The organism is Lactococcus sp., from assembly GCF_036648155.1.
Classification (GTDB): Bacteria; Bacillota; Bacilli; order Lactobacillales; family Streptococcaceae; genus Lactococcus; species Lactococcus cremoris.
The window spans coordinates 1-115343 of sequence record NZ_JAVXIY010000008.1; the positions used below are offsets into that span (position 1 = coordinate 1).

The window sequence follows — 115343 nt, forward strand, 5'->3', positions numbered from 1 at the left end:
GTTTTCAATGGTCTAGCTTGTCGCGCTTCGACGCTCGTCTCTCGCGACAACTATTATATTCTATCAAACCTATCTCTCCCTGTCAAGAATTAACTGTCACTTTTTAAATCTTTTTTTATTATTGTCTCTTAAACCCTGATATTATGCACTTCTTTGCTTATTGTTTTTTTCTATTTTATCCTTCTTTTATTTCGGTTATTAAAAAACATCTGATAATTTTATGTAAAATATCTTATTTGAAACTTTTAAAATGGCAAAAAAATAAAGTAGTGCCATGCACTACTTTATTTTTATTAAATATAAAAATTATTTTACTTTAGCTGTTGTTGCAATAACTTCTACTGCTTTTTTCATAGCAATGTCGTGTTTAAGCATGTCAACTGGAAGAAGTTTTTCAACTTGTTCAACCGGCATGTTATATTGACCAGCAAGATCTTCAATTTCAGCTTTTACTTCTTCATCTGAAGTTGTAAAGCTTTCAGCAGCTGCAATTGCTTCGATTACTAAGTTAGTACGAACGCGTTTGTCAGCATCTGCTTCATATTGTTTGTGAAGATCATCTTCAGAAGTACCTGTAATTTGGAAGTACATTTCTGGAGAAATTCCTTGTTGTTGCATTCCTCCAAGGAATTCATTCATCGCACGATGAACTTCTTCATGAATCATTTCTTCTGGGATTTCTTTAATCTCAGCGTTAGCAACAGCAGCTTCAATTGCGGCAGTTTCTACTGCATCATCGTAAGCTTCTGATTTTGATTCTTCAAGTTCTTTACGGAATTTAGCTTTAAGTTCTTCTAAAGTTTCAACTTCTTCGTCGATGTCTTTTGCAAGTTCATCATCAAGTCCTGGCAATTCTTTTGCTTTTACTTCATTGACAGTTGTTACAAAAAGAGCTTCTTTTCCTGCAAGGTCTTCAGCTTGATAATTTTCTGGGAATGTTACTTTAACTTCGACAGTTTCACCAGCTTTTGTACCAACAAGTTGTTCTTCAAATCCTGGAATGAATTGACCTGAACCAAGTTCAAGACTGTGGTTTGAACCTTTTCCACCTTCAAATTCAACACCGTCAACTGAACCAACAAAGTCAATAACAACTGTGTCGCCATTTTCAGCAGCAGTTTCTTTTACTACAAGTTCTGCCAAGTTGTTTTGAGCGCTTGTTAAACGTGCTTCCACTTCTTCATCAGTAACTTCTTTAGTTGCGTCTACTTCAACTGTAAGGTCTTTGTAGTCACCAAGTGTGATTGTTGGTTTAACAACAACTTCTGCTGTCAATTCCCAATCAGAACCTTTTTCCATTTTTGCTACATCAATTTTTGGTTGAGCAACTGGTTCGATAGCAGCTTCTTTTACTGCAGCATCGTAAGCAGTTGGAAGAACAGCATTCAAGGCTTCTTCAAAAAGAGCTTCTTCACCGTACATTTTATTGAACATTTGACGGCTAATTTTACCTTTACGGAAACCAGGAACGCTAATGTTAGCTTTTACTTTATTAAAGGCTTTGTCAAGCCCAGTTTTAATTGTTTCTTGATCAATTGAAAATGAGAGTGTACCCTTAGTATCACTAGTTTTTTCAAAACTTACAGTCATTTTTTTCTCCTTATTTTGAGCCTAAGCCCAGAAATTCATACCTTTCAAGAATAGCACAAAATACGCTATATTTCAACCATTACTTGCTTTTTCAGCTTATAAAATATAATTTTTTATTTTCATTATTACTATTTTTAAATTAAAGAAGCCCAATTCTTTCAAATTGAGCTTCTTTTTATTTTCCAGGACTTAGCTTAGTCATAACTTCATTCCATAAATCATGATTAAATATATTGGAAGGATTTCCTCCACCTAGAAAGCCATAACCAACCATAAGCCCTAAAACAATGGCAAGGACTAACAAAATGATAACAAAGATGATAATTGATAATCTTAGTCCTAAAAATTTTATGGTCTTCTTGAACATTATTCTTCTCCGTCTTCATCTTTCACTCGGACAATATCAGCACCAAGTGCTTTTAATTTTTCATGGAATTTATAATAACCGCGGTCTAAGTGGCTTAATCTTCTTACAGTTGTTTGACCTTTAGCCACTAATCCTAAAAGAATCAAAGCTGCACTCGCTCTTAAATCTGTTGATTTTACTGCGGCTCCTTGCAAATTTGAATTTCCTTGGATTAAGGCTGTATTTCTAGTAATATCTACTTCCAATCCCATACGACGCATTTCTTCTAAATGTTGGAAACGATTTTCAAATACTGTTTCGACCATTACAGATTCTCCAGCCGCGATCGCTTGAGCGGCAGTCATTTGAGATTGCATATCAGTTGGAAAACCTGGGTGTGGCAATGTTTTAACACTTGTAGCTTTGAGTTTTTCAGGCCCTACGACTCTAAGTCCTGTTTCTTCTTGGGTGAAATTAACGCCCATTTCACTGAGTTTTGATATTAATGGACGATTATGCTCAGCAATTGCATCTTTAATTAGTACATCACCTTGGGTCATTGCTGCTGCAACCATGAAAGTTCCGGCTTCAATTCGATCTTGAACAACAGAGTGTTTTGCACCGTGCATTTTTTCAACACCTCTGATTATGATTGTATCAGTCCCAGCGCCCTTGACATTTGCACCCATTTTGTTCAAAAGATTGGCTAAGTCAACGATTTCTGGTTCGCGGGCCGCATTTTCGAGTGTTGTTACTCCTTCGGCTAAGGTAGCCGCAAGAATTAGATTTTGCGTGGCTCCTACTGAGGGGAAATCAAGATATATGTGAGCTCCTTTTAATTTATCAGCCTTAGCTTCAATGTAACCAGCATTTTGAGTAATTGTTGCTCCCATTTGCTCAAATCCACGCAAATGTAAATCGATTGGACGTGAACCAATTGAACATCCTCCTGGCATAGAAACCCGCGCTTGGCCATTTCTAGCTAAAATTGGTCCCATGACAACAATAGATGCTCGCATTTTGCTGACATACTCATAAGGAGCAGTTATTTTTATTTCAGAATTAGCTTTAGCAATGATTTTCTTTGCTTCCTGGTCAAAACTAATGCTCGTCCCTAGATGATCTACTAAATTATTCATCATAAAAACATCACTTAAAATAGGGACATTAGTTAATACAACTTCGCCTTCACTCGCAAGTAAAGTAGCGGCAAGAAGTGGAAGAACAGCATTTTTTGCTCCTTCAATTTCGACTTCTCCTTGAAGTTTTGTTTGCCCACCTTTTACAATTATTTTATCCATTTATTTAAATTCCTATTTTTCCTCTATTTTTAATTTATATTTTTAAATTATATCATAAAAGAAGATTCTATTTTGCTGAAACATTTCATTTGTTTTAACTTTTAATGTATTTTTGTATTTCTGAAACCAAATATGCTGGAGCTGTAAAAACTTGTTCTCTACAGTTAAACCTTGGTTTTTCCCCTGATGTTGTCAATGTGACAAAACCAATTTTTTCAGCGATAATACTTCCAGCAGCATAGTCCCATGGTTGAAGATTACTAAAATATCCCAGAATTTTACCTTCTAAAAGTTGACCATAACTGATTCCTGCGCTTCCAATAATACGAACCCCTAAAGTTTGATGGCTTAAATCTAATAAGCCGCCACTATTAGTGCGATACATATAACTATTCACCCCGAGCAAACTCTTATCAAGAGACATCTTTTTGCTTTCAAGTTCCTTTTGATTGCAAAATGCTTTATGACTATCACACCAGTATAGTTTATCTTTCATCACATCAAGAATTAAGCCAAATTTTCCAACACCAAATTCATAATAAGCAAGCATAATGGCAAAATTATCTTTTTGGACAATGAAGTTTGTCGTTCCATCAATCGGATCTAGAATCCATAAATGAGGAATTTCTGGATCAAACTTTATTTTTTCATCATCTTCTTCGGCTAAAATCTTATCCTCTGGAAAATGGTGCAAAATATTGCTTACTAATTGTTCTTGAACTTCTTTGTCAAAATTGGTCACTAAATCATCATAACGTGTCTTTTCGGTAATTTCGAGAGGAGAGCTGATATTTTCTTTTAAGAAATTTCCAGCATCTCTTACCCAATCTTTAGCTAATTCAAGCCTTGTCAGCACTGACAAATCGTTTCCCACTAGCTTCTACCTCCTTGAGCGCTCGATAAAGTGAGTAACCACTGCTCTGCTCAAAATCTCTTCCCAATTGTTTTTCCTGCATTTTTGAAGGAACAACTTTTTTGAAAGCAGCGTAAGACTCAAGAAAAAGCTCTTTTTCGACTTTACTTTCATAAAATTTCTCAACTTGATTGAAAAAAGAGAGCACTTCTGTCATTTCAGTAGTACTCCAACTTAAATCAAGAGGGTAATTATAATTTTCTTTCATGATCCTCCTGGCTAGGCCTCGGTCTCTTTTATTTATTTTTTATAAGCACGCAGAAAAATTTACTGACGAAACTGTCATAAAAAGCCTTTCTTCCATCTTCCTGTGGTCGTTTATTCCTTTAATAAATTAGTAAGTTGACTAACTTCGTTAATTTCACAAACTTGGACACTGGTTAATTTTGGCTTATTTGAGTTCTTCATCAGTAAACTTTGCCGACTTTTTAATCTATTGTAGTTAACATTTCTGCGCGACGATATTCTCGTGGTAAAAATGCACGAATCTCATCTTCGTTAAAACCAATCTGAAGGTGTTTTGAATCCGTGATAATTGGGCGTCTTAATAGATTTGGAAATTCAGTCACCAAATCTAACAACTCATTTATGGTTAAATTGTCAACATCCACAGCCAACTTTTGAAAAACTTTTGACCGTGTTGAAATAATGTCTTCTGTTCCATTTTCTGTCTTAGTCAAAATTTGACGCAAATCGTTTGTTGTCATCGGTTGTGTCAAAATATTGTGCTCTACAAAGGGAACTTTGTGGCTTTGCAACCAAGCGCGCGCTTTACGGCAGCTGGTACATGATGGCGATAAATATAAATCAATCACAGTCCTATTTCCCATCCTTTTAAAATTATCAGTAAGTTTATTTTTCTCCCTATTGGGCAAAAACTAATTTACATCTGGTAAGTATTATACCAAAATTAATATAGCAAAAAAAGTAACGTCATGGTTTTTATAAATTATTTTCTTATAAAAATTACAAAATTAGTCATTCATCTCTTCAAAAGTCTCTTGTAAATCTTCAAAATTAAGTAAATAGACTTCGTAATTTGAACTTTGTTTCATTTTTTCGACCATATATTTTAATTTTGTCTCATTTTCTTCATCGTAGAAAACAAATGATCCTTCTGTATTTTCAAGTAAAAATTCATTATACTGACGAAATTGACCCGGATTTTCGTAAGCGTCAAAAGCATATTTAACGAAATCAACTTGTTTGAAGCTTGCTAATTTTATTTGGTTATTCTCATTCCAATTTTGACCATGAGTCTCAAAAGGAAAGATTGTTCCGATTTGAAATTCATAGTCTGTTTGCAGTTCTTTAGCGACTTCTAAGGCCCAATATTCAAATCCCAAATTTCCTGTAAAAATGATCCAGCGCAGTCCTTCTTCTAAGAAATTTATCAATTTTCTTCTGATTGTTTTTTTTATAATTGATACTTTAATGTCTTTTTCATTGAAAATCCCTAGATCAAAACTTGTATAACCCATGATGAGCAGTGAATTCATAAATATTTTCCCCTTGTAAAATTTATGTTATAATAGACATTATATAACTAACTGAGAATTTTATAAAGGTAGAAGACAGAATGGTTAATTATCCTAATGGAAGGTCGCAGTCTTATAGCGCTGTTCCTAAAAAACAAAAAACACTGACAGAGCTGTCAGTAGCTAAAAAGAGTGCTCCAAAATCTAAAAGTCTTGTTGCTTTCGGAAAGCGAGGGATGAATTTTGAAGCAGAAATCAATGCAACAAATGATTACTATCTCTCACGCGGTCTTGCCGTTATTCATAAAAAACCAACACCGATACAGATTGTTAGAGTAGACTATCCCCAACGAAGTCGTGCAAAAATTACAGAAGCTTATTTTAGGCAAGCCTCTACGACTGACTATTCTGGAGTCTATAAAGGTCATTATGTTGATTTTGAAGCAAAAGAAACACACCAAAAAACGGTTTTTCCTTTAAAAAATTTCCATGAACATCAAATTGTTCACATGAGTAATGTTCTCGCTCAGCAAGGAATTGCTTTTGTTTTGTTACACTTTGCGGCGCTAGATGAGACTTATCTTCTTCCGTCTTCCTATTTAATTACATTTTATTACGAAAAAAATGGTTTAAAGTCAATCCCACTCGCTTATATTCGCGAAAATGGCTATAAAATTGAAACAAACCACATTCCTAGGATTCCATATCTAGAAATTGTGAATAAACTTTGTGAGGTACAGTAAAATTTCTACTAAATCTAAGAAAAATAAACAAAATAAGCGAGCAAAACGCGATTCTGCTAAATCAAAATGGTGGACAGCTGTTAAATTATTTTTGATTGTCTTCTTTTCATTAATCATCTTAGGACTGGCCGCCGGTGGTGCTGTTTTTGTTTATTATGCCAAAGATGCACCCACTCTAGACCTAGATAAACTTGAGTCAACCCCCTCTCCAAAAGTATATGATTCAAAGGAACAACTTGTTGCAACTTTAGGGGCCGAGCAAAGAAATTTAGTTAAAACAGATAATATTCCGGTGATGCTGGTTAATGCTGTTACTTCTATTGAAGACCATCGTTTTTTCAATACACGTGGAATTGATCCGATTCGGATTGCCGGTGCCTTTGTCAACAACTTAAAAGGCGGATCTTTAAACGGGGGGTCTACCCTTGATATGCAGTTGATTAAACTTTCATTTTTCTCAACAGATGAATCAGACCAAACTTTGAGCGTCAAAGTTCAAGAAGCTTGGATGGCTCTTAAATTGGACCAAAAATGGACTAAAGAGCAAATTTTTACCGCTTATGTCAACAAGGTAAATATGGCAAATGGCTATTATGGGATGGGAACTGCTGCGCAAGCCTATTACGGAAAAGATTTGACAGAACTTTCAATTGCTCAACTAGCTCTTCTTGCCGGAATGCCTCAAGCTCCTAATACTTATAACCCTTACACTAATGCTACTTCTGCCAAATGGCGCCGTGACATGGTTATCCGTGCAATGCGTCGCTATGATAAAATTACGGCTGAAGAAGAAAAAACGGCGCTAGCTACCCCAATTGATGATGGACTTAAACCTTTGGAACAAAGCGTTACGATTCCTAGTTATGCTGATAACTTCCTCAAACAGGCTATCGCGCAAGCCAAAACTTTAGCTGGTAATGATATTTTGAACGAAGGGGTTAAAATTTATACAACCCTTGATACTACAGCACAACAAAATCTATATAATATTGTTAATACCGGTAATTATATTACCTATCCAGATGATACAATGCAAGTAGCTTCAACAGTCACTGACGTCAAAACAGGCGCTGTAATTGCACAAATTGGGGGACGTAAACAACCAACCGATGTCACTTTCGGATTCAATCAAGCGGTTCAAACAGACCGAGATTGGGGTTCAACGATGAAACCAATTGTTGATTATGGTCCTGCTTTTGAGAATAATGTTTATACTTCAACAAATAATTATGTTTCTGACTCCCCAACCGCTTATCCGGATGGGACACCTTTAAAAAACTGGGATAATAATTATTTTGGTTCAATGACGGTTAAAAGTGCACTGGCACTTTCCAGAAACATTCCGGCCGTTAAAACTTTAATTAATGTTGGTTTAGATAATTCTACTAAATTCGTTGATGGACTTGGAATTAATTTGAACCCAATGCAGTATTCTAATGCTATCTCTAGTTATACCCCAGATAAAAATGGTGGGGCAAGTTCTGAAAAAATGGCTGCGGCTTACGCTGCTTTCTCAAATGGTGGTATTTATACTAAACCTTATTATGTTTCTAAAGTTGTTTTCCCTGACGGGCGAACAGTTGAATACAAACCAGTTCGTTCACGGGCAATGCAAGCTTCAACAGCGTATATTATGACAAATATTCTCCAAAGTGTTTTAACATTACCACTTTCAGAATCTGTTGGCTCATACGCTGCTGTTCCTGGCCTGCCTGCAGCTGGTAAAACAGGGACTTCTAATTATACTGATAGTGAAATGAAACAAATCACTGAAAAATATGGCTCACTCCCTGGAATGGTTTCTCCTGATGAAAACTTCGTTGGTTATACTCCTCAGTATTCAATGGCCGTTTGGACTGGTTATTCAAATCGATTGACTCCAATATATGGTACAAGTACTCAAATTGCCACTAAAGTCTTTTCATCAATGATGACTCAACTCAATCCTGACCCATCTGCTGTTGCGACTTGGACAGCACCTGAGGGCGTCGCCCAACAAGGTTCTGCTCTGGTTAAAACAGATAGTTCTGGTCAAGCCATTACACAATCTTCTGCTAATGGTGGCTAAATGATCATTAAAAAAATTGTTAATAAAATTGCTCAGGAAAATACTTATGTCCTGAGCAATTCTACTTCATACCTTATTATTGACCCAGGAAGTGATTCGTCAGCACTTCTTGAGTATCTAAAACTTACTGACAAAGCGGTCTGTGCAATTTTACTCACTCATGCCCACTTTGATCACATCATGGGATTAAATGATGTGAAAAAATATTTTCCTAACGCTCCAATCTATCTTCATCAATCAGAAAAAGAATGGATGAAAAATCCTGAATTAAATGCCTCGCTATTTTTTCTTGGAAAAGCAGTGACTGGACCAGATGTCGAACAATTTTATAACATCGGACAAAACTATGATTTAGAGGGATTCAGATTCCGAGTGTTAGAAACTCCGGGTCATTCCATTGGCGGAGTAAGTCTTCTCTTTGAAAGCGAAGGCGACTCCTGCCTGTTTAGTGGAGATGCTCTCTTTAAAAATGCGATTGGCCGTTGGGATTTACCAACTGGGAATCAAGCACAACTTTTAGAATCAATTCGTAGTCAGCTTTTTACGCTTGATGAGCATATTCGGGTGCTTCCTGGTCATGGACCAGAGACGACAATTGGTACTGAAAAATATCATAATCCGTTCTTCCAATAAATAAAAAATTACTGACAGAAATCCGTCAGTAATTTTTTATTTAAATTTTAATGGTCTGCCCAGGATGAATCATATCGTTAATTCCAAAACCGTTGAGAGCGGCCAATTGGTCAGCTGTCATTCCGTTGGCAGTAGCAATAGAATAAAGACTATCCCCATTTTGGATGGTGTAATTACCTGAGGTCAATGAAGCACTCGCTGAACCACTTGTGCTAACTTGTAAAACTTGTCCTATTTGGAGCATTGAATTGATATCATAAATTCCGTTGGCTGACATCAAAGCTGAAACTTTCATTCCATATTGTTCAGCAATTGAATAAAGACTATCTCCTGATTTTACCGTATAAGTAGCACCTGACTCACTTGAAGAAGCATTATTTGTAACTGTTGTTGAGCCCGTTGCTCCCGCGACTTGTAAAATTTCTCCGACATGGATATCATTAGCATTTTCCAAACTATTTGCCGACACAAGCGCCTCTACTGTTGTTCCATATTGTGCAGCAATTGCTGACAATGAATCTCCCTCCTGAACTTTGTAGGTTCCAACTGAATTTGTTGAGGTTATTGAACTTGTTGAAACAGCGCCAGCACTTGAAACTTCGCCCCCTTGGTCATAAACACTCAATCCAAGTTCGGCAATCACACTATTTAATTTAGAAGCATAAGTTGGATCAGTCGCATAACGTCCTTCAAGCCAAGCAGTCGCCTCTGAGTAGGAACTTGTATTCTCACGCCAAACTCCTGAATAATATGAGGAACTACGCAACATTTGAGCTTGGGCAACGCAGGCCTCATAGACCGAACTATAAGATTGAAATGGTTCAACAACATTTGTCATTACGCCATTTAAGTATTCTTGCGTTGGCAAATAAACTGGTGTTCCGGAAGTGTATTTCACCCCAAAAATATTATTATAATTACTTGCTAAAGCACTTTGACCGCCACTAGATTCCAAAATTCCTTGTGCAATCATTACTGATGGATAAAGCCCATAATCATTGGCTACTGGTACCGCAGCATTGATGATTTCTTGAACTGTTGCTGCTTGAGCTTTGATTCCACCTAAACTTGCCAAAGCAACAATTGACGCTCCAAGCGCTAATTTATGTTTCTGTTTCATTGAGTCTCCCTATATTTAGATAGTTTTTTGACTGAAATATGCCAATTGTATTTTTATTGTTACTTACTAGTATAAAAATTTTCTGACGATTTGTAAAGTCTTTTCTTTATTATTTTTTAAAAGTTTATTATCATAAATTTTTTTTAGAGCCATGATTATAATATTAGGAGGCAAAATTTTTTATTTGAGTTATAATGAAAATAAAGGAGCCAAAAAAATGACAAAAATCTATGAAAATATTACCGAACTGATTGGACGTACTCCTATCATTAAATTACAGAATGTCCCAGCCGATAGCGCTGATGTTTATGTTAAACTTGAAGCTTTTAACCCTGGCGGTTCCGTCAAGGATCGGATTGCTCTTTCTATGATTCGCGCCGCTGAAGCTGATGGCCGCTTACAGGCTGGCGGAACAATTGTTGAACCCACTTCTGGTAATACTGGAATTGGCTTGGCCTTTGTTGGTTCCGCTCTTGGCTACAAGGTCGTGATTGTCATGCCAGAGTCATTCTCACTTGAACGTCGTAAATTGATTCAAGCTTATGGTGCTCAGTTGGTTTTAACCCCTGCTAGTGGTGGGATGAAAGCTGCAATTGCCAAAGCAAAAGAACTTTCAGAAACAGAAGGCTATTTTCTAGCCATGCAATTTGAAAATCCAGCAAATCCTGAGGTTCATGAAAAAACAACTGGTGCCGAAATTATCGACGCTTTTGGCCCAACTGGACTTGATGCTTTTGTCGCAGGAGCAGGGACTGGAGGAACAATAACAGGAGTTTCTCACGCCTTAAAAAAAGCCAATTCAAATATTAAAACTTATGTTGTAGAAGCTGATGAATCTGCTATTCTCTCGGGCGAACCTGCTGGACCTCATAAAATTCAAGGAATTTCTGCTGGTTTCATTCCTGGAAATCTTGATACCAAATCTTATGATGAGATCATTCGTGTCAAAGGAGAGGATGCTATTTTAACTGCTCGTCATCTCGGGGGTAAAGAAGGATTTTTGGTTGGAATTTCTTCTGGTGCAGCCATTTATGCCGCTCTCGAAGTAGCAAAAAAATTAGGTAAAGGTAAAAAAGTGCTAGCCATTGCTCCTGATAATGGTGAACGTTACTTGTCAACTGCTCTTTACGATTTTGATTCTGAAAAATAAAATAAATAGTTACTGACAGAAACTTAAGAATAACCATCAGCTAAAAATTCTGATTGGTTTCTTCTAAATTTTTCTGTCAGTATTTTTTTCTAAAATCTAAACAAGTTATTTTTATATTTTTATATTTTAGGGTAAAGTTATTTTGGGAGCGCTTCGCTCTTGGAAAATTTTAATAAGGAAAAAACAATTTCATGAATAAATCAAAAATTATTGCTTTCTCTGCAGTTTCTCTTTCTGCTGCTCTATTACTGACAGCCTGTGGAAACTCTAGCAGCAAATCTGAACAGCCGACTCAAAAGGCAAATTACAGCTTTGCAAGCAATATTTTAACCCTTGACACCAGCATGGCAGCTGATGTTAATTCCATTGATGTTCTTCTCAATGTTGATGCCGGACTTGTTCGTTGGAATCCTGATGCGCAAGTTGTCAATGATTTGGCAAAATCAATTGACGTTTCAAAAGATGGTAAAACTTATAATGTAACTTTGCGAGACGGGTTAAAATGGTCAAACGGCGCTAAGTTAACGGCCGCTGATTTTGTTTATGGCTGGCAAAGAACCGTTGACCCCAAAACTGGTTCACAATATGCTTATGCCTTGACACCAGTTGCTAATGCCAGCGAAATAATGGCCGGTAAAAAAACAGTTGATTCTCTTGGAATTAAAGCTGAATCTGATACAAAATTAGTCATCACTTTAGCAACACCTACTCCTTACTTCAATAAATTACTGACACTTCCAGCTTATTATCCCGTCAATGAAGCTTTCGTTAAGAAAATGGGAAATAAATATGGGACAAGTTCAGACACCAGTCTCTATAATGGAGCTTTCAAATTTGTCAAAGGAAAAAACAATTGGACTGGTTCAAATGAAACTTTCTCAATTGTAAAAAATGACCAATTCTATGACGCCAAAAATGTTAAGCTTTCTGGTGCAACTTACCAAATCGTAAATAATCCTAACACTGCTGTTAACCTTTTCAAATCTGGAAAACTTGATGTTGCTAATCTTGCCACTCCTGAATTAGTTTCTGCAAACAAGAAGAATAAAGATTATAAAGCTTTGACTTCACCAAGAATTGATGTTTTAGAATACAATCAATCTGGTAAAGTTCCTGAACTTTCTAATTTAAAAATCCGTCAAGCTCTAAATTTAGCAACAAATCGCAAAAACTTGCTTGAGATTGCTGCGCCAAGCTTTTCAATTACAAATACTGTGACCCCTAAAAAGTTAGACCAAGCACCAAATGGTCAAGATTTCGCGACTTATGCCGCTCAGCCTTATACCTACGATGCCAAAAAAGCTGCCGAACTTTTTAAAGAAGGTCTAAAAGAGTTAGGAAAAACCTCAATTACACTTGAACTTGAAGGCGCTAATGATAATTCATTCGCTAAAGCGGCAGTGGACTATCTCAAAGGAAATCTTGAAAAAGACTTACCAGGTTTGACCATCAACGAAAAGCTAGTCTCATCTGCTCAACGCCAAAAAGATGTCCAAAATAATAATTTCCAAATTTTATTAACCAGCTGGGGGGCAGATTATAATGAACCTTCTGATTTCTTGATGAACTTTGTGTCAGGAAGTTCAATGAATCACGGCTTAGTCGATAATAAAGACTTTGATAAAGCTTATAATGCAGCCACTACAGCTCCAGACGTTCTGTCAGCAGATAAACGATACGCTCATTATAAAGACGCTGAGAGAGCACTTTATGAGTCAGCTAACGTCAACCCACTTGCTACCGAATCTGTGTCTTTATTACTGAATCCAAAACTCAAAGGAATTTCTACTTATAATTCAGCCATGATTTTTGATTTACGTCACGCTGAAATCACTAAATAATAAAAAAATTTACTGACAGATTTTTGTCAGTAAATTTTTTATTCTGTCAGTAACTTTTAAACTTCATGACGAACATGGCCGGGCTCAAATAATTGCCCCCAAGTCATATTTCCTAAGACTTTTTTATTAATGACTTGATTCAATCGACTAATGCTCACGCCATCAGTGCTTGTTGAATCATGCAAAATAAAGCCTCCACCAAGATAAATAGCCGCATGTTGCTCATCCTCACTTGCATCGTCAGCAGTAATTAATAAATCACCACGTGCTTTATCAGACCACTCTTCGGCTGTCCCTGTTTGGGCAAGTAATGAAGTTGAAGCCGCAAATTGATAAACTAAAGACTGACCACCCAAACGAAACATCTGAGCAATGAAACTTGAGCAATCAAATTCATTTTTCGCTACTGATTCATCAGTTCGCCCCCCACCATAAACATAAGGACTCTTTCCAACCAATTTCATTCCTGAAGAAATTGTTTTTTCAATGACCTTATTATTTGTAGTCAATTGACTAGCTACTGCTTCATAAGTTTTGACCACATCATCTTTTCCAGTTTTCTTTGAGAAATAATAATAATATCCATCAATTTTATGTAGTCCATAGACCATTTTACCGTTTACCGGACTGAAATAAACGGTTCCCCCATTCACAGTCTGCAAGCCTGTCTTCATGACACCCGTTGATGAATCAAAATAATAATTATTCCCATTAATTGTTTGAAGACCTGTCAATTTTTTTTGCCCAGCATAAGCATAGGTTTTATTTGATTTATTAACCAATTTAATCGTTGATGCCTGAACATCTTGACTATGATATATTTTATAGCCGACAAGAAAACATAGGAGGACTAGGCAAGTTAAAATAATTAGTTGTCCTTTTTTATCAATATTTTTGGAGCCACTTTTTTTATGATCATTTGTTCTTTTATTCATATCTATTTATAACACGTGAATTTTAATGATAACTTAATAAGAATATTTTAAGATTTAGATAAGAAAAGGTGATTTGAAGTTAATTTCAAATCACCTTTTTTCATTTCTAAAAGAGCCACAAACAATCTAGCTATTTTTCTCACCAAGGTTTAGCCACTTACTTTTTCCAACTCTTGATAAATTTGACGGAAAACAGTCAAAAATTGTTCAACTTCCGCCATATTATTTGTAGAATCCAATGAAATTCTAACTGCGCTTGTTGCCAATTTTGAAGGAACATTCATTGCAACTAAGGTTCCAGCGGCAGCATTTTTCTTTGAAGAACAAGCCGAAGTGGTTGAAATATAGATATCATGCTGTTCAAAAGCATGAACAACAACTTCTCCACGAACCCCTCGAATACCAAAAGTCAAAATATTTGGTGCGAAATCAGTCATTTTACTAAAAACATGAACTTTTTTATGTTTTTCAAGTTCTTCTAAAATCACTTGTTTCATTGCTAACACTTTTTTTCTTTTGAAGTCGTCTTCATCCAGAGCTAATCGAAGCGCCTTAGAAGTCGCAGCAATTCCAGCCAAGTTTTCTGTGGTTGAGCGCCAATTATGCTCTTGACCACCACCATGTAAAAGAGGAGTTAATCTTTTCCCTTTTTTGGCGACCACAATCCCCACTCCTCGAGGACCATGAAATTTATGAGCCGATAAAGTTGCAAAATCAAGTCGGTCCGTCAGCCAAGTTTCTAAAGGGACTTTCCCAATCGCTTGCACCGCGTCCACATGAAAAGAAATGGTTGGCTTATCGGCTAATAGTTCAGAAATCTCCTGAATCGGTTGAATAGCTCCCACTTCATTATTGACTGCCATCACTGATATTAAAATCGTTTCATCTCTAATCAATTTTTCAAGTTCGGAAACAATAACAAAACCATCCGCATCAACAGGCGCATAATCAAGTTCAAATCCTTGAGTCTTGAGCCATTCTGCCGCATTTTTTACTGCAGGATGTTCAACGCTGGAAACAATAATATGATTACCATAAGGTCTTTTTTCAAAAGCCACACCTTTAATAATCCAATTATCGCCCTCTGTACCCCCACTTGTAAAAAATATTTCTTGTGAATCAAGACCGAGTAATTCAGCAATTTGTCGTCTGGAAGCCTCTAGCAAACGTGTGGCCGTCGTTCCCAAGCCATGTAAACTTGAAGGGTTTCCCATAATTTTTGTTGCTACATCTGTATAAGTTCGTAAAACCATTGGATTAACTGCCGTCGTAGCAGAATTATCAAAATATATCATTTTTTATCCTTAATATTTAAAAATCAATCTTATTTTATCACAAAAAATGTCTGAGCGTTGAAAAATAATATAAGGAGTAAATCTCAAGAGCACCTATTGTAAGAAAACTCAGCTCTCTTTATTAAATTTTTTGACAATCTGCCGATTTCTAATCATCGAATAAATATAAACCAAAATAAAAATAAGAAGCCAGGTCACAGTAAAACTCCAAATATGATTATGCCAAGAGTTATCAAACAACCAAGTATTCACTAATAAGTAAATAAAAGCTAAGAAATAACTACATAAGGCTTGGCTGATAAACTCTACTAAAGCGATACTAATAAACTCATCAATCACTTTAGAAATGAAACCTTGAATAAAGCCATAAATAAGAATTAAAGCCATAGACTCAAGCTCAATCTTTCCGCCATATAGTAAGGTGAGAAAAAGTCCACAGACTAAAGCAATAAGGATTCCTTTAAAAGCAGAAATTAAATATTTCATTTTCTAGCTCCCTCTTTTAATTTTTGGTTGATATTTGCCAAATATCTTCGGCTGACAGGCAGTTTATCCTCAGAAATCCAAAGTACCACCCCATACACGAAATCCGTTTCTAAGCGTGTAATTTGCTCAAAATTAACCAAAGTATTTCTTGAAATTTTAATAAAGTCTTTGGCTAATTTTTTTTCATAAAAGTACAAAGGAGACCTTACTCTTATCTTTCCACCTACCGTATAAAATTCGAGATAATTTTTTATTGATTTTATATATAGAATTTCTCTTATTTTAATAATTTCAAAACCTTGATTTGTTGCCAAATAAAGTTTATCCTCTTCGTTTGCAGTCAAATCTTGCAAATGATAGTGCTTGACTACTTGTGAAAATTCCTCTTCTGTTCGTGCAATAATCACAAGTTCTGATTCCTTTATATTAGGATCAATTTGTTTTTTTATTTTCACTTTTTTATTATATAAAGAAATGCTTACTTAAACAATTATTTAACTAAAGCATCTTCTATCATTAGGCCTTTTTCTTATAAACAATGAGACTCAAAAGGCAAAGAACTCCAAAGCTTAGTAAGATGACTGACCAATTTGGAATAACCGTGTAAGTTGAAGTTAAGGTATGATTTAAATCTGAAAGTAACTGAGTCAGAAAAAAATGATCAGCGATTTTTCGGATTCCTCCCGAAAGTTGTGATAATGGAATCATCATTCCCGAAAAGAAGAATGAAAGAAACATAATCGGCATTGCAATCGCACTTGCTGTCGCCGTATTTTTGGCTAATAGTCCAATAATGATAGCTAATAAGCAAAATGGCAGTGAATATAAATAAAGTTTAAGATAAAAAACCAGTAAAATACTCAGCTTAGGAAAATCATAATGATAAGAAAAATGAGCGACTAATAAAATAGCGATTGTTGAACAAAAAATAATGATCATGAAACTGGCGATTTGTGCTGCTATATAAAATATTTTCTTTATGCCTCGCTGAATAAATAATTGATAAATCTTTCCAGATTGATATTCTGCTATTTGAACAGAAAGTGAGGTTAAACTTGCTGACAGAACACTATATAAAAGTATTGAAGCAATATTATTTTCAATATAGTGGGGAACGCTTTTTCCAAAGCTTGAGGAAAAAGCAAACATTAAAAACAAAGGAAAAATAAAGACAAAGAAGATTTGCGAAGGATTTCGATAGCGTAATCGCAATTCAAATGCAAAATATTTTAAAAATTTCATGATAATAATTCCTCCAAATCAATTCGATAGTCTTTTTGATATAAGACAATTTCCTTACTAAATCTAATGAGCGCTTCAGCAGCCAATTTTTTAGGGATTTTATATTGATATTCTTTAATCCTATATTCTTCAAAATCTGAAATATTCATTGAGCACTCTAAATACGAAAAGTCTTCCTGAATCAAATCTGATTTTTTCAAATCCGCAATAATTTGCCCCTCTTTAAGAATAATGAAACGATCACATAATTGTAAAGCTTCCTCCAAATAATGTGTCACTAAAAGTAAAGTGGCTTCCTTCACTTTCAAATTTGATGATAAAAATTTAAAAAGTTCTCCTCTACTTTCACTGTCTAACCCAGTTGTAATTTCATCTAAGAAAAAATATTCTGGACTATTTTGAAGAGCTGAAATCAAAAATAGTTTTTGCTTCTGTCCTCCAGAAAGATTAGAAAATCTTCGATTCAAAAATGATTCCATTCTGAACTCTTTAACTAATCTTCTCCCATAATTCTTAGCATTCTCATCACGCGCAAATAGAGATAAAACTTCATTTCCTAAAGCATCCGGAGGTAGGGTCATATTTTGCATGATATAACCCGTATTATTTGATGTCGGATTCATTGTTCCATAATCAATTTGTCCTGATGAAGCCTCCAGATTACCATTAATGATATTCATCAATGTTGATTTTCCAGCGCCATTATTGCCCAACAAAGCAACTTTTTCTCCTTGATTTAGTTCAAAGCTAATATTTTTTAGCACTTGATTTTTACCATAGGATTTTTCTATATTTTTTATTTTCATACTGCTATTTTAGCTTAATATACTAAAATCACTTCCCAAAACTCTGGGATAAATTGACAATAATTAGGGATAAAATATTTTTTTTATTTAGAAAATAAAAAAGGACAAGAATTTCTCCTCCCTTTTTCATAAAATTCATTTATCTCTCTTTCAAATTTACTGAAAGCCACTTAATGAAACATAAAAAATCATTATTGTAAAACAAAATTTGACTACAATTTTAACAATAAGTTTTTTATCGACTCTTTAAAAATTTATTAAACTTATTCTTTATCATTTTTCGATATTGATTTGGGGAACTTCCATAATGTTTCCGAAATACTTTAATAAAATAAGAGGTATTCATCAGCCCAACGCTTTGAGCAATTTCTGAAATAGAAGCATTACTAGTCAGCAAGTTAGTTTTCGCTTGCTCAAGTCTTATCATCATCAACTGTTGTCGAGGCGTGACGCCTTTTGTTTTTTTGTAAACATGTCGCAGATAAGAAGAGGAGCTATGGAGCCTGTGAGTTAATTCTTCAAGGCTGAACTCTTCCTTGTAGCAATTCTTTAAAATTGAATCAACTTCTTTGACCAACATCTCATTTGGAAGAATTTTATCCATTGGCTGACATCTTTTACAGGGGTGATATCCTTCGCTCTGTGCTAATTTAGGAGAACAAAATAGCTTGACATTTTCTCGTTTTGGTAATCTGGACATACAAGAAGGTTTACAAAAAATCTTTGTTGTCACTACACCATACCATAGTCTATTATCCAGTTTTTTGTCATTATTTTTAATGATTTCCCAAATTTCGTCAGTAATTACCAAATGTGAACTCCTGTTCATTTGATTGAATCAGATTGTTCAAGTGCTAAAAGTGCTTTTTTCTTATCAAGACCTCCAGCATATCCTGTCAAACTTCCATCAGCTCCCACTACTCGATGACAAGGAATAATAATGGAAATTGGATTATGAGCTACTGCTCCTCCAACTGCCTGCGACATATTTCTGGGGTTCTGCTCGTTTTGTTGAAGTTCTTTAGAAATCTGCTTATATGTAATTAAGGTTCCGTATGGAACATCACCTAATATCTTAAGTACTTTTTTTCTAAATTCCGTTACTACAGGATTTAATTTAATCATTTTAGAACTAGGGTTTTCTCCCCTAAAATATTGATTCAACCATTCTGTAGCTTTAATAATTGGTAAATTCTCATCATTTTTAGCCTCACTCAAATCATATCCTAAGCTAAAATATTTTTGCTCCTTAAACCATAAACCCAATAAACAACTTTCATCACCCAGAAGAGTCATTTCACCTAAAGGTGATTGATAATCCGCTTTATACAACATTTCTCTCCTCCTTTTAATTCTTGTTTTTTTATTATTAGTATAACAAAAAAATTGATTATAAAACATCACTATTTGGCTTTTTCATTGATAAAAAGATTTTTTAATAACTTAATGAATTAAACTTTACACAATACTAAACTAAATCATATCTATAATCAGAACACTTTTGTTCCCATTTAACATCGAAAATTTATTATTTTAGATTTTTTAATTAATCAATATTTTTTAATGCCTCAGTCATATCAAGACTCTTTATTCTTCGATTCGTCAGAATAATTGAAGAAAGAGAGGCTAAAATAGTTATCATAACAGCAATTAAGATACTTTGAAATGATATATAAGTATAATAGACAATTTGATCCGAAGTAAATATGGTGACATATTTTGATAAGAATAAATAACCAAACGGTATACCAATCAATACGCCAACAAATGTCGTAATAACTGTTTCTATCATTGTTAAATTCCGAATTTCTTTGATTGTAAGTCCTAAAACATAGAGTGTTGCATAGTCTCTCTTACGCTCAATGAAACCCAAAGATCCCAAATTATAAGAAATAACCAAAGTGAGCACAATTCCAAATCCCAAGATGAGCATAAAGATACTTGTCAGATTTTTCACCATATCAAACCCATTAATTCGTTGAGATTTTAAAGAGATGATTTGAGAAATAAGACTATTTTTATCCCTCATCCAATTGTCTGACATAAGCGCCGTTGGACTAAACAAATAGCCAGCTTCTTGATACGCTTTTTTAGTCATATAAATTCCCTGTAAAGAATTAACTTTTAATATTCCTTTGACAACAAATTTATTAGACGCTGTTGTTAATGCAGGATTTAGTACAATTTCATCATTTCTTTTTATATTTTCTTTATTAGCTAATCCCTCAGTAATATAAACGCCTTTGTCTTTAATAGTATTCCCCGATAAATCTTTAATGTCTAAAAATTTAGTAGATTCGATAATCGTAAAAGGTTCGTTGACTATTTTTCCTTGAAACTTTACCTCCGTGTAAAGATTCGAGATTAGATTTCCCTTCATCTGTTTCTTCAAATCATCAACTTCTTGTAGGTTACTATTAGGCTTTATTTGTAATAAGGTTTTGTATTTAAACTCTCTCCCAAAAGATTGATTAACTTGATGATTCATTGTATCCCATGTTCCTAAACCTATCATAATCAATGCAATCCCACCTGAAACACCAATAATGCTCATAAATGTTCTCACTGGATGTTTTAAACTATCTCTAAATGCCCAGCGATTCCCTATATTTAAGTTTTTGAAACTTAATGGACGTTTTTTCACTTTTGAAATTTCTTTACCGGAAAGAACATCCACTAATGCTTCCCCTCTACCACCATTTGCGGCAAAAAAAGCAGAGATAGTGCTAATAAAGACTGCTATAACAGAAATAAGTACAGCATCCAGTTTATATGAAATTCTCCAATAAGGTAATGTAAACATGGTTTCTTGCGATTTCAAAACGAAATTTGATAAGAAAGGAGAAAAAATCCACGCAAGAATAATAGCACTTATTCCTACAACAAAACCGTAACTTGTATAGTAAAATAAAATACTTCTTTCAGAATAGCCAAGTGCTCTTAATATTGCAATATCTTTTCTTTGAGCAACAATAAGCCGTTGAATAGTAGTATAGACAGCTAAAAATGCTAATAAAGAGAATAAGGCTGAAAATAAAAGAGAGAGATTTTTTATCTGGTTAACACGATTAACAGCAGTTGATATATTAGCATTTGTTGCTTGATTCTGATAAGTAATATATTGAGAACCTAGAATAGTTTTTATTTTCTTCGGAATAGTTGAATTAACTTCTCCTTTAATTCTTAATATTGTAGTCCCTGCCATCATTTGAGTTTGTTGATTGCTGACAATCCCATAACCATAATGCTTGAATTGCGGAGCCATGTAATTACTAGACCCTGTAAAATATATATTTTCTGGAGATATTACGATTCCAACCACTTTCAATTTTATTTGCTGTCCCTTCTCTAAAGAAGTGATGACATCTCCAAGAGAAATATTATTCTCTTTTGCAAAATCTCTGTTTATGTTTATCTCGTTTTCTTGTTTCACCGCCTTACCAGAAAGTAAAGTAGTTTTAGAAATATTGCTATTTGCGGTCTTGGTCATGAGTTCCATATTATAACTCTCATGACTTCCTTTTATTTGAATTGAAGTAGAAATATGTTGTGACGTTTCAACTTTATCTACTCCCTCAATTCTTTCTATTTGAGAAAGTTGCCCCTCTGTAATAAAACTCGCTTGAACCCAGGAGCTTGCTAAATTTTGTTGTTGAGTATATCCCGAAACGCTCTTATTCATTCCTTGCCAAGTTCCTTGTAACCCAACATAAAAAAGAACGCTTAAAAAAATCATTAAAAAGGCAGAAAAGAAACTTACCCAATTTTTGATTATAGTGCGTAAAAGTTTGTTAATAAGAATTTTCATTCCCAATTCACCTCAGATACTTTTTTTGGTTTTTCATTGTTCTTTATACTTGATATTTCACCGTCTTTTAGTTTAATCACTCGGTGACCTAATTCAGCAACCTTATCATTATGTGTAACAATAACGACTGCTGTGTTCTTGTCACTCGTCTCTGTTAGCAATTGAAGTATGGACTGTGAAGTACTACTATCTAATGCTCCTGTTGGTTCATCACATAATAATAGAGTTGGTTTTTTCGCTAAAGCACGGGCAATGGCAACACGTTGCATTTCACCACCAGATAACTGATCTGGAAAGTTTTTTATTCTATGTAGTAAACCAACCTTTTCGAGTAATTTCTCTGCTTGATTTTCATTACTTTCATTAAGCTGTTCAGCAATAGCCACATTTTCAAAAGCAGTTAAATTTGAAATAAGATTATAAAATTGGAATACAAAACCTACAGTATGTCTACGGTAGCTTGGCAGATCTTTTTCTTTCACAAGTGTGTTATTAATAACTAATTCTCCAGAGCTTGGCGTATCAATTCCTCCAAGAATATTTAGTAATGTACTTTTTCCAGAACCACTTGGACCTAAAATAATTGTAATCTCGTTTGGGCTAATATCTAATTCAATATTTTTTAAAGCGTTAATATCAGTCTCCCCATTTTTATAAGTTTTGCTTATATTATTTAATGAAATCATGTTTACTCCTAATACTTTGATAATATTTTTATCTTCTCTGTCAATGTTGTCTCTTTGTATTGTTCAATTATTTGTTTAGATATCGCTTCACGACTTTCTTTAATTATCTTTTCGGCCCTTTCAATTGCTTCTTTTGTAGACATTACCTGCGGAAGTTTGAGTATATCAATGATTTTTGTTAGCCTTTCAATCTGACTCCCACCAACTGTATAGACTGGAATTCCTGAAAAATTTTCAAAACTTTTTTGAATTTCTCTATCCGACAATTTCCTGTATTTCTCAGAAACTGGTCGGTGCCCATCCTTATTCATTTCAAATTCTATTGGTAAATGGATAACTTCCGTGTAGGTTTTTTTCGCATGTTGATTGACTACTTGCCCGTATGCATCTAAATATTTTCGTAAAAATCGTTTAGAATTTATTCCTAGTACCGCTTTTATCATTTGCTGATACTTAGGAGAACCAGGATTTATTCCAACTTTTAAACGAACTGTGCCGTAAATCCACTCATTAAGCACAGAACCATCTGAAATGAAATCACTATTTTGATTGATAAGTTCAGTTTCAGCGTGTATTCTCTCTTCAAAACGTTTCAAACCTAATGCTATAAGTTCAGTCACATTCATTTCTTGAAATTTTCTTCCTGGATATAAATCCGTTAATATTTCACGGGCAGATAGTGCATTTATTAAAGGAATTCCCGTAGCCAACGCTAAGGCAGTTGTCGTTGTTGTTTTTCCTGTCGAATAAGTTCCAGAAATCACTATATGTTTAGCCATCTCAATTTTTCTCCTTTATAATGTGCGCTGTTTTTCCTTTGAAAGTTACTAGATGATTACTATCATATCCAATCATCTGCATTGCATTCCAAGTTTTATCGCCTACTTTTATGATATTTGCTTTTTTAATATTTGTTTCTAAATGTAAAATATCTCCTATTTTCCCTGAAAACTGTGGACTTATTTCTGCATATAATGAACGCACCCAAAAATTTTCTGAATCTTCCCTTAAAATGCAATCATGATGATAAGCAATTGACTCCGCAAGTTGAGCAAAAATTATAAGAAAAGATAATAATGACATTTCATTTTCAAAACCAGACTGAAGACCTGAATAGTTATATATTGTCTCTTTCATTACACTAATCTGTGCCGTCACAGTAGAATTTTCTTTGAATTCAATATTCTCAATTTTATTGGTGAGATGTTTAATATGGTTCTTCCAATAACTTTCAACCTCTTTATTTTTATTTCTTTTAGTTCCTAAAAACTTTTGAAAAGTTCCTCTAACTTTCATATTCCCCACCATAATTTCCAAACTTAAAGTATCGTCATTTTTTTGTGGAGAGATTAAATGAATATCAATATCTATCAAATTTTCTAATGGAGCTTTACCCATCTCAACCTTAAATGATGTTAATTTCAAATTTTCAACATTTACAGATGGTTCAACTTTTTCCATGTACTCTTCGAATGCCAAACAAGAAAAAACTAAACAATCTACACTGCTTAAGTGTTGTTTTTGTGCAACAGACTTTTTAATCGACCAATTTTGGAGAGATGAAACCGTTCCTTTAAGAAAATAGTCATTTCCTTCTTTCCAAAATCTTGTAATCTTATGAGAAATAGATTTATACTTTGAACCAAAATATCTATTTTCTGCTTTTCCTAGAACTTCATCAATTGTTATACTCATAATAAAATTTCCTTCATAATTAATACATTAATTTTACACTTTTGACAAATTTTGTAAAGTACTGTAAAATAGTAAAGGTGTAATCTATTAAATTGGAGTGTTTTATGACAAAAAGAATTGATCCCAATCTCTCTAATAGAGAAGTTTTTACATTAACTAATTGCCCTATTCAACCTGTCGTTGATATAATTAGTGGCAAATGGACTTCTCTCATTTTGTGGGAAATATCGAAAGGAAATAATCATTACGGTTCATTGCAAAGAACTTTAAAAGGGATAAGTACTCGCACTTTATCCTCACGTTTACATATGTTAGAAAATGAGGGGATAGTAAAAAGAATAGTTACTTCAACTATTCCTCCAACGGTTGAATATCTCCCAACAGAAAAAGGGCTCTCTATGGCACCAATTCTCTATGCTATGAAAACTTGGTCAAAAGAACATAACTATTCTTAAAGAGAAGTTGATACTCGTTTAGTGACACATTGGTCAATCTAATTATTTCTCGCTTTATTGCGTATAAATGATATAATGTTAAAAAAATGAAAGAATATCTTAAATGGACCTATTGTTAAGAAAAGCTTTGGCAGATGATTTTCAAGAAATCGCCTCTGTTCACCACAACGCATGGTTAGAAACGTATAGTAATTTATTGCCTAAAGATTTTTTAGATAATCGCAGTCTTGAATCAAGTATTCGTATTTTTAAAAATAATCATTGTGTTGACACAGTCGTTGCTGTCGTAAATGGTAAGATTGTAGGTTTCTGCGGTTGGGGTAATCTTCGCGAAAATATCTTTCATGAAGAACTTAGTGAGATACAAGGAATCTATTTACTTAATCCTTTAAAAAAAAATAAAATTGGAAGAAGAATGATTGAATTTGCTCTAAGGGAACTTCGATTGGAAGGAAATCAAAAAGTTGGACTTTGGGTTCTAAGTACCAACAAAAATGCTATTTCTTTTTATAAGAAAATTGGTTTTACTGATACAGGGAAGTTCAGGGAAGAATACTTAGGGCAATTCGTAATAGAGCTATTTTTTACCAAGGACCTCTGATATCATAGAGTGGTAAAATCACTATAAAAAAAACCGTAAAAGTATACGGCTGATTATTCTTTTATAAGAGATGAGGATTGATTTGTATTTTTATTTAAGAATATTTAAGATTATATTTTTATAGCAATGAAATAAAATAAAAAAAGCACTCCTAGTTAAAGGGTGCTTTTTTTACGAATACCTCAATGAAAGGTTAATTAATTATACTCTAACTGATTAAATAATACAATAAAAACGTATTAAAATAGGGACTATGAAAAAAGAGCCAAGAAAGAATTCTGTATTAAAATAAGTTTTTCTTTCAAAGAGTAGACTTCAAATAAGCGCTAAAGAGGATTAATCCTTGCCAATATTTTTCCCTCCTAATTAAATTTATAATTCAATCAATGATATTTCTAAAGCTGTAATAGTTATTGGCAAAATGAAGATTTCAAACTCTTTTTTACATCCTCTAGTCATTTGTCTAAAACAAAAAGCGCCACGAAGAACGTGGCACTTGATGTTAAATTCTACTAATTATTTAACTGCGTCTTTCAATGCTTTACCAGCTTTGAATGCAGGAACAACTGTAGCTGCGATTTTGATTGCTTCACCAGTTTGTGGGTTACGTCCTTCACGAGCTGCACGTTCGCGAGTTTCGAAAGTACCAAAACCGATCAATTGAACTTTTTCACCTTTTGCAAGGAATTCAGTTACAACTTCACCAAAAGCATTAACTGCTTTTTCTGAGTCTTTTTTAGTCAATCCTGTTTTTGCTGCAACTTCAGCGATAAGATCTTGTTTGTTAGCCATTTTAGAAATGTCCTCCATTTGTTTTTTACCTTAAACATAGGCATTTTTCATTTTAGCAAATCTTAGCCCAGTTTGCAAGTCAAAATGCCATTTTAAGGCGTTTTTCAGGCTTTTTTCATGAAATCAAAGATAAAATTTCCTTTAACTAAATCAATTTGATTAACTTTAATATAAAGATTACTTGCAAGCTTAATTTTTGGTAAATTAATGACAATTTGATTTTTTTTGCTTTCGACTTGTACAAAGTCTGGCAAATCATATGCTTTAACGATTTGTAAGACTTCTGAGGTCGGCAAACTCAAACTTCCAGCAGAAATATTTTGAACAGATAAACTGATAGAGCCGTCTGATAATGCCAAAGGTTCAAAATAGATGTACAAGGGAATTTTAGTCCCAAACAGTTTATAAGAAGCTTCAAGAACTGCTTGCTGATTAGAAATATAGAACTTATAAGTCATTTCTTTCGTTTGGTAAGTTTCTAAATAACTGTTGATTAATTCATTGAGTTGTGAAGTGGTACTACTGATTTGAGCGACCTTTTGGTCAGAGCTGCTGACTGATTTTTGGTTCAAAACAGTCTGATCTCTGGGTGTCGTGACGCGGATTGCTACAAATACTATCCCAGCCAAATTAAGAGCTAAAAGCACAAGAAAGAGCCATTTCCAAATTGCACTTTTCTTAACTTTTTCTTCGGCTTCATTCTTTGACTTCTTTGAATCCTTTGCTTTAGATTTTCTGGTTTGACTTTCTTTATTTTCCATTTGCTTCTCTATTCTACAAGTTTCATTTGTTCTTTTACTTTCATCACCCTTGATGATGCTTGATTAATTTTTTCTGCAAATCCCTGATCAGATTTTGCTTTTTGCAAAACTTCTGAAATCATTTCTGGAATTTGAGTGGGCTCATTGGCTAGGACAATGTCATTTCCCGCTGACAGCGCCAATACTGCTCTTTGGCCTGGTGACCAAGCTTGAACTTGAACAGCGTTTGATAAATCGTCAGTAATTACCAAACCATCAAAGCCTAATTGATTTCGGAGTAAGCCATCAACCATTTTAGGTGAGAAGGCTCCCGGAAGCTCAGGGTCAATTTGATCATAAATTGCTGTCGCCGTCATAATTGATGGAACTCCCGAAGAAATTAATTCTTTAAAAATCTGAACGGATTCACTTTTAGGATTTGTTTGACTATCTCTGACGCCAGCATTGATATCCGTGTTAACTGTCACCGCTCCAAGCCCTGGAAAATGCTTGGCGGTTGTTAAAACACCAGCTGATTTCATTCCTTTAGAAAAAGCATCGGCATGGCTGACAATATTAGCTTTGTCATAAGCATACTGACGACTCCAGTAGCCAATCGGAGCATTTTGTGGTGCAAAATCAGCAGATAATACCTGGTCAGCAACTGGAGCTAAATCAAAATTGATTCCAGCGGCTGAAAGTTCACTCCCCCAATTTTTAGCTTCTTCTTGTAATTTTTCTGGCGCCCAACTTCCTTGGGTCAATCCATTAGGCATTTCTGAAAAACCAGCCCCTTGAAGAACCTGAACATTTCCTCCCTCTTGATCACAAGAAATTAAAAGACGGCGATTAGCAGGTGCTAAGCCTTGTAGCTTGTCAGTAATATCTTTCATTTCAGGAATACTGAGATTAGAGCGGCCCGTCAAAATGATACTCCCAACCTGATATTTTTCAATCGCATCAAAAGTTGCTTGGTCATAGTTATTTGCAGGCATCCCCGTCATAAATAACTGACCCACTTTTTGTTCTAAAGTCATTTTTGGCATTTTTTGGTCACTTTTATTTTGACTACTTGAATTAGTTTTTGTTTCTGAAACTTGATTTTTCTTTTTACTTTTGATTGCTTCTTGATTATTTAAATGTCCTGACAGACCAAGAACTCCTGACACAATAAGTGCACAACCAATAACAAGGCCTAGAAAAACGACTGGTTTTGCTTGTTTCTTTAATCTTTTGGTCACTTCTGGTTGACCTCCTTATAGCTTGCAAAGACTGCATCAGCCATAATTTGATAACCGATATTATTTGGATGGAAATGGTCTTCAGTATAAAGTAAGTTATTAGCAACCGCACTCGTTGAACTATCCGCTTCAACTGCCTGCTTATCTCCTGAGCCTTTATAAAGTAAATTATTAATTGGAATAAAGTAAGTATTTTTTTCTTGACTGACAACACCAGCAGTTGCGGTATTCCAACTATCTATCACATTTTGCATGACAGTAAGGTCTGGAAAGTTAAGATAAAATGGATTATAAATTCCTAAGACATAGATTTGTGCTTGAGGATTATTTTCACGAATTTCATCCAATAACTTTTTAACTCTTGCCTGATAAAGCTCTTCTGGCTTAACAAAGTCCTTTTCAGTCATTGAAGATAATTTAGTCACATTATCTCGAATGACTTTTAGTACATCGTTGCCTCCAATTGTAATCGTGATGATATTGGCTTTTTTAAGTCCGTCAGTAATTTTCTTACTTTTCATCATGCGATTATAGATTTGAGTACTTGTATCTCCAGCCTTTCCGAAATTTTGACTACTGACAGAGCCGCCAGTAGAATTTTCAATCTCTTTGGCAAAAAGTGGAACAAAGCCACCTTGTCCAGTAGCATCCCCCACTCCTTCTGTCAGTGAATCTCCCAAAGCAGCATAGGACACATGTTTTACTGACAAAGCCGATACTTTCTTCTCAGTTCTAAATCGGTCACCAGCTTTTGGAAAAGCAAGTAAAAACAAGCCTAAAATTAGCAAAATTGCCAGCAAAAAGCCGGCAAATGTACGTATAAAATTTTTCATCATATTTTTAGATTTATCATTCATAATCAATCATAATTGCCCAAGCCCCAGGACCTGTATGTGTGGCAATTGTTGTATTGGTGTCCAAAATTGAAATAGGTTTTTCAACAAATTTTTGTAAGACATCTTTGGCTTTTTGTGAAAACTCCAAACCTTGCGCATGAGAAATTCCAATTTCACGAATTTTACGCCCAGAACTACTGATAGTATCTGATAATTCTTCAAGCCATTTGTAAAAAGTTTTGCTTCCACGTCCACGCAAAAGTGTGTTCAATTCGCGGTCTTTTAATGTCCCAATCACCCGAACTTGTAAAAGACTTCCAAAAAGTCCTGTCATTCGACTGACGCGGCCACCTTTAACCAAATTTTCTAAAGTTGAAAATCCGATGAAAAGTTCAGTATTTTCCCGAATATATTTAATTTTTTCTAGAATTTCTTCTTTGGTTGCCCCAGTTTTTGCGAGACGCGCTGCTTCGACCACTTGGAATTTTTGAGCTTGGTCAGTAAAATCACTATCAATGACGGTGACATTACGTCCTGAAAGCATTCCCCCTTGGCGTGCTGCTTCAACTGTTCCTGACAAAGCTTCTGTTAAATGAATAGAGATAATCTCATCATCCTCAGCAGCAATTTTTTCATAAACCTCGGCAAAAACACCAACTGGTGGCTGACTTGTTTTAGGCAAGTTTTTTGATGCAGCCATCTTGACCATGAAATCTTCAAACTTCAAGTCGTCGTCTGAATACATTGTTCCATCGATCGTTACTGACAACGGAACAATAGTAATGTCAAGTTCGCGAGCAAGTTCTGGCTCAATCGTAATGGATGAATCTGTCACAATTTTTATTGGCATATTTACTATTTGAACTTACGCTCACTCTATATGAGAGAGTCGTTCGTTCAATTCCTTTTCTATACAATTTGTGCTATCATATATTATAACAAATTTTCAGTTGGAAAGAGCAAAAAAGGTTGAAAATATTATTTTTTTGATTTCAAAACAAATCATAAAATTGCTCAAAAGCTGAATAAATCAATAAATTGGAGAGAACAAATGGAAGAAACACAAGGTTCAAAAACCTATCAGATTCTCAATGAGATTTTCAATGCGATCACTCATGGAGCAGGAACCGGCTTAGCAATTGCCGCCTTAGTTCTTCTCGTGATTAAAGGTGCTGCTTCTGGGTCTGCACTTGAAGTTGTTGCTTTTACAATCTATGGAGCCTCATTAGTAATTCTTTTTCTGTGTTCCACATTAGCACACAGTTTACATTTTACTAAAGCGGTCAAAGTTTTTCGGGTTTTTGACCATAACGGGATATTCTTTTTAATTGCTGGAACCTACACGCCTTACTGTTTAGTTGCTTTAAATAATTGGTTAGGTTGGATTGTGCTAGCAGTGATTTGGATTTGTTCTATTTTGGGGATTGTCTTAACTTCAATTTACTTGCCAAAATGGGGTAAAACTCCTAAATTATCGACCGTTTTATATGTCGTTCTTGGTTGGATGATTTTAATCGTTATTTATCCTTTATGGAATGCCCTACATCCAGTTGGATTTTGGCTTTTAGTTGCAGGAGGCGTCGTTTATTCCGTCGGAGCGCTTATCTATCATTTTAAATTCCCTTTCGCTCACGTGGTTTGGCACCTCTTTGTTTTACTGGCTGCAATCCTCATGTTCTTCTCTGTTTATCTTTATGTGGGATAAAATAAAAAAACCGTTTGCTAAGCGGTTTTTTTATTTTTCTCCGTCCATTCGAACGCCTTGTAAGAAATAACGATTAAATATAATATACAAAATGATAATAGGGATAATGGTAAGGATTGAGGCTGCCATGACACGATTCCACATTTGCCCCCCTTGGTCAGCTGATTGGAGCATTTGCAAGCCGACAGTCAGAGTAAATTTACTTGGGGTATGTAGATAGAGCATGGGTGATAAAAAATTATTCCAAAATCCCATAAATACAAAGACTGCTTGCGTTGCAATTGATGGTTTAGCAAGGGGCATGACAATACGGAAAAAAGTTCCAACACGGGATAATCCATCAATTCTGGCTGCTTCTTCAACATCTTTGGGAAAACTTAGGAAAAATTGTCTCATCATAAAGATATTTCCAATATTAATCGCGGCTGGTAAAATCAGCGCCCAAAAAGTATCTAACATTCCTAAATTTTTAATGATCAAATAGTTGGGAATCAAGAGGACTTGTGCGGGTACCATCATCATGGCCAAGATTCCATAATAAAATTGCTTTCGCCCTGGAAATGTTAATCTAGCAAGGCTGTATCCGGCCATTGTATTCAGAAAAATATTGATTGCCGTTCCAATGACTGAAACAATCACTGAATTAATCAACCATTGTGTAAACATTGAACCAGAAGCTGGGCTAAAGAGATAGAGGTATTGCTCTATCGTAAAATGCTTTGAAAATAGTGATAAACTTCCACTCGTTATCTCAGATAATGGTTTAAAAGATGCGGCTAAAGCCCACATAAAAGGGTAAAATGTAATAAAAGCATAAGCAATCAAAATAATATAAAGCAGCGTCCGAAGCAGACTTTGTTTTTTAGTTCTTTTCAAAACCATTTCCTCCGTTTAATTTCTCAGCAATCCTGGCGACAATAAAGATGATGATTGCCAAAATGATTGCGATGACTGCTGCGTAGCCCATTTGATTATTTTGACCGAAAGCATATTGAAAGATTAAAAGACTGACGGTCAGCGTGCTATTTGCAGGTCCACCTGTTCCTCCCGAAAAAATATAAGCTTGGTCAAACATTTGAAAAGTTCCAATAATCCCTGTCAGTAAAACAAAAGTAGTAATTGGCCGCAAATAAGGAATGGTGATATAACGTAATTTATCAAAAACATTCGCCCCATCAATTTCAGCGGCTTCATACATTGAATCAGGTAAATCAACCAAAGAAGCCAGATAAATGGTCATAAAATAGGGTACTGTTGACCAAATATTCATTATCATGATTACCTTTAAAGTCCAATTGGTGTCATTTATAAAATTAATTGGTTGGCTAATCAGATGAAGACTTTCTAAGAGACCATTGATTGGACCATTTAGATTAAAAATAAACATGAAAATTAAGGTCAAAGCTGCTGAACTTGTCAATGTTGGTAAAAAATAAATTAAACGAAAAAGGGTTTTTCCTTTGATGCCTTTATTGGCCAAAATATAGGCGATGACCAAAGCGATTATCGTTTGAACTGGCACCACAACTAGAGCAAAGAAACCTGTATTTTCTAAAGCTCGAAAAAGTTGTTTATCCCCTAAAAGGTTAGTGTAATTTTTAAAATTATTCCATTGATAATTGTGCGCAATAAGATTGACATTGTTAAATGACAAATAAACCGCAAATAAAATTGATAGCACAAAGAATATGAGAATAACAAGAAGGGCAGGGGCTAAAAATCCGTAAGCTTGAAACATCTCGCCTCTGGCTCTTTTGCTGGTTTTTTGTTTTTCCATATGATGTGAGCAAATCCTTTCTTTTTGTCTTTGTAAAGCTTTCGTCAGTAAATTTCACGTTTCTGTCAGTAAATCTTGCTTTCTATATGCAGCGAATTTACTGACAGGACTTAAATTTTACTGACAGAATGACTTTTATTTTGATATTTTGCTATTGGCATCTTGGTCTGCCTGTTTCATTGCTGCTTTCAAATCAGCCGCAGTTTCCCCTTTCTTGAAAACATTTGGAATAAAGTTTCCGTATGATGAAACAAGAGTTGTCAGATTGGTCCCATCTTGCCAAGGGGTTGCAAATTTAATTGAATCTTGATGGACTTGAAGTAAAGGATTTGCTTTTAAGAAAGTTGAGCTGTCAGCAACATCTGGACGCGTCGCAAGTGTCCCAACACCGTTTGTCCAAGTTAACATTCCATCTTTTCCTGTGACATATTGAATCCATTTGTCAGCAAGTGATTTTGCTTTAGTATCTTTGTATTCGCCCCAACCGACTGTGTATTGCATGGTCATTTTTTTACCTTGATAAGTCAAATTAGGAATGATTGTATAATGGAGGTTTTTGTATTGACTGTTAAAAACTTGGAAATTCCAATTTCCTGTCAGCGCCATGGCAAATTTTCCATTGCCAAAACCGGCTCCCTCATCACCCACCCCAACTTGTTGAGGCGTTGCTACTGCTCCTGTATTAAATAAATCAACGGCTGTTCCAAGATTTTTCAAAATGGTTGGATTTGATAAATCTGCCTTTCCATCTTTAGTGATAGGGTTTTGTCCGTCAGCTGTGATAAATTGCCAGTTTCTGGTCAAATCAGCATTGACATTCATCAAATAAACTTTGCCTTTGCCATAAGCCGCGTCAATCTTGGCTTGAGCGCTTGGCGCCCATTTGATAAAATCTTCATATGATTTTGGAATGGAATTAATATCAATTCCTGCTTTGGCAAAGATGTCTTTATTCACATAGATTGCCAGAGTTGACACATCTTTTGGTGCAGCGTAGATTTTTCCATTCGTTTCAAAAGCTTTGGCAATTGACGAATAAAAATCATCTTTATTGACAACTTTTGACAGGTCATTTAAGACACCTTCTTTTTGCAAATAGGGATAGAAAGATGAGTCGATGTAAAAGACATCAGGAGCCGTCCCACCAGAGAGATCAGTCGGAAGTTGAGTCGTGATATCCGTATAGACCTTAGGCTTTACATCAACTTTATTTGCTTTTTCAAAATTTTTAACCAATTTGTCAAAGGTCGCATTTTCGGTATCTGAGCCTTTCCAATAACCGACTGTCAATGTTTTAGTTTGGGTATTTTTCGAGCCAGAAGCCGAATTCCCGCAGGCAACAAGGCCGATTGCGCCGACCATTGTCAGACTGATGAGCGAAACTTTTTTCCAAGTTTTCATGATTTTTCCTCCTAGTGGAAATTATTTGATGTGAACATTTTTTATGACGCATTCTTCAAAAAGACGATCATTCGTTTTGAAGAATACTAATGAAAAAGCTAGGAGAGCCGCCCTAGTGGCTTCCGTCTGACCGTCTGCGACTCGGCGCTCTACGGTCAGTGCTTTTTTCACATTTTGATTGTTAACTGATTTTTCAAGACATACTTTTGTCCCTTATTCATGAAGCTAATCTCATGACCATCATTTTCTTTTGACAGAGTCATTTTATCTTTTGTCAGCTCGACATGAATGGCTTTTCCATGATAATCAAAACCATATTCCAGCGCTTTCCATTCCTTTGGTAAATGAGGTTCAATGCGCAATTGACTTTCTACCATTCGCAAGCCCCCATAGCCAAAGACAATCATTTGCCAAATTCCTCCAAGACTTGCTGCGTGAATGCCTGCATCTGAGGACTTCATATATTCGCCCATGTCAATATTTATAGCTTTGTTAAAGAAATCATAAGATTGCTCTAATTTTCCCAAATCCGCCGAAAGAATGGCGTGAGTCGAAAGGCTCAAACTACTATCATGTGTTGTTTTTGGTTCATAATAATTAAAGTTTTTCAACTTTTGCTCTTTATCAAATAATCCTTCGAAAAGTAACATCAAAAGTAAGACATCAGCTTGTTTTGTGATTTGCATTTGATTGACTTGCTCCAAATTATAATCGTGGAAAAGACTGTCAACGCCGTCAGAATTACGATATTTCTGTAAATCTAATATTTTTTTACTAAGATAAGTATCATCTTGCGCAATAACCCCGTCAGCAGTTGCTTTTGGTAGAAAAATCTTATCCACTTTTGCTGACAGGATTTCCGTCAGTAAATTCAGATTGAATTTTTGGTCTAATTTGTCATAAATATCGGGTTTTTGACTTTTTAATTTCTGAATTAAATCTATGGCAAAGGCAACATTCCAGTGGGCAGTATAATTGGTATAAGCATTGTTATTGACGTGTTCTTTGTATTCGTCAGGGCCAATCACATCGCAAATTTCATAAGAATCGGTTTCCTGAATATAGTCCAATCTGCTGACCCAAAATTTTGCGGTATCAATCAAAATTTCATAGGCCTTTTCCTCCTCAAAGGCTTCATCTCCCGTGACATCAATGTATTGCTTGACACCGAAAGCCACGTCTGACGTGATATGCTGCTCAATAAATCCTGACCAGATTTTTGTTGACTGACCAGTCACGATATCCGCTGCGCCCCAAACAGGAGTGACTTCTCCGTCAAAAGGATTCGCCGCTTCCCACGGATATTGCGCGCCTTCATAGCCATTGCTTTTCGCTTTTTTATGCGCACCATCAAGTCCCAAATAACGATAAGTGACAAGTTTTTTGGCAATGTCTGGATGTGTAAAATTAAAATAAGGCAACATGAAAACTTCCGTATCCCAAAAAGTATGTCCCTTGTATCCCTCGCCAGAAAGACCTTTTGCCCCAATATTCATGCGCTCATCATGAGCCGGTGCCATGACATGCAAATGATATTTGGCAAATCTGATGGCCAATTGGTCACGGAAATTTTCGGAGTCAATTTTTATCGGGTGTTTTTCCCAAATTTGTTGCCAAGCAAGTTGCGACTCTAGGAGGAGTTCTTGATAAGTCAACTTCTCTAGGTTCTGTAATTCATGAACTGCTTGTTTACGTATTTTATTTAAATCATGACTTGCAAGGTCATTATCAATTGACGTATAAATTGAGCCACGTTTTTCGATAGTGACCGAGCAATCGGCAGCAAGTTCAAAATTGTAATTCATAAAGAAAGCACGCCGTCCAGTTTCTGGTCGCTCTGATACTTCTACATCAACTTTATGCTCGACCGTTTGGACAAATTGAATTTTTGAGCCTGTCGTCATTGGCATCATCTGGATAAATTTGCCGTCTGTCAGCCCTTTTTCTCCGTCAGTAAAATGCTGACTGCCCTCGTTTGAAACCTGCCCATTAATGCCTGAACGCATTTTTATACTGACGGCTCTGTCAGTAAGATTAGCAAGTTCTAAATGACTGACCAGCAAGTGCTGACGGTTTTTTGAGATAAATTTTTGAAATTTGAATTTTAATTTTATATCCTTTAATTCCCAAATAAATTCTCGACTTAATTCGCCATTTTTCAGATTCAGGCGTTTAGAATAATTGCTGACAAGGCCTTGTGTCAGCGAAAATCGTTGGTCATTAATAAGAAATTCCATCCCCCACATATCAGGAAGATTAGGTAATTCTGTGACTTCATTTTCATCAAAGGAATTAAAAGTTCCTGCCACAAAAGTATCTCGAGTTTCGCCAATATAAGCTTCTTCCTCGCTGGAACGACTCCCAAAATAACCATTGCCCAGAGCCATAATGGCCTCTGATTTTCCCAAAAAACGTTCGTCAAATCCTTTTTGCTCAATCTGCCAAAGATTTTTTTCATTGTAATACATAAAACTCAAATTTATTTCTCCTTCTTCTTTATTAAACTTTAACTAAAACGTTTTAGTAAATCATTAAAATTTTTTAAATATACTTTAACGATCAAAGTAATGCTGATTTCGAAAAATCAAAATAATCATTCCCAATATATATGTTCCAAATATTAATATTATCCTCACATGTATGAAAAGTCCAAGCAAGAAAAGCGGTAAGCTATAAATTAAATAAGCGTTTATCATTTTCATCGGGTCATAGTCATTTCGATAAAACCATGCAAGTAAATAAGCAACTAAGATTGTTAAAAGAAAAATTGAAGCCAATGGCAAAATTGGATTTTTTAAAAGTTCTGGTAAATTCTCCTGACTAACCACTGATAGTTACCTCACTTCTGCCAATTCTATCATGTAAAAACTGACCATTTACAAAATACATGACCACACTAATAAAGACAAAAAGCCAACCAACCATTGGTAAAAAATAGAGTAACTTAGCTAATTCCCGCTGGCACATTTCCAATAAGTCTGTTGATATCGTCTTCACTTTTAGTTTAGCAAAATATTTTCCAATCGTTTTTCCCTGAAAACTATTTTCTGAAATTAAATTATACAAGACAAAGACGATAGCTGCAAATAAATTTCCAATACTACTCGCTCCTTTATTGGTAAAAACAAGCTGAACAAGAAGTAAAACTGGTAAATAAACAATGATTAAATCAATTATTGTTGCTAAAAAGCGTTGTAGAAACATTAATGCTCTCATTTTCCCCCTCCAACTAAAACGTTTTAGGTTTACAAAAAACATTATATAGTAATCGCTTTCATTTGTCAATAAGAAAATATGAGTTTCTTAAATTAACTCATACTCGTACTTTCACGCTCAATTATCTGAAAAGGTATAAAACGATGCTTGACTTCTCCAGTCTCGATTTGGCAAATTAGGTCCCTCACCGCATACTCTGAGATTTTCCTAATATCTTGTCGAACTGTCGTTAAAGAAGGTGTGATATAACTAGCAAGTGTAATGTCGTCAAAACCAGCCACTGCAACTTTATTGACTAACTTTAGAGTTCTAAAAGCCTTAATAATCCCAATTGCCATAATATCAGAAGCCGCAAAGATAGCATCCTCTTTTTTAAATCCTTTATTTTTAGCATAATCAATCGCCCACTGATAAGCTTCGTTTTCAGAAAAATTTGCATAAAAAATTTGTGAATGCTCAGTTGCCGCAAGATAGCCAGACTCACGTGCTTGTGCAACGGTGGCCATTTTAGTTCCATTGATAAAAATAATGTTCTTATGACCTAAATTTATCAACAAACGAGTCATTTCAAAGGCAGCCTTAACATTATCAGTTGAGACCGTTCCAACCTTATCATTTTCAATATCTAAATCAATCGCAACAGTGGGTAAATCAAAAGTTGCCAGTTCCTGATAATATGGGTCAGAAATACGTAATCCCTGAATAATTAAACCCGTAATATCACGTTCATTGCAAAATTGCTTCAAACTTTTTTGCTTTTGTTTAGTAGAATTGGTGGCATAAAAAACAAATTCATAATCTGTCTTATCCAAATTATCGACCACACCACCTAAGACTTCCAACGGCATAGCAACTCCAGGGGTAACATTAATTTCATTCAAAATTAAAGCAATAATTTTTTTCTTCTTACTTGAGAGTTGTTTTGCTGCACTGTTTGGAGTATAGCCCAATTCCTTAGCCGCAAGAGTAACTTTTTTAATTGTTTTATCACTGATATCACCATAATTGTTAAATACTCTAGAAATTGTGCTCACTGATAAACCAGTTTGTAGTGCAACATCCTTAATTGTTACTTTTTTCATCACATCCCTCTTGCTCATTTTTTTTAATATTACCACTTTTCCTATTTCTAAACAACTATAAATAAAAAGGCCCTTGATAGAACCATTTTATTTATAAACTATACCAATAACATATCCTTCCAATCGTTTTTTCAAAAACTCCGACTCTTCCACATAAATCTTTGTTTGAATTGTTTTTTTCAAATTTGAATAGTGAAGAATCACTTGATGAGAACCCGGAAATTCACGTAAAATTTGCGAAATTTTTTGATTATATTTCTCATCTTTTAAATTTAACCAAAGTTTTTTATCAGTTTCCAAAGCTGGACTCATTCGGTCAGCGACAAGCTGTAATTCATCATTACGTTCGGTTACTTTTCCACTCATCAGGTAGAATTTTCCTTGCTCAAGCTCACTCGAAAATTGACGATAAATCTCTGGAAAAAGAGTAACATCAAAATTCTCACGACTATCTGACACCGTTAAAAATGCCATTGTTTGCCCTGTTTTTGTTCGATGGGTCCGAATATAATTAATCTCAACCAAAATCGTCATTCTACGATTTTTGACAAGATTAGCAATTGGCGTGAAATTTCCTGAAAATCTCTGAGCCAAACTTTGCAAAGGATGGGGTGTTACACCAATCCCTAACAAATTTTTCTCAAAATCATATTTTTCCGTTTCTGAATAATCCTCTGCCTCATGATAAGCAAAACCGCCACCAGAACTTGCCATAAAAATATCATCACTATAATAATTTAGTAAGTTAGCATGGTCAGCCAAATTATAAGCCAATTTCCCTCGATTAGAATCAGCATAATCAAAGGCTCCAATCTGAATCAAAGGGAGAATACTTTCTTTTTTATGAAAATTATTGGGTAATTTCTCAACAAAATCTGCCAAATTCTTATATGATTGATTTTCAACAATCCATTTTGCCAAATCACGGGAAATTCCTTGAACATGAGCTAATCCTAATCGAATTTTTTTATTTTTTACAAAATCACCAATTTTCATCTGATTAATATTTGGTTTTTCAATCTCAAAACCATTGTCCAAAGCATCTAAAATCATGACTTCCCGTTTACGGTCACGTAATTGTATTTCATAAAATTCATCAGGGAAATGTGCCTTAAAATAAGCGATTTGAAAAGCAAGCGCCCCATAAGCGAAGCCATGCGAACGGTTGAAGCCGTAATTGGCAAAACGTTCAATCAGGTCATAAATTTCTTCTGCTTTTTCTTTAGAATGACCCAGTTCTCCTGCAGAAATTAAGAAATCCTCGCGCAGCTTCTCCAACTCGGACCCTTTTTTCTTAGAGATTGCTCGTCTAAGAAGGTCAGCCTTTCCAAGAGAAAATCCGGCAAAAGCTTGAGCCACTTGCATGATTTGTTCCTGATAAATCATAATTCCATAAGTCGGCTTTAAGATTTCACTGATAGAATCATCGACAACTGGAACAATTTCTTTTCCATGACGTCTGGCAACAAATTGTGGAATAAACTGTGATGGACCGGGACGGAAAATCGAGGTTGCATCAACAATATCATCAAATCTGCTTGGTGCAAGGTTTCTTAGAAAACGTCGCATTTGCGGATTTTCAAACTGAAAAATTCCCATCGTATTTCCAGCTCTAAAAAGTGCCAATGTCGTTTCATCTTCTAAATCTATTTTTAACGGGTCAATATCAATTTTTTGACGTTTTTTCACCAAATCACGTAATCTCGAAATGATAGTTAAATTACGTAATCCCAGGAAGTCAATTTTTAGAAGCCCTATCGCTTCCACATCTGGTGCCTCATATTGAGTCAAAGCTAAATCTTCTGACGGTTTTAATGACACATAATTCACCAAAGATTCTTCAGAAAGGACAACACCTGAGGCATGTGTTGAAGTCTGGCGAGGCATTCCCTCAATTCGTCTGGCGACTTCATAAATTCGTTTTAATTTTCCATTTTTCAATACTTCAGCTTTAAAACGTTGATTATTTTCATATTCAACAGCCAGAGTTCCAAAACGGCGAACAAGCATCCGAGTCAAATTAGATAATTCAGCTTCGGTCATTCCAAAGGCTTTACCGACATCTCTGAGCGCCTGTCTTTTTCCTAAAGTTGAAAAAGTGACAATTTGTGCTACATGGTCTGAACCATAACGATTTTTCATATAGGCCAGTAACTCAGCACGACGGTCATCGGGCATATCAATATCAATATCGGGCATGGCCACTCGTTCTGGATTCAAAAAACGTTCAAAGAAAAGATTATGTTTGACAGGGTCAACCTGAGTGATTCCCAAAACATAGGCAACCAAAGACCCAGCAGCCGACCCACGCCCCATTCCGCAATAAATGTCTTGTTCACGCGCATAGCGCAACAAATCCGCGACAATCAAAAAATAATCATCAAATCCCATTTGGTGAATGACTGACAACTCTTTTTCTAAACGCTCCTGATATACTGACAAATCAATCATCGTTGATTCTTCAGCTAAAGCATTTGCCAGACTTACTGACGAAATTCCTGTCAGTGATTTTTTTTCTTCAAGTCGGGCAGACAGTCCTAAAAACGCTTCTTCTCGGAGATGTTCAACTGCTTCCCTTTTCTTATCAAATCTCGGAAGTTCCAATTTTTCATCAAATTGATAAGCAATTTTTGCTGTTAATACTGACAGATTTGTCAGTGCTTGCGGAAAATATTTCTGAAAATAAGATTCATAAGCTTCTGGTCTTTGGAGCAATTCATTTGAACTGACCGTCAAACTTTCGTCAAAGGAAAGCCCATCACGCACCGCGTGCAAAATAGCTAAAATTTCATTATCAGCAAAATTCAGATAACGAACTGCTGGAAAAGGAAGGGTTGGTAAATTAAATTTAGTTCCTTTATCTGTCTGCTGATTAATCCCAATATAAGCTTCGTCGGCAAATGCTGCAAGCTCTGATAGCTCACTTAAAGTCCCATAAGTTTCTGGAATAACCAGTGCGATTCCTGACAAATGATTTTGAATGTCAGAAAATTGACGTCGATCATAATTATGAAATGTTGAAATCCGAAGTAAGTTTTTATAACCTTCTGTATTTTTAGCAATAAAAGAAAAAGAAACTGGCAACCCCCGCCATTCAAAATTTAATTCAATACTAATAACTGGTTGTAAATTAAGCATTTGAGCTTTTCTGACAAACCGAAAGGCTGCATGGAGGTTTCCCACATCACAAATTCCGACCGTTTGATAACCTAAACGTAGAGCCCCTTCCAAATAATCGTCTAGTTTAACAACACTATCTAAAAAACTGTATTCTGTTTTTGTATTTAAGGGTGCAAACATATTTTCCTCCTTTCTTGCTAAAACGACCGGGATTTCTTAATTAAAAGATATTAATTTTATTATACTATATTTTAGCTTGAACTTGGGATAAGTTTAGACAAACTAAGAACAAAAAAAGCGTCAAATTTTAGTTATTAAAACAAACAAAAGTAATTCAATTTAACTAAAATGATATCAAAAAACAACCTATCGACTGAAAACGTCCAACATTTTTGACATTTTTTAATTTTAAAAACTGCTTTCATTCTTATTTTTAATTCGTTTTTATTACAAAAAACTAAGATGTTTCATCTTTTTATTAATCGTAATAAAAAAATTATAAAAACTAAAAGAATCCTTTAACAACAGCATTTAGAGCTTATCTATTAGCAATTTGACGATAACTTTTTTTTGCACTATAATGAGCAAGCCTTGTTTATTTATTACTAATTTTTAATTAAACAATCACTAAAACTAAAAATAGAATAGGAAAGGTGTAATGACAGTGCTAGTATTAGCTGGAACAATTGGAGCAGGAAAAAGCTCTTTAACTGAGATGTTGGCGGAGGAATTGAAAACACAGGCTTTTTATGAGAGTGTTGACGATAATAAAGTTTTGCCATTATTCTATGAAAACCCTCAAAAATATGCCTTTTTATTGCAAATATACTTTTTAAATAAGCGATTTGATTCAATCAAAAGAGCCTTATCTGATAATAATAATGTATTAGACCGCTCAATTTATGAAGATAGTCTGCTTTTTCATTTGAACGCCGATTTAGGACGTGCTGATGAAACAGAGGTTGAAGTTTATGATGACTTACTCAAAAATATGTTAGAAGAAATCGACAGCTTATCTTTTAAAAAGAGGCCTGATTTACTTATTCATGTCAAGGTTTCCTTTGATAAAATGCTAGAAAGAATCAAAAAAAGAGGTCGACAATTTGAACAATTAGAATATGACCCAAGTTTATACGACTATTATAAAGAATTAAATAGCCGATATGATACATGGTTTGAAGCTTTCGATATTTGTCCCAAAATTCAAATTGATGGCGATAAATATGATTTTGTAGAGAATGAGCAATCAAAAATCCAAGTTCTGCAACAAATCAAAGCAAAACTAAAAGAAATTGAAGGAGAAAATAATTAATGAATGTTACTGTCTTCTTATCATCAAGGGATGGAAAAAATCCAATTTATAAAGATACCAGTGTAAAATTAGGGAGATTACTTGCACAATCAGGTCATACCCTTGTTTATGGGGGCTCAAAAGAAGGTTGCATGGGTATGGTTTCAGATTCTGTTATTCAAAATAAAGGGCAAGTGATTGCTGTCTATCCTGCTGGAGTCCTCCCATTAGAACCTCCTCGTCAAAATGCCTCTAAACTTTATTTAACAAATGACATGGCTGAGCGTAAACGCAAGTTGATAGATTTAGGCGAAGCTTTTGTTATTTTAGCTGGAGGATTTGGAACATTAGAAGAAAGCTTTCAACTTTTAACTGAAATGTCCATCAATCAAACTCGCGTGCGCCCTGTTATTTTTGTAGGTCAAAAATTTTATCAACCACTTTTTGACCTACTACGCTTGCAACTTAAGGAAGGGATGATTTCTAAAGAAGTCATTGATACCATTTCTCTCGTTGACTCTGCCGAAGAAACAATCGAATTATTAGGAGATTTAAAACTTGAACAAGTTGTTTAATAAACCAGTTAATGTTTACCTTGCCGCCCCATTTTTCAGTCAGACACAAATAAATAAAGTTGAACTATTAGAAAATGCACTTTCAAAAAACAAAACAGTAGCAAACTTTTTTAGCCCAATGAGATGTCAACATCCTGAATCTTTACCAAAAGAAGTTGAAGCTTTTACCCCAGAATGGGCCAAAGCGACAATGGAAAATGATGTTAAAGAAGTCAATAAAGCAGATATCATCGTTGCTATCGTTGACTTTGATAAACAAGATACCGATTCGGGTACCGCTTGGGAATTAGGATACGCTATTGCTTTAGAAAAACCGACCTATCTCATTCGCTTTGAAGAAAGTCTAGCAACTAATATTATGTTGACTGAAAGAAACAGAGCTTTCTTCACAGATGTCAAACAAATTGAAGACTATAATTTTCTAGAATCTCCAAAAATTCCCTATAGTGGAAAATATCAATAGTAAAAAAATAACAAATAAATCGTCCTTCAATTAGATATAAAATTTGAAATTTGACTTGATTTGTACTATACTATAGGCGGATAGAAAATATGGAAAGAAGCGTAATTATGAAACTTATTGTCACACTTTTCTGGTCGCTTGCTCTTGGTCAGGTTGTAGGCTATGTCGCTACTGCCCTTGCTGGTGTTCCAGATCCTGAACTTTGGACAACTATTATCTCGCTTATCTTTGGTCTCTTTGTATATCTTTTCCAAGCTGTTGCTGTGGAAAAAGAAGCCAAAGCAAACTAAACAACTGATGATTTATCAGTTTTGTGCGGTATAAACGCCTAAACTCAAAATAAAAATCCTTATTACTATAGGGATTTTTATTTTGTTTCTTGAGGCTTGCAAATTTCTTAAAATACCTTATAATTTAATATGGACATTGTTATTTAAACCGTCCCTTAGAACCTAAAAGAAAGGAGAGCGCTCAAGCTTTGAAAGGTCGACCCAAACCCGCAATTATAATGATTACTTATTCTGTCAAATTGACCAAGATTAGATTAGCGCTCTTCTTGCGCCATCTTTTTGATATTAGTTCTAATGACTTGATCCATTTCACAAAATAAGAAATTTGATTTTTTAAGCTTGAACCATGCTATAAAATGGCTCCAACTCCAATTAATAAGAACAAAGTCGTCTGTCTCGTTAATGGTCGTATTCACCGTAGATCAGGAGGAGACTTTCTTGAGAATCTTGACCCTAGCCTTCAAACCGTCATTATGCGTGACTATCCTGAAGCGACTAGTCATGACTTCATTTGTAATGAACATCAGGTTAAATTTCGGTTAGAGGTCTTAGATACATTGTTTCACCTTGACCTTCAAAAAAACTTCACCGTCAATGATTTGCTTAATGAAGAATTAACTAAGGCAAACTTTGAAATTCATGACGTTGAAGAACAGCTCCAAACTCAAGAAACTATTGGTGAACGAGTGGCTGACAAGGTCACTGAATTCGTCGGTTCGTGGGCTTTTATTATCACCTATCTCGGTATTTTAGTAGTCTGGATGTTTGTCAATGTGACTGGCCTCTTTGGCGTTGAATGGGATAAATATCCTTTCATTTTGCTCAATCTTTTCCTCTCAATCACTGCGGCGATGCAAGCGCCACTGATTATGATGAGCCAAAACCGCGCCGCACACCATGACCGCTTATCTGCCAAAAATGACTTTCAAGTTAATGTTAAGTCAGAAAAGGGTGTTGCTGCTTTACATGAAAAACTTGATCACTTAATGATGGATGATCAAGCTTCAAATATGCAAATCCAAAAAATCCAAACTGAAATGCTTGGGGATATTCAAATCCTTCTAAACGAAGTTTATCAACAAAACCAAGATATCCGTGAACGTTTGGATGATGTTGAAGACCAACTTGATGATTTTGAAGAAACCTTTGATAGTTTTGAAGAAACTCTTGATAGTATTGAAGAAAATACTGATGATGAGGAAGAAGAAGGCATTGCTAATGCCGCTAATGCTGATTAAAAAAAGTCTGTTCGCTTGAACAGGCTTTTTACTTTTAACTAAAATAATTTATTTTTTCCTGAATTTCAACCACTGAATGTTTTAATTTGCCTTCTTCTTCTAAAGTTAGTGGAAGTTTTATCAATGCTTCTATCCCATTTTTACCAATCAAGGCAGGTGTCGAAATATATGAACTAAAATTTTCGTCATAATGTGAGCAGATAGCAATATTTTTTGCATCGGAAAGCACCAGATTCATCAAGGAAACCGTTGCTGCGGCTATGGCTACGTTAGTATATCCTTTTGTGTTAAATACAGCAAATCCTCCTTGACGGGCTTTTTCTTCTAAGTCTTTTAAATTTAAATTTTTTTCTTTTGCAATCTCTAAAAAAGATTGACCACCAACCCTGACCGTTGACCAAGCCGTAAATTGTGAATTCCCATGTTCTCCCAAAACATAACCTTCAATACTTCGGGCATCAATTTCCAACGCTCGACTGACTTGAGCTTTCATACGTGCCGTGTCCAGATAAGTCCCCGTTCCAATAATCTGTGATTTAGGAAGGTTCAATAATTGAGAGTAAATATTAACAATCACATCGTTCGGATTGGTTGTTGCAATCAAAATCCCTCTAAAATTCACTGCATTCAAGTGGTCAGAGACTTCTTTAATTTCTGGAATATTTGCTTTTAATTCAGTGAATCTATCTCCGCCCGGTTTAATTAGTTCGATATGACCCAGTGTAGATAAGACAATATCGGCAGTCGCTAAATCATCATATTCTCCCACGTATATTTTGACATAGAATGGAAGCAAAGCAAGGGCATCTAGGAGGTCTAAAACCTCTGCCTCTGCTTTTTTTCTATCCTTGTCAATAATTACTAGCTCGTCAGCGAAGCCCCCCTGAACGATATCCAGAGCAACTGTTGCCCCAACATGACCGCAACCAATTAATCCTACTTTTCGCATTTTTTCACCATATTTTCCTCTCAACTGTAAATTGAATCTATTATAATACAAAAAGAAAAGGAAAACAATGTTTTATTTTAAACATTCTGACTATTTAAATGAAGTAAAAACCTCCTAATAAGGAAGTTTTTACAAATTTTAGCTTATTTACTATTTTCAACAGCTACACGAATAAATTCTGTGTAGAGTTCTTCTGGACGGTTTGGACGTGATTGTAATTCTGGGTGATATTGACATGCCACGAAGAATTTTTTATCAGAAAGTTCAACGATTTCAACCAAACGGTTGTCTGGTGAAACTCCTGAAAATACGAAACCAGCTTTTTCAAAGTCTTCACGATATTTGTTATTAAATTCATAACGGTGACGGTGACGACGTTGAACCACTTCAGCATCATTGTAGGCTGCTTTAGCGCGTGAACCATTTTTCAATTTTGCTGGATAAAGTCCAAGACGTAATGTTCCACCCATGTCTTCAACATCAACTTGGTCGCGCATGATGTCAATGACTGGATATTTTGTTTCAGGGTCCAATTCAAATGAATGAGCTCCTTCAAGTCCAAGAACATTACGGGCAAATTCTACCGCTGTCAATTGCATTCCAAGACAAATCCCAAGCATTGGAACGTCATTTTCACGCGCATATTTGATTGCTGCAATCTTACCTTCTGTTCCACGTTGACCAAAGCCACCAGGCACGATAATTCCAGCTGTGTCTCCAACAAGTTCAGCAACATTCTCATCGGTCACATCGTTGGCATTTACCCAGTTAATATCAACTTCGGCATCAGATGCATAGCCTGCATGTTTAAGCGCTTCAGTCACTGAAATATAAGCATCTGGTAACTCTACATATTTACCAACCAAAGCGATTTTCACTTTTTTCTTAAGATTCATGACATGGTCAACCATTGCTGACCATTCTGCCATATCTGCTTTTGGTGCATCAAGTTTCAAATGGTCACAAACGATTTGGTCCATATTTTGTGCTTGAAGGTTCAATGGAATTTGATAAAGATGTTCCACATCAAGTGATTGAATCACTGCTTCTGGTGCGACGTCACAGAACATTGCAATTTTATCACGCATTTCTGTCGTGATTGGCACTTCACTACGTAATACAAGCATGTTGGCTTGGATACCATATTCACGAAGTGTCTTAGTCGCATTTTGTGCGATCTTAGTTTTCAATTCTCCAGCAGCACGCAAGTGAAGAATCGGAACAGTGTGAATGTACATCACGTTATCAGCACCAACTTCGGCTTTCATTTGGCGCAAAGCTTCAATAAATGGCAAGCTTTCCATATCACCAACAGTCCCACCAACCTCAGTGATAATAATATCAGCATCAGTTGTTGTCGCTGCACGTTTGATTTTTTCTTTCAACATGTTAGTCACATGCGGTACCATTTGGACAGTTGCTCCGAGATATTCTCCTTTACGTTCTTTACGAAGAATCTCACTGTAAACTTTACCGGAAGTAACATTTGAATATTTATTTAAATTGATGTCAATGAAACGTTCATAGTGACCAAGGTCAAGGTCAGTTTCAGCACCATCATCAGTAACAAAGACTTCACCATGTTGATAAGGACTCATTGTCCCTGGGTCGATGTTAAGGTATGGGTCAAATTTTTGGACAGTGACTTTAAGCCCACGGTTTTTAAGCAAACGACCGAGCGATGCCGCTACGATCCCTTTACCCATTGACGAAGTACCACCACCAGTGACGAAAATATACTTAGTTGACATCTAAATCTCCTCTTATCTTTTTACAAAACAGAAATAACTGGGAAAAACAAAAACAGCTCCCCAGAGGGGAGCCTACCGTTACTGATTTTTTATAATAAAAAACCAGTGCCCGAAAATAATTATATCTGATTTTTCCTTTTTTGTCAAAAGTCTGTTTTTAATTTTTTATGAAGCCCAGTAATATCGGGTATTTCTTTTTTTCTTTTTTTGTAATCAGTAGATTTTAATGACGAAATTGCCAGATTTTAGCTTCTACATTTTTTATCATTACTTTTTTCACTTAAGTGCTTGCAAAAAATCTTCCTGTAAGCTCGTTTCAAATTTAAGACCTGATTCTTCTAATACTTTTTGAAGGGCATAGAGGCTATAAGCCACTTTGCTAGTTCTAGCATTTTCACCCATATGTCCAATGCGCAAAACTTTACCAGCTAAACGGTCAAAAGAACCTGTTATCATCACTTGATAATCTTGGCGCATTTTTCTTAAAAGTTCTTGGTCATTCAGACCATTTGGTACTTTTATAACACTGACAGTATTAGAATAGCCGGTTTGTAAATAAAGTTCTAATGGGGAGTTCTTTATCGCTTTTCTTGTGGCTTTACCAATCATCGCATGGCGCTTCAAGATTTCTTGGTCAAAAAGAATATTGTCTACGGCTTGGTCTAATCCATAAATGTCTGAAATGGGCATTGTGTAAGGAAACCATTTTTTTTCATAATAATCTTTAAAAGTCAGGAGATTACAATAAAAACTCGCAATAGGGCTTTGTCTATTTTCCATTGCTTGGTAAGCAAGAGGCGAGATAGAAACAATCGTTAATCCAGGTGGAGCCGATAAAACTTTCTGTGAGCCTCCAAGTGCAATATCAATTTGCCAATTATCTACTTGTAAATCTTCGCCTCCCATGGCAGCAACGGAGTCTACAACAGTAAGAATTCCATATTTTTTGAGCAGAGGGCAGATTTTGGAAAGGTCATTTAATACACCAGATGGCGTATCACAATGAACAATTGTGGCATATTTAAAATCATGGTCTTTTTCTAAAAATTTTTCTAAAATTTCTATGTCAAAGGCTTCTTTTTCTGAGCTTTGAAGCAATAGAGCTTGGCCACCATATAGTTCAACAAATTCAGCGAATCCATGACCAAAGATACCATTATCAAGAACAAGTACACGGTCGCCTGATTCAGTCAATGAAGCACAGGCTGCTTCCAAACCTAAAATTCCTTCCCCCGCCAGAATTCTAAGGTCATTTTTAGTTTTTAAAAATTGAGCAAGTTTATCGCAAGTCCTTTTATAGAAATCATAAAATTCTAAATCAATATCTGGATTTGTTGTTACTTTCGCTCTTGCTAGACGAACATTTTCAGCCACAGCGGTTGGACCCGGGGTCATGATTAGCATCTCTTTCATTTATTCATACCTCGCACGTTCTCCACCAATAAGTTTAGGACGTGATTTGAGGGCCGTAACATGAGCGCCACCTAGTTCTTTTGAAATCGGACGTACAGGGATTTGCACGTGTTTGACATGCATACCAATACTTGTATCCCCAATATCCAAACCTGCTTGAGCAACGATATGCTCTACTTCGACAGGAGATTTAAAAAGTTGGTAAGCTGCAACTTGACCACTTCCTCCAGCATGAAGCTGAGGAACAACAGAAACAATTTCCCAGTCTTTTTTGTCAGCTAATTCTTCTTCAATGAGCAAGGCTCGATTGAGATGTTCGCAAGCTTGAACGGCTAAATAAATTCCCTTGTCAGACAGGGTCTTATGAATCACAGAAACGATAACCTGACCGATTTCGGCTGAACTTGCATGACCAATCAGACCACCATTGACTTCAGATGATGAGAGTCCAAGCACAAAAACCTGTCCTGATTTAATCTCTGTTTGTTTCAAAACATCGTCAATAATTATTTGTGTTTCTTCTTTAAGCTTTTCTAAATCCATTTAAAATACCTGTCCTTTCAATAAGTGGGCTTAAGATTTTAGCCAAAACAAAGCCAACGATAACTTGGACAATATTGACCCAAAGTCCAGCAATGGCCGAACCCCAACCATATATTAAGCCCCCAACAATAAAGTATCCTCCAACCATAACTAGAAGACTAAGCAAAAAGTTGAGCCATTTATATCTTGTCAAGCCAGCTAGATAGCCTTGGCCTCCATGAATAATCAGGCTGAAAAACATATAATTACTAAAGCCCGCGGTCAAATCAAGAAGAAAAGCTGCAAAGCCCCCAATGATTGCTGCCTCTCGTTTGCCAAAAAGAAAGACTGCTGTATAAATTCCGACATCCAAGAGGGTTAAAATATTTCCTGCCGAGCCGGGGATTGGAAAGGTAAACAGGCGACCAAGAACAAAGGTAATAGCTGTCCAAATCGCAAGTAAAGTTAATTTTTTTATATTTTTGTTGTCCATGAGTTTCATCTCCTAATTTCCCTAGAAGTTTGGTTTGCTTTTGGAAATTTACTTTTTATTTTGAAAAACACCAAATTCATTAGCATTTTGAATAGCTTGATAGACGAAGTCTTTTGCTTTTTCGACCGAATCTTTAAAAGAATTTTCCTCAGCCATCTGACTTGCAATAGAAGAGGCAAATGTACAGCCAGCTCCATTATTGTTTTTCTTTAAAAGCGGACTTGCTAATTGATAAAAATCTTTCCCATCATAAGCAAAGTCAATCGCTTGTTTTTGATCAAATCGATTTCCGCCTTTTATGATTACATTTTTGGCACCAAAACGATGTAAAAGTTTAGCTGCTGCTTTCATATCTGCCTCAGTTTTTACTGACAGCCCCGTTAGAATCTCTGCCTCTTTTAGATTTGGCGTAATGACTGTTGCTAGTGGAAATAATTGGCTGATGAATAGTTCGCGCATTTCACTGACAGAATAGTCTGCATTTTCTTTAAAAACAATCACCGGATCTAAGATAATAGGCACTGGCGATTTTACTGACAGAGCTGTCAGCCACTTTTTCGTCATCTCTAGTATTTTTTTATTAGGTAATAAGCCAATCTTTATAGCTGAAAACTCAATGTCAGTCAAACTTTCAAGTTCTTCTTGGAAAATTTCCTCATCTACAGGGTGAACAAAAAACTTGTCTTCTTTGACTGTTACAATACTTGTTAAAGCACAAAAACCATATAAGCCATTTGCCGCAAATGTGGCTAAATCTGCTTGCATTCCACCTCCAGAAAGAATATCTGAACCTGCAATTGTTAGAATTTTTTTTGTTTGTGCTAATTCCTCTACCATTTTCTCTCCAGTAATTTTCGTTAAAAGTATTTTTTAAATTTCATTTATTGGTTCATATTTGACTTCTTTAAGATATAAGCCCTCAGGCGCTGCTGTTGGTCCTGCAAAATTTCTATTTTTGCTGGTCAAAATCTTATCAATTTGACTGACAGGCATTCGGTCATTGCCGATTTTAATGACGGTTCCAACCATATTGCGGACTTGTTTATACAAAAAACCATTTCCACGAAATATAAATTTGAAATTTTCTTTATCAAGTTGAATAATTTCTGCTTGATAAATGGTTCGCACCTTGTCATCAACTGATGAACCAGAGGCAGTAAAACCTGTAAAATCGTGTTGACCAACTAATTTTGCCATTGCTCCTTGCATCCGTTCAAAATTAAGCGGATAACGAAAATAAGCTTTAGAATGTCTGTGAAAAGGGCTACGAGTCACTGAATTTTCCAAATAATACTCATAGGTTTTTTCATGTTTTTGGTATCTTGCGTGCCAATCATCTGGGACAAGTTCTACTTTTTTTACCGCAATATCTGCTGGTGTCTGAGTGTCTAGCCCAAAACGCAAGCGCTCCAAATCACGCGCTTTGCCATTCAGGTCAAAATGAATCACTTGCCCAAAGGCATGAACTCCTGAATCCGTTCTGCCAGAGCCTTGTAAAATAATGGGCTCAAAAGAATTTAATTTGCTTAATACTTTTTCAATTTCTTCTTGAACTGTGCGTTGATTTGTTTGGCTTTGAAAACCTGCAAAATCGGTTCCATCATAGGCTATTGTGGCTTTGTATCTTGTCATTTTTCTATTATAGCACAATTTTTCATGCGACTTTATTTTCTTTTTTTATGATAGTTTATCCTTTTTCAATATGGACTTTGATAATTCTAAAAAATGGTATAAAAAAATGCCCCACTACGAAGGTGGGGCGAGGTTTGGCACCATGATCCGAGGGGGATTCGAACCCTCGACCGTTCGCTTAGAAGGCGAATGCTCTATCCAGCTGAGCTATCGGACCAAATGTAAGAGAGACAGCTCGACTGGATAGTGAGGAAGAAAATTTAAATTTTCTTTATTCACAACCTCGAAGATATACTTCGAGCCAGCTGAGCTATCGGACCAATTAATTTCTGTCAGTAAATTTATTAAGTTATAAATCACTGACAGAAACAAGTTTATCATATTCTCTTACTTTTTTCAATTATTGACCTGTACCATATGCTCCAGTATTGGTATTATCTGTTCCATAACCATAAGTGGTCGTATTATTATCATTATAACTGTCATTTTGCTGATAGGTCGAATCAGAATTTTGCGTCACCGTGGAATCATTTGCTGAACTAGAAGAACCAGAACTTGAGTCCGATTGAATTGAACCACCACTAGTTGAAACATATTTACCTGAATTTTTAGAATTCAAAGAAACAAGATTCCCTTCAGTGTCCACCCCATAAGTTACTGCATTTTTTCCTTTTTCAGTCACTGTGGCTGAAGGAAGATAGTAAAATGGTGCTGTTCCTGAACCAAAAGTTGACTCATAAGTAATCAAATTATTTGGTAAAGTTGTAACAGTAGAATCACCTATTGATTTCTTCATAATATTTTGCATCGCCAAATAAATTTCTGTCGGCATAAATTGATAGGAACCCCCATCAACCATTTCGCCTATTCCTTCATATTGAACAGAAACGACTTTATTAAAGCAATCCTTGTAGCCTAATAAAGAAGTAATCGTAGAGGCATTAATTGGAATATTGGTTCTAAAATCTTTTGAAGCTTCATTCAAAAATTGCTCGTAGCGAGTAATATTATCTAAAGCCAAGACTTTTTTCATGAGAGCTGTGATAACTTCGCGCTGATGAGCCGCCCGACCGTAGTCCCCATTTGGCAAATGATGGCGGTCCCGAGTATAAACTAAAGCTTGGTCACCATTGATATGCTGTTTTCCTGGTGGAACTTTCGCAGTGTATTGCGGTTCTGTATCTGAGATGTAAAGGGTTTGCCCTGTAGTATTGTTAATATCAATCCCACCTACATTATCAACCATATTGACTAAACCATCAAAATTTACAGTTGCAAAGCTGTCAATATTAATACCCGTTTGAGCTCCAATTGTCTTCATGGCATAGCTGACAGCATTTTTCAAACCATCAGAAGATGACCCTGAGTCAAAACCTAGGGGATAGGCCGCATTCATTTTTTGTTTAGAGACAATTTTTCCATCACTATCCAAAATATTAGTCATTGTATCACGTTCAATTGAAACCATTGTTGTCGTGTGCGTTTTAGGATTAAGTGTCATCAGAATCTGTGAGTCAGAATTCCCATTCCAAGAATCGGAAGTCCCACGACCTTCCCCCCCTGTATCAACTCCCATAAGCAGGATGGTCAGAGGTTTAGTCGCCTGAATGACTTGTTCTGTTTGTTTATTCCCAGCATTCGTGTAAGTCATTTTAAAGGCTTTTGTTGTACTGTTTAAGACGGTTAATGTATACCCGCCCGCAGCAATTGCCGTTACTAAAATGATACTTCCTAGCATGAGAAGTGTTTTTATCCAAAGCTTCATATTAGCATTATATCAAAATTCTGATTTTTCACAACAAAAAAAGAAAAATTAGATTTTAATTTTTCTTTAATTATATTTAGTTTTACTAACAAAAAGGTCAGTCATTAGTCAAAAAATAATACATAGTCGCAAATATCAATGAATTGACCATTTTCATCTCTTGCCCCCCATTTTTTGGTGGCTTCTAATGCAAAATCAAATTTTTCATAAAGATGTCGTGCTTTATGATTGCGTGCTTGGACAGTTAATTCTAGCCGTTTGATAATCCCAACTTCTTTTATCCAGTCAAGAGCATCTTCTAATAAAATCGAGCCAATCCCATAGCCTTGAAAATCTTGGGCCACAGCGATAAAGAGTTCTGCGATATGGCGAATTCGATAATGATAGTCTGCTGTCAGATGTAAAACTCCAGCAATTTCCTCACCAACGAAAGCAATAAAATAGGCATTATTGTCCTTTTCGGCTTGTTGATTTAGAAACTCTGCCATTTCTGCTTCGGACATCAGAATTCCTACTTCATCAATGGTCAAGAAATTACTTTCAGCACCAACTTTGTTAAGAAAGTCAATTACTTTTTGACTATCTAATCCGCTTGCTTCTCTGACAATTAGTTCTGTAGTCATAAATTATTGATAAGCTCCTCATATCTTTTCCCATGTGCTTTCAAGATAATCTCGCGTTCTTGGTCATTGATTAAATCTGGAGAATACTTATCAAAAATGACTTCAAGATAATTTTCTGGCAAATCAGCTCCAAGCATTTCCCCCCACTCAATAACTGAAACGCCATCACCAAATAAATAATCATCCAAATCAAAACTATCTGGATCATCACCAATTCGATAAACGTCCATGTGATGAAGGGGAAGTCGACCATCAAGTGTCCTTACAATTGTATAAGTCGGACTTTTAACCATTTGATGAATCTCTAAACCTAAGGCCAATCCTTTGGTAAAAGTCGTTTTCCCAGCTCCAAGTTCACCGGTTAAAACAATCACATCTTGTGCTTCTAATTTTCTTCCCAATTTTTGAGCAAATTGTAACATTTCTTCTTCGTTAAATTTCATGATTTTATTATATCACATCCCAGATTGGGAGCCGATAAAGCAAAGACTATAATTTTTTCGCTGAGCTTCAGCAGGCTTGTACACAATAAATTTATTAGTGTAGTTTATTGACTTCCTCTCATAAATTTAAGCAAAATAAAAAACCGTTAAACGGATTTTTATCTTCTTCTGCGACGATACTCTTTTTGCTGCTTTTTATGATTTTTCAAAAGTTCATCCGCTTGTAAATTTATTTGTTGAGTTTCTGTCAGTGGATTTTCATGATTTTGCGTTTTATCTGAATTCACTGGTGAATCTGTCAGTGAACTTGAAAGAGCACTCCCATTTTTAGGAGCTTTGGTTTTACTGACAGAATTTTTTTTCTTCCCTTGACCACGCAAATGACGAACGAGAGCAATAATCCCCCCTATAATTGTCACTGACGCCGACAAACTTGTTAGCGTCATTAAAAGAATATTATTTCCTTTGGCATTATTATTGACCGTTTCATTGATAATCGTTGTTGAATTTTTAGTTTCTTTTTGACTTCCAGAATTTTTATCTGTTGAATTATCCCGACTTTCGGCTACTGGAGGAGTTTGATTCTGATTTTGCCCATTAGTATCTGTTTGATTTTGCGCAGTTGTACTGGTCTGTGTTTGACTTTGACTTGTCGAATTTGTCCCATCACTAGAACTTGTATTTTGTGAACTACTACTTGCCGAATTGCTTGAGCTTTGACTTGTCGAATTTCCTGTGGAACTTTGAGCAGTTCTATCTGCTGAACTTGCTGATGTCCCTGTTGCTGTTTCTCCATAAGCAATTGTTCCAACATTAAGCAGACTGATTAGTCCTATGCCATAAATAATTTTCTTCATACTAAAATTCTATGATATTTTTCTTAAACGAACTTAAAATATAGGAATGTATTAAATAAACATCGAGTCTGTTTCATCTTTCTTTCATATTTTTTTTGGTACAATAAACCTATGAATAAATCAACGTTTTCTTTGAATGATACTGCTTGGGTTGATTTTTATCAACTTCAAAATCCACGTCCAGAAGAAAATTATACTTTTCCAGCCATCATTATTTGCCCCGGAGGTGGCTATCAACATATTTCCAACAGAGAATCTGACCCACTTGCGCTTGCTTTTCTTGCACAGGGTTATCAAGTTTTTATTCTCAACTATACAGTGATGAACAAAGGAACTGATTATAATTTTCTCTCTCAAAATATTACTGAAGTTCAGGCGGTTTTTGCTTTGATTAATCAACATCATGAACAATGGCAAATTAATCCCAAACATGTCTTTTTACTTGGCTGTTCAGCTGGAGGTCATTTAGCCGCTTGGTATGGCAATTCTGAACAAATTTATCGACCAAAGGGTGTAATTCTTTGTTACCCTGTTACTTCCTTCACTTTTGGTTGGCCAAGTGATTTATCACATTTTAACTTTGAAATTGAAAATATTTCAGAATACAATATTTCAGAAAAAGTGACTTCGGCTACACCCCCTACTTTCATCTGGCATACCGCTGATGATGCAAGTGTTCCTATCTATAACAGTCTTAAATATTGTGACCGCCTGTCCAAACACCAAGTCCCATTTGAAGCTCATTTTTTTGAAGCAGGACCACATGGCATTTCCTTGGCCAATCGGACAACAGCTCCTTCTGATGCTTATTGTCTTGATTCAGTTCATCGTTGGTTCTCTTGGGCCTCAGATTGGTTAGAAAGACAAATAAAAAATTAAAATGCCCACTCAACTGGGGCATTTTTTTTGACAAAATTTTGTTCGTTTTAAATAGAAACTATCCTTTTTCTTTTAACCAAACTTCTTTAAGAAAATCCAAAGTATAATGAGAAGTGTCAGCTACAACGACGATATCATTTCCCAAATCCTCTGGTCGCCCAACTCCAATTGGTAGCGCCCCTGAATCTTTAATCGCTTGAATTCCAGCTTGAGAATCCTCTAAACCAATTGATTCAGTCGGTTTTACACCAACGGCATGAGCTGCCGCAATAAAAATATCTGGAGCTGGTTTAGACGCCGCAACTTCTGCTGGATCTGCAATCGCATCAAAATATTCAGTCAAGGCCATCCGTTCCAATAAAAATGGCCCATTTTTTGAGGCAGAAGCTAAAGCAATCTTGATATGATTAGAACGCAAATCTTTGAGTAATTGTAAGATTCCGGGATAAACATCAGCTGGGGAAACATCTTGAATCATAGTCACATAGTTATCATTTTTTCTTTGAGCTAGTGCCTTAAATTCTTCTGCCGATACTTTTTTGCCATCCAAATCTAAAATTTTCTGTAGAGAATCTTCACGAGAAACTCCTTTAAGTTGCTCATTAAACTGACGATCGACACCATTAATACCAATTTCCTCAGCTAAAGCTTTCCATGCTCTATAATGATACTCTGCGGTATCTGTAATTACGCCATCTAAATCAAACAATACTGCTTTAAACATCTTTTTACCTTCTTTCTCGTCATTTTAAAATGAATTTTTTAGAATGACTTTCCAAAATTACTGACAGAATTTTTTTCATTTCTGTCAGTAATTTTTTTATCAAAAAATAATTGTAAATCCTTGTATCAAAACTTTATTAAGAGCAAAACCATTTATTTTAAATCAAAATTAGCTTGTACTCCTGCTTTTAACTGAACTTCCTCATCATAAACTTTAATCAGCAAGTCTGATGAAGCTGTCAGTAATAATTGACCTTTTTCAATCAAAATTTCCACTTGACAACCTTTGAAAATTTGACTGAATTTCAATTTGGTCCAACTTTTTGGTAAATGCGGAGCAATTGAAAAGTATCCATCGCGTAGTGTTAAACCAGCAAATTCATTTTGAATCACTTCAAGTGTTTCTCCCATAACCCCAATGTGAACCCCTTCAGCCGTGGTTCCGCCTTGGATATCATAGTAATCACTTCCAATCGCAGTGATTAAAAAGTCAAGCGCTTCATCAAAATCACCCAATTTGACATCAATCCCAGCAAAAACTGGACGTGATGTCGTTGAACCATGAACAGTTCGTGCAAGATAATAATCACGATTAACTTTCAACCAATTTTGGGGTAGCTCATAACCTAATTGTTTGACCAATTTGGTCACATGTTCATGACCCAAATTGTACATTAACATCAAGGTATCAGCTTGTTTAGCCACTTGATATTCGTCAGGCGAAATTCCCTCAGCCTTCATCAAACGGTCAATCCGATGAATATCGCCATATTTTGCTTCATAAGCTGCAAAATCAACTTCCTTAAGCTCAAAATACTTAGCATATTGGGCAATCACACCATTCTCATCAATATCTAAATAAAGATTTTTCCGAACTTTTTGTGACGCTTCAAGCAAATCTGCTGGAATTTCAAAACCTTTCACTGACAGCTCTGTCAGCCAATTTAACTGCCAAGTCAGCATCAAATTCGTATAAGCATTATCGCAAATCCCACCTTCTTGCCCTGGATAAGCCTCATGATATTCATCAGGACCCATGACACCAGCGATATGATAACGTCCGTCAGCGCCCAGCTCGGCTTTGTTTAACCAAAACTTCGTGGTTTCAATGAGCAAATCCAGTCCACCATCAGTCAAAATACTTTCATCATCTGTCAGCTGTAAATAAATCCACAGATTGTAAACAATAGCTAAGCTGACATGTCTTTGACGGCGACTATTATCTGGTTCCCATTCATTATTTACTGTATTCAAATGAACAAATTGTGCCTGTTCATCTCCAATTAAGCCGGATTGCCAAGGAAACATTGCCCCTATTTCTCCATCAACCTTTGCATTTTCCTGTGCAGCAGTCAATCGATTGATTCGGTACAAAAGCAAATCACGCGCTGTTTCTGGTTCATTAGCCGCATAATAAGGTAGAACAAAAATTTCATCCCAGAAAATATGTCCTCGATAACCTTCACCAGTCAATCCACGCGAACCTACGGACGCATCTAAAAACTGATTAGCACCGTGTTGTGCCGCTTGGCGAATATGGAAAATATTCATTCGCACCATTCTTTGCAAATCCGCATGATCAGAATCAATGACAATATCGCCATCCTGCCATACTTTCTCCCAATAATTTGCATTATTTTCCTGAATTTTACTGACAGAAGTTGCTGCCAGTTCTGTCAGCACAAATTCAACAGGGTTTTTGGTTTCATAAGAACTAGCAATAACAATCGATTTTTCAAACTGAACTTCTTGGTTTTTTAGTAAATCAACTTCAATGGATTCTTTAAAAATTTCAGAATTTCCAGATTCTACTTTTTTCAATGGCTGACCATTTAAAGAAGTTTTAGTCGCAACTGCTAATTCTATGTCCGTCGTTCTAGTTTTTGCCACCAAAAGTCCATCAGCAATTTGAGTCACTTCAAATTCTTTGCTGTCAAAAGCCCGATAACGTTCAACATTTTGATTCAATACCGAACCATCAATAAAAGTTTCTATTCGCAATTTTCCAGAAAAATCAGCGATGATTTCTCCAACGAATCCAAAATCATGAAAATGAATGGGATCAACAAATTTTGTGGTCACTAAAGTCAAACTTCCCTTGGCTAAACTGACATTATAGCTCTCAATTTGCAATCCATTTTTGAAATCAATCGAAGAATTTTTCTCAATTGCTGACTCAAAGTCAACCAATTCATTATCAATATAAACTTTAATCAATTGTGGATTTGGCCAATTGACCATATCTTCATTGATAACATCATGACCTGCAACTTCTGTACTTGTGTAATTAAAGACCCCTGCGACATAGAGTCCCGGATAATGATTATCCGAACAAGTTGCCCACAAAGGCGCCCCACGAAGCCCTAAATAACCATTTCCCAATGACATTAAAGATTCTTGCCCATAAGAACGCTTCCCTACTTCTTGTTTGTCATATTGGATCATCCAATCTTTATCAGTCATTTCTCCCCCTTTATTAAACTAAAGGAAGCAGAATTTATTCGCTCTGCTCCCAAACAATTCTGTTAATTATTTTACAGCATCCTTAAATGCATTTTTTTGTTCAACCCCTTGTCCCATGACGTCAGTATCCTTGTAACCAAAGAACCAAACTAATAAGAAAGTGGCAACAGCACATACCGCAGTGGCAATCCAGAAGAGCATTAAGTTACCCGCAGGGGCATGATGCGTCAATGGATTAGAGATAAAGTTAGGAAAACCAATCAATGACCCTGAAAATCCAAACATTTGTAAGCCACCAAATCCGGCAATCCCAGCACCAATTGCTGCACCAATTGAAGACATGATGAAGACACGAACATATTTCAAGTTAATTCCGTACATGGCAGGTTCAGTCACCCCACAAAAGGCCGAAATGGCAGCTGGAGCAGAAAGTCCTTTGAGGTCAGCCTTTTTAGATTTAAAGAAGACAGTCAAAGCCCCAACTCCTTGCGCAAGCATTGTGAAGGAAACAATCATATTAAGTGAGCTTGCTCCTGTTGCTGCCAACTCTTGTGAAATAAGTGGTACAACCAACCAGTGCAAACCAAAGATAACCAAACATTGATACAAACCACCGACAATAATACTTGCAATCCCTAAGTTTAATGACAAGATATGGTCAATAACGAATGACAAACCAGATGAAATTGTTGAAATAACAGGACCGACCAAGAGTAAAACGATTGAAGCAGTGATGAAGAAAGTAATCATCGGTTGGAAAATTGGACGCAAGGCAAGTGGTAAAACTTTTTTCAACCAAGCATTCAAAGGTTTAGCGATTGCTACTGCCACAATGATTGGGAAAATTGTATAAGCATAACTTGGCAAAGCAACTGGAATTCCAAAATAACTTGTATTAAAAGTGACTCCAAGGAAATTTGCAACAGGAGCTGCTGCTTCAACAACAACATTTTTACCGGCCGCATTTGTTCCAACATGAGCATTTACCAAGTTAGTAATCCCTGGATTAATCATGAAACCACCAACAGCAGCACCAATAAATTGTAAAACAGTATCTTTAGGTGCTAATTGTTTTGCTGCTGAAAATCCTACTAAAACAGGTAAGAAATAAAATGGTGTCATTGCTAGAGTTGAGATAATGACGTAAGTTGAACTTGCAGGGTCAATCACTTCAATTAAGCGATTTCCTTTAACAAAGATACTTAGTAATCCATTAATCATCCCACCAGCCGCAAGTAAACCAATAATTGGAATCATCGAACCTGTAATTGTCCCAATAACCACTTGGAAAGCATGAACAATTGGATTTTGTTTTTTTCCATTAGTTGGTGCTGTTGCAGCGACTGCTTGTGCCGTTGCGTCATCATCAACTACCGAATCACCAAGTTGTTCAACAACTTCATCATAAACATCCTCAACCGCTTGTCCAATAACCACTTGATATTGATTCAAGTTTGAATTATAAACGGCGCCTGCCACACCAGGTAAAGCTTCAATCGCCGCCGTATCTGCTTTATCTTTGTCTTTCAAGGTAAAACGAAGACGAGTGATACAGTGAATAACTTTTGTGACATTCTCAGCGCCACCTACATTTGCGATAATTTCTGTCGCAAGTTGTGAATAATTTGCCATAAGTTCTCCTTTTACTTCATTATTTATGAAGTATTTCATAATATAAAATAATAATTGACGAGTTTAATAGTCACAAAATTTATATACAAAGCCCTCGTCTTCTTTGTCCTATAAATGGATTAACCTTAAATTTTTATTCTTTATTTAACACTTGCCTTACCAAGTTCACTTCCAGAAGTAGCTGGTCCATAATTGACATTGAACTCAGAGAGTTTATCTTTTGTATTTGTAAAGATAACCATTGTCGTTTTATCTAAACCTGCAGCTTCAATCTGTGCCCAATCAACGCTTCCAAGCTCATCACCACCATTGACAATATCATCAACTTTGACCTTGATTTTAAAAGGAAGACCTTTAAGAGCTACTGTATCAATTCCAAGATGTAAAAGTACATCTAAGCCATCAGCACGTTTAAAACCAATTGCATGTCCTTGAACCAAAGTTACTTTTGCAGAAACTGGGGCAAAAATTTTATTTTCTTTTGGCTCAACCGCGAACCCGTCTCCCATTATCTTTTTTGAAAATACGGGGTCGTTGACTGTTGAAAGGTTGATAACTTCCCCAGAAACTGGTGCATAAAGGCTTTTATCATCTCTCAATTCTTTCTTTTTTCCTATTCCAAACATAAGAATCTCCTATCTTTTGCAGTTGTACGTACAAGTTAACAAAATCATTGTATCACATAAAAACGTTTTCAGCAAGCGTTAACAATTATTTTTATGATAAAATATAAAGTATGAAGAAATATGAAGTGATTTTGCAAGATTTAGAAAAAAAGATTTTTAATGATATCTATAAAACGAACGATATTCTTCCAAGCGAGAATGAACTTTCTATTAGTTATGAAAGTAGCCGTTCAACCGTCAGACAAGCTTTAAAAATTTTAGAAGAAAAAGGGCTCATCCAAAGAAGACATGGCTATGGCAGCATTGTCCTCGCTCACGATCGGCTCCTTTTCCCTATTTCCGGCTTAACTTCATATAAAGAATTACAAACTTCAATGGGTTTTCACAGTGAAACTGAAGTAATAAAATTTGAAAGTATAAAAATTACCCCAGCTCTTTCAGAAACTACTGGATTCGCCATCGGTGACCAAGCCCTTAGTATTCTTAGAAGAAGAAAAGTAGATGGTAAATTTTCCATTTTGGATTGGGATTTATTTTTAGAAAAATACGCTGATGGTTTGACCCCCGAACATGCCCAAAATTCTACTTACGATTATTTAGAAGGGGCTTTGGGGCTTGATATTGCCTATGCCCAAAAAGAAGTTACCATTGATTTTGCTTGTGAAGATGATTTTACATATCTTGATTTAAATCCGAAGGACCATCATATTGTTTCCGTGAAATCTCATGTCTATCTTGCCGATAATACACTTTTCCAGTATACTGAATCACGACATCAGGTTGACCGTTTTCGTTTTACAGAGTTTGCTAGACGTCAAAAAAGATAAAAAAACTCTACCACAGTAGGTAGAGTTTTAGGATATGAAAAAAGACAAGAAGAATATTCTCCTTGTCTTTTCTTTATTTCACACCAATTTCCGCTTCAACAACTTCAACAATTGTATCCACAACATGGTCAACTTGTTCATGAGTTGGAGCTTCAGCCATCACACGTAAAAGGGGCTCCGTACCTGAAGGGCGAACTAAAATACGTCCTTTACCATTCATTGAAGTTTCCATTTCTGAGATAACTTTCTGAATAGCTGGCACATCCATCGCTGATTTCTTAGCTGCATTGTCTTTTACACGAACATTAACTAATTTTTGAGGATAAATTGTAACTTCACTTGCTAATTCAGATAAAGTTTTACCCGTTTCACGCATTACTTTTAATAATTGAATAGCTGAAAGTTGACCATCTCCAGTCGTGTTGTAATCAAGGAAAATCATATGACCAGATTGTTCACCACCAAAGTTATAATTATTTTTCTTCATTTCTTCAACAACATAACGGTCACCAACAGCTGTAATTACTGAATTAATTCCTGCTTCTTCAAGTGCCAAGTGGAATCCAAGATTAGACATTACTGTTGTTACTAAAGTATCTTGTGCTAATTTACCTTGTTCAAGAAGATACTTCCCAACGATAAACATAATTTTATCGCCATCAACAATTTCACCATTTTCATCAACGGCAATTAAACGGTCAGCATCCCCATCAAAGGCAAGTCCGAGGTCACTTCCTGTCTCAACAACTTTTTTAGCCATCGCTTCAGGATGAGTTGAACCAACTTTAACATTGATATTAAATCCATCAGGATTTTCACCAATCACTGTTAAATTGGCTTTCAAATCTGCAAAAACGGCACGTGCTGAGGTATATGAAGCACCATTCGCAGTGTCAAGCACCACATTATAACCTTCAAAGTCACCTTCAGCCGTTGTTTTTAAGAAAGCTTGGTATTTACGAACGCCTTCAATATAATCATGAAGCATTCCCAAACCTTGAGCTGATGGACGTGGCAAAGTATCTTCTTTGGCATCAATCAAAGCTTCGATTTCGAGCTCTTTTTCGTCTTCTAATTTGTAGCCATCTCCACCAAAGAATTTAATTCCATTATCTAAGGCAGGATTATGACTTGCCGAAATCATAACTCCAGCAGAGGCCCCATCTTTTTTTACCAAATACGCAACACCAGGTGTCGCAATGACTCCCAAATCATAAACTTCAATCCCAACAGACAAAAGTCCTGAAATCAAACTACTCACAAGCATTTGCCCAGAAATTCGTGTATCACGGCCAACATATACTTTGGGAGTTTCCAATTCGTGTTGGCTGAGAACATAGCCTCCAAAACGACCAAGTTTAAAGGCCATTTCTGGCGTTAATTCTACATTTGCTTCTCCGCGAACACCGTCTGTTCCAAAATATTTACCCATTTTTATTGTCTCCATTTTTTATTCTTTTTATCTGTTATCAAAAACTAACTACTGATTTTTACTGGGGTCAAAGTAACTTCAACCTCTTGTGGATCTATACTCACTCCATCTACTCGCAAAGGGACTGTTATTTTTGTTTCTTTTACGATTCCAGTAATATCCACTGTTGCTTCAACATTTTTAATTGCTTCTAAAGTACTTTTTTCACCCGATAAAGTGACATTTTTATCAGAAAGTTTTGTTTTCACTTCTGATAGTGTTTTATCGAGCGTTCCTTTTTGTGTGAGCTTAACTGGAACATCTTTGGTTAACTTATTCACTGTGACTTTCAAATGTGTTGTTGAAGGTTCGATTTGCGCCGGAAGAATTTTACCTGTACTATCCACAGCGTGGAGGGTTACGGTACCAGAATAATTTTCGTTTAAGTTGACATCATTTGGCAAAGCTGCTTCAATGGCATGAATTTTTTTGATACTTTCATCCCCTGCGGTGACCTTAACTTTTTCGTCACTAACAGTGAGGTCGCTAATCGTAAATCCCTCTGGAAGCTGAGTCGCATCAGCTTTTGGGGTTACCTCAAATTCTTTTTTAGCCTTATCCTCTAACGTAATATTCATTGTTTTGGGTTCAATTGTTGCCGTTACTCCGCCCGGAAGTTGTTCAATTCTGATTGGAACATCAAATTTACCAGTTTTCAGTTTAGTTAAATCAACACTTAAAAAGAAATTTCTAGTATCTGAGTTTTCTTCATTGGTAATTGAAAGTCGATTATATCCTGATAAATGAACTGTTGCGTTGCTATTGTAGCCACTGACAAAGTATTTATTAGAATTATACTTTAATTCTACCGGAACATTATTAATGGTTGCCGTATATACTTCACCAGATTGGTTGGTTCCTTGATTGCGAATAGATGTAGCGTTAGCATTAAAGAAAAGCACAATTGCAAAGAAAATAGAAGCTAAAATATAAAATGTTTTGGAATTAAAAAATTTATTTGCCATTTTTCTTTTCCTCCACCTTATTTTTTCTAATTCTTCCTGTTCCTCTCACCGTTTTTTCAACTTTAGGAACTAAGATTGCGACTAAAATATCATGAAATTTTTCTTTTGAAATATCAGCAAAAAACTCGCCATTATGTGCTACTGAGATTCCACCTGTTTCTTCTGAGACCACCAAAATCAAAGCATCTGAAACCTCAGAAAGTCCAATTGCAGCCCGGTGTCTTGTCCCAAACTGTTTTGAAATACCTGACTTCTCAGTCAAGGGAAGGTAGGCACTTGTCACGGCTATTTTATTTCCCTGAACGATGACTGCGCCATCATGCAATGGCGTATTGGGAATGAAGATATTAATAAGTAGTTCACTGGTAATATCAGCATCTAACCGAATTCCGGTACTTACAAATTCGTTCAAGTTTTGTCCTTGCTCAATCGCAATTAATGCCCCAATCTTTCGTTCAGACATGTAAGCAAATGACTTCTCATAAGCTGAAATGTGACCATCTAAGCTCCCTTTTTTTGTTGGTGTAAATAAAGTGGTTGTTCTTCCCAAGCTTTCAAGTGCTCGTCTAATTTCCGGTTGAAAAATGATAACTCCGGCAATAACCCCGTAAGTGATGACTTGATTGAGTAGCCACTCAACTGTTGTAAGTCCAATAAGTCCAGCAATAATTCTAATAAAAATGAAAATAATCACACCACGAACAAGCGTCATTAATTTTGTTCCTTGTACAAAGCGAATCGCTTGGTAAAGGAAAAAACTGACAATTGCAATATCTAATACGGCAATAGCAATCCGCAGAGGTGATTCATTCAATTCAAAAATTTTTTGCCAAAATTCAAGGTTAAAAAATTGATTGAAGTCGGTCAAAAGTTCCCCCTCCTTTTCATATCGTTACTTTAATTATACCAAAATTTTATATTAACTGCTGTATTCCCATATAATGATTAATGGTAAGCTTGATATATTTGTTATTTATAGATTTTTGGCTGACGATATAAAAAATTACTGACACAATCATTTCGTCAGTAATTTTCCATTAAATTATTTTTTAGCCGCCCGTTCTGCTTTCCGAGCTGCTCGTCTAGCTTCACGTTCAGGGTCAACTGAACGTATCTTTCTTTCTTTTTTAAGATTTGTCTCTGTACTTATCCCTAAGTCAGTATTTTTCTTAGCCAAGGCTTTGGCTTCACGTTCTAAGAATTTATCCAAATCTCCAGATAATCGAGCATAACGCATAAATCTTTTTCGTGAATCTTTGGCTGCTTTATCATAGAGATTCTCAGCATGCTCTGCGTCTACTTTCAATAAATTTCCAAAACGCGATTGAGTAAGTAAAAAGTCTCTAACTTTACCAAAATCAGGTTTTTTGAAATCAAGAATCATCGGATTTTTCCCCAAATCTTCAAGAAGAGGATTGTAGCGATAAAGTTGCCAATAACCAGAATTAACTGCTTCTTTTGCTTCATCGAGCGCTAAATGTATTCCTCCATAAAGGCCATGTGAAATACATGGTGTATATGCAATAATAACTGAAGGACCCTTAAATTTTTCAGCCTCATCAAAAGCTCGAATTGTTTGCATCATATTGGCACCTGAGGCAATTTGAGCGACATAAACTTCTCCGTAAGTCATCAACATTGCGCCCAAATCTTTTTTGGTACTAGATTTTCCGCCAGCAGCAAATTGAGCAATGGCTGAGGCCGGAGTAGCTTTAGAAACTTGTCCTCCTGTGTTAGCATAAACTTCATTATCCATCACCAAGATATTTACATCAGCACCTGAGGCAACGATGTGGTCTAATCCACCAAAACCAATATCATAGGCCCAACCATCTCCTCCAAAAATCCATTGAGTAGGTTTGACGAATTGGTCTTTTTGTTTGTAAATCGCGTCTAATTTAGGAGAATTGAAATGCTCAGAAGCAAGCATACCTTTCATTTTTTCAGCACGTGCTCGTGTTCCTTCTGAATCCTCTAAATGTTCCACCCAATCTTTGGCCAGATTTTGTAAATCATCCGACATTTCTGGAAGTGCTTCAAGAACCTCTGCTGCTAGCTTTTGGCGACGCGTTTGCGATGCCAACCACATTCCATAGCCATATTCGGCATTATCTTCAAAAAGCGAATTTGACCAAGCTGGTCCTTGTTCCTGTTCATTTGTTGTATAAGGTGTCGCTTGTGTTCCACCATAAATAGCTGAACAGCCGGTCGCATTAGAAATCATCATCCGGTCACCAAACATTTGGGTCAATAATTTGATATATGGTGTTTCACCACAGCCAGAGCAAGCTCCTGAAAATTCAAAGAGCGGTTTTTCAAACTGACTGGCAACAATTGTTCCTGGACGAGCTGGATTTTCTTTTGTTTTAAGCGTTTGTGCAAAAGCCCAATTGACTGATTCTTTTTCTTGACCTTCGTAAGGAATCATTTTCAATGCTTCACCTTTTTTAGGACAAGCTTCAACACACAAACCACATCCTGTACAGTCTTCAACTGAAACCTGAATACGATATTTTAAACCATCAGATCCTTTGTAATCCATAACATGAAAACCTTCAGGTGCTTGGTTCCATTCGTCTTCATCAACTAAAAATGGACGAATAGCGGCGTGCGGACAAACAAACGAGCATTCATTACATTGAATACAAGCTTGGGCATTCCATTCTGGAACTTCCAAAGCAATCCCTCTTTTTTCAGAAGCCGTGGTCCCCAAAGGTTCGTCACCAAAAGTCATGCCATTATCTACTAAAGTTTGAACTGAAAGCTCATCCCCCTCAAAGGCATTGGTTTTATTTACAATCTCAAAAACATATTTTTTACGAGCCGTTTCTTTCGTAACTGCTTCTATAACATTTTCTGTAGTTTCAGCCCAGCTTTCTGGAACAATCACTTCATGCAACCCATTTAAAGCAAGGGCCATGGCCTTCAAATTTTGTTCAACAATAGTTGGTGATTTTTTAGCATACTTTTGTGCATCTTTTTTCAAGATTTCATAAGCTTCATCAAAAGGCATGACATGAGCTAATTTGAAAAAAGCGACTTGCATAATTGTATTAATTCTGCGTTCCATTCCTGTTTCATGAGCAATTTTCATGGCATCAATGGTATAAAAACGAATCTTATTTTCAACAATATATCGTTTCATCTCATTTGGAAGATTTTTTGATAAATGCTCCAAATCCCAACTTGTATTTAAAAGAAAAACTCCGCCTGTTTTTAATCCCTTAGTTAGGTTGTACTTACGAACGTAGGTCATATTATGGCAGGCCACAAAATCAAGAGTAGCAGTCATATATTCGGAATTAATTGGTGAATCGCCAAAGCGCAAATGCGAAATGGTCAGACCACCAGATTTTTTAGAGTCATACTCAAAAGCGGCCTGAACGTATTTGTCAGTATGGTCTCCAATAATTTTAATCGCTGCCTTATTTGCTCCAACCGTTCCGTCAGAACCAAAGCCCCAGAATTTTGCTTGAAAAGTATCTGACGGTGTCAAATCAAGTACTGACAGGTTTTCAAGAGATAAATTTGTGACATCATCAGTAATTCCAATGGTGAAAATACGTTTTGGATTTTCCTTAAGCAACTCATCAAAAATGCTGACAATGTGCTCAGGACGAGTATCTTTCCCACCAATTCCGTAACGGCCACCAATCACTTCTTTGACATTACTATTAAAAAGTGCGGATTGAACGTCAAGAAACAGCGGTTCGCCATTTGAGCCTGCTTCTTTTGTCCGGTCCAAAACGGCCACTGATGTCACTGTTTTTGGCAATTTTTCAAGGAAATTTTCCATTGGAAATGGACGATATAGATGAATATTCAAAAATCCAACTTTGCGACCTTGAGCATTCAAATAGTCCACTGTTTGCTCAATTGTTCCTGCGACTGAACCCATAGAAACAATGACTTCTGTCGCATCAAGTGCACCATAATAATTGACCAAGTCATAGTTTGTTCCACGAAGTTCATTAATCTTGCCCATATATTTTTGGACAATTTCAGGAAGGGCTTCGTAATATGCATTGACTGTTTCTCTTTGTTGGAAATAAATATCTGCATTTTGATTGGTTCCTGAAACCGTTGGATGGTCAGGATTCATTGCCCGCGCTCGAAAATCGGCCAATTTTTCTTGGTTGACCATTGGTAATAAATCTTGATAATCAATAACGTCAATTTTTTGAATTTCATGAGAAGTTCTAAAACCGTCAAAGAAATTCAAGAAAGGAACTGAACCCTCAAGCGTTGCCAAATGAGCAACAGCTGACAAGTCCATCACTTCTTGTACAGATGACTCTGCTAACATGGCAAAACCAGTTGTTCTGGTTGACATGACATCAGACTGGTCGCCAAAAATATTGAGTGCCCCAGCCGCTACGGCACGAGCTGCTACATGAATAACTGCTGGTAAAAGTTCTCCAGCCATTTTGTACATATTTGGGAGCATCAAAAGGAGCCCTTGCGAAGCTGTATAAGTTGTCGCAAGCCCTCCTGCTTTAAGAACACCGTGCATGGCACCTGCTGCACCGGCTTCTGATTGTAGTTCGGTAATCTTTACTCTTTGTCCCCAGATATTTTTACGTCCAGCAACTGACCAAGCGTCAGTATAATCAGCCATCGGAGAACTTGGAGTAATTGGATAAATTACGGCAATTTCTGAAAAAGCGTAAGCAATATGTGCTGCCGCCATGTTTCCGTCCATTGTTTTTTTCATTTTTTCAAACCTTCTCAGGAGAGCATTTATTCGACATTTTTGCGGCATAAAGAGCGGTGTCGGTGTTCTTTATGTGATTTATTACTAAATCGAAAAAGACGAGAGCTTTCCTAATAATATTATTTTGACTATGTTCATTTTAGCATTTTAAAATTAAAAAGTTGAACCTGCTTAGTGTCAATTATCTTTGACATTATCTTTGTTAAAGCATTGGTTATCCGCTCTGTCAGTCACCTTATTATTTACATAGAAAAAAAGATTCCATCAATTAATGACAGAATCTTATGGATTTAGAGGGCTTAAAATTTAATCAACGATACGATGTTCAGTTTGAGCGTCAAAGAAATGTGATTTATTCAAGTTCAAAGCAACTGTAATTTTTTCTCCTGGATTACGGAAATCACGCGCTTCAACACGAGAAACAAATTCAGTTGAACCAGCTTTAAGATAAAGCATTGTTTCAGCACCTAGGAGTTCAGAAACGACAACTTCTGCTTCAATAGTTTGATTTGGATAAGCTTGTTGTGCCAAATTGCTTGCTTGAATATCTTCTGGACGGATTCCAAGAATCACTTCTTTTCCTTCGTAACCTTGTTCTTTAAGCAATTTTGCTTTTCCTTCAGGAAGGTCCATATTTAATCCTTCATTATTTGTCAATTTTCCACCGGTAACTTTGACATTAAAGAAATTCATAGCCGGACTTCCGATAAACCCAGCAACAAATTTATTTACTGGTTCATTATAAAGTTCTTGAGGCGTTCCGATTTGTTCCACGCGCCCCACTGTCCCAGTCTTATCTGAGTTTGGCGATGAAGACATGATAACAATACGGTCAGCAAGTGTCATTGCTTCAGTTTGGTCATGGGTAACGTAAATGGTTGTTGCACCAATACGACGGTGAATTTTCGCAATTTCTGTCCGCATAGAAACACGGAGTTTAGCATCCAAGTTTGACAAAGGTTCATCCATAAGAAAGACCTTAGCATCACGGACAATCGCACGTCCCATTGCTACACGTTGACGTTGACCACCTGATAAATCAGCGGGTTTACGATCAAGCAAGTCAGTCAATCCAAGAATAGCTCCTGCTTCATCAACACGACGTTTAATTTCATCTTTTTTGAATTTACGAAGTTTCAAACCAAAGGCCATGTTGTCAAAAACAGTCATGTGTGGGTAAAGCGCATAGTTTTGGAAAACCATGGCGATATCACGGTCTTTTGGAGCGACATCATTCATGACCTTACCATCAATTTTAAATTCACCTTCGGTAATATCTTCAAGTCCAGCAACCATCCGTAAAGTTGTCGATTTCCCACAACCTGAAGGTCCAACGAATACGATAAATTCTTTGTCTTTGATATCAATGTTGAAATCTTCAACGGCATATTGAGTGGCATTGGGATATTTTTTGTAAATTTTGTCTAAAACAAGTGTTGTCATTATTTCTCCTCTAGTAACTTTTGTTCTTTGTTTATATTCTACTGTAAACGTTTTCTAAAAACAATAAGATAAGTGCCTAAATCTTTTGGGCAGTTTGCACAAATTACTGACAGGATAGAAATTAAACCACACTCTTATCATAATTTTAAAATTATCTTTTCTTTTTGCTGACAGCATCAAAAAAAGTCACTGACAACTCTGTCAGCAACTTTTATCATTTATTAATCTGTTTCATCTTCATCTTTAATCTTATTTGCTTCTTCAGCAAATTTTTGAGCAACTGCTTCCAAAGCTAAAGTTTCTTCATCGCCAATATAATGGTCATCATTGATTTCATCAAGATTGACATACATATCCAAATGCCCTTTTAAATTATCAAATTGAACAGGAGCATCTCCGCCATATTCACCATCCAAATTAAGAAGGATTGATTGTCCACCTAAAGCTTCTATCTCAATTTTACTTGTTTTTATATACTCCAAATTAACATCATCCAAATGTTTTCCATTGGCTACAATTGCAAGTAAAGCAATCAATTCAAATAAATTATCAGTTTTTACTAAAATAAGTGTGAACAGTCCATCATCTAACTTTGCATCAGGCGCAATCTTTTCAAAACCACCAACTGAATTAGTCAATGCCGCAAAAAACATTGAAATATCACCTTCAAAGACCCCCTCATCATGAACAACACGAACTGGCGCCTTGCGGACACGAGGCAAAAGTTCTGCACCTTTGGCTAAATAAGCCAAATAACCAAATGCCGTTTTTAAATGGCTAGGAACACTGTAAGTAAGTTCTGTCAGTCCTCCACCGGCAGCAATATTAATAAAATATTGCTCATCTTTGGTTTCTTTAATAATGGCATGACCAACGTCAATATTTAAAATTTGATTTTTACCAATGATTTCGATTGCTTCCAGTGGTTTTCCTCGTGGAATCTTCAGTGCTCTTGCAAAATCATTCGTTGTTCCCGTTGGGACAATGGCCAATCGTGGTCGTTTCTCAAAGGGAGAAATTCCGGCCACAACTTCATTGATTGTACCATCTCCACCTGCTGCAATGATTAAATCAAATCCAGCTTGCGTTGCTCGTGCTGCTTCTTTCTTAGCCGAATCTTGTTCTGCTGTCGTTTGATAAGCACTTGCTTCATACCCATATTGCTCTAATTTAACCAAAATATCAGCAATATGTTTTTTTATAATTTCTTGACCCGATGTCGGATTGTAAATCAATCTCGCCTTCATCATTTCCCCCGAAAACTTCTCATCCATTCTTTTTAAATTATTTACTGACGGCTTTGTCAGAGAGTAGCCCTTAGGCTTTTGCAATTCTGTCAGTAAATTTTACTCTTTACTCAAATTCTGTCAGCAACTTTTAATCTGAAATAGCTTATAAATCAAGTAAATCTTGTTCTGACCAGATTTCGATTCCTAAATCTTGAGCTTTTGTCAATTTACTTCCAGCTTCTTCACCAGCAACCACTAAATCAGTCTTCTTAGAAACAGAGCCCGAAACATTTGCTCCTAAAGCTTCCAATTTTTCTTTAGCCTCTGTTCGTTTCAAGGTCGTTAATTTACCAGTCAAAACAACCGTCTTCCCCGATAATATCCCTTCAACATTAACTGCGCCTAAATATGCAAAATTCAAACCAGCATTTTCTAGTTCATCCAGTAAAGTTTTGGCTCCAGCTGTTTCAAAATATGAAACCACAGCTGTAGCAATTACCCCACCAAGTGACGGAATTTCCGAAATTTCTTCTTCACTTGCTTGAGAAAGCGCTCTAAGATTAGCAAAACGTTCTAATAATAATTTAGCAGCTTTACCACCTACGTGGCGAATTCCTAAACCAAAAAGTAATTTTTCCGCTGAATTTTCACGGCTTTGCGCAATTGCAGATACAATTTTTTGAGCCAAAGTTTCTTTGACTTTATCGAGGGTCAGTAAATCTTCAACGGTCAATTGATATAAATCAGCAACATCAGTGACTAATTTTTTATCAAAAAGTTGTGAAATTACTGATGGCCCCAAGCCAACAATATTCATTGCATCACGACTAGCAAAATGAATTAACTTCTCTCGGATTTGAGCAGGACACAAAGGATTGACACAACGTAATGCCACCTCGTCCTCAAAATGAATCAAATCTGAATCACATTCCGGACATTGAGTTGGAATTTTTACACGATTATCTTCTCGCTTTGAGAAAACTAATCCTTTCTCTACACTTTGTCTACCAAATCTTGTCCAAACATATTTGTTAGCTCGATGAGTTTTACGAAGATGTCTAGCTGGTTTTCGCTTCTCCAGAAGGACCTTACCAACTTTAGGAATAATATCTCCCGCCTTGTAAATCATTACTTTATCATGATTACGGATATCTTTTTCTTGGATATAATCCACATTATGCAAAGTTGCCCTTGCAACCGTTGTTTGTGCCAAAAGAACAGGTGTCATATTTGCTGTTGGTGTGACAACGCCTGTACGGCCAACCGTCCAATCAACAGATAAAATTTCCGTTTCCGCCTGTTCAGCTGGAAATTTATAAGCGATAGCCCACCGAGGGGCTTTAACCGTAAAACCTAATTCCTCTTGCTCAGCAAGATTATTGACTTTGATAACCACACCATCAATATCGTAAGGCAATTCGTCACGCAAGCGAGTTGCTTCTTCAATAAATTCCCATATTTCATCCAAATTTCGAGCAAATTTACGCTCAGGATTGACTTGAAATCCAAGTTCTTCGAAATATTCTAATACTTCTTCTTGCGTATCATTGGTTGCCGGACTTGCTTCTTGATAAAGGAAAGTTGCCAAACCACGTTTAGCTACGATTTTTGTATCTAGCTGACGTAAAGTCCCTGCTGCTGCATTTCTAGGATTGGCAAAAGGAGCTGCTCCTTCAAGTTCACGCTCAGCATTTAGTTTAGCAAAATTTTGACGCGGTAAATAAGCCTCTCCCCGTACCACAATATCAATGGCTTCTTTTAATTTTAAAGGAACGTCTTTAATCCGTTTTACATTTTCTGTGATATTTTCACCAGTTGTTCCATCACCACGGGTTGCTGCAGTCACGAGTAAGCCATTCTCATAGTAAAGAGATAACGAAAGACCATCGATTTTTAATTCACAAATGTATTCTGGATTAACAATCTCTTTACGGACACGCTCTTCCCAAAGGGCTAATTCTTCCCGCGAAAAAACGTCCCCTAAACTATAAAGATTATAAGGATGTCGAAATTTCACAAAGCCATCTAAAATGACGCCACCAGTCCGATGAGTGGGAGAATCTGCTCTCACTAACTGAGGATTTTCTTGCTCCAATTTCACTAATTCATGATATAGGCGGTCGTACTCACTATCCTCTACAGACGGCTCATCTAAAGTATAGTATTCATAGGCAAATTGATTAAGCTGATCCGTAAGCTCTTTAATTTTTGACTCGATATTCATAGCTCCTATTTTAACACAAAAGACGGGTTAGTATGATTACCAAAACACATCAAATCCTCTAAGTTTTCTTTAATAAATTGATTCAATAAAAAAATAAAAACTCGCTCTTTTAAGCAAGTTTTTATTTTTTTAGTAAGGCGACGGTCGCCCTTTTTCAGCTATAAACAGCAAGGGATAGGCATATTTTGTCCCTATTTTGTCCCTACAAAAAATGCCAGCAAATTGCTGACACCCATGTTTAAGACTTTCATTATATCATATAAAACAAATAAAAAAAGCCTGACCGAAGCCAGGCATGATTGTTAATAATTTAGTGTTTGACCAGCATAAATCAAATTAGGGTTTGAGATGCCATTCATTGAAACTAGACTTTGAACAGTTGTTCCTAAACGGCTGGCAATTGATGAAAGGTTATCTCCAGAACGTACGGTGTAAGTTCGTGCTGTAGTCCCAGATTGACCGCCCGTGAAGCGAATAATCTGATCAGTATAAATCATGTTCGGATTAGATAAACTGTTCTGACGAGCCAATTCTTGCCAGTTGGTTCCCCAATTTGAAGCAATTGCACTCAAAGTATCGCCTGATTGGACGATATGAGTTTGAGTATTCCCAGTTGAATTACTTCCGCCTGTATCCAACGCTTGAACGTCACTTGCTGCAACCCAGCTCATAATATTATCAAGCAAGACTTTATTGCCAGATTTTTGAAGGACTTTATAGGAGTTTTCCTTAACCCATTTAGGGATTGCTTGTCCCGTTGAGTAATTCGTTGCACTGAACTTGATTGTGACAGTCATACCTTCTTGAATTTCACTTGGTGTCACTTCGTTGGCATCCTTACCATCATCAGTGGCTGGTGTGTCAGTATCTGGTTTAGTTGCGTTCCCGCCTTCATAACCTTTGTCAGTGATTCCTGTTAGATCCACATTGCCATCAAGTTCTCCATTGACATAGTTTGATGTAAACTGCCAAATTTGTATATTATCATAACTTGGAAAGTCACTATAATCAGGCGCTGATTTTATAGTATTCCAACCATAACCAGCCATCCATAATCCATAGTTTTTGACAATTTTGTCTAAGAAAAAATTATCTGTAAGATAACTTTTATATCCATAAAGAAGTGGAGTATAACCATGATCTTTGATATATTTCAAAGCCCACAATGTAACGTCAGTTGATTGCATTCCAAACTCTGCATCTAGTGCCACAATTGAGCCTTTAGGCGTTTGAATTTTGGAAAGCATTGTATCCAAAACTATTTTTGCAGTATTATAATCAGTGACATCTTCCCACCAAATATAGGTATGTGCTCGCTTGCCTTGAGCGATAGAAGATTGGACTTGGGTTGGATAAGTTGATTGCCAGTAAATTCCATATTTATTGTGACCTCCAATTTGAGAAATCACGAACTTATCAGTCGGCAACCCTGCTTTTCCATAGTTATCGTTATACACTGACCAGTCCACCCCTTGGTCACCGACTGCCGCAAATACTGGTCCACTTGCTGCGACAACAAAGAAAGCTACCATTCCAATGGCAGCTTTTTTAATTACTTTTTTCATTTGTTTTCCTCCGTATCATTTGGCTGATTATTATATTTGACAGCACTTACTCCAGCTAATGTTCCCAAGAATACCGTGAATGCATTCAAAGTAATAATAGCTAAATCAGTTCCACCCCAACCGTAGGCTTTACCAATTACACCAATAAAAACACTAAGTGCTGGCAATGCTGTTAAAACAGCCCATTTAATAATGTTATAAACTTTGTCATTTGAAATCATTTTCTTTTCCCACCTTATACCTTTCGTAAATTTCGTGAGCATAGTGATTGCCCCCTAACGCTGTATATTCATCAAAAATACCACTGACAATTTGTAAGCCATAATCATGGTTAATTGCTTCTCCAAGCTCAACACGCTTAATGACTACTAAAAGTATTCTTAATTGCTCCTCTTGTTTCTTGGTCATTCTTCGATACATCCATCCAAAAATACCAGAAATTATAAGAAGAGCGGCCCAATTATCAATAACAAGCTTGAAAAAAAGCCACCCTTCATGTACTAATGCATCCATACCCCCTACTTTCTAAGCTGCAACCGGCCATGGGTCATTAGTAAAGTAACTTCTCACCCCTCGGAAATAACTATTAACCGGAACTGTTTCTCCCATATAGTTTATTTTTCCATCGGTGTTAAAGTAATAATAAGTATCTAAGTGTCTTCCTTGAACAAGGCAATCAACAGACTCCGCTTCAACTGGACGGTACCCCAAAGGAATCATTTCAGTTGGATTCGCCCCGCTTCCAAGCTGAGTAGTATTTGAACCTTTAAATGTAATCGTTACAAGATTTCCAACACGTTTGGCAGTCACTGATAGACCGTAGCCAATTGCAAATGAAGTGGAAATATAAGGTTGAGTTATTACTCCAGAAACAGTTATATTTTTAAAGCTTGTATCATCTACAAAATTTTTCTTTCCAGCAATATCTTCATCACCAGTGTTATGAACAACTTTATCGTTGTCTGCTTTAATTGAGGTTAGATTATCAATTTCATTTTGCAAGTTTCCTGCTGCATCTTCTGAAAGTTGACCCTTGATGTGTTCAAACCAATCTGAAAATACAACTCCATTCGCTTCTAGCTCTGATTTAAATTGTGCCAATAAATCACCAGTCTTTATAGATTCATATGGACTAGAATACCCACAAACTTTAGTATCAGCACGAGTATCCGTAATATTTGATTGAGCAATACTTGATGCATTGGCTGGAACAACTATCGTTGCAATTTGTAATTCATAAACATCTGCAGTTTGGGTAACTTGTGTGCTATTTGTTTTATAAACAACATCTCCTGAACGAGAGGAGTTGTTCCACTGAACAACAAGTGAATCTGTTCTTGATTGTGATGTTAGAGGTGCTGGAATTTGGAAAGATTTTGGGGCAGTATTCATAATCTGCCCCCCTTTGATAATTGCTACTCCTGAACCTACATTAATATTTAAAGATGGTGTATCTGTTTGAACAACTTGAAAACCAGTGTACCCTGGTAATCCAGTATTTGGAACAATTCCTGTGCTAAAAATATTAGCATAAAACTGCATCCAATCTGCTGGTCCATAAGCCCTATCTCCATTTGCTGATACAAAGGGGAATGCCCATACTGCCATAATTATTACCTACTTTCTTGTTAATTTTTTTATTAATGAAACTCTATCCTTATCAAAAGTCGGATCTAAATGATATCCACCTTCCGCATCCCAAGTTTCTTGCATTGATGTTAAAACTGAAGATTTTGTAATACCAAATCTTTGGCTAGTTACTCGAACTGTGTCTCCAACTTCATAATCTTTTCCATATTGAAAATTAAGGTTATTAAAATTAATTTCACCACTTAACTGGATGACTTCAACACGCTCTGCTAAGGATTGCTGTCCTCGTTGCATGAGCTGAGCCTTGTAGTCTGCATCTGATAGATTTACTGTTGCTCCATTACCATTTGTAGAACTTTGTTGTAAATCACGAGCATCTACATATAATTCACGACGTTCAATGCCTGTAAAGCCGTCTCCAATTAAAACATTTTTTCGAGCAGTTCCTTCTCCTTCACCAAAAACATAAGCAGTAGTTGATAAATCTGAATTATCCCTAACAATATTCTCTGTTTTAAGTCCTTCATCGCTTAAACTAAATTCAACACCACCGTCACCACTCAAATCTCGCCCTTTATAGAGCTGAATTTGAGCAGCCGGACTTTCTAGATTTGTTGCCAACTCTCGAATGCAAATTTGATTACTATCTGCCAGTGAAGAAATTTCCTCACTAACTTTTCCATAACTATTTTGATAATTAAGTGCAGTAGTTTGTAAATCATCTGGTTGTTGAATTGAGAGAAAATTAAAAGAGCGAGATGCTCCTGCTCCTGTAACAACGTGGTTATTGATGAGATCATAAATAATCTGCTCTGGCTTTTTATTAAGTACCGAATAGGTAGATTTAATGATTCTATCTTTTGCCTTACCCAATAAACTTTTTCCAGTTATTGTAATTAGATTTGATTGAGAACTATCAAATTTAACTACATCTATATAGAAATAGCAGTCCTTAATCGAAAGAATATTTTCCTCAATAAAGTAAGGAAGATATGTTGGAATAAGTGGCATCGTTAATTGGAAAGTATTGAAAGAGTAAGCATTCCAAACAACAATACAACTTTTAAAAGTGTCTAGTATTCCTCTTGACAGATATTTAAAACCAGATTGACGTTCAAAAATCTCAATAGATAAATCGTTTTGCACTTTACACCCCCACTAATAACGGATTATATTTCATATCCGCTATCATATTTTCAATGCCATCATCTGCTTCTAATTTAAAATAATTAGTAGCTTGATTATCAATCTGAAGAAATGTTGAGCCTAGTTTACGCATTGAAAAGCCATTTTCACCATTTACAAGGACCTGTTTTTTTCCATGATTTGTATTAATATAAATAACATCACCGGCTTTAAAAGTATGGTTGAAAGAAAAAAACTCTTGAGAGTAAAGATTAATAAATCGGGGATTGACAACTTCCGCTACACATTTAATATTAATTTCCATTCCAATGGCGACATCCCCTTGATTGGTAATTTCTATTTCCTTTCCTGAATCTACTGTCGCAAACTTATACTCAGGAGTAATAATCAATGGCCATACGAAAAGATTTGTTGTCTGTCCTAATTGTACTGTGTAATCAATATTAGAAACATCTCTCCAGTACGGGTCTAGTGCCCTTAATTGAATTGTACCTTTTTGATATTTTGGATCAAAACCTTTCAGAACTTCTACATCAATTTCATAAGCAGTATTAAGAACTTCCCATTTTAGAGTACCTAACAATTTAGGATTAAAAGCGGACATCAAGTTATGCTTAAAACTCTCTCTTTCTTCAAATGATGTTCCCTGTACCAAAACTTCTATTTCTAAGTCACGATAAGATAAAGAAGAATGTATCTTTTGTTCTCCATCCATTCCAAATACTTTTTCACTACTGATATTATTTTCTGGTAAACCAAATCCTGAATAATCCATTAAACGAAAAGGGGCAAAAGGCCCCATTATAATTGTATTTCCATTGACATTGGTATAAGTCATTTTAACTTTAGCCATAATTCCCCTTTCCTATCCTATTTGATAACCTAGTTCTTGAAGACCATTCAAGGTCTGGCGCTTAAGTTCTCTTTCGCTTGGATTCTCTTGAACGTAAATCGTTTGTTGAATAGTTGCTGATTTTGTTGTTGTAGAACTTGAAACACTTGCACCAGAGGATTTACCCATTATTGCAGTTGCTTTTGAAATTCCCCCACTTCTTCCGATGTTTAAAGCAGTTTCGGGTGTAACAGTTGCCATCATCTTTTGATTCAAGTCTGCAAGTGCTTTAGTTGCATCACTTGCATTTGCGGTGATACCAACAGCAATACCAGAAGGGATGAACTGACCGACCTCATCTCTAAATTTTCGAGATGGAGAGTGGATTCCTAGAAAACTTTTAACTTTATCTACAGCACCTTTTGCCATATCTTTTACTGACTCTGCTAGCCTTCCTGCTGCTCCTGAAACCCCCTGGATAATTCCATCCACAAGGTTAGAACCAATAGAACCTAAATCACCAAAAGCACCAGAAATCTTTCCTGGAATGCTTGTGAAGAAGCCAGAAATTGAACTCCAAATTTGTCCTGCTTTTTGAACTAAAGCATTAATCAATCCTTGAATAAGTTGTCCACCAGCACTAGCTAGACTTCCCATTAATTGAAGAACCCCTCTTACAAGAGCCGAAATTAACTGAACACCAGCACTCAATAGCGTTGGGACAAGTTTAATAATCGCTCCTAGCAAAGCAGCCATCAATTGACCGATAGCTGAAAGAATAGCTGGAAGGTTTTTGATTAAACCTGAGACAAGAGCACCGATAATTTGAATACCTGCGCTCAGAATTGTTGGTAGTAAAGTTACTATTGCATTAAGTAGTGCTGTAATAAGTTGCACAATTGCTGAAATGATTTGTGGAAGCGCTGAAATAAAGCCATTAATTAAAGCCATTAAGATTTGAATCCCTGCATTAATAACTAAAGGAATTAATGGAATAATCGCATTGATCAAAGCGTTAATAATCTGTAGGGCTGCAGAAATAAGCATTGGTAAAAGCTGGATAATTCCTGTAATCAGTCCATTTAAAATGGTAGCTCCAGCAGTGACTAGTAACGGTAGCACAGCAACTATTGCTTGAAGTAATCCGTTTATTAATTGTGTTGCAGCACTAATCAATAAAGGAAGTGCACTGATAAGCCCCGAAATTAATCCATTTAAGAGTGTTATTCCTCCGGTAATAAGCAATGGTAAAGCTGTTGTTATTGCATTGGTTAATCCCGTAATAACTGTAGTCATCGCCGTTACTAATAAAGGAATTGCAGTTACAAGCCCTGAAACTAATCCGTTTAACAATTGGATTCCACCTTGAATAATCAGTGGTAGAGCACCGAGTATTGCATTCAATAAAACCGTAATCACTTGTGTAATCACTTGAGTAATAATAGGAATTGCTGTAGTCAACCCTTGAACCAAACTGTTTATTGCTTGCGTTCCGACAGATATAATCTGAGGGAGCGCTGCCAATATTCCATTGATTAGACTAATAATCAAATTTGTTCCAATCTGGATAAACTGGGGTAACAATTGTCCAACTGTATTAATCATGCTAACGATATTATCGACAATCGCTTGAATAGCTCCATTTACACTCCCTGTTTGAATAAAAGCTGTAATGAATTTTGTCACTAATCCTATCGCAAGACCTATAGGTGCAGAAACACCATAAAAAGCAACCGCTATTGAAGTTAGAACTCCTACAACTGTTATTGCACTGACATGGAAATTACTGATAGCTGAACCTGCACTTTTGAAAAGATTTCCTAAAAAAGAAATAGCAGTGCTAACTGCACCGCTAATAAAACTTACAAAAGGTTGCAATGCTTGGATAGCTTCTGTTACAAAACCTTTGAAGCTTCCCCATGCATTTGACATGCCTGGTAAAAAAGTCCCAGTAAACCATTGAACTACAGCAGTTACAGCTTTTGATGTGTATTGTTCAAAAGCTTGCATAACTGATTGGACAGTTGGTAAAAATGTTGAATTGTACCATGCCACTACACTCGACATAGCCGATTGAATAGCTTTCCATGCTTCTTGTACAATTTTTTGACCGGTCTGAGTTTGAGTGAAGAAATATACTAACCCTGCAACTAGTGCTGCAATTGCAGTCACCAAAATTCCAACCCAATTTGCTTTCATTGCAACATTAAGCGCCCATTGTGCAACTGTTGCACCTTCATTAGCTTTTTGAAATGCTCTTATTGAAGTTGTAACTGCATCAATAATTGCATAAGCAGAAAAGGCTGCTGCTCCAGCAACAAGCGCTACAATAAATGATTCGACAACATCCATATTCTTAGAAAGCAAATCAAGAAATTGTGATACTGCTTGCATTGCACTTGTCAAAGCCGGAAGCACTCGCTCACCTAATGACATGCCCAATGTTTCAGCAGAACCGCTTAATTGTTCCAAAGTACCATTGAAACCTTGCATGTATGCATCAGCCATTTTTTGTGCCGCTGTTTGGTCTTCTGTTGCTTTAATATATTTATTTACACCAGCAGTTCCCTCATTCATAAGAATTGCGGCTGCTCGAGATGCATCAGAACCAAATAATGTTTGAAGTGCTTGAGTTTTTTGTGCTTGTGTAAGATTGCCAAGTTTATCATGAAGTTGACCAGCAATTTCTGAAATACTCTTAAATGAACCATCTGCATTAGTGAAATTCAAGCCAAGATTTTCCATTGCCGCTGCAGCTTTATCAGACTGAGGCACTAGGTTTTGAAGCATGGTTTTAAGAGAAGTACCAGCATCAGAACCTTTAATCCCATTTTGAGAGAAAGCAGCTAGAACTCCCACAGTATCATTAAGTGAAAGTCCAGCGGTTGTTGCTCCTGGTCCTACCTGTGCAAGAGATTGAGCCAAGTCAGAAACATCAGCACTTGAAGCGTTAGCTCCTCCAGCCAATGCATTTGCCACCATTGAAGCTTTATCTGCTTGTAAATGGAAAGTATTAAGAGCATTGGCAGTAATATTAGCTGCATCACCTAAGTCCATTCCTGAAGCCGCCGCTAAGTCCATTGTAGCTTTTAAAGCTCCAGCTTGAACTTGCGCCGGAGTTATACCAGCTTTAGTTAATTCCAGAATTGCTTGAGCTGCTTCATTTGCTGAGAATTTGGTACTTGCTCCCAAGTCTTTAGCTAATTGATTAAGTTTAGCCATTTCTGATGCAGAAGCTCCAGAGTTTGCCTTAACTAGATTCATTGTTTGTTGAAAGTCTGCCGCAGCTCCTATTGATGCTTTGGCAAAAGCTTTAATTCCATTAGCGACTGCTGTTATTGCATTTTGAGCAAGTGCCATTGCAGCACCTACTGCCAAACTTTGTTTAAGACCTTTCCCGGCACCTTCTCCGTCATTTTGCATTTGACGAAGTGCTTTGGAAATATCTGAAGTTCCTTTAACAACTGTTCCATCATTGAGTAAGACATCAATGGTAACAATTCCATCTGCCATTATTCATTCCCTCCTTCCTCTTCTGGTAGGGCATAAATTTCTTGTAATTCACGCATGTTTTCAATTTCTTCAGCGGTAGAATTTTTATCAGGTTTCCAATTACGGATTTCTCGAACTTTATTCAGTTTTGCTTCTGGAGGTAAATCCCGCAAAAGCATTCTAAATTCATCCCAATGAAGTTTACCTAGCTCTTTTTGTAAGTTAATGCCATAGCATTGAACAAAACTTGTAAAGATATATTCAGCATCAAAAGAGAGAGAAAAGTCAGCTTGCGCTGATTTCCTCTTCATTGGATTTCCTAATACATCATAGGTTTCAATTGGTTCATATTCACTAAATATTTCTTCTTTTATTTGTTCAAACAGTACAATCAAATCATCTATCGGAACAAGTTTTAAAATATCTTCGCCAAACAAAAGGGAGCAGGAGGTTATGAGTTTTTCTTCTGGCTCAAAAGAACCATCATTCCACACATCCAAAACATCCAGGACATTATCAAAGCTCAAATCAACGGGATATTCTTTCCCCTCATGGGAAATCTGTTCCCTAAGTTTGTCGTTTAATTTGAACATTCATATCAGCTCCTAGCGTTTTCGTTTTTTGTTTTTCTTATTAATGTATTTCTTTTGAGCATTAAGCATACGACGTTGGCGAGCTTTTGCATCTGCATCAAGTCCACGAAGAGTAGCTTGGAAAATTTCTTCAGCATTTTCAAGCCAAAATGTAACATCATGAATCTTAGAATATAGATCTTCAAAAATACCTGCTCCGTAAATATATTCATACAGTTCTCGGGCAATATTAACTTGTGCAGCGACGCTTTCTTTAATCATTTCTGGTTGTAAAGAATTTTCTTTAGCTGCTTTTTGAATTTTTGCATCAATTGGTTTTAATGTTTGTTCTGCACGTTTTTTCAAAGTATTTAAACCTGAATCGCTCTCATTAATAGACATCAGTCGTGTTACATTTTCTTGAGAAGATTCAAAAAAAATTGTTACTCCTTCCGTAATACGAACTGTAAAACCATTCAATTGGATTTTTGCTTGTACTTCTTGCATTATTTCTCCTTAAAAAATAAAGACTAGAGAAATTCCCTAGTCTTTTGTTAATAGTATTTAAAGTATCACTTCTACGACTGTGCTCCAAGCAGAACCAGTTATGTTTGGAGCGTCATGTAGAGCCGCCGCTTTTTCAACATTTGTTGTTCCACTCGGTGCTACTACGTTATATGCTTGAACATAAAACGGAATCTTATCGCCAGTAGTTGCTCCTACTGGAACATCAGAAGCTGCCAAAGTAAACTTAGTTGTTTCTGAATATCCCATATATTTCGCATCATGCGGATCAGTTGTATTAGCGTCCCCATAGTGAATAAGGTAGGCCACAGCACCAAGTGGTGCATCATATGAAATCTCTATATCACCATTCGATTTCTTAACCCCAGTTACATTCTGGGGCTTAGCTGGGTGTGGATGCTGACTTTGTAACTGTCGGTTGACTTACAAAGTTTAAATCACAAGCAAAATCTTCATAAGAAGTTGCGTCCCCAGACCCTGCAGTAATGGCCATAGCTTTTGCCACACCAATTACAACATCTCCATTAGTTTCAACAATTTTATGGAACAGTAAACGATCATCATCTGTTTGAGTACGTTTCATGCTGGCAACAAGATTTTGCGCTTCATCCGTATTATTTCGGCTACCTTTAACGCCCCAAATTTCAGAACGTCCAGTTAAAATATCAACTTCAGTTCCATCACCAAGATAGTCGCCCGCAGTATCCGTTTTTTCGTCTGATTTATCCTCGATAGTTTGAATATCAAGTCCTAATCGTAACCACGCTTCACTATCTGCTTCTGGTGGTGTTTTCTTATCAGTGCCTGTTCCTGCTGAAATAGGAGCAAGGTAGTGTTCACGTTTTGCATTTTTATTCTTAGCCATTTGCTATTTCTCCTTTATTGGTAATTATTGTCGCTGTAATATCCAAAATAAAAAGATACCAACCCTTTTCATCTCGTTCATTTAACGAAGGTGCTTCTGGTTCTAAAGATTCAAACTCATAAGAACCATTCTGTGAGGGAATATCAAGAGATAAATCACCCAAAGCTTTTGATATTTCCCACATTGTATTATTTGCGATTTCGATGCTTTTGGTATGAATGGCAATCTCAAAATTGAGTGTCATTTTCACCCGTCCAAGCATATCCCCGCCACTAATTCTTCCGCCCGGTAATGCATAAACCCCAAGACTTTCTGTTTCGTCTGGGTAATTCATTACTGCTTTCATTTTCAGACCAGGAATATCATTGATTGATGATGTGAGACATTCTAAAAAGTCATTTGCCAAATCCTGCTCCTTTCACAAATACTTCAGCCCACTTTTTACCATACTTTGCTTTTGCTTTTAAATCCCAACGTGGACCAGTGCCGGGAGTTGTATAGTTCTTAATTGAATAAGTTGCACCCTTTTTCATTATCTTTCCATAATATTGAGCACGAGCATAAGGAGCCTGCCAAACCAGTTGGCTTCTTCCGGTATTAACATGTCCGATAAATCGTAATGCGCCAGATTTTTTGGGAATGTACCTATCCATATCCATAAGCATTTGATTTAGCATTGCATCAGCCCCTTTCCTAAAACGATAAGGGCTTAATTTATTACTAAATCCAGATAAATCAACTTTGATATTCACTCCTACATCTGCCATTAAATCAACCTCACTTCATAAGACCAAACCTCGTCCTTGATTGGATTCTTATTTGGAGCGTATTCTTTCAATACAAATTGATTTTGTCCGCTGTCAGTCACACGAGCTTCAAGAAAAGAGTCATCGATAACAAAATCTTTAGCTTGAGAAGAGAGGTAGATAAATAATGTTGTTTCTTTATTTATTTTTCTGTCGCTTCCAGAACCTGAAAAAGTTGTTTTTGTATCAATTTTGATATTTTCAATATTTAAAGGTTCTGCATACTCTGGGTCACCATAAGCATTTTTCCCTTTCAATTTCTCGACTTTAACAGATTGTTGTAGGAATAATTTTGGGACACTCAACATTAAAGCCCCCTTTCCTTACTAGCATAACGAGTATAAGCTACTCCCGAATACCTAAGACCAACACTCCCCAATAATCGAATTCCTTCACTTGGAATAACTTGAATTAGGTTTGCTGAGTCTTTAAAACCAAGAGATGTTGAACCAATGGAAAGATTTTGAAGTGATAATACATCAACATCAGAAATAATTCCTGTCTGATCCATTTGTTCTATCGTCAAACACAGGGCCATAATGAAAGCTTCTTTTCTTCTTGGACTATCTGAAGTTAAATCATTTTCTTTATAAAAATAATTTGTTTTAGAATCCAAGGCAATCTCGGCTCTCGGTAGTAGCTTGTTAAAAATTTTCTCGTCTATATCTGATAGTCCTGAATATTTATAATCATCATAAGTGATATAAGCCATAATCCCTCCTAAAATAAAAGAGGAGATTACTCTCCTCCACTTGCTGCTGTAACCGTTACTTCACAAGTTACGGTCAAACCATTAACTGTTGTTCCAGTAATTGTTGTTGTTCCGGTAGCTTTACCTACTACATTCCCTTGTTTTGGTGTAACTGTAGCAATTGTAGGATCACTAGAAGTAAATGTTACTGTTTTATCCTCTGCATCTTCTGGCAAAACAGTAGCTGTCAGTGTTTCATTTCCCCCGACTTCAAGAGATAGCGTTGTTTTATTCAACGTTACTCCAGTGGGGGCTACGCTTTTGGGCTTTCTGAAACATAGATAGCGTCTTTGGCATTTTCAAATACAATCGCATCGTAGTAGTCCAAACCTTTGATTGTATCACGGTAACCGCTACGGTCTTGTGATGCTGGGACAGTATCAACTGTACCGAATTTGACAATTGGAGCTACCGCAATAAGAGGAGTAACAATGAAATTCAAATTAAGAGCTGCATCGTCAGCACCCGTTCCAGCGAAACGTGCTTTGGCGACTTTTACAATAGGAACACCACCGTCAATTTGAGCAACTGTACGATTGATACCGTTGATTGACGCTTCATTGGTTGTAAATGTTTTTGAAACACCAGAAGCATTTTTGAGCATTCGATAAGTAGCAGCAGATACAAACATTACATATCCACCAGGGATTTCATTATCTGTCATGTATTCTTCTGCAGAATCATAAGCATCAAGAATGTTATCTTTAGTCAAAGTTTCACTAACTTTTTTGTTTGCATTATCGTAAAGTGCTTGAATGGCAACTTTATCACGATGTGGAACAGTAACCAAACGCTTATGTTCTTCAACAATATTGTTAATTGTCAAAGCTGATGATTCTGACTCATCCAATTGGTCAACGTCATACCCAAACCAATCTTCGTTTTTAAGCTTTACAGTTTCTTTAGCAATGTCGATTTTGTTTCGTGCATTATCGTCATTACGTTTATATTTTGTTGCATCAACAAAACCTGACATTTTATTGATACGTACTTCATTAACACCAACAAAGTCAGCTGCAGTGATTGCTTTTGCACCTTGAGACAAGATATCCCAAACTTGAGAATCTTCTTTAAATTTTTTGTCAATTGTTGCTAAGTCTTTTGAGTCTAATACTACTGGCATATTATTCACCTAATCTTTCTTGAATTTTTTGAACCATTGTTTTTTCACCAGTCTGTGAACCAGCTGGCGGATTCCCACCAATGGTAACTTTCCCTGTGGGTGGAGTTGTTTCTGTACTTTGAAACAAATAAGGCATTGATTCCTTGAATGTTGCTACTTGGTCATCAAGACCTGAAATCTTGCCATCATCTTGAATGACAACATTATCCATGTTTACTTGACCAAATAGAATATCGCTGTTAACAGTACCTGAATCTTTCAAAGCAAGTTTTACAGCAAATTCTTTTTTTGCTGCAGATAGCTGTTGTGCTGCATCTGAGTCTTTTGTTTGAATTTGAGACTGTAAATCCGTCAGTTGTTTTTGTAACTCTGCATTATCAGTATTATTAGTTTTCAACTGAGAAATCTGAGTATCACGTTCTTCCACTTGAGATTTATAACTCTCTCGTTCAGTCTCGGCTGTATTAAGTTGAGTTTTGATATCATTGACATCTTTCCCATTCTCAGCCATCACCTTATCAATAGCTTCATCACTAAGTCCAAGGTTTTTCAAAAATTCTCTCTGCATAATATGTCCTCCTACGTTTCTTTTACGAGTTACGAACTCGATGGATTTGAGCCTTTAACGCAGCACTCATACGAATTGGGAACTATGGGAGTCGAACCCATGTCTTACTGATGTGCACAAACAGTATGTTCTAACCTACTAAACAAAGTTCCCGAAAAGAAAAGCGCCTGTCAGTAACAAACGCTTAATTTTTATTTTTCTTTGCTAATTCTTTAAGCAGTTCTTTTTGAGATTTCAATAACTTAACAGTTTCTCTCACTAGAAATGAATTCTCTTTAAGTAAATCATTTAATCCCCGATTATGAGCCTTTAACATTTGACGGTAATGTTCAACTCTTCGCTCATCCTCTAACAGCTTTGAAGCTTGAATTTTATACTTATCATTAAGGATAGCACGTTCATAAGCACGTTGTTTAGCTTGCTTTTCCCCGTTGGCTTTTGCTTGCTCTGGTGTTAAATTTTTTAACTCATCAGGTAAGTCAGGCAAATAATTCACACCTATAACAAACGGAGTGAGGTAGTGATGGCAATGAATACCAAGACAGCCACCAGCTTTCCCCCAACCATGATCAGTTAAGGATTCAACCCAATCGCCCAACTCATCAGAATAAAACCTTGCACCTTTAGTGACAATTCGTGCTTGAATTGGAGCACAGGCTGGTCTACTTGCTGCATGAATAGAATAATAAAAAGTATCAACTCCTAATTCTTCACTTCCTCTTATTCGCATATCATTGTAAACTCTGGCAGTAGTTGAATCTATGACCATTCGAGCATAACTATCAATATTCCAGCGATTCCCGCCCTTATCAATAAAAGTGGAAGAAATACCTTTATCAAGCCACTGCATCACTGTATCATTAACAGCTTGCTCTGCTACAGAAACACCGCTGACTACTTTAGCGACTGCTTCTTGAATAATTCCTTGATAAATTTTTAATACTTCATTATTTCCGTAATTAGTGCTTAGAAGTGTTTGATTAATGTAATTGTCATAATCAAGAAAGACTTGTTGGACGTATGAAGCAAGCGCTGAACTGACATCATTATGTTTTGCATTACTTCCCAAATCTTCTGCCAATTGCTCAAAAGTATTTTGATATACTTTTAATCCTTCATTTTTAATAATACGATTGATAAGGTCTTTGGCTATCCCGGTTTGTTCAATGACATAATTTATATTTTCTTGATTAAGCATGTGCATTTGGTTAAGCTTTTCAAGTTGCCATAAATACGGTTCACGCTCTAAGTCTGCTGTTCCACGTTGTTTGATTCGCTTAATCATTGAAAGCATGAGGTCTTGTGATATCTTAGTGTAGATGTCTCCCACCATACTTGCCATTAAAGTCATCTGGTCGTCATTTGGAATCAAAGGCTTTTTCATTGTCAGTTACCGCCATACATTCCAGTATCCAAAGCACCTAATGTTGGAACAGATTCAGCTTGTATTTGTTGAATAACTTCATTGGCTTGTTCCTCTGTTAGTCCTAAAGCTCGTTGCATAACCATTTCAGCGGATGCTGCACCACCAGACTTAGCTTTCAGCCAGTAATCAAGCTGAGCATTCTTATCAAAGAAAATACCGTCATCAAAACTAATGGTAATATCATCAATGCTAGGAATTTCTCCAGTATAGAGTTCTTTCCCATCTATTCCGATAGTACCTTTAGCCAATTCTAAAATAGAAATCATTAACTCTTTCAAGCCTTGTTCTACATTGTTTAAATGACTATTACGTGTTCGGAAAGTTAAGGAATTTTCGCTAACAATTTCAGTTGCTGTTTTTACTGATTGACCATCAAAAGAAAAAGTTCCAGCTGATAAACTTGTTTCAACCTCTAACATCTTAAGAAAATGATTAATTGAACTGATATAATCATTTGCTCGAATAGGTGTGGTTAAGTCTTTAATATTAGCGCCGTCAGCATCATCACCAGAACTAACATATACATTCTGATCAGTATCGAAGACACGCAATAAATTACCTTCTAGGTCAGTTTTCCCCTCAAGCATTGAATCATTAACAGATACTCGACGTTGACCCATCTTAACTTCCCAATTAAACTGGTCATAGGCATCATTAATTTGTTTGAGCGTGTTCCTTGCATTATCATAAATTGAGAGTCCAAGCGGGCTATCAATATCCTTGTTGTTCATTCCAAAAGGTTTAATATAAACAAATTGGGGGCGACTAAGTCCAGTAAATAGTGTCGTAGGTTGTAAATCTTTATATTCCTCAAGACTATTCAAAGCCACTTTAACCCCACACTCATCTTTAGTTTCAGAGCGATAAAGCTCATTTGTAATTACATATTGCTCACCCACCCACTCATGAAACTCTAGTAATGTGTAATAAATGATTTCATTACCTTCTGTTCTTGTGGTCTTAATCGCAATAGCGGCTTCTGGAACATCCGTTGTATTAGAATGTAATGGATAAAATGACGGAGCTTGAATATAGGAAAGGCTTGGTTTCCCATTTTCAAAACTTGGTCTAAGTGCCAAACCGCCTAATGCAGCCATACTTTCCAAATACACTTCAAAACTTTTCATAAATTTACATTGATTCAAAAATTCATGAACAAACTTATCAGCTGCTTCAAACTGATTAGCTTCTTCGTCAGTCTCAGAAGTTTTACTAATACTAAATTCCATCTTCTCATTAAACATCATTGAAGCTAACGTTTTTGAAACAACCTTTGCCATATTCAATGATGTATAAGGACGATTTAGAAGTTCTCCGTATGAGTTCCGATATTTAACATCTGGAAAGATTCCTCTGAAATATTCACGATTTATTTCAATCCTTTTATATTCGTTTGGATTTACTCCAATCTTCGGATGGTCTGTTATTTGATTAAGGTTTGCGACAAATCCCATTCTCGCCCCTCCTTGTTTAAATCTATTAATGATATTTTGAATGATTCCCATATCATCCTCCTACCAACTTTCTTAATATTGTATAAATGAAGTAACGGTCAGCATCCATGCAGTGGTCATCTGTTTTAACTGGTTTATCTTCACCACGATTCGCAGCTGCTTCATCCCAGATATAAAGACCAAACTCTTTAAAAGTATGAACGCACTTTGAAGACCAATAAACTAATCCAGTATTCATTGCGGACATCTCACAACGGATGCCATTGATTACATCGTTAAGTGCTGACTTAACAGAAAAACCATGCTTCTTGAGCGCAGTTCTAAATGATGCAGCAGAAGGGTCAAGTATAACTTTTGCCTGTCCTTTTTTTAAGTTGTTACTTTTGTAGAACTCTTCCAAATCACTGACATATTCCTCATCTGTTTTTTGCCTTTGCTTTTCACGTCCTGAATAATAATACTCATCAGTACAATACCATTTCCGCTTATACAAGCGCCACAGTTTGAATACAGTTGCATTTAATGTTCCATAGTCAATACTGACATAACTTTCTTGAAAGGTAGTATCTGGTGGTAAATCAACCACCATTTTTTCTTTATCGAAGTTGGAATATATCGCACCGTCAGATAACACCCATAGTCCACGAATAGCACGATCATAAAAGACCCCAGTAAATTGTGCTTTTAAAGTTGCCACATACTCTGGGTCTAGAAACTCATTATCATCAATATTAAAGCTATGAACCTTGATTCTCTTTTCTGGATCACTTGCGTTATCAATATAATCACGCTTGAGCCAATGGCTTGGATTATCTGGGTTCGTATCACAAATGAGACGTGCACCAGGAGCTGAAAGACGTGTGGTGATTTCCTTAAACACTTTCTCATTAGCCAGTGATGCTTCATTGATATAAGCACCCCAAGCTTCTGAACCACGGATTCCACCGACACCACCGATATTACCAGTATAAGCAAGCACAACCTTTACCCCAAACAAAGTAAACGAACCATTCTTATCCCACTTGATATCAAGGTAAGGTTGTTCATTCAGCAAAGGGTTTAAAATATTGTTGCTGATTGTTTTAGAAGAAACTCCACCTAAAATATAGATAGGGTTCTTTACACCATGTTCACTGGCACGCTTCTTAACTTCTTTCAATTCCATTGAGAATATCCGGTTATTAACAATCGTTTTACCAGCACGCACAGCACCATCAAGAATTAAGGTTTTAAAATTACTATTAAAGTAATCATTCATCACCAACGCTTGCTTGTATGTCAAGGCGGGCTTTTGCGGTTTCCCTAATAAGTTCATCATATTTCTCAGAAGCTAATTGAGCATCCGATTCCCCCTTGTCTTCTGTATTTGGTACAAAGTCAGCACGATCTAATAAGTCCTTAGTGGCATAGAATCTAACTATTTCTGACTTTGATTTAGTAGCCAGTTTCATTTGGTTCTTTAACAGCTTTGGTATTTCGACACCCAGATAGTCATTTGACATCTTTCTCAGTGCTGATATAACCTCTGGGTCTTTCTTCCAGTTATAAATTGTCCGTTCTGTTACTTTCAATTCTTTCGCTATTTTTTTAACAGTTCTGCCGTCAAATAGCATAACGACGGCTTTTTCTTGATTCGTCGTTAGCATTGATTCCCTCCAAAACCTGAAAAAACATGAAATTATAATTGTATAAAAAAACCTGCCATTTCTGACAGGTAAAATCTAAAAGGAGAAAACAAGTCGAACCTTCATTCACTCGTTCACAATACTATTTTATCATAAAAAAACGGTCACTTTTCCCTAATTTTCGGTCACTTTTCCGCTTTTAACTCTGATTCCTCAGGAAAGGTTTCTTTTGCTATGATTTCATCAATCTTATATTCCAATTTTTCAAAAAACGGACGAATAATTGTTTTATAGCCTTGAGTTTTTTCAACAAAGCCATATCGCTTGAGTGCTTCTGTTACATTGCACTCATTATGAATATAAACAGCTTTTATGATTTTCCACTGAACTGGATCAGTTTCATCTATCATTTCAGTTATTGCTTGATGATACCGTCTATATTTTAATAGCTTGGGATTTGCTTCAATTTTAATCATATCAGCCAATACTTTTGGTATTTTTGATACATTTTGGGGACTTATCCACCAATTAGGGTCAAACCCACCTTTAGTAACTGGATATCTTATATTAAGTAAAATATCTTCTACTTGTTTATCAAATGGATATTCTCTCAGTGCTTTGATTAAATACCCATATTCTGTGCTTACTTTCATTTTACCTCCCTAATATCCGAACCATATAAAACGAACAATTCGGAGTATAATCCCAGTAATAATCACACAAATCCCGATTAAGATTATTCCTGTCAGTACTTGTATTAGAAAATTAGTTAACTTCCCATTTTTGTTTTTATTTGTCACCGATCTCCTCCTTGTATCCTTCCAAAAAAGCTTTTGCTGCAGCTCCTGCGCCTTTCCCCATCAGTTTAAAATCTTCAAGAGTCAACGGTTGGGAAACTGTTTTTTTAGTATGTTTTTTATGTTTCATTCGTGAGAATCCATGAGGAGCATTATTTATAATGATTTCTTTTCTTACTGAATTATTGAATTTCATTCTTCACCTCACAGTAATTTTGTAATCACTAGGATAACTTGCAACACCAGGCATAATACCCAAAGCCAGACTGTCCATCTTTTATTTGCCACATCATTTACAATCAAATTTGTAAGAAGTAGAAAAATTAAAATTTTATCTAATATCATTGTTTTACCTCCAGACACGATTTACAAAAAGCAACGTGACCTTTTTCTTTTACTTGTTCAAACGGTACTTTTATACCGCAGTTCTGACAATTCGTTGAGTACACAGGTACCTGATGAATTTTCCCGCATTCTTTACATACCATCAAATCACCTTTTCTGTAAATTCATCTTTTCGAGCAACTTTTTTCGCAATCGTGATTGGCAACCCATAACGTGCAGCGAACATCTTCGCCTTAATTTTAAACTCGGGTAAAATCATCCCTTTTACATCTACGATTTTAATCAAGTTGCCAGCATCATCGTAGAAAGTAAAATCTGGTTTGTAGTAAATTTCTCGATAAGCTTTACCATTAAGTCTGAACTTATCTTGCAAGACAAATTTTTCTTGCATTTTCATGTTTGGCTCATGCTTATGCAACTGATAATAAATTGATTCAGCCTTACTATCAAAAGTGATGCCATCAACCGTTACTTTTTTAGCTCCGTATTTGTGGGCCATCAGTCTTCCTCTTTCAAACTTCTAATATCATCGGCAACATGAGAAGAAAAACAAGGTTTCTTTTTATCTTCCTCATATAGGATGCCAGCAATACAAAATGCAAGTATTGAATGATTAACATCTTCATAATCTATTCCAATAGGTTCAAAACTTCCATCTTTTTCTTCATAAACAAAATTAATGTTCAATTCTTTACGCATTATTTTTAACCTCTTCCCAGGTATCTTCTAGCCAGTTCATGAGCATATTCGTTTGAGCCATGACCAGCGGCTGTGAATTATATTTTGTGCTCAACTCTCCAAGTGAATTTACAACCCAGTTCCAAAACTCATCATTTCCGAATCCTAATTTTATCGCCTGTGAGTTGCACTCTAAAATCCAATTCTTAACATCGTTGAAAAATTTTTCATAGTCCATCTGATTTGTCCTTATAAAGGATAGTGAATGAAGTTATCTTTACTACCCCAGATTCTGAAATTGCTAGATTCTGTTGTACAGAAACAATATCAAACCGCTTTTTTATTTTTTCAAGAATAAAATTAATTCTGTGATTTATTGTTCCAATTTTTTCATTTACAAATTCAACATATTTTACTTTCACTAGTCACCTCATTTTTTCTGTAACATTCAGAGCCTATCTTTTTTCTTTTTTCAGGAAACATATACTTGAGGTGCAAACGGGGTGGATGAATTAATTCCACCCCTTTGTACACTTGTTTATGTTTACATAGAGGGCTTTTTGTACCATTTTTTTGCACCCCAAAATGTCTAAAAAATCACAGGCTTTTTGTACCATTTTACCTACTAACTTTTAGGGGATTTTGTATCTTTGTACCCCTACAAATTATCTGGTTCATCTTGGACTTTTTGTACCCTAGACACTAAACCTTCTTTGTCTTTTATGTAATCATTAGGTAATTGTTTTAACCAGTTTTTCACAGTTTCGGCTGTTGGCTGTCCTTCAATTCCTTTTGCTAATTCTCCAATCGAGATGCCTTCTCTGTCACCAATTAGGAAATCAAATGCGAGATTGATTTTATCTTTACGTGCTTCTAAACGCTCTTTTTTCTTACCCTCAGAAGCATTTTTCTCACTTCCTTTTTTGGCACCACGTTTAAATGCTGGCTCACTCCCAACTGGCTCAAGGTCTTTCAGAACTCCAGAATCATCGGAATAATGCAGCGGATAATTAAACCACAGATTGACTGGTTCAAACTTTGGAAACTCTCTAAGTGTTCCTTCAAGTCGCCAAGCAGTCATCAACTTCACAACTCGTTGGACTTGTCCCAATTCAAATCCGGAAATTTCTCTTGCACGTTCATCCCCAAACGCTAAAGCCAAATGTTTTCGCATTTCGGGCGCTGACAGAAAGTCATCTTGACCAATTTCATTAAGATATTCTGGTCTCTCATCTCTGATTTTAGATGCATAGAAGTTGGCAACTGCCCTGGCATCTTGTTGTTTTCTCAAACTGTCCGTCACTTCAAGCTCAATTAAGTCAAGAATTGCATCAGGGTCTCGGGCAAATACTCCAGAACCAGAGCTTCGGTCCATAGAAGATTTACCGCCCTGTGCTCCTTTTGAGTGGTGGTGACAGTAAATAACAGAAGTTCCAAGTTCTGCAGCTACCTTGTCAAAGTTATTTGTAAACTTGGCCATTTGTTCCGCATCATTTTCAGAACCTGTCAGTACTTTATAGATTGGGTCAATAATCACTGCATCAAATTTTTCTTTTTGAGCACGTCTGATCAGTTTTGGTGTCAGTTTATCCATTGGAATAGAATGACCACGCATGTTCCAAATACTAATATTCTTTAAATGATTTGGTGGGACATTCATTCCTTGGTAAATATCTTTGAATCGTTTATAAGCTGAGGGGCGGTCAAGCTCCATATTGATATAAAGCACTTTTCCACGTTCACAATTAAAACCAAACCAAGGAATCCCCTCTGCAATCGCAATACACATCTCCATCAATGCAAATGATTTTCCGGCTTTTGATGGACCAGCAATAAGCATTTTATGACCTCTGCGCAAAACTCCATCAATCAAAACTGGGGCAAGTTGTGGGTCTTCTTCAAACATATCTGCAAGACTTTCAAACTCCGGCAAGTCATCATTCAAATCCTCAATGTAGGTTTGCCACTCTTCCCAATTCGCTTTACCAATATTTGTATCGATAAGGAATTGCTTGTGATCTCCACGAATTACACCAGGCATTCGAGATAAACGAGATGGATTTTTATTTTGACCATCAACTTCAAGGCCATTTTTATTACAAATTTTATAGAGGTATTCAACCCGCTCACGGTATTCGTTTTTGTCTTTCGCATCAACTTTTACAATGGCATGAACTGATTTCCCACCAGAATAGACAAGCGCAGCAATTGGCAATTCTAATTCACGCATGATCGCATTTTGCTTTTCAAGTCCTAAATTATCCGATTCAACTAGAGCGTATTTGAACTCAGTCACATTTTCATTTTTAACCCCTTTACCATCAAGAGGATTGAAACGAATCCAAGCCCCACCAAGAGGGTCAGAATCTCCCACAATATAACTTAAGTCTTTTTCATCTTTATACTTTTCTAGTTCATTGAGTAATTCTTCTGCGGTTCTAGTATAGTTGCCTGCGCCACTGACAGAATATTTTCCGTCATCACGCAGCCAAGATTTCATGACATAGCCAATGTAATCATCATTTTTGAAAAGCGTTTGAATATAAGTTTTAAGCTGTTCTACAGGTTTCCAATTATCATCAGGCTCTCTGATTTCTTGACCTTCAACCCAAGATTTATCAATAAACTTATAATCTCGTGCTGCACTCACCTCATCGTCCCAGCCTAAGAACTCGTTCCCATCATTCCCTTTATAGGAATTTGAAGACCAACCATTTTCTTTTGCTTTCATAGTGATAAATGCACCAGTTACTGGTGTAGCTCCATTATGGCCAAGTGAATCCCACTTTGATTCCATTTCTCGTGCATTATATCTACTATCAGGTTGTGACCAACTGTCCCATACATCAAAGGGATAGCCCTCGAATTTCAAAGCCATTCCAACTGATACCCAGTCCAGATAATCAAGTGATGATGGTGAGATATATTCAAGGAGTGGCACTAAATCAAATTTTTCTTCCAAGCTTAAACTCCTTTATATTCCTTCGGATTAATGTCAACCGGAATTCTCCAACCATTCCCCGCAATCCGGTCAATTAGACCTCGTGCTTTATTAAATTCCCAAGTCCCAACATGTTGGAAACCACGACTTTCTAAGAATCGAATCTGCTTAGGTGTAGTCAAGCCTGACATTTTTCGTTTATTTAATTTATCAAGTAATACTTTAGCTTTCCCAGAGTTTTCAATTTCTTCTGGAAAGATACCAAATTTTTCAAGTGCTGCAATTTGTTTATCAGAAGCTGGTGCCATTTCCCAACCAAAAGATGGGGCATAGTTTATCAGGTCTTCTGATTGAATAGAAAGTTCAAACTGTAGAGGGTCCACAAGTTTTCGTTTCCGTTTTTTCATCGTTGCTAATTTTTCTGCCAGTGAGTTTTCTCGGTCTTGAACGACTTCACTCTCAGCTTCCTTTGCGACTTCTTCTAAATCAAAGAGTTGTAACTGATCATCTTCTTCAATCTCAGCCATTTTTTCAGTCATCTTTTTAGCAATTTCATCATCTTTAGCAATCAAGTGCGCTGGATGAACTAGTTCATGACGTTCTGTGTGCCAAAGGAAATCCAGAATCAAACAATCTTCTTTGCCTTCTGCCAAACGCAAGCCACGGCCAATACATTGAACATAAAGCGGACGTGATTTCGTTGGTCTTAGCATAATGACACAATCGACTTCTGGTGAGTCCCAACCTTCTGTCAGTAACATTGAGTTGCAAAGTACGTTATATTTCCCGTTGTCGAAGTCTTCTAAAATCTCCGCACGGTCCTTGGAATCTCCATTGACTTCGGCAGCTTTAAAACCTTTTTCATTGAGAATATCTCGAAACTTTTTAGAAGTTGCTACAAGCGGTAAAAAGACAACTGTTTTTCTGTTTGAGCAATTCTTGACCATTTCATCTGCTATTTGATAAAGGTAAGGGTCTAATGCACTTCCAACTTCACTTGCTTTAAAGTCACCGGCCGACATTGAAACGCCAGATAAATCAATTTTTAATGGGATAGTCATTGCCTTCATTGGTGACAAGTATTTATTTTTTATCGCATCAGGCAAGGTGTATTCATAAGCAAGCGACTCAAAGAACTCACCTAGATTTTTCTTGTCTGTTCTGTCAGCAGTTGCGGTTACTCCCAACACTTTAGCTTCACTAAAATATTCAAGGACTTTCTGATAACTACTGGCCAAAATGTGATGTGCTTCATCAACAATGATTGTGTCGTAATAATCTTGTGGGAAATCTTGTAGTCGTTTTTCACGCATCAAGGTTTGAACACTTCCGACGGTCACGCTATAAAAAGAATTTTTTGCAGTTTGGTCAGCTTTTTCAACTGCAGCTTTCAATCCTGTTACTTTGAAAAGTTTATCTGCAGCTTGGTCAAGTAATTCGCCACGGTGGGCCATAATTAAAACCCGCTCACCTTTGCTTACTAATTGTTTTGTTAAATCTGAGAATGTCACGGTTTTACCCAATCCGGTAGGAAGAACGAGCAGCGTCTTCTTGACACCACTCGCCCATTCTTCTTGGATTCGGTCATTCGCTTCATTCTGATACGGACGGAGTTCCATTATTATCCTCCTCTAAATCAAAGCTCATTTGAGGGTTTGCTTTACCTTCTAATTCAAGTGCTTTCGCCTCAGCATTATAATAATCTTCATCACATTCAAATTTTGCTGTAATAGTATAGTCTTTCTCTTTATATGAGAAGTCTTGACCGATACTTACTAGCCATTGAGAGAAATTTTTTACAGCTTCTGAAAACTCAAATTTAAATTTACCTGTTAGATTTTTTTCTGCAAGCATTTTCTATCTCCCCCTTAAAAGTTATAGCCAGCGCCATTTTGAGGTGCAGCAGTTTGTTGTGGGAATGGTGTTACATTTTGTTGAGGTGGTTGAGTTTGAGCAGGTGGTTGTTGATAGCTTTGTTGTTGGGCTTGATAACCTGGCGCTGCAGTTTGTTGAGTTGGTTCAAGGAAATCTTTGATTCTATTATTTTGGGCTGGTTTATCGTTTCGGTCTGTATAGTTGTTAACAACTAATTTCGCTGTCCCATGAGCCCCCAAAACAGTCGCCCAATTCATTTTTATAACTCCGTCTGCATTTTTTGGAGCACCAATCGCTGTAAAGAATTGATTGATTTTCCATTGCATTTTCTTGTAAAGATAGAATTTTTCTGTCAATGTTGATTTTTCACCAGTAGCTGCAGTGAATTCCAATGATACTGTTGCCATCGGACAATTTGCTGGAATTTTAGTTGTGCGGTCAGCTGGCTTTTCATAAATACCTTTTTCAAGTCCTGTGATAGTGAAAGGATAATCGCCTTCGGGTAAGAGGACAAAGGGACTACCTGCTTCTACTTCATCGTCCCAACCTAAAATTTGCATATCATCGTTCATTTTTAATTTCTCCTTTTATTTAGTAAGCTCTTTTAGCTTTAATTTCTGTGAAAATTTTGTCCCATTGAGCAACAAGCCCACCTTGAATCAAATCATCTGGATAATCTTTGACTGGCATTTCATAAGGTCTAAAGCCTTTTTCTGCTACCAATCTACGAATTTCTTCTTCTGTCACTTCATTTACTGACATCAGTTGAGCCAATTCTTTTGGTATTGTTGGATCAATGATATTTGGTTCACGTCCAAAATTGTTTTCTTGAGGTGTTTCAACCGTGGCCGCTGCAGTCACTTGTTCTTGTTGAGGTTGCTCAACTGGTGGCTGTGTTTGAACCGGTGGAGTGACTTGTTTTTGGAAAATATGAGCAATTGCTCCAAAATCAAGTGGTAACTTGTCAGGCAAATTATGTCTGTTTTTTGCATCCCAACCTGGATGATGTGCCGCAAACATAACACGTTGACCACCAGTTGCTTTTTTTGAATTGGTTTTGCTGTCAGTAACAATCGTTGTTTCATAATTGGCAAACAGAACCATATCCGCCCATTCTTTCAACATGGCGCCTGTTTTATCTTCCATTTTTAGCTGATATCGGTCATAAGCTCCCATTTGGTCAGGTTCTTCTTTTTTCTTGAGTTTCGCATGAGCAGTTACAACAACATTAATTCCAACTTCAACTACATCACTCAACTTATTTACAAGTTGACCAAATTCTTTTTCAAGAGAAACATATTTTGCCCCATAATCATTTGTACTATCTGTCCATTTTCCAAGTACGGCTAAATGTTCTTTACATTTTCTTTCAGCCCAATCCCCACTATCAATGATTAAGGTTTGGCAGATTTGACGTTGTTTAACATCTTCTACTTCATCCATAATCATTTGCCAACTTCGGGGAGAAGGCATTCGCATTACATCCATATTTGAGGTTGATCCCTCAATATCAATGAACACTGCATTTGGAAACCTTGAAGCAAAGGTTGACTTCCCAATTCCTTCAACTCCATACAAAACTACTTTTTGAGCGGTAGCAGTTGGACCGCTTGTAATGTTAAATACCATTATTTCTCCTTTAGATTTTTTCTAGTATTTCAAGGTATTTTTGTTGTTTTTTTATATTTCTTTTATACATTCCAATCAGCTGAAATTCACTTATATCAGAATTCAAACGTAAATTATTTAGCATAATTCTAACTTTCAATTCCTCAATTAATTCATTTTTCCGATTCTCCCAAAAGTACAAAGCTCCTTTGTAAGTTAATCTTTTTAAATTGCAACATAGTAAAGCTGAATCATATTCAGTTGCCCTGTATGGGTATGCAACAACCTGCTTACTTTCTGATTCAACATCAACTTTAATCATTTTAAGGTTACGATTATAATTTTTGAAATTGCTAGGGTTACCTAAACTTTTCAAGTGTTCATTTTTACTCATTGCTTTGAGGTTATCAATATTATTATTAAGAGGATTACCATCAATATGACGTACAATTTCAGGTTCATATCCTTTAAAAGCTATAAATACTAACCTAGCAACATTCCTTCTGAACCTTATACCTTCAAAATTCAAATTTACTATGACGGAATTCTCTTTAGATACTCTTGGTTTTATAAACTTATTACTTATATAGGACCAAACTCTCCCATCTCTAGTTACAGCGTAGTTGGGATAATCTGGAATCTGTTTCATTTCCATAATCCACCACCTTAAAACTGATATTTTGTCTGTTCTGGTTGAACTGGTTGTGTTTCAATTACAGCCGCTTGCCCAGTTTCTTCACCATAGCCATCAGAGATGATAATTGAACACTCGTCACCAGTTGAAACTCTTGTGGCAATTGCTTGTAATTGTTCTTGTTCAAGCCATTGGCCAAACTCTTTCAAAGTGTCTAAGTCCATCTGTTCTAACTTATCAATCAAGATGAATCCACACTCTGGATTAAGTTTGCGAACAATTGCGGTTGAAACTTTAAGCTGTTCAGCTCCGGACATGTTGTCCCAGCGTTGACCTTTGTAAAGAAGTTCTCCTTCTGCTACTGACAGACCAGGCAAAGGTAAATCTGCATCTTCTAACAACTGATTTTTATCTAAACGAATACGGTCAATTTGAGCGCTCAAGTTATCATATTTTTCTTTTTCAATTTGAGCATCTTGTTCGGCTTTGTCTTTGTCAAGATTGGCTCGGACTTTGCGATTGATTTCTTCGGTATTGCTGATGCTGTACTCAAGTTGTTCAGTTGATTCATCATGTAAATCAAGCGCATCTTTTTCAGCAATTTCAAGTTGTTGGTCAACTTTGGCTTTTTCTTCAATTAATCGAGCAATTTCAGAATCAAGTTGGGTTTGACGTTGTTTCAGACTATCCCTTTGCCCTCTCAGTCGTTCATTTTCAGCATTCTTAGCAAGAATAGCTTGTTGTTCCTGAATAAGTTCAGATACACTGATAAGCTCTTTAGGTGCTTCCTGAAAGTAGGTCATTTCAGCGGCAAATTTCTTTTTCTGGTCTGCAACTCGTCCAATAACCAAACGTTCATTATAAAGTTCTTGTTCTTTTTTCTCGAACTCTGCCAGCTTGTCACCAACTCCAATAATTTGAAGCAAGGTTCTAGCTTTGTCAGCATTAGATGATTCCATGAATTTCGGAAGATTAAGGGCAAATTCTTCTACAAAACTATCAAGAAGTTTTTGTCCGGCTTTTTGTCCGCTAGGATCAATAACTTTTAAATCACTATTTTTTCCATCACGTTTGATTTCCAAACCGTTGCTCAGTGAGATTTGAAGATTTGGAGGAAGTACGCTACCTTCACGATGCGGTTGACTAGGTTTGTACTTATTACCACCCAAAGCCCATGCAATGGAATCAAGGATTGATGTTTTACCTTGGCCATTTCGTCCACCAATTACTGTCAGTCCGTTTTGTGTTGGTTCAAGTGAAACTGCTTTGACACGCTTCACATTTTCAATTTCTAATTTATTGATTTTAATCATTGATTAGCACCTCATCAATATATTCTTTTAAATGTTGTAAAACCCATTTTTCATCCATATCTGAATTGCTGTTTATGTGTAAGGTGTCAAAACCAAAGACGCTTTCTTCAGCAAATGTGAATCCTCCATGGATGCTACCACAAGGAATATCATCATATCCCTTACCGCTAAATTCAGGAATTTCAATATAACCGTTAGCTTTCCCCAAATCAGGGAAATATGATAAGGCTTCTGAATGTGGTAATGCACAAATTTGATAACCCTTGTATTCTTCAAAAATTGGTGTTGTGCCACTTGTTAATCGTTCAATAGTATTTTTCATATTTTCACCTATTTCAATTTTTTATATTTAGTTACTGTGGAAGTTAAATCAAACCAATACAGATTTTCAGATTCTTTTTGTAGTGCAAAGTTAGCCGAATGATAATCAGTTCCAATATACTTTTCAAATTCGATTTCTTTAATCACTGAACGAGCAACTGCACAGAAGGCACTTCCTCTTTCACGAGATGTGAACGAATTACTAAATTGTTTATCGCTAAATTCTAGTCCAATTAAGTTCCCAGTTTTTGCGACTCTGAAATAAGGGGCATCAGTAACATTGATACAATAAAACGCTAAATCTCCACCTTTGCTAATATGGATAGTCGGTGTCAAAATCATATTTCGAGCGCCGACTGTTCTTTTCTTGATTTTTGTAAAATCAAATTTTACATTGCTTTTCATGTTTCCTCCAATTTGTTATAATGAAGGTAGAATTTTGGGAAAATTTTCTACCAGCTCGCATTACCAGTGCGGGCTTTTTTCATTTCTGCAAAGAATGGTGATTCTTCTAACCACATTCCAAGCGATTGTTCTTTTGCGTAATGAACAAGTGATTCACTGGGCTGTGCTCGTGGCTGTTTCATAGCTCGAACACGGTCATTTGCGCTGAGGATTGAACTATAAATCTCCAATTGTGCTTCAACGTCTTTGCGACCTTCTAACCACTGTTGGTCAGACTTATTTAAAAGTTTAATTTTGAGCATTCTATCTCTTTCTCCTTTTTTCCAATAATTGCCAATTATCCGCAATCCATTTGATTATAGGGTCCCGTGGGAAAGCTTCTTCAACATCTCCATTTTTCACAACTGGGAAATTATGGGCATAGCGATAATACTTATCAAATGTAGGACCACTTACACCAATAAATTCAGCTGCTAATTCTCGAGTCATAATCAGCGGATAATCAGAATCATTTTTTAGATTTTTTCTTAACATGATTTCCTCCTTATTAACGAATTTTAAAATCACTAATAATTTTCAGTACAACTCGGTTTGCTCTTGGCGATGTATCCTTTCCAGTCATGATGTCGGCAAAGTCTCCTGATTTGATGCCATACTGTGTAGCTAAATCAATTTGCATTACTCCGTTATCCTCAATGAATTTGAGAATTTTTTCACGTCCAGTTATTGTCTCTGGCATAACATTTTCCTTTCTACTAGCTTTTCGGCTAGGTTAAAATATAAGATAACTAGTTTTTTTTAGAGTCATGTCTTGACACGTTCTATAAAAAAGTATAGAATAAAAGCATAGTTAAAAGCCCTATTAAAACATTTTATAAATCTGCCGGGAAGCGTGTTTATTAAGTTTATATAGGTTTTTAGCTAGTGAATAAGCTAGTTTTATCTTACAAAAACAATTCTATACTTTTTTATAGTTGTTGTCAAGATATAAACTATACTTTTTTGTAGTTTTTTTTACAAAAAGTTAGGAAAGGTTTGATATGACTGTATTAGAGCGAATTAAATATTTAGCAGAAAAACGTGGAAAAACTTTGAGACAGGTAACTGATGATTTAAAATTTAGTGAAAATTACCTCTATACCCTAAAAACAAAAACACCAAATGGACAAACATTAGAAAAACTTGCCGATTATTTCAATGTAACAGTAGATTATCTTCTTGGACGTGATTTTAAACCAGACTTTGTTGTAGATGATATTCCAGTAAAAATGAAGGTAAAAAGAACTTTTTCTTTCGATGCCGATGTAGAAAAAGGTGAAGGTATTTTTTACAATATAGAATTAAATTTTGAGAATGAATTAAACAATTCATCCTTATTATATGACTTCAATAAGGTTAAAAATATCGTAGAAAAGAAACTTCATGATGATTTCTATGGAGATGCACAGTTAAGTTTAGGTTTTACTGCTGAACAACTTTTTATTAGTGAGCTTATAAAACTAGGCCATACTGTTTCTATTGAAGAATCTGTTAAAGCCAAAAAAACCCCACTTGATCTTGCGGAACTTGTTGATGAAAGTAAAGTTGATTGGGATGAATGGGTTTCATTTGATGGCAAACCTCTTACTGATGAAGTAAAGTCTGCTATGAAATTAATTCTTGGAAAACGTTTGGAAGACTAGCGAGGAGGCTCTATGCAAAAACAGGAAATTATAGAGCAAATAATTATTGAGATAGAAAATCAAGGGTTTGATGTAATAGGGGACGATTCATTTCCGATTGATGCTATTAGCAATATTAGAAAAAAGATTACAATATTTAGTCCAACAATTGCTACTGCTTTCAAACTGGCCCATGAATTAATGCATATAATAAATCATGATGCACACCGCTGTGGTGAATGTGACTCGACAAGTCCGCAAGAAAAAATGGCTAACAAAGGAGCCATACTAAAATTGTGGGATATTTTTGAGAAGAACGAAGGAACAACCGAGGATATTTCCCGTTTTATTGAAACTACCGGTTGTCCAGAAAAGCTTACCAAAATAGTTGTTTTAAAGTCTAAAATAAAAACTTGGGACAAAGAAGAGGTTCAGGAGCAGGTTAATGATTATATTAGCCGTTCCGATGAAGAACCAGCATCTTGGAATCTTTATCGAATAATGGATGCATGTCATATTGATTATAAGTGGGAGCAACTAGTTAAAGAAATACTTTTTGACATTAGTTCAGATTCAATGCGTCTTGCTTAAAAAGAAATTGGAGTATTTATGAAATTTGGAATGAGAAAACCTAGCCTTACAAAAAGTTTTAAAGCTAGAACAACTGCAAAATATAAGCGTAAAGTGAAAAAAGCCCTTATTCCTGGTTATGGAAAAAAGGGCATGGGTTGGATTAAAAATCCGAAAAAGGCAGCATATAATAAAGTTTATAAGAAAACAACTTTCTCAATTTGGAATTTGTTTAAATAAAAAAAGAGCAGTCCTTGATTCTCAATAAAAGCTAGGTAGGAGAAAACTATATGAAAAAATTAGCAATAATTGGAGTAACCATCCTGACAACATTATCACTTGCTGCATGTTCAAACAAAAGTGATACAACTAAATCATCATCAAAAGAAAGTTCAGTAAGTTCTTCAAATACAAGTAAATCAAATTCAAAAACATCACAAAGCAGCTCATCAACTACCGTTGACTTTAAAACAGCTGCTGAATTTGAATCTGCTCTAAATTCAAGTCAAGATACTATTGGCAAATTAGTAACCTTTACTGTAGATAATGTTGTCCCTGATGGGGAACTTGGATATACTGTTTGGGCTGGCGAACATCTCAATTTTGTTTCCACAGAAGTCTTAAATTGGAAAACTGGAGAAACTCATACAGTAAAAGTAAAAAAAGTAGCTAGTTCTTTAGGTTCATACATGATCACCTTTGAAACAATAAAATAAAACAAAAAATCCGTCAAAGTTTGGCGACTGGCGACGGATTTAATCAATTATGAATACAGTATAAACACTTCAAACGAAGGTCTTTTACTGTACTCAATTTTAGCAAGAAAGTGAGTAAAAATCAAATCATGGCAAATTTTAGAAAGCGTGGCAAGACATGGCAATTCAGACTTTCATATAAAGATAATAATGGAGAATACAAAAAGTTTGAAAAAGGTGGCTATAAAACAAAAAAGGAAGCCGAAGCTGCCGCTGATGAAGCAAAGAAACGATTAAATAACCATTCAGAATTTGACAATGATATTTCTCTTTATGATTTTTTTGAGAAGTGGGCCAAGGTTTATAAAAAACCGCATGTCACAGAAGCCACTTGGAGGACGTATAAGCGTACTTTGAATCTTATTGATAAATATATCAAAGATAAACCAATTGCTGAAATAACCCCCACTTTTTACCAAGCTGTGCTAAACAAAATGAGTTTACTTTATCGCCAAGAATCTTTGGACAAATTTTACTTTCAAATAAAGTCTGCTATGAAGATTGCCGTTCATGAAAAAGTTATTAGTGAAAATTTTGCTGATTTTACCAAAGCAAAATCAAAACTTGCAGCTCGTCCCGTTGAGGAAAAGTATTTACATGCTGATGAATATCTCAAGTTATTAGCCATTGCAGAAGAAAAAATGGAATATACTAGCTACTTTGCTTGCTACTTAACTGCAGTAACTGGCATGAGATTTGCAGAACTTTTAGGACTTACTTGGGATCATGTAGATTTTAGTAAAGAAGAAATTTCTATCCAAAGAACTTGGGACTACAGTATAACGAATGATTTTGCAGATACAAAAAACGAAAGTTCAAAGCGCAAAATTCCTATATCTTCTAAAACAATCAAACTACTAAAAAAATATAAAAAAGAATATTGGCACGAAAATAAGTATGATCGTGTAATTTATAATTTAAGCAATAATGGACTAAATAAGACAATCAAAGTAATAGCTGGTAGAAAAGTTCACCCTCATTCTTTAAGACATTCTTTTGCATCATATCTGATTTACAAAGGAATAGACTTACTAACCGTATCAAAATTATTGGGACATGAGAATTTAAATGTTACTTTGAAAGTCTATGCTCACCAGTTAAAAGAGATGGAGCAAGAGAACAACGATGTTATCAGAAAAATTTTTAATAAACTTTGACCCCATTGACCCTAATTTGTCCCAAATTATTTTTAAGTATATTTATTTTGATTAAATTATAAAAAATAGAACCGCACTGTTGAGCGATTCTATTTTAATATATTTAAATGTAGTTAAATATTTAAGGCGACGGTCGGATTTGAACCGACGATTAAGCTTTTGCAGAGCCATGTGTTACCACTTCACTACGCCGCCACAACATTAACTATTATAGCGGAAAAATAAATTTATGGCAAGCATGAACTAATAGCGTTCTTCTACAAACATCTAAAACAAGACTCAGCACATATTTTGTAAGGACTAATAACTCTTAAAAGCTCCAAATAATGTCCTCTGCAACAATGAACAACTTTAATTTCCAATCTTAAAATTCGCTTCTTTATCCACAAAGACTAAATCCCGACATACATTTTCCCTACTGACAACATAAAACTTTTTCGCATCTTTCTGAATTAAAAAATCCCCTACCAAAGCCAAATCACCTGATATTGACTCAAAATTTAAGACATTTTTATTCCATTCATTCCAAGAAATGCGTTCCTGTTCAAAGGCGTGCCTAACCCATATTTCACGAATTGGTCGATGCGAAATTTTCCAGACTTCTACAAGCTGTCCCCGATATTTTGCTTGCATAAAACCCCTTTCTGTTACACATGAACTACTCAGTAAAGATATTTTAGCAAAATGCACGAATTTGTCAAAAGTCTTTTAGAATTTTAATCACTATTTTTTCATATCAGATACTTTCTTTACAACAAAGTATCTGATAATCTGTTATTTTTACTTTGATAAGTTACTCATCTTATAAAAAAATCAATAAAGTACAACATCGTACCTTTTATAATACTTTTTCTTTTTTTGGAGTATTTTTTTTACATTCCAGTAAAAATAAAAAGACACTTTCGTGTCTTTTTATTTTAAAGTTCTTCTGCATTCGTAGCGATGACTTTTTGATACCATATAAATGAATCTTTTTTCGACCGCTTTAATGTTCCATTTCCCTCATTATCTTTGTCTACATAGATGACACCATAGCGTTTTTTCATCTCTCCTGTCCCAGCAGAAACAAGGTCAATAAAGCCCCAAGGAGTATATCCCATTAAGTCAACCCCATCATATTCGACAGCTTCTTTCATTGATTCTATATGAGCTTTTAAATATTCAATTCGATATGGGTCGTGAATACTTCCATCAACTTCAACTTCATCTACAGCGCCAAAGCCATTTTCAACAATGAAAAGGGGTTTTTCATAACGTTCATAGAACCAATTCATCGCATAACGTAAACCTAATGGGTCAATTTGCCACCCCCATTCAGAAGCCTTAACATAGTCATTTTTAACTAAATCTTTATCTTCGTTATAATCAAAAGTTGGGGCTTTCCCACGGTCCTTAATTGCAAAACTCATATAGTAAGAAAAACCAATATAATCAACTTTTCCATTTTTCAAAACTTCTAAGTCTTCATCACTAATATCAATTTTAAATTCTTTGCGTTCAAAATAAGCCTTTAAATAGCTTGGATAATGTCCGCGAACGTGGACATCTGCAAACCAATAACGACGTTGCATAGCAACGGTTGAAGCCATCATGTCTTCCGGTTTACAAGTTGCAGGATAAATCGGACACATGGCAATCATACAACCAATTTGGAAATCAGGATTAATTTTATGTCCCAACTCTACAACTTTGGCCGAGGCAACAAGTTCATAATGAGCCGCTTGATACATGATTTCTTCACGCTCTTTTTCGCTTGCTCCCTCTGGAAATTTCAAACCAGAATTGGTAAATGGTGCAAAATCACGCATAAAGTTTGCTTGGTTATTAATTTCATTGAAAGTCATCCAATACTTAACTTTATCTTTAAAACGATTCATCACGACTTCTGAAAAATGAACAAAGAAATCAATGAGTTTTCGGTTACGGAATCCACCATACTCTGTCACTAAATGATAAGGAAGTTCAAAGTGAGAAAGAGTAATGACAGGTTCAATCCCATTTTTTAAACATTCATCAAATAAATCATCATAGAATTGCAAGCCCTCTTCGTTAGGTTCAGACTCATCTCCATTTGGAAAAATACGTGTCCAAGCAATAGATGTTCTAAAACAATTTAAACCGAGTTCTGCAAAAAGCGCTACATCTTCTTTATAGTGGTGATAGAAATCAATAGCTTCATGATTAGGGTAATTTTCTCCCTCAATTACTCCATCTGTGATTTTTCTTTCTACGCCATTACTCCCTGCTGTCATCACATCTGCTACGGAAACTCCCTTTCCACCAGCACTCCAGCCTCCTTCAAGTTGATGTGCAGCAACTGCTCCTCCCCAGAGGAAGTCTTTTTTTAAAGTCATAATTTCTCCTTGTAATTATTAGAATTATTAAATTATCATTTCTTAACAAGATAAGCTCAAGAAGTCTTGAGCTCATCTAAATTTTGCAATTATTCGACAGCATTAATTCCAGCTTCTGTTTCAGCTTCTTCTTTCAGAAGAATATTGTCATAAGCTTTGGCAAATGGCCAATAGAGAACTGTGGTCAAAGCAAGAATAATAATTTGCCAAACCATTCCTTGCCAGCCACCTACTAGATATCCTGACAAGACCGCAGGGGTTGTCCAAGGAACATAGGCACCATTAAATGGTGGAATGATTCCTAGATAAATCACTAAGTAAGTCAAAATTCCTGAAATCAACGGAGCCAAGATAAATGGAATAGCAAGAATTGGATTCAAAACGATAGGAAGTCCAAACAGAATAGGTTCGTTGATATTGAATACTGCAGGTCCAATTTCCATTCGTCCTAAAGTTTTACCTTGAACTGATTTTGCACTCACTAAGAGGAAGATAACCAAACCAATGGTCAAACCAGAACCAGTAACTGTCAAGTATTGGTCCATGAATGATTGAGTAACGATATGGGCGCCATTTGACAGGCTAAGATGTCCTGCTTTGTAGAGAGCAGCATTGTCAGCAGAGTTTGCTTGAAGCAATGGTCCCATAATCCCACCAATGATTGTCGCTCCGTGAACACCGAACCACCAGATAAATACTGGCATAAAGGCAATAACGAAGACCCCAACCGGACCGTCAGTCACGTGTTGCAATGGGGTTTGAATCCATTTATAAACTAACTCAATGAAAGTTGTGTTGAAGCCAATCGTTGTGATTCCATGAACCACACCAGCCATTGTAATGATTGCTCCTGCAGGTACAAGTGAAGTAAATGATGCGGCAACATTTTCTGGAACTTGTTCTGGCATTTTGATTGTGATGTTCCGACGCATAAAGCCAGTGTAAATCCAACCTACTAAGAGTCCAACGATGATTGAGAGAACCATCCCTTTCCCCCCTAACCAAGCTCGGTCAATGACACCACCTACTTGAAATGCTGTTGATGTTTTAGTTGGGTCAGTAACACTCGTTACTTGATGGATTGTGTCTGGTTGCAACAAGATGTGAACAATGACACCTGTTAAACCAGCGGGTACTCCTTCATAACCTGCATCTCGAACCCAAGCGTAAGCAATACCGAACACGGCAAGCAAAGCCATAATACCAAATGAAGCATTATTAATTTGTAAAAAGAGTGGGCCCAATTTGATTTTGTTCATGAAGTCTTGTCCTGCTTGGAATGGCAGTTGACCAAGAATCAAGAATACTGAACCAATAATGATAAATGGGATAGGATAAATCATACCATTTTTGATTGCCGTGACTGCACGGGTATTCAAAAATTTCATCATTGGAGGCATGATTTTGTTTTGAATAAAATTGTTCATGGTTGAACAGTCTCCTTTACTTTTTTTGATGAACTGGTTTCACGTCCATCTTTTCTACATTTTCATTATAGCATTAATAGGCAAAGTAAAGAAAGCGGTTTCTTATCTTTCCATCACTTTGGTTCTGTGCCACTTATGAAGACTACTGTACCAAAAATGTCATATAAGTTTCCTTTAAGCTTGCGAGGTTCAGCCTTGATAATTATATTTGTTATCTCAATTTAACTTTTTTACTTTTAGATATCAAACCATTAGGAACGACAGAGCATAGAAAAAAGCCAGATTGGCTTTTTTAGTTAGAACGTTGATAAACGAGGTCTGTTAAACGTTCTGTCAAATAGACCGTAGGTAATTGACTCGTTAAGTCATAATGCGTGTTAATTCGGTGTTCATTGATTCGATAGGTCAGGACAAAATCACTCAGTTCAGCGATACTCGAATTAATTTTGGGCGTGATACTCGAAATATAAACATCTTTATTTGACCGAAGACTGGTCAGTACTTCAATGATTTCATTAGTTTCACCTGAAATGGATAAAGCAATTACTAAAGTATTGGTTGTATTTTGCAACTTTGAAGCAATCGGATAAGTTACATCGCTAAATGAAAAAGTATTAATGCCCACACCAGCTAATCTTCTAGCTGCATAATCACAGATTAAACCACTTGAGCCAACTCCGGTAAAAATGATATTATCACTTTCAATCACACGTTGCGCTAAATTATCTAAACGCTGTTCGACGTCTCCTGAAAAAATATCTAATGAGAAAGGAATAGCAGTGTTAGAAATTCCTTTTTCCAGCTCTTTTTTATCAATAATATATTCTTTAAAATCCGTGTACGAATCATAACCCATTTTATGTATTAAACGCATGACGCTTGAAGTTCCAACATGGGCCTCTAAAGCAATGTCACGGACGCGTAAATAAGGGATTTTATCAACATTATCTCGAAGATAACTGTAGCAAGTCCTTTCTGTATAGGTTAATTTTTGAAAGTCAACATTTCCAAAAAAACTCATTTTCTGCTCCTTTCTTACTCAACGATTTTTGTTAGAAAAAAGTTGCGTCTCCGCAACTTTTGATTTTGCTATTCTATCAACTAAGAGCAAAATTATTTGTTTTCAAGAGCTTGAAGGCGTCGTTCTTGACCAACAACTTCGACTGCAAGGTCTTTAAAGGTAATGGCATTCATCAAATGGTCTTGAGCATGAACCATGTAAAGATTCCAGCCGATTTTTTCTCCTTGTGCCAAACGTGTTAAGAGATCTGTTTGAACATCATGGGCTTCACGAAGTTGTTCACTCGCTTCATTTAATGAGCTTTCTGCTTCTGCAAATTTTCCATCTTTAGCTTGTTGAATGGCTTGGAAGGCTAAACCTTTGGCGTTTCCTCCACTCATGATAATGCCCATTACCACACCCATGTAGTCATCACTTGTTGGATTCTCGTACTTATCAGTCATTTCTTATATTCCGTTTCTGTTTATACTTATTTTTACATAGTAAAAGAGCTTTCGCCCTCCCACAGGTTTAATAAAACAAAGCTTAATTCATCAAATTTTCAGCAGCTGCGAGAACTTTATCCCCACGCATCATTCCGTAATCTTGCATTTTAATCACGTCCATTGGAACGCCAGCAATTTCTGCTTTTTTAGCAACTTCACCTTTCATGAAGGCAACTTGTGGGCCTAAAAGTAAAACGTCTGGTTTTGGTGAACCTGTTCCTGCAAGCATATTATCAATGTCTGCTGTTGATTTTGCGAAAATTTCGTAATCTTTTCCGTTTTCTGCTGCTGCTTTTTGCATTTTTGATACTAAAAGTGATGTTGACATACCGGCTGCACATGCAAGTGCAATAACTTTATCTGCCATAATTATTTCTCCTTATTCTTAACGTTTTATAATTTAACGTTCTTTATAAAAATAATTATAACGTTTTCATTTTCATAATGCAAGCGTTATCTATTTTTTGAAAGTGCTTTACAAAATAATTGAAAAGTCTACTCATCTGCGTTAAATCAGCCTTTTTGAGCTTTTGGACTAATATATAAAAAATCCTACTATCAAATAGTAGGATTTTGAAATATTTGTTTCTTCATTTGGAACAAATTTATCATTTTTTAACAAGATAATCAATTGACTTGTGAGCTAAAATTTCTAAAATAGCGAGTACTGGAAGTTGAGTAGTCAAATTTCCTAAAGGATATTGCTTAGACCATTCATTAACAAGATTATAAGAGAGTTGATGATCAGCGAGTCTAGCTACCGTACAATCCTCATTATTCGTGATTGAAATAATTTTTGCACCACCAGATTTAAATTCTAATTCTTTATTGACAACTTGTTCAGTTTCTCCGGATACGGACATAATCACCGCAACAACATTCCCCATCCCCTGAACTTGAACAGCTTGAAAGGGGTCAGAGATGACAAAACTTCGCAGGCCTGTATTTACAAAATACTTCGTTGCATACTCACTTAATGACCCAGAAGTTCCTAGTCCCAAAAAAACAGTATAATCAGCTTTAGCAATCATTTGAGCAGCATTATTAAGTTTGGCTTGGTAATTATCTGTATTCATTCGACGTAAAAACATGTTAAATTCAAGCATATTATCATAGTGCTGTTCTTCTGGTGTTTTTTCTTTCAATTGATTTTTAAGATAAAATTTTAGGTCAGCCCAACCTTCAAAACCAAGTTTTGTACATAAACGAACAATTGTTGACGTTGACACGTGAACCTGACTTGCCAAATCACGAATGGTCATTTGTTGAACTTCTTCGGGTGATTTTATGATGAAATCAAAAACTAAGGTTTCAAGCTCATTAAGTTTACTAATTTGTTCTGGTAGAAAAATCATTTATTATTCTCCATGTTTAGAAATAATTAGGATAGAGTCAAGTTCGTTGATAATTTTACTGACAGGTCTTTTAATACCTCACTTGAACGCAAATCTACTGACAGAAATTCTAACATTTACTGACAGAGTTATTTTTATCCCGTTCCAAAGACAAAAGCATAAATTAAACCAAGGACTTCATGACCATAATAATTCGGATAATAAAGCGGATTTGTCACCTCAGTTTTTGCAGCATATCCCTCTACTTTTAGCCCTTGACGGCTTGCTAAATATAAAGCACGATAGAGATGAAAATCATTGGTCACCACCACTGTTTTCCCATGAAAATATTTTTTGGAATAGCTCAAATTCTCTGCGGTATCTGTCGCTTTATTTTCACTGATAATCCTGTCAGCACTAATCGCGTGTGCCATAAAATATTTTTTCATACTAAAAGCTTCGCTGACAGGTTCGTCAGCTCCTTTAGCTCCTGAAACAATGATTTTTGCTTGTGGATTCTTAGCGGCAAGTAAAAGTGCTGCGTCAAGACGTTCTTGAGTTATTTTTGCCGGTTGCTCGTCAGCATTTATCCGTGAACCTAATACTAAAATCGTATCAATTTCTCTGGCTTTATCCGCTGTTCTGTCATTGGACTTACTAAAAATCAATCCTAAACAAACAAGCAAAATCAATAGAATTGCTCCAAGAAAAAAGCTTAA

Annotated in this window: 123 protein-coding genes, 3 tRNA genes and 2 pseudogenes (1 of these 128 running past the window's edge); 21 read left to right on the top strand and 107 right to left on the bottom strand. The window is 36.1% G+C overall.

The window, feature by feature from the left end; all coding sequences use genetic code 11:
• Positions 1-306 precede the first annotated feature (306 nt).
• The 7 genes from tig to RSC39_RS08845 form a co-directional block, all read right to left on the bottom strand.
• Positions 307-1590, bottom strand: a complete 1284-nt coding sequence (gene tig, locus RSC39_RS08815) for a trigger factor (RefSeq protein WP_332536575.1) — start codon at positions 1588-1590, stop codon at positions 307-309.
• A gap of 175 nt (positions 1591-1765) precedes the next feature.
• Positions 1766-1957: a DNA-directed RNA polymerase subunit beta gene (locus RSC39_RS08820; protein ID WP_011675560.1), complete on the bottom strand. Its 192-nt coding sequence runs from the start codon at positions 1955-1957 to the stop codon at positions 1766-1768.
• Entirely contained in the window at positions 1957-3237 is a 1281-nt protein-coding gene (gene murA, locus RSC39_RS08825) for a UDP-N-acetylglucosamine 1-carboxyvinyltransferase (RefSeq protein WP_332536577.1), read from the bottom strand. Before murA ends, RSC39_RS08820 begins: the two co-directional genes overlap by 1 nt.
• Before the next feature lie 94 nt (positions 3238-3331).
• Complete coding sequence (locus RSC39_RS08830) at positions 3332-4111, bottom strand: inositol monophosphatase family protein (protein WP_015082109.1); 780 nt, start codon at positions 4109-4111, stop codon at positions 3332-3334.
• Entirely contained in the window at positions 4077-4358 is a 282-nt protein-coding gene (locus tag RSC39_RS08835) for a UPF0223 family protein (protein WP_011675557.1), read from the bottom strand. The genes RSC39_RS08830 and RSC39_RS08835 overlap by 35 nt, the downstream gene beginning before the upstream one ends.
• A 220-nt stretch (positions 4359-4578) precedes the next feature.
• Entirely contained in the window at positions 4579-4965 is a 387-nt protein-coding gene (gene spx / locus RSC39_RS08840; RefSeq protein ID WP_011675556.1) for a transcriptional regulator Spx, read from the bottom strand.
• Between the two features lie 159 nt (positions 4966-5124).
• Positions 5125-5649, bottom strand: a complete 525-nt coding sequence (locus RSC39_RS08845) for a DUF1273 domain-containing protein (protein WP_332536579.1) — start codon at positions 5647-5649, stop codon at positions 5125-5127.
• A gap of 80 nt (positions 5650-5729) precedes the next feature.
• Between RSC39_RS08845 and recU the strand changes: the two genes are divergently transcribed.
• From recU to RSC39_RS08860, 3 genes are read left to right on the top strand one after another with little or no spacing between them, the layout of a single operon-like run.
• Positions 5730-6371, top strand: coding sequence for a Holliday junction resolvase RecU (recU, locus tag RSC39_RS08850; RefSeq protein ID WP_063281796.1), 642 nt, complete (start codon positions 5730-5732; stop codon positions 6369-6371).
• Complete coding sequence (locus RSC39_RS08855; RefSeq protein WP_332536582.1) at positions 6358-8439, top strand: transglycosylase domain-containing protein; 2082 nt, start codon at positions 6358-6360, stop codon at positions 8437-8439. Before recU ends, RSC39_RS08855 begins: the two co-directional genes overlap by 14 nt.
• The gene (locus RSC39_RS08860; RefSeq protein WP_332536584.1) at positions 8440-9072 is read left to right on the top strand and encodes an MBL fold metallo-hydrolase; all 633 of its coding nucleotides are present in this window, start codon (positions 8440-8442) and stop codon (positions 9070-9072) included.
• A 40-nt stretch (positions 9073-9112) separates the two neighbouring features.
• Here the strand turns inward: RSC39_RS08860 and RSC39_RS08865 are convergent, their stop codons facing one another.
• On the bottom strand, positions 9113-10192 hold the full coding sequence (locus RSC39_RS08865) for a LysM peptidoglycan-binding domain-containing protein (protein ID WP_332536586.1): 1080 nt from the start codon (positions 10190-10192) through the stop codon (positions 9113-9115).
• A gap of 217 nt (positions 10193-10409) precedes the next feature.
• On the opposite strand from RSC39_RS08865, the gene cysK reads away from it, so the two are divergent.
• Positions 10410-11342 (top strand): cysteine synthase A, encoded by a 933-nt coding sequence (cysK, locus tag RSC39_RS08870; protein WP_332536588.1) that lies wholly within the window; start codon positions 10410-10412, stop codon positions 11340-11342.
• A 191-nt stretch (positions 11343-11533) separates the two neighbouring features.
• Positions 11534-13183: a peptide ABC transporter substrate-binding protein gene (locus tag RSC39_RS08875; protein WP_332536590.1), complete on the top strand. Its 1650-nt coding sequence runs from the start codon at positions 11534-11536 to the stop codon at positions 13181-13183.
• A gap of 56 nt (positions 13184-13239) precedes the next feature.
• On the opposite strand, the gene RSC39_RS08880 is transcribed toward RSC39_RS08875, so the two are convergent.
• The 12 genes from RSC39_RS08880 to RSC39_RS08935 form a co-directional block, all read right to left on the bottom strand.
• Positions 13240-14118, bottom strand: coding sequence for an NlpC/P60 family protein (locus RSC39_RS08880; RefSeq protein WP_332536592.1), 879 nt, complete (start codon positions 14116-14118; stop codon positions 13240-13242).
• Between the two features lie 149 nt (positions 14119-14267).
• The gene (locus RSC39_RS08885) at positions 14268-15413 is read right to left on the bottom strand and encodes a cysteine desulfurase family protein (protein ID WP_021036789.1); all 1146 of its coding nucleotides are present in this window, start codon (positions 15411-15413) and stop codon (positions 14268-14270) included.
• 108 nt (positions 15414-15521) lie between these two features.
• Positions 15522-15899 (bottom strand): DUF3021 family protein, encoded by a 378-nt coding sequence (locus RSC39_RS08890; protein WP_332536595.1) that lies wholly within the window; start codon positions 15897-15899, stop codon positions 15522-15524.
• Positions 15896-16354, bottom strand: a complete 459-nt coding sequence (locus RSC39_RS08895; protein ID WP_332536597.1) for a LytTR family DNA-binding domain-containing protein — start codon at positions 16352-16354, stop codon at positions 15896-15898. Before RSC39_RS08895 ends, RSC39_RS08890 begins: the two co-directional genes overlap by 4 nt.
• A 61-nt stretch (positions 16355-16415) precedes the next feature.
• Positions 16416-17141, bottom strand: coding sequence for an ABC transporter permease (locus RSC39_RS08900; RefSeq protein WP_332536599.1), 726 nt, complete (start codon positions 17139-17141; stop codon positions 16416-16418).
• Positions 17138-17947 carry an ABC transporter ATP-binding protein gene (locus tag RSC39_RS08905; RefSeq protein ID WP_332536601.1) on the bottom strand — a complete coding sequence of 270 codons (810 nt, stop codon included), beginning with the start codon at positions 17945-17947 and terminating at the stop codon, positions 17138-17140. The genes RSC39_RS08900 and RSC39_RS08905 overlap by 4 nt, the downstream gene beginning before the upstream one ends.
• A 235-nt stretch (positions 17948-18182) precedes the next feature.
• Positions 18183-18758, bottom strand: a complete 576-nt coding sequence (locus tag RSC39_RS08910) for an Ada metal-binding domain-containing protein (RefSeq protein ID WP_332536603.1) — start codon at positions 18756-18758, stop codon at positions 18183-18185.
• A 14-nt stretch (positions 18759-18772) separates the two neighbouring features.
• Complete coding sequence (locus tag RSC39_RS08915) at positions 18773-19282, bottom strand: methylated-DNA--[protein]-cysteine S-methyltransferase (protein WP_063281807.1); 510 nt, start codon at positions 19280-19282, stop codon at positions 18773-18775.
• Between the two features lie 211 nt (positions 19283-19493).
• Entirely contained in the window at positions 19494-21755 is a 2262-nt protein-coding gene (locus RSC39_RS08920) for an ABC transporter permease (protein ID WP_332536606.1), read from the bottom strand.
• Positions 21752-22441: an ABC transporter ATP-binding protein gene (locus RSC39_RS08925; RefSeq protein WP_063281809.1), complete on the bottom strand. Its 690-nt coding sequence runs from the start codon at positions 22439-22441 to the stop codon at positions 21752-21754. The genes RSC39_RS08920 and RSC39_RS08925 overlap by 4 nt, the downstream gene beginning before the upstream one ends.
• Positions 22442-22449: 8 nt before the next feature.
• Complete coding sequence (locus tag RSC39_RS08930; RefSeq protein WP_063281810.1) at positions 22450-23220, bottom strand: AAA family ATPase; 771 nt, start codon at positions 23218-23220, stop codon at positions 22450-22452.
• 1 nt (position 23221) lies between these two features.
• Positions 23222-24136, bottom strand: coding sequence for an AvrD family protein (locus RSC39_RS08935; RefSeq protein WP_332536610.1), 915 nt, complete (start codon positions 24134-24136; stop codon positions 23222-23224).
• A gap of 104 nt (positions 24137-24240) precedes the next feature.
• On the opposite strand from RSC39_RS08935, the gene RSC39_RS08940 reads away from it, so the two are divergent.
• Complete coding sequence (locus RSC39_RS08940; protein ID WP_063281812.1) at positions 24241-24591, top strand: helix-turn-helix domain-containing protein; 351 nt, start codon at positions 24241-24243, stop codon at positions 24589-24591.
• Positions 24592-24694: 103 nt separating this feature from the next.
• Positions 24695-25192, top strand: coding sequence for a GNAT family N-acetyltransferase (locus tag RSC39_RS08945; protein ID WP_332536613.1), 498 nt, complete (start codon positions 24695-24697; stop codon positions 25190-25192).
• 516 nt (positions 25193-25708) lie between these two features.
• Here RSC39_RS08945 and RSC39_RS08950 read toward each other — a convergent pair.
• The 5 genes from RSC39_RS08950 to RSC39_RS08970 all read right to left on the bottom strand — a co-directional run bounded on the left by RSC39_RS08950 (position 25709) and on the right by RSC39_RS08970 (position 29651).
• Positions 25709-25984 (bottom strand): HU family DNA-binding protein, encoded by a 276-nt coding sequence (locus RSC39_RS08950; protein WP_010905402.1) that lies wholly within the window; start codon positions 25982-25984, stop codon positions 25709-25711.
• 104 nt (positions 25985-26088) lie between these two features.
• Positions 26089-26745, bottom strand: a complete 657-nt coding sequence (locus RSC39_RS08955; RefSeq protein WP_231722032.1) for a DUF2140 family protein — start codon at positions 26743-26745, stop codon at positions 26089-26091.
• Between the two features lie 8 nt (positions 26746-26753).
• Complete coding sequence (locus tag RSC39_RS08960) at positions 26754-27965, bottom strand: glycoside hydrolase family 3 protein (RefSeq protein ID WP_332536616.1); 1212 nt, start codon at positions 27963-27965, stop codon at positions 26754-26756.
• Positions 27962-28801, bottom strand: coding sequence for an SGNH/GDSL hydrolase family protein (locus RSC39_RS08965; RefSeq protein ID WP_332536618.1), 840 nt, complete (start codon positions 28799-28801; stop codon positions 27962-27964). Before RSC39_RS08965 ends, RSC39_RS08960 begins: the two co-directional genes overlap by 4 nt.
• Before the next feature lie 13 nt (positions 28802-28814).
• Complete coding sequence (locus tag RSC39_RS08970; RefSeq protein ID WP_011675538.1) at positions 28815-29651, bottom strand: DegV family protein; 837 nt, start codon at positions 29649-29651, stop codon at positions 28815-28817.
• 201 nt (positions 29652-29852) lie between these two features.
• Here RSC39_RS08970 and RSC39_RS08975 point away from each other — a divergent pair, with 201 nt between their 5' ends.
• Positions 29853-30506: a hemolysin III family protein gene (locus tag RSC39_RS08975; protein ID WP_332536621.1), complete on the top strand. Its 654-nt coding sequence runs from the start codon at positions 29853-29855 to the stop codon at positions 30504-30506.
• A 30-nt stretch (positions 30507-30536) separates the two neighbouring features.
• On the opposite strand, the gene RSC39_RS08980 is transcribed toward RSC39_RS08975, so the two are convergent.
• The 8 genes from RSC39_RS08980 to RSC39_RS09015 form a co-directional block, all read right to left on the bottom strand.
• Positions 30537-31388, bottom strand: a complete 852-nt coding sequence (locus RSC39_RS08980; protein ID WP_021036778.1) for a carbohydrate ABC transporter permease — start codon at positions 31386-31388, stop codon at positions 30537-30539.
• Positions 31369-32283 carry a sugar ABC transporter permease gene (locus tag RSC39_RS08985; protein ID WP_021036777.1) on the bottom strand — a complete coding sequence of 305 codons (915 nt, stop codon included), beginning with the start codon at positions 32281-32283 and terminating at the stop codon, positions 31369-31371. The genes RSC39_RS08980 and RSC39_RS08985 overlap by 20 nt, the downstream gene beginning before the upstream one ends.
• Before the next feature lie 135 nt (positions 32284-32418).
• On the bottom strand, positions 32419-33684 hold the full coding sequence (locus RSC39_RS08990) for an extracellular solute-binding protein (RefSeq protein ID WP_332536624.1): 1266 nt from the start codon (positions 33682-33684) through the stop codon (positions 32419-32421).
• A gap of 167 nt (positions 33685-33851) precedes the next feature.
• Positions 33852-36152 carry a glycosyl hydrolase family 65 protein gene (locus tag RSC39_RS08995; RefSeq protein WP_332536806.1) on the bottom strand — a complete coding sequence of 767 codons (2301 nt, stop codon included), beginning with the start codon at positions 36150-36152 and terminating at the stop codon, positions 33852-33854.
• A gap of 84 nt (positions 36153-36236) precedes the next feature.
• A complete protein-coding gene (locus RSC39_RS09000) occupies positions 36237-36512 on the bottom strand; it encodes a hypothetical protein (protein ID WP_011834526.1) in 276 nt (91 codons plus the stop codon).
• A complete protein-coding gene (locus tag RSC39_RS09005; protein WP_011834525.1) occupies positions 36505-36900 on the bottom strand; it encodes an RDD family protein in 396 nt (131 codons plus the stop codon). The genes RSC39_RS09000 and RSC39_RS09005 overlap by 8 nt, the downstream gene beginning before the upstream one ends.
• 92 nt (positions 36901-36992) lie before the next feature.
• A complete protein-coding gene (locus RSC39_RS09010) occupies positions 36993-37982 on the bottom strand; it encodes a LacI family DNA-binding transcriptional regulator (RefSeq protein WP_021036772.1) in 990 nt (329 codons plus the stop codon).
• 87 nt (positions 37983-38069) lie between these two features.
• Positions 38070-41282, bottom strand: coding sequence for a DNA polymerase III subunit alpha (locus RSC39_RS09015; RefSeq protein WP_332536628.1), 3213 nt, complete (start codon positions 41280-41282; stop codon positions 38070-38072).
• Positions 41283-41760: 478 nt separating this feature from the next.
• Here RSC39_RS09015 and RSC39_RS09020 point away from each other — a divergent pair, with 478 nt between their 5' ends.
• From RSC39_RS09020 to RSC39_RS09040, 5 genes are all read left to right on the top strand, one after another.
• Positions 41761-42414 (top strand): deoxynucleoside kinase, encoded by a 654-nt coding sequence (locus RSC39_RS09020; RefSeq protein WP_011675533.1) that lies wholly within the window; start codon positions 41761-41763, stop codon positions 42412-42414.
• Positions 42414-42968: a TIGR00730 family Rossman fold protein gene (locus tag RSC39_RS09025; protein WP_332536631.1), complete on the top strand. Its 555-nt coding sequence runs from the start codon at positions 42414-42416 to the stop codon at positions 42966-42968. The genes RSC39_RS09020 and RSC39_RS09025 overlap by 1 nt, the downstream gene beginning before the upstream one ends.
• Entirely contained in the window at positions 42952-43431 is a 480-nt protein-coding gene (locus tag RSC39_RS09030; protein ID WP_014573106.1) for a nucleoside 2-deoxyribosyltransferase, read from the top strand. Before RSC39_RS09025 ends, RSC39_RS09030 begins: the two co-directional genes overlap by 17 nt.
• A gap of 107 nt (positions 43432-43538) precedes the next feature.
• A complete protein-coding gene (locus RSC39_RS09035; protein WP_003131510.1) occupies positions 43539-43721 on the top strand; it encodes a YjzD family protein in 183 nt (60 codons plus the stop codon).
• Between the two features lie 356 nt (positions 43722-44077).
• On the top strand, positions 44078-44959 hold the full coding sequence (locus RSC39_RS09040; RefSeq protein ID WP_011675530.1) for a DUF1003 domain-containing protein: 882 nt from the start codon (positions 44078-44080) through the stop codon (positions 44957-44959).
• 34 nt (positions 44960-44993) lie between these two features.
• Here RSC39_RS09040 and RSC39_RS09045 read toward each other — a convergent pair whose 3' ends face one another.
• From RSC39_RS09045 to RSC39_RS09100, 12 genes are all read right to left on the bottom strand, one after another.
• Entirely contained in the window at positions 44994-45908 is a 915-nt protein-coding gene (locus RSC39_RS09045) for an L-lactate dehydrogenase (RefSeq protein WP_332536634.1), read from the bottom strand.
• A gap of 143 nt (positions 45909-46051) precedes the next feature.
• Complete coding sequence (locus tag RSC39_RS09050; protein WP_332536636.1) at positions 46052-47659, bottom strand: CTP synthase; 1608 nt, start codon at positions 47657-47659, stop codon at positions 46052-46054.
• A 276-nt stretch (positions 47660-47935) separates the two neighbouring features.
• Positions 47936-49072, bottom strand: a complete 1137-nt coding sequence (locus RSC39_RS09055) for an alanine--glyoxylate aminotransferase family protein (RefSeq protein WP_332536638.1) — start codon at positions 49070-49072, stop codon at positions 47936-47938.
• Complete coding sequence (locus RSC39_RS09060) at positions 49073-49615, bottom strand: TIGR01440 family protein (protein ID WP_011834506.1); 543 nt, start codon at positions 49613-49615, stop codon at positions 49073-49075.
• Entirely contained in the window at positions 49596-50096 is a 501-nt protein-coding gene (locus tag RSC39_RS09065; RefSeq protein WP_332536640.1) for an ECF transporter S component, read from the bottom strand. Before RSC39_RS09065 ends, RSC39_RS09060 begins: the two co-directional genes overlap by 20 nt.
• Positions 50097-50135: 39 nt before the next feature.
• On the bottom strand, positions 50136-50924 hold the full coding sequence (locus tag RSC39_RS09070; protein WP_332536642.1) for a bifunctional hydroxymethylpyrimidine kinase/phosphomethylpyrimidine kinase: 789 nt from the start codon (positions 50922-50924) through the stop codon (positions 50136-50138).
• 33 nt (positions 50925-50957) lie between these two features.
• Positions 50958-51719 (bottom strand): tRNA pseudouridine(38-40) synthase TruA, encoded by a 762-nt coding sequence (truA, locus tag RSC39_RS09075; protein WP_332536644.1) that lies wholly within the window; start codon positions 51717-51719, stop codon positions 50958-50960.
• 143 nt (positions 51720-51862) lie between these two features.
• Positions 51863-51936 (bottom strand) — tRNA-Arg (locus RSC39_RS09080).
• A 183-nt stretch (positions 51937-52119) separates the two neighbouring features.
• Positions 52120-53484 carry an LCP family protein gene (locus RSC39_RS09085; protein WP_332536646.1) on the bottom strand — a complete coding sequence of 455 codons (1365 nt, stop codon included), beginning with the start codon at positions 53482-53484 and terminating at the stop codon, positions 52120-52122.
• 104 nt (positions 53485-53588) lie between these two features.
• Positions 53589-54107 (bottom strand): GNAT family N-acetyltransferase, encoded by a 519-nt coding sequence (locus RSC39_RS09090; protein ID WP_332536648.1) that lies wholly within the window; start codon positions 54105-54107, stop codon positions 53589-53591.
• Complete coding sequence (gene tsaE / locus RSC39_RS09095) at positions 54104-54550, bottom strand: tRNA (adenosine(37)-N6)-threonylcarbamoyltransferase complex ATPase subunit type 1 TsaE (protein ID WP_332536650.1); 447 nt, start codon at positions 54548-54550, stop codon at positions 54104-54106. Before tsaE ends, RSC39_RS09090 begins: the two co-directional genes overlap by 4 nt.
• Positions 54551-54708: 158 nt before the next feature.
• Positions 54709-55407: a hypothetical protein gene (locus RSC39_RS09100; RefSeq protein WP_063281825.1), complete on the bottom strand. Its 699-nt coding sequence runs from the start codon at positions 55405-55407 to the stop codon at positions 54709-54711.
• Positions 55408-55518: 111 nt separating this feature from the next.
• On the opposite strand from RSC39_RS09100, the gene RSC39_RS09105 reads away from it, so the two are divergent.
• Complete coding sequence (locus RSC39_RS09105) at positions 55519-56286, top strand: alpha/beta hydrolase (RefSeq protein ID WP_063281826.1); 768 nt, start codon at positions 55519-55521, stop codon at positions 56284-56286.
• A gap of 58 nt (positions 56287-56344) precedes the next feature.
• On the opposite strand, the gene pgmB is transcribed toward RSC39_RS09105, so the two are convergent.
• The 4 genes from pgmB to RSC39_RS09125 all read right to left on the bottom strand — a co-directional run bounded on the left by pgmB (position 56345) and on the right by RSC39_RS09125 (position 61730).
• Positions 56345-57010 (bottom strand): beta-phosphoglucomutase, encoded by a 666-nt coding sequence (gene pgmB, locus RSC39_RS09110; protein ID WP_063281827.1) that lies wholly within the window; start codon positions 57008-57010, stop codon positions 56345-56347.
• Positions 57011-57162: 152 nt separating this feature from the next.
• Positions 57163-59472 carry a glycoside hydrolase family 65 protein gene (locus RSC39_RS09115; RefSeq protein WP_332536654.1) on the bottom strand — a complete coding sequence of 770 codons (2310 nt, stop codon included), beginning with the start codon at positions 59470-59472 and terminating at the stop codon, positions 57163-57165.
• 66 nt (positions 59473-59538) lie between these two features.
• On the bottom strand, positions 59539-61104 hold the full coding sequence (locus tag RSC39_RS09120) for a PTS transporter subunit EIIC (RefSeq protein WP_332536655.1): 1566 nt from the start codon (positions 61102-61104) through the stop codon (positions 59539-59541).
• A gap of 140 nt (positions 61105-61244) precedes the next feature.
• A complete protein-coding gene (locus RSC39_RS09125) occupies positions 61245-61730 on the bottom strand; it encodes a PTS glucose transporter subunit IIA (protein ID WP_021036747.1) in 486 nt (161 codons plus the stop codon).
• A gap of 110 nt (positions 61731-61840) precedes the next feature.
• On the opposite strand from RSC39_RS09125, the gene treR reads away from it, so the two are divergent.
• The gene (treR, locus tag RSC39_RS09130) at positions 61841-62557 is read left to right on the top strand and encodes a trehalose operon repressor (protein WP_332536658.1); all 717 of its coding nucleotides are present in this window, start codon (positions 61841-61843) and stop codon (positions 62555-62557) included.
• A gap of 73 nt (positions 62558-62630) precedes the next feature.
• Here the strand turns inward: treR and glmM are convergent, their stop codons facing one another.
• The 49 genes from glmM to RSC39_RS09375 all read right to left on the bottom strand — a co-directional run bounded on the left by glmM (position 62631) and on the right by RSC39_RS09375 (position 104599).
• Entirely contained in the window at positions 62631-63989 is a 1359-nt protein-coding gene (gene glmM, locus RSC39_RS09135) for a phosphoglucosamine mutase (protein ID WP_332536660.1), read from the bottom strand.
• A 44-nt stretch (positions 63990-64033) separates the two neighbouring features.
• Positions 64034-64993: a CdaR family protein gene (locus tag RSC39_RS09140; RefSeq protein ID WP_063281830.1), complete on the bottom strand. Its 960-nt coding sequence runs from the start codon at positions 64991-64993 to the stop codon at positions 64034-64036.
• Positions 64983-65861, bottom strand: coding sequence for a diadenylate cyclase CdaA (gene cdaA, locus RSC39_RS09145; RefSeq protein WP_021036744.1), 879 nt, complete (start codon positions 65859-65861; stop codon positions 64983-64985). Before cdaA ends, RSC39_RS09140 begins: the two co-directional genes overlap by 11 nt.
• A 174-nt stretch (positions 65862-66035) precedes the next feature.
• The gene (gene nifJ, locus RSC39_RS09150; protein ID WP_332536663.1) at positions 66036-69707 is read right to left on the bottom strand and encodes a pyruvate:ferredoxin (flavodoxin) oxidoreductase; all 3672 of its coding nucleotides are present in this window, start codon (positions 69705-69707) and stop codon (positions 66036-66038) included.
• A gap of 306 nt (positions 69708-70013) precedes the next feature.
• Entirely contained in the window at positions 70014-71150 is a 1137-nt protein-coding gene (ugpC, locus tag RSC39_RS09155; protein ID WP_332536665.1) for a sn-glycerol-3-phosphate ABC transporter ATP-binding protein UgpC, read from the bottom strand.
• Between the two features lie 221 nt (positions 71151-71371).
• Positions 71372-72400, bottom strand: coding sequence for a diacylglycerol kinase family lipid kinase (locus RSC39_RS09160; protein WP_081213923.1), 1029 nt, complete (start codon positions 72398-72400; stop codon positions 71372-71374).
• 142 nt (positions 72401-72542) lie between these two features.
• On the bottom strand, positions 72543-74603 hold the full coding sequence (ligA, locus tag RSC39_RS09165) for an NAD-dependent DNA ligase LigA (protein ID WP_332536667.1): 2061 nt from the start codon (positions 74601-74603) through the stop codon (positions 72543-72545).
• Positions 74604-74905: 302 nt separating this feature from the next.
• Entirely contained in the window at positions 74906-76168 is a 1263-nt protein-coding gene (locus tag RSC39_RS09170; RefSeq protein ID WP_332536669.1) for a LysM peptidoglycan-binding domain-containing protein, read from the bottom strand.
• Entirely contained in the window at positions 76165-76389 is a 225-nt protein-coding gene (locus RSC39_RS09175) for a phage holin (protein WP_259762097.1), read from the bottom strand. The genes RSC39_RS09170 and RSC39_RS09175 overlap by 4 nt, the downstream gene beginning before the upstream one ends.
• Positions 76376-76681: a hypothetical protein gene (locus RSC39_RS09180; RefSeq protein WP_332536674.1), complete on the bottom strand. Its 306-nt coding sequence runs from the start codon at positions 76679-76681 to the stop codon at positions 76376-76378. The genes RSC39_RS09175 and RSC39_RS09180 overlap by 14 nt, the downstream gene beginning before the upstream one ends.
• Positions 76682-76693: 12 nt before the next feature.
• The gene (locus RSC39_RS09185; RefSeq protein WP_332536676.1) at positions 76694-77776 is read right to left on the bottom strand and encodes a hypothetical protein; all 1083 of its coding nucleotides are present in this window, start codon (positions 77774-77776) and stop codon (positions 76694-76696) included.
• A 9-nt stretch (positions 77777-77785) separates the two neighbouring features.
• The gene (locus tag RSC39_RS09190; RefSeq protein ID WP_332536678.1) at positions 77786-78904 is read right to left on the bottom strand and encodes a siphovirus ReqiPepy6 Gp37-like family protein; all 1119 of its coding nucleotides are present in this window, start codon (positions 78902-78904) and stop codon (positions 77786-77788) included.
• Position 78905: 1 nt separating this feature from the next.
• The gene (locus RSC39_RS09195) at positions 78906-79757 is read right to left on the bottom strand and encodes a phage tail domain-containing protein (protein ID WP_332536680.1); all 852 of its coding nucleotides are present in this window, start codon (positions 79755-79757) and stop codon (positions 78906-78908) included.
• Between the two features lie 12 nt (positions 79758-79769).
• Entirely contained in the window at positions 79770-83249 is a 3480-nt protein-coding gene (locus tag RSC39_RS09200; RefSeq protein WP_332536682.1) for a phage tail tape measure protein, read from the bottom strand.
• Complete coding sequence (locus tag RSC39_RS09205; protein WP_332536684.1) at positions 83249-83821, bottom strand: Gp15 family bacteriophage protein; 573 nt, start codon at positions 83819-83821, stop codon at positions 83249-83251. Before RSC39_RS09205 ends, RSC39_RS09200 begins: the two co-directional genes overlap by 1 nt.
• 12 nt (positions 83822-83833) lie before the next feature.
• Positions 83834-84307 carry a hypothetical protein gene (locus RSC39_RS09210; RefSeq protein WP_317059281.1) on the bottom strand — a complete coding sequence of 158 codons (474 nt, stop codon included), beginning with the start codon at positions 84305-84307 and terminating at the stop codon, positions 83834-83836.
• 57 nt (positions 84308-84364) lie between these two features.
• Positions 84365-84634 (bottom strand): fibronectin type III domain-containing protein, encoded by a 270-nt coding sequence (locus tag RSC39_RS09215; RefSeq protein WP_332536689.1) that lies wholly within the window; start codon positions 84632-84634, stop codon positions 84365-84367.
• Between the two features lie 73 nt (positions 84635-84707).
• A complete protein-coding gene (locus RSC39_RS09220; protein WP_332536691.1) occupies positions 84708-85190 on the bottom strand; it encodes a phage tail protein in 483 nt (160 codons plus the stop codon).
• Entirely contained in the window at positions 85183-85596 is a 414-nt protein-coding gene (locus RSC39_RS09225) for a minor capsid protein (RefSeq protein ID WP_332536693.1), read from the bottom strand. The genes RSC39_RS09220 and RSC39_RS09225 overlap by 8 nt, the downstream gene beginning before the upstream one ends.
• On the bottom strand, positions 85586-85957 hold the full coding sequence (locus RSC39_RS09230) for a minor capsid protein (protein ID WP_332536695.1): 372 nt from the start codon (positions 85955-85957) through the stop codon (positions 85586-85588). Before RSC39_RS09230 ends, RSC39_RS09225 begins: the two co-directional genes overlap by 11 nt.
• A complete protein-coding gene (locus RSC39_RS09235) occupies positions 85957-86304 on the bottom strand; it encodes a putative minor capsid protein (RefSeq protein ID WP_332536697.1) in 348 nt (115 codons plus the stop codon). The genes RSC39_RS09230 and RSC39_RS09235 overlap by 1 nt, the downstream gene beginning before the upstream one ends.
• On the bottom strand, positions 86304-86708 hold the full coding sequence (locus RSC39_RS09240; RefSeq protein WP_332536699.1) for a hypothetical protein: 405 nt from the start codon (positions 86706-86708) through the stop codon (positions 86304-86306). The genes RSC39_RS09235 and RSC39_RS09240 overlap by 1 nt, the downstream gene beginning before the upstream one ends.
• 26 nt (positions 86709-86734) lie before the next feature.
• Positions 86735-86983, bottom strand: coding sequence for an Ig-like domain-containing protein (locus RSC39_RS09245; protein ID WP_332536701.1), 249 nt, complete (start codon positions 86981-86983; stop codon positions 86735-86737).
• A gap of 17 nt (positions 86984-87000) precedes the next feature.
• Positions 87001-87870: a capsid protein gene (locus tag RSC39_RS09250; protein WP_332536703.1), complete on the bottom strand. Its 870-nt coding sequence runs from the start codon at positions 87868-87870 to the stop codon at positions 87001-87003.
• Between the two features lies 1 nt (position 87871).
• The gene (locus RSC39_RS09255; RefSeq protein ID WP_332536705.1) at positions 87872-88438 is read right to left on the bottom strand and encodes a phage scaffolding protein; all 567 of its coding nucleotides are present in this window, start codon (positions 88436-88438) and stop codon (positions 87872-87874) included.
• A gap of 76 nt (positions 88439-88514) precedes the next feature.
• Positions 88515-88591 (bottom strand) — tRNA-OTHER (locus RSC39_RS09260).
• A gap of 31 nt (positions 88592-88622) precedes the next feature.
• Positions 88623-89822 carry a phage minor capsid protein gene (locus RSC39_RS09265; protein WP_332536707.1) on the bottom strand — a complete coding sequence of 400 codons (1200 nt, stop codon included), beginning with the start codon at positions 89820-89822 and terminating at the stop codon, positions 88623-88625.
• Between the two features lie 2 nt (positions 89823-89824).
• A complete protein-coding gene (locus tag RSC39_RS09270) occupies positions 89825-91369 on the bottom strand; it encodes a phage portal protein (RefSeq protein WP_332536709.1) in 1545 nt (514 codons plus the stop codon).
• Between the two features lies 1 nt (position 91370).
• Positions 91371-92576 (bottom strand): PBSX family phage terminase large subunit, encoded by a 1206-nt coding sequence (locus RSC39_RS09275; protein WP_332536711.1) that lies wholly within the window; start codon positions 92574-92576, stop codon positions 91371-91373.
• Positions 92569-92964 carry a phBC6A51 family helix-turn-helix protein gene (locus tag RSC39_RS09280; RefSeq protein WP_332536713.1) on the bottom strand — a complete coding sequence of 132 codons (396 nt, stop codon included), beginning with the start codon at positions 92962-92964 and terminating at the stop codon, positions 92569-92571. Before RSC39_RS09280 ends, RSC39_RS09275 begins: the two co-directional genes overlap by 8 nt.
• Positions 92965-93128: 164 nt before the next feature.
• Positions 93129-93596 carry a hypothetical protein gene (locus RSC39_RS09285; protein WP_274998462.1) on the bottom strand — a complete coding sequence of 156 codons (468 nt, stop codon included), beginning with the start codon at positions 93594-93596 and terminating at the stop codon, positions 93129-93131.
• 9 nt (positions 93597-93605) lie between these two features.
• Positions 93606-93743 carry a hypothetical protein gene (locus RSC39_RS09290; protein ID WP_332536717.1) on the bottom strand — a complete coding sequence of 46 codons (138 nt, stop codon included), beginning with the start codon at positions 93741-93743 and terminating at the stop codon, positions 93606-93608.
• Entirely contained in the window at positions 93733-93936 is a 204-nt protein-coding gene (locus tag RSC39_RS09295; RefSeq protein ID WP_332536719.1) for a hypothetical protein, read from the bottom strand. The genes RSC39_RS09290 and RSC39_RS09295 overlap by 11 nt, the downstream gene beginning before the upstream one ends.
• Positions 93937-94227: 291 nt before the next feature.
• Complete coding sequence (locus RSC39_RS09300) at positions 94228-94584, bottom strand: DUF1064 domain-containing protein (RefSeq protein WP_332536722.1); 357 nt, start codon at positions 94582-94584, stop codon at positions 94228-94230.
• Positions 94584-94784, bottom strand: coding sequence for a hypothetical protein (locus tag RSC39_RS09305; RefSeq protein WP_332536724.1), 201 nt, complete (start codon positions 94782-94784; stop codon positions 94584-94586). The genes RSC39_RS09300 and RSC39_RS09305 overlap by 1 nt, the downstream gene beginning before the upstream one ends.
• Positions 94777-95001, bottom strand: coding sequence for a hypothetical protein (locus RSC39_RS09310; RefSeq protein WP_332536727.1), 225 nt, complete (start codon positions 94999-95001; stop codon positions 94777-94779). Before RSC39_RS09310 ends, RSC39_RS09305 begins: the two co-directional genes overlap by 8 nt.
• Complete coding sequence (locus RSC39_RS09315) at positions 94991-95185, bottom strand: hypothetical protein (RefSeq protein ID WP_058223841.1); 195 nt, start codon at positions 95183-95185, stop codon at positions 94991-94993. Before RSC39_RS09315 ends, RSC39_RS09310 begins: the two co-directional genes overlap by 11 nt.
• Before the next feature lie 236 nt (positions 95186-95421).
• Complete coding sequence (locus tag RSC39_RS09320; protein ID WP_332536729.1) at positions 95422-97725, bottom strand: AAA family ATPase; 2304 nt, start codon at positions 97723-97725, stop codon at positions 95422-95424.
• 2 nt (positions 97726-97727) lie between these two features.
• A complete protein-coding gene (locus RSC39_RS09325; RefSeq protein ID WP_058224531.1) occupies positions 97728-99323 on the bottom strand; it encodes a DEAD/DEAH box helicase in 1596 nt (531 codons plus the stop codon).
• Positions 99298-99558: a hypothetical protein gene (locus RSC39_RS09330; RefSeq protein ID WP_058224532.1), complete on the bottom strand. Its 261-nt coding sequence runs from the start codon at positions 99556-99558 to the stop codon at positions 99298-99300. Before RSC39_RS09330 ends, RSC39_RS09325 begins: the two co-directional genes overlap by 26 nt.
• Before the next feature lie 14 nt (positions 99559-99572).
• Positions 99573-100151 (bottom strand): hypothetical protein, encoded by a 579-nt coding sequence (locus RSC39_RS09335; RefSeq protein WP_332536734.1) that lies wholly within the window; start codon positions 100149-100151, stop codon positions 99573-99575.
• Between the two features lie 19 nt (positions 100152-100170).
• Positions 100171-101208, bottom strand: a complete 1038-nt coding sequence (locus RSC39_RS09340; protein WP_332536736.1) for an ATP-binding protein — start codon at positions 101206-101208, stop codon at positions 100171-100173.
• A gap of 10 nt (positions 101209-101218) precedes the next feature.
• Positions 101219-101842, bottom strand: coding sequence for an HNH endonuclease signature motif containing protein (locus tag RSC39_RS09345; protein WP_332536739.1), 624 nt, complete (start codon positions 101840-101842; stop codon positions 101219-101221).
• An 11-nt stretch (positions 101843-101853) separates the two neighbouring features.
• Positions 101854-103134: an AAA family ATPase gene (locus RSC39_RS09350; RefSeq protein WP_332536741.1), complete on the bottom strand. Its 1281-nt coding sequence runs from the start codon at positions 103132-103134 to the stop codon at positions 101854-101856.
• On the bottom strand, positions 103127-103456 hold the full coding sequence (locus RSC39_RS09355) for a hypothetical protein (protein ID WP_332536743.1): 330 nt from the start codon (positions 103454-103456) through the stop codon (positions 103127-103129). The genes RSC39_RS09350 and RSC39_RS09355 overlap by 8 nt, the downstream gene beginning before the upstream one ends.
• Before the next feature lie 8 nt (positions 103457-103464).
• Positions 103465-103860 carry a hypothetical protein gene (locus RSC39_RS09360; RefSeq protein WP_332536745.1) on the bottom strand — a complete coding sequence of 132 codons (396 nt, stop codon included), beginning with the start codon at positions 103858-103860 and terminating at the stop codon, positions 103465-103467.
• 47 nt (positions 103861-103907) lie between these two features.
• Positions 103908-104162: a hypothetical protein gene (locus tag RSC39_RS09365; protein ID WP_332536747.1), complete on the bottom strand. Its 255-nt coding sequence runs from the start codon at positions 104160-104162 to the stop codon at positions 103908-103910.
• Between the two features lies 1 nt (position 104163).
• Positions 104164-104394: a hypothetical protein gene (locus tag RSC39_RS09370; RefSeq protein WP_042747964.1), complete on the bottom strand. Its 231-nt coding sequence runs from the start codon at positions 104392-104394 to the stop codon at positions 104164-104166.
• Between the two features lie 13 nt (positions 104395-104407).
• Positions 104408-104599, bottom strand: coding sequence for a hypothetical protein (locus RSC39_RS09375; protein WP_058208732.1), 192 nt, complete (start codon positions 104597-104599; stop codon positions 104408-104410).
• Positions 104600-104900: 301 nt separating this feature from the next.
• Between RSC39_RS09375 and RSC39_RS09380 the strand changes: the two are divergent.
• The 6 genes and pseudogenes from RSC39_RS09380 to RSC39_RS09405 form a co-directional block, all read left to right on the top strand.
• Positions 104901-105086, top strand: a pseudogene (locus RSC39_RS09380) (helix-turn-helix transcriptional regulator); the annotation flags it as partial.
• 315 nt (positions 105087-105401) lie between these two features.
• Positions 105402-105542, top strand: a pseudogene (locus RSC39_RS09385) (XRE family transcriptional regulator); the annotation flags it as partial.
• A gap of 12 nt (positions 105543-105554) precedes the next feature.
• Positions 105555-106112, top strand: coding sequence for a hypothetical protein (locus RSC39_RS09390; RefSeq protein ID WP_332536751.1), 558 nt, complete (start codon positions 105555-105557; stop codon positions 106110-106112).
• Between the two features lie 18 nt (positions 106113-106130).
• A complete protein-coding gene (locus RSC39_RS09395) occupies positions 106131-106331 on the top strand; it encodes a hypothetical protein (RefSeq protein WP_332536754.1) in 201 nt (66 codons plus the stop codon).
• A 50-nt stretch (positions 106332-106381) separates the two neighbouring features.
• Positions 106382-106807 carry a hypothetical protein gene (locus RSC39_RS09400; RefSeq protein ID WP_332536755.1) on the top strand — a complete coding sequence of 142 codons (426 nt, stop codon included), beginning with the start codon at positions 106382-106384 and terminating at the stop codon, positions 106805-106807.
• A gap of 128 nt (positions 106808-106935) precedes the next feature.
• Positions 106936-108003: a site-specific integrase gene (locus tag RSC39_RS09405; RefSeq protein ID WP_212656499.1), complete on the top strand. Its 1068-nt coding sequence runs from the start codon at positions 106936-106938 to the stop codon at positions 108001-108003.
• A gap of 124 nt (positions 108004-108127) precedes the next feature.
• Here the strand turns inward: RSC39_RS09405 and RSC39_RS09410 are convergent.
• The 9 genes from RSC39_RS09410 to RSC39_RS09450 all read right to left on the bottom strand — a co-directional run.
• Positions 108128-108198 (bottom strand) — tRNA-Cys (locus tag RSC39_RS09410).
• A 156-nt stretch (positions 108199-108354) separates the two neighbouring features.
• Positions 108355-108636 (bottom strand): hypothetical protein, encoded by a 282-nt coding sequence (locus RSC39_RS09415; RefSeq protein ID WP_063281835.1) that lies wholly within the window; start codon positions 108634-108636, stop codon positions 108355-108357.
• Between the two features lie 284 nt (positions 108637-108920).
• Positions 108921-110357, bottom strand: a complete 1437-nt coding sequence (locus RSC39_RS09420; RefSeq protein ID WP_332536763.1) for a 6-phospho-beta-glucosidase — start codon at positions 110355-110357, stop codon at positions 108921-108923.
• A gap of 89 nt (positions 110358-110446) precedes the next feature.
• Positions 110447-111784, bottom strand: coding sequence for a PTS sugar transporter subunit IIC (locus RSC39_RS09425; protein ID WP_332536765.1), 1338 nt, complete (start codon positions 111782-111784; stop codon positions 110447-110449).
• 292 nt (positions 111785-112076) lie between these two features.
• Entirely contained in the window at positions 112077-112805 is a 729-nt protein-coding gene (locus RSC39_RS09430; protein WP_021036739.1) for a MurR/RpiR family transcriptional regulator, read from the bottom strand.
• A 92-nt stretch (positions 112806-112897) separates the two neighbouring features.
• The gene (locus tag RSC39_RS09435) at positions 112898-113248 is read right to left on the bottom strand and encodes a PTS lactose/cellobiose transporter subunit IIA (RefSeq protein ID WP_011675489.1); all 351 of its coding nucleotides are present in this window, start codon (positions 113246-113248) and stop codon (positions 112898-112900) included.
• Between the two features lie 82 nt (positions 113249-113330).
• Positions 113331-113657, bottom strand: coding sequence for a PTS sugar transporter subunit IIB (locus RSC39_RS09440; protein WP_011675488.1), 327 nt, complete (start codon positions 113655-113657; stop codon positions 113331-113333).
• 241 nt (positions 113658-113898) lie between these two features.
• The gene (locus tag RSC39_RS09445; RefSeq protein WP_011675487.1) at positions 113899-114645 is read right to left on the bottom strand and encodes a MurR/RpiR family transcriptional regulator; all 747 of its coding nucleotides are present in this window, start codon (positions 114643-114645) and stop codon (positions 113899-113901) included.
• A gap of 134 nt (positions 114646-114779) precedes the next feature.
• A protein-coding gene (locus RSC39_RS09450; protein WP_332536768.1) for a YdcF family protein crosses the window boundary here: on the bottom strand, positions 114780-115343 show its 3' portion. 21 nt of this gene lie beyond the right edge of the window; 564 of the gene's 585 nt are visible here — the last part of the coding sequence; the start codon falls outside the window, past its right edge — the gene reads right to left on this strand; the stop codon is at positions 114780-114782.

Excerpts from the sequence above, each read along its gene's own strand:
- RSC39_RS09285 (WP_274998462.1), bottom strand. The coding sequence starts at position 93,596 with ATGAAAGTAAGCACAGAATATGGGTATTTAATCAAAGCACTGAGAGAA.
- RSC39_RS09005 (WP_011834525.1), bottom strand. The coding sequence starts at position 36,900 with ATGAGAGCATTAATGTTTCTACAACGCTTTTTAGCAACAATAATTGAT.
- RSC39_RS09065 (WP_332536640.1), bottom strand. The coding sequence starts at position 50,096 with ATGAAACTCATGGACAACAAAAATATAAAAAAATTAACTTTACTTGCG.
- RSC39_RS09255 (WP_332536705.1), bottom strand. The coding sequence starts at position 88,438 with ATGCAGAGAGAATTTTTGAAAAACCTTGGACTTAGTGATGAAGCTATT.
- RSC39_RS08880 (WP_332536592.1), bottom strand. The coding sequence starts at position 14,118 with ATGAATAAAAGAACAAATGATCATAAAAAAAGTGGCTCCAAAAATATT.
- RSC39_RS09400 (WP_332536755.1), top strand. The coding sequence starts at position 106,382 with ATGAAAAAATTAGCAATAATTGGAGTAACCATCCTGACAACATTATCA.
- RSC39_RS09250 (WP_332536703.1), bottom strand. The coding sequence starts at position 87,870 with ATGCCAGTAGTATTAGACTCAAAAGACTTAGCAACAATTGACAAAAAA.
- RSC39_RS09175 (WP_259762097.1), bottom strand. The coding sequence starts at position 76,389 with ATGATTTCAAATGACAAAGTTTATAACATTATTAAATGGGCTGTTTTA.
- tsaE (WP_332536650.1), bottom strand. The coding sequence starts at position 54,550 with ATGAAATTTAACGAAGAAGAAATGTTACAATTTGCTCAAAAATTGGGA.
- murA (WP_332536577.1), bottom strand. The coding sequence starts at position 3,237 with ATGGATAAAATAATTGTAAAAGGTGGGCAAACAAAACTTCAAGGAGAA.
- RSC39_RS09435 (WP_011675489.1), bottom strand. The coding sequence starts at position 113,248 with ATGACTGATAAGTACGAGAATCCAACAAGTGATGACTACATGGGTGTG.
- RSC39_RS09355 (WP_332536743.1), bottom strand. The coding sequence starts at position 103,456 with ATGAAAAATACTATTGAACGATTAACAAGTGGCACAACACCAATTTTT.
- RSC39_RS09195 (WP_332536680.1), bottom strand. The coding sequence starts at position 79,757 with ATGGCTAAAGTTAAAATGACTTATACCAATGTCAATGGAAATACAATT.
- RSC39_RS09335 (WP_332536734.1), bottom strand. The coding sequence starts at position 100,151 with ATGAACGATGATATGCAAATTTTAGGTTGGGACGATGAAGTAGAAGCA.
- RSC39_RS08935 (WP_332536610.1), bottom strand. The coding sequence starts at position 24,136 with ATGAGTATAACAATTGATGAAGTTCTAGGAAAAGCAGAAAATAGATAT.
- RSC39_RS08950 (WP_010905402.1), bottom strand. The coding sequence starts at position 25,984 with ATGGCTAACAAACAAGATCTTATCGCTGAAGTTGCAGCAAAAACAGGA.
- RSC39_RS09025 (WP_332536631.1), top strand. The coding sequence starts at position 42,414 with ATGAATGTTACTGTCTTCTTATCATCAAGGGATGGAAAAAATCCAATT.
- RSC39_RS08995 (WP_332536806.1), bottom strand. The coding sequence starts at position 36,152 with ATGTATTACAATGAAAAAAATCTTTGGCAGATTGAGCAAAAAGGATTT.
- RSC39_RS09340 (WP_332536736.1), bottom strand. The coding sequence starts at position 101,208 with ATGGTATTTAACATTACAAGCGGTCCAACTGCTACCGCTCAAAAAGTA.
- RSC39_RS09235 (WP_332536697.1), bottom strand. The coding sequence starts at position 86,304 with ATGTTGAGTGTCCCAAAATTATTCCTACAACAATCTGTTAAAGTCGAG.
- RSC39_RS09210 (WP_317059281.1), bottom strand. The coding sequence starts at position 84,307 with ATGCAAGAAGTACAAGCAAAAATCCAATTGAATGGTTTTACAGTTCGT.
- RSC39_RS08845 (WP_332536579.1), bottom strand. The coding sequence starts at position 5,649 with ATGAATTCACTGCTCATCATGGGTTATACAAGTTTTGATCTAGGGATT.
- RSC39_RS09010 (WP_021036772.1), bottom strand. The coding sequence starts at position 37,982 with ATGAAAAAAGTAACAATTAAGGATGTTGCACTACAAACTGGTTTATCA.
- RSC39_RS09375 (WP_058208732.1), bottom strand. The coding sequence starts at position 104,599 with ATGCCAGAGACAATAACTGGACGTGAAAAAATTCTCAAATTCATTGAG.
- RSC39_RS09270 (WP_332536709.1), bottom strand. The coding sequence starts at position 91,369 with ATGGGAATCATTCAAAATATCATTAATAGATTTAAACAAGGAGGGGCG.
- RSC39_RS09350 (WP_332536741.1), bottom strand. The coding sequence starts at position 103,134 with ATGATTAAAATCAATAAATTAGAAATTGAAAATGTGAAGCGTGTCAAA.
- ugpC (WP_332536665.1), bottom strand. The coding sequence starts at position 71,150 with ATGACAACACTTGTTTTAGACAAAATTTACAAAAAATATCCCAATGCC.
- RSC39_RS09015 (WP_332536628.1), bottom strand. The coding sequence starts at position 41,282 with ATGTTTGCACCCTTAAATACAAAAACAGAATACAGTTTTTTAGATAGT.
- RSC39_RS08940 (WP_063281812.1), top strand. The coding sequence starts at position 24,241 with ATGACAAAAAGAATTGATCCCAATCTCTCTAATAGAGAAGTTTTTACA.
- RSC39_RS09125 (WP_021036747.1), bottom strand. The coding sequence starts at position 61,730 with ATGTTTGGAATAGGAAAAAAGAAAGAATTGAGAGATGATAAAAGCCTT.
- RSC39_RS09060 (WP_011834506.1), bottom strand. The coding sequence starts at position 49,615 with ATGGATTTAGAAAAGCTTAAAGAAGAAACACAAATAATTATTGACGAT.
- RSC39_RS08860 (WP_332536584.1), top strand. The coding sequence starts at position 8,440 with ATGATCATTAAAAAAATTGTTAATAAAATTGCTCAGGAAAATACTTAT.
- RSC39_RS09020 (WP_011675533.1), top strand. The coding sequence starts at position 41,761 with ATGACAGTGCTAGTATTAGCTGGAACAATTGGAGCAGGAAAAAGCTCT.
- RSC39_RS08865 (WP_332536586.1), bottom strand. The coding sequence starts at position 10,192 with ATGAAACAGAAACATAAATTAGCGCTTGGAGCGTCAATTGTTGCTTTG.
- RSC39_RS09115 (WP_332536654.1), bottom strand. The coding sequence starts at position 59,472 with ATGACTGATAAAGATTGGATGATCCAATATGACAAACAAGAAGTAGGG.
- RSC39_RS08955 (WP_231722032.1), bottom strand. The coding sequence starts at position 26,745 with ATGGAAAATAAAGAAAGTCAAACCAGAAAATCTAAAGCAAAGGATTCA.
- RSC39_RS08945 (WP_332536613.1), top strand. The coding sequence starts at position 24,695 with ATGGACCTATTGTTAAGAAAAGCTTTGGCAGATGATTTTCAAGAAATC.
- ligA (WP_332536667.1), bottom strand. The coding sequence starts at position 74,603 with ATGAATATCGAGTCAAAAATTAAAGAGCTTACGGATCAGCTTAATCAA.
- RSC39_RS09205 (WP_332536684.1), bottom strand. The coding sequence starts at position 83,821 with ATGTTCAAATTAAACGACAAACTTAGGGAACAGATTTCCCATGAGGGG.
- RSC39_RS09230 (WP_332536695.1), bottom strand. The coding sequence starts at position 85,957 with ATGGCAGATGTAGGAGTGAATATCAAAGTTGATTTATCTGGATTTAGT.
- pgmB (WP_063281827.1), bottom strand. The coding sequence starts at position 57,010 with ATGTTTAAAGCAGTATTGTTTGATTTAGATGGCGTAATTACAGATACC.
- RSC39_RS09415 (WP_063281835.1), bottom strand. The coding sequence starts at position 108,636 with ATGCAAGCAAAATATCGGGGACAGCTTGTAGAAGTCTGGAAAATTTCG.
- RSC39_RS09090 (WP_332536648.1), bottom strand. The coding sequence starts at position 54,107 with ATGACTACAGAACTAATTGTCAGAGAAGCAAGCGGATTAGATAGTCAA.
- recU (WP_063281796.1), top strand. The coding sequence starts at position 5,730 with ATGGTTAATTATCCTAATGGAAGGTCGCAGTCTTATAGCGCTGTTCCT.
- RSC39_RS08920 (WP_332536606.1), bottom strand. The coding sequence starts at position 21,755 with ATGAAAATTCTTATTAACAAACTTTTACGCACTATAATCAAAAATTGG.
- RSC39_RS08975 (WP_332536621.1), top strand. The coding sequence starts at position 29,853 with ATGGAAGAAACACAAGGTTCAAAAACCTATCAGATTCTCAATGAGATT.
- RSC39_RS09430 (WP_021036739.1), bottom strand. The coding sequence starts at position 112,805 with ATGAGTTTTTTTGGAAATGTTGACTTTCAAAAATTAACCTATACAGAA.
- RSC39_RS09265 (WP_332536707.1), bottom strand. The coding sequence starts at position 89,822 with ATGAAAAAGCCTTTGATTCCAAATGACGACCAGATGACTTTAATGGCA.
- truA (WP_332536644.1), bottom strand. The coding sequence starts at position 51,719 with ATGACAAGATACAAAGCCACAATAGCCTATGATGGAACCGATTTTGCA.
- RSC39_RS09420 (WP_332536763.1), bottom strand. The coding sequence starts at position 110,357 with ATGACTTTAAAAAAAGACTTCCTCTGGGGAGGAGCAGTTGCTGCACAT.
- glmM (WP_332536660.1), bottom strand. The coding sequence starts at position 63,989 with ATGGGTAAATATTTTGGAACAGACGGTGTTCGCGGAGAAGCAAATGTA.
- RSC39_RS09100 (WP_063281825.1), bottom strand. The coding sequence starts at position 55,407 with ATGAAGAAAATTATTTATGGCATAGGACTAATCAGTCTGCTTAATGTT.
- RSC39_RS09370 (WP_042747964.1), bottom strand. The coding sequence starts at position 104,394 with ATGTTAAGAAAAAATCTAAAAAATGATTCTGATTATCCGCTGATTATG.
- RSC39_RS09325 (WP_058224531.1), bottom strand. The coding sequence starts at position 99,323 with ATGGAACTCCGTCCGTATCAGAATGAAGCGAATGACCGAATCCAAGAA.
- RSC39_RS08820 (WP_011675560.1), bottom strand. The coding sequence starts at position 1,957 with ATGTTCAAGAAGACCATAAAATTTTTAGGACTAAGATTATCAATTATC.
- RSC39_RS09105 (WP_063281826.1), top strand. The coding sequence starts at position 55,519 with ATGAATAAATCAACGTTTTCTTTGAATGATACTGCTTGGGTTGATTTT.
- RSC39_RS09185 (WP_332536676.1), bottom strand. The coding sequence starts at position 77,776 with ATGGCAGTATGGGCATTCCCCTTTGTATCAGCAAATGGAGATAGGGCT.
- RSC39_RS08965 (WP_332536618.1), bottom strand. The coding sequence starts at position 28,801 with ATGATGAAAAATTTTATACGTACATTTGCCGGCTTTTTGCTGGCAATT.
- RSC39_RS09275 (WP_332536711.1), bottom strand. The coding sequence starts at position 92,576 with ATGAATGATTACTTTAATAGTAATTTTAAAACCTTAATTCTTGATGGT.
- RSC39_RS09295 (WP_332536719.1), bottom strand. The coding sequence starts at position 93,936 with ATGAAATTCAATAATTCAGTAAGAAAAGAAATCATTATAAATAATGCT.
- RSC39_RS09045 (WP_332536634.1), bottom strand. The coding sequence starts at position 45,908 with ATGCGAAAAGTAGGATTAATTGGTTGCGGTCATGTTGGGGCAACAGTT.
- RSC39_RS09300 (WP_332536722.1), bottom strand. The coding sequence starts at position 94,584 with ATGGCCCACAAATACGGAGCTAAAAAAGTAACGGTTGATGGCATCACT.
- RSC39_RS08875 (WP_332536590.1), top strand. The coding sequence starts at position 11,534 with ATGAATAAATCAAAAATTATTGCTTTCTCTGCAGTTTCTCTTTCTGCT.
- nifJ (WP_332536663.1), bottom strand. The coding sequence starts at position 69,707 with ATGAAAAAAACAATGGACGGAAACATGGCGGCAGCACATATTGCTTAC.
- RSC39_RS09180 (WP_332536674.1), bottom strand. The coding sequence starts at position 76,681 with ATGGATGCATTAGTACATGAAGGGTGGCTTTTTTTCAAGCTTGTTATT.
- RSC39_RS09035 (WP_003131510.1), top strand. The coding sequence starts at position 43,539 with ATGAAACTTATTGTCACACTTTTCTGGTCGCTTGCTCTTGGTCAGGTT.
- RSC39_RS08885 (WP_021036789.1), bottom strand. The coding sequence starts at position 15,413 with ATGATATATTTTGATAATTCTGCTACGACGGCAGTTAATCCAATGGTT.
- RSC39_RS09305 (WP_332536724.1), bottom strand. The coding sequence starts at position 94,784 with ATGCGTAAAGAATTGAACATTAATTTTGTTTATGAAGAAAAAGATGGA.
- RSC39_RS09440 (WP_011675488.1), bottom strand. The coding sequence starts at position 113,657 with ATGGCAGATAAAGTTATTGCACTTGCATGTGCAGCCGGTATGTCAACA.
- tig (WP_332536575.1), bottom strand. The coding sequence starts at position 1,590 with ATGACTGTAAGTTTTGAAAAAACTAGTGATACTAAGGGTACACTCTCA.
- RSC39_RS09390 (WP_332536751.1), top strand. The coding sequence starts at position 105,555 with ATGCAAAAACAGGAAATTATAGAGCAAATAATTATTGAGATAGAAAAT.
- RSC39_RS09120 (WP_332536655.1), bottom strand. The coding sequence starts at position 61,104 with ATGGCAAATTATTCACAACTTGCGACAGAAATTATCGCAAATGTAGGT.
- RSC39_RS08970 (WP_011675538.1), bottom strand. The coding sequence starts at position 29,651 with ATGCCAATAAAAATTGTGACAGATTCATCCATTACGATTGAGCCAGAA.
- RSC39_RS09345 (WP_332536739.1), bottom strand. The coding sequence starts at position 101,842 with ATGGAAATGAAACAGATTCCAGATTATCCCAACTACGCTGTAACTAGA.
- RSC39_RS09200 (WP_332536682.1), bottom strand. The coding sequence starts at position 83,249 with ATGGCAGATGGAATTGTTACCATTGATGTCTTACTCAATGATGGAACA.
- treR (WP_332536658.1), top strand. The coding sequence starts at position 61,841 with ATGAAGAAATATGAAGTGATTTTGCAAGATTTAGAAAAAAAGATTTTT.
- RSC39_RS08835 (WP_011675557.1), bottom strand. The coding sequence starts at position 4,358 with ATGAAAGAAAATTATAATTACCCTCTTGATTTAAGTTGGAGTACTACT.
- RSC39_RS09070 (WP_332536642.1), bottom strand. The coding sequence starts at position 50,924 with ATGGTAGAGGAATTAGCACAAACAAAAAAAATTCTAACAATTGCAGGT.
- RSC39_RS08985 (WP_021036777.1), bottom strand. The coding sequence starts at position 32,283 with ATGGAAAAACAAAAAACCAGCAAAAGAGCCAGAGGCGAGATGTTTCAA.
- RSC39_RS09055 (WP_332536638.1), bottom strand. The coding sequence starts at position 49,072 with ATGAAAGAGATGCTAATCATGACCCCGGGTCCAACCGCTGTGGCTGAA.
- RSC39_RS09445 (WP_011675487.1), bottom strand. The coding sequence starts at position 114,645 with ATGATTTTTCTACCAGAACAAATTAGTAAACTTAATGAGCTTGAAACC.
- RSC39_RS08915 (WP_063281807.1), bottom strand. The coding sequence starts at position 19,282 with ATGTTGTATAAAGCGGATTATCAATCACCTTTAGGTGAAATGACTCTT.
- RSC39_RS08990 (WP_332536624.1), bottom strand. The coding sequence starts at position 33,684 with ATGAAAACTTGGAAAAAAGTTTCGCTCATCAGTCTGACAATGGTCGGC.
- RSC39_RS09360 (WP_332536745.1), bottom strand. The coding sequence starts at position 103,860 with ATGAAAAGCAATGTAAAATTTGATTTTACAAAAATCAAGAAAAGAACA.
- RSC39_RS09160 (WP_081213923.1), bottom strand. The coding sequence starts at position 72,400 with ATGATGAAGGCGAGATTGATTTACAATCCGACATCGGGTCAAGAAATT.
- RSC39_RS08900 (WP_332536599.1), bottom strand. The coding sequence starts at position 17,141 with ATGAAATTTTTAAAATATTTTGCATTTGAATTGCGATTACGCTATCGA.
- RSC39_RS09365 (WP_332536747.1), bottom strand. The coding sequence starts at position 104,162 with ATGCTCAAAATTAAACTTTTAAATAAGTCTGACCAACAGTGGTTAGAA.
- RSC39_RS08925 (WP_063281809.1), bottom strand. The coding sequence starts at position 22,441 with ATGATTTCATTAAATAATATAAGCAAAACTTATAAAAATGGGGAGACT.
- RSC39_RS09240 (WP_332536699.1), bottom strand. The coding sequence starts at position 86,708 with ATGGCTTATATCACTTATGATGATTATAAATATTCAGGACTATCAGAT.
- RSC39_RS09220 (WP_332536691.1), bottom strand. The coding sequence starts at position 85,190 with ATGGCTAAGAATAAAAATGCAAAACGTGAACACTACCTTGCTCCTATT.
- RSC39_RS08890 (WP_332536595.1), bottom strand. The coding sequence starts at position 15,899 with ATGAAATATTTAATTTCTGCTTTTAAAGGAATCCTTATTGCTTTAGTC.
- RSC39_RS08905 (WP_332536601.1), bottom strand. The coding sequence starts at position 17,947 with ATGAAAATAAAAAATATAGAAAAATCCTATGGTAAAAATCAAGTGCTA.
- RSC39_RS09140 (WP_063281830.1), bottom strand. The coding sequence starts at position 64,993 with ATGGCAAATAAATTTTTTAATTCCAAAACATTTTATATTTTAGCTTCT.
- RSC39_RS09405 (WP_212656499.1), top strand. The coding sequence starts at position 106,936 with ATGGCAAATTTTAGAAAGCGTGGCAAGACATGGCAATTCAGACTTTCA.
- RSC39_RS09280 (WP_332536713.1), bottom strand. The coding sequence starts at position 92,964 with ATGCTAACGACGAATCAAGAAAAAGCCGTCGTTATGCTATTTGACGGC.
- RSC39_RS09085 (WP_332536646.1), bottom strand. The coding sequence starts at position 53,484 with ATGAAGCTTTGGATAAAAACACTTCTCATGCTAGGAAGTATCATTTTA.
- RSC39_RS09170 (WP_332536669.1), bottom strand. The coding sequence starts at position 76,168 with ATGAAAAAAGTAATTAAAAAAGCTGCCATTGGAATGGTAGCTTTCTTT.
- RSC39_RS08980 (WP_021036778.1), bottom strand. The coding sequence starts at position 31,388 with ATGGTTTTGAAAAGAACTAAAAAACAAAGTCTGCTTCGGACGCTGCTT.
- RSC39_RS09330 (WP_058224532.1), bottom strand. The coding sequence starts at position 99,558 with ATGCTTGCAGAAAAAAATCTAACAGGTAAATTTAAATTTGAGTTTTCA.
- RSC39_RS09425 (WP_332536765.1), bottom strand. The coding sequence starts at position 111,784 with ATGAACAATTTTATTCAAAACAAAATCATGCCTCCAATGATGAAATTT.
- RSC39_RS09050 (WP_332536636.1), bottom strand. The coding sequence starts at position 47,659 with ATGTCAACTAAGTATATTTTCGTCACTGGTGGTGGTACTTCGTCAATG.
- RSC39_RS08930 (WP_063281810.1), bottom strand. The coding sequence starts at position 23,220 with ATGGCTAAACATATAGTGATTTCTGGAACTTATTCGACAGGAAAAACA.
- RSC39_RS09040 (WP_011675530.1), top strand. The coding sequence starts at position 44,078 with ATGGCTCCAACTCCAATTAATAAGAACAAAGTCGTCTGTCTCGTTAAT.
- RSC39_RS09395 (WP_332536754.1), top strand. The coding sequence starts at position 106,131 with ATGAAATTTGGAATGAGAAAACCTAGCCTTACAAAAAGTTTTAAAGCT.
- RSC39_RS09310 (WP_332536727.1), bottom strand. The coding sequence starts at position 95,001 with ATGGACTATGAAAAATTTTTCAACGATGTTAAGAATTGGATTTTAGAG.
- cysK (WP_332536588.1), top strand. The coding sequence starts at position 10,410 with ATGACAAAAATCTATGAAAATATTACCGAACTGATTGGACGTACTCCT.